The sequence below is a fragment of the Micromonospora citrea genome, assembly GCF_900090315.1.
GTDB classification, from domain to species: Bacteria; Actinomycetota; Actinomycetes; order Mycobacteriales; family Micromonosporaceae; genus Micromonospora; species Micromonospora citrea.
Window position 1 is genome coordinate 398,666 of the sequence record NZ_FMHZ01000002.1, and the last position, 115,343, is coordinate 514,008.

The window sequence follows — 115,343 nt, forward strand, 5'->3', positions numbered from 1 at the left end:
TGGAAGGCGGCGGCGAGCGCCGCCTGTTGGTAGACGGGCACGAAGACCGCGCTCTCGGCGCTCTGCCAGAGCGCGGGCGTGTCCAGCACGAACTGCAGGCCGCTGGTCTCCTCCGGCGCGCAGACGTAGATGCGGTCGTAGCGGTCGCGGTCGAGCTGGTCGAGCTCGACGAGGCCGTCGAGGTCCAGGTTGTACGCGGTGAGCTGGCAGTCGGTGGTCAGGAACGGGTAGCGGGAGGCGGCGACGGCGAGTTCGGTGGCCGCGTCCGGGGCCGCCAGGTCCACCTGCAGGGGTGGCACGACCTGGCCGGGAGGGGGGTCGGCCCGGCGCGCCCGCCAGTGTCGTGCGGTCTCCACCAGCAGGGCTCGGCGGAAGGCGCCGCTGCCGGCGATGAGGACCTTGGTGGGTTGGCCGGCCTCGTGTGGCAGCGGGTGGTGCCGGTGCAGGGCGCGGGCGGCGACGTCGTCGACGTGGAAGTAGTCCAACCGCAGCCGGCTGGATCCGGCGGCGCCGAGTCTTCGGGCCTGCAACGACAGGCACATCTCGGAGTCGTGGACCAGGACGTAGACCCGTGGCGGTTGCCGACGGTCCTGGACGAGGCGGCTGGCGGTGTTGGCGATCGCGTGGTTGCGGTCGTCGTCCTCGCTGCAGGCGTAGATGGTGTGGGCCCGGGACAGGCCGGCGCCGCGCAGCACCTGCGGGTTGGCCGGGTCGCCGATGACGCCGAGGTACCGGCGCAGGCGGTATTCCAGCGGCCCGAACGGCTCGGAGCGGACCACGACCACGCGTTCGCCGTCGGCGAAGAGCCGGTCGGCGAGCATGTGGGCGAACGGGGAGTCGCCGCAGACCAGGACGTGGCCGCGGGCGTGACGGGCCCGCAGGCGGCGGCTCTCGGCGGCGAGCAGTAGGCGGCTGGCCTCGGCCACGGCGAGGAGGGTGAACAGTGGGGCGGCGAACCGGGCGACCTGCAACTGCCACGGGTAGGGCCCGGCGTTCTGGAAGGGCTCGGCGCCGAAGACGAACAACTGCAGGTCGTAGTAGAGCACGTCGTACCGGTCGTGTGCGGTGTCCGGCCGGGCCTTGAGCAGACGGTCGAAGCCGATGTAGCCGAGGATGAAGGCGGCCAGCCCGATGACTCCGAACACGGCTCGGAGCCACCATTCGACCAGGCGGCGCGGGGCGGCGACCGGGTCCGTCATGGGCCTCATGGTATTTGACGAGGTCGATCGAGCCGGTGCTCGGCGCGTCCCGGGGGCCGGTGCGGGCGGGTCGCGGGCGGCGGGCAGGCGGCGGGCGGAGCCACGGTCGGCGTACCGTCCGGGTCGGCCTGCTCAGCGGCGGCGGTGCCGTGCGGGTCGCCGGCCGTGGGGCGCGCGGCGGTGGCGCCCCGGTGGCGCGGTCACGGGAAGTCGTCGGGTGTGGTGTCGGGCAGTGCGGCCAGCAGCTGCCCGGCCAGCCGCCGCACGGTGCCGTCGTCCTCCTGGCGGACGAGCCGCCCGAGCACGAGCCGGGTCTGGCTGTCCCTGCTGTAGTGGCGGGTCAGCCCGAGCAGCGCGGTCCGGCGGATCTCCCAGTCGTTGTCGTCGGCGAGCCGCAGCAGCAGTTCCTGTACCCCTACCCGGCCGGCCAGCGTGGCCCCGAGCTGTTCCACGGCGCGGCGCCGGACCTCGAGGTCCGGGTCGTCGCGGACCAGCCCCACCAGCAGCACCCGGACCTCCGGGTCGGCGCCGAAGTGCGCGCCGAGCGCGGCGGCGATGCGGGCGCGGATCGCCGGGTCCTGGTCGGCCAGGCGGCGCAGGAGCCGCAGTGTCACCGTCATGGATGCCGAGCCGCGTTCGGTGAGGCAGCACACGGCCGCGTCGAAGACGGCGGGGTCGGTGTCGGAGTCGACGCATTCCAGCAGCACGTCGGTCACCACGTCGGGGTCACCGTGCGCGCAGAGAGTCTGCACGGCGGCCAGTCGGATGCCGACGTAGCTGTCCCGGCGAGCCCGCCGGCACAGGGTTTCGGTCAGGGCGTCGGAGTCGCCGTGGCGGGCGAGGGCCTGGGCCGCCGCGCGCAGCACGTTCGGGTCGGGGTCGCGGCTGACCTGCTCGGCCAGGCACTCCAGCACCTCGGGGTCGGGTGGGTCGGTGAGGCGGGTGAGGCGGAGGGTGACCCGTAGCCGGACGATCGCGTCGCGTTCCTGGGAGGCACGGCTGATGAGCAGGTCACGGGTGGCGTGGCCGAGCAGCGGACGGCCGGTGAGCAGGTCGACGGCGGCGAGCCGGACGCTGGCGGTGGGGTCGCGGTCGGCCTTCTCCAGCAGCAGTTCTCCGGTGCGCAGGTCCGGGTAGGCCTCGGCCAGCGCGCGCACCGCGGCGAGGCGCACCGTCGCGTCGTCGTCGGTGCGGGCCGCGTGCGCCACCACGGCCCACGCGGTGTCGTCGGCGCGGTCGCGGTCGATGAGGGCGGTGACGGCGGCGGCACGCACGGCGGCGTCCTCGTCCTGCTCGATCTGGTCGATCAGGCGGGCTCGGCAGCGCCCTTCGGGGTCGGGTACGAGTGCCAGCCGCTGCACGGCGACCGCGCGCAGCCGCGCGGAGGCGTCGGAGCAGGCCAGTTTCAGCAGCAGTTCGGTGTCCTCCGGGCCGGGCCGCCCGGGCAGCAGCTCGGTCACCACGCAGCGCCGTACCTCGTCGGGGGCGTCGCCGGTGATCCGCTGCAGCGCGCGGGTGCGGGCGGTCTCGGCGTGCTGGGGCATGGCGAGCAGGCATTGCAGCGCGCATTTCACCACGCCCGCGTCGGTGTCGGTGGCCAGCAGGCGCTGCAGGGTGTCGGGCGCGTCCGGCAGCTCGGCGCAGCGGGTGGTGAGCACCGCGGCGGCGGCCCGTCGTACGGCGGCGGCGGGGTCGTCGGCGGCGTCGGCCAGCACCTGGCGGGCGTCCTCGGACAGCTCGGTCCGGCCGGCGAGGGACTGCACCGCCAGCGCGCGCACCGCGAGGTCGGATGAGCGGGAGAGGTCGCGCAGCACGTCGACGTGGTCGGGGTCGGTGCCGAAGTGCGCGACCAGGGCCCGTACGGCGGCCTGCCGCACGGCGGTGGAGACCTCGGCCCGCGCCTGGGCGAGCAGGAGGTCCCTGCAGCGGCGGCGGCTGCGGCCGGTGGTGTCGACCCTGCCGGCGGTCTCGGCCAGCCCCGCCACCAGGGTAAGGTGGGCCTGCCGTTCGCGGCCCTGCCCGAGTTCGTGGACCAGCAGCTCCTCCAGTTGTTCCTCCGCGGTGGAGAGCACCGCGGCGATGCGGGTGGCGAAGGTGGAGCCGGAGCGCCAGCTTGTCCGCACGCCGCGGCGGCGGTACCAGTGCAGGAAGGTCTCGCGGCCGGGCCAGCTCGGGCCGAGCGCCCGGATCGATGGCAGCAGCTCCTGCTCGGTGAGTTCCACCAGGTTGGGGTCGTCGGCGGAGATGCCGTGTTCGACCAGCCGCACGACCTGGCGCAGCACCGCGTCGCCGGCGCCGGCGAGCTCGGCGGGTTGCGGCGCCTCGGCCACGCACTGCGCGGCCAGCACCAGGTTCCACGGCGGGCCGGTCAGGTTCAGCGGCGGCCAGGGTTGGTTGGCCTCGGCGGCGAGCAGGGTGACCAGGTCGTTGGCGGTCTGGGCGGGCAGGGCGCTGGCGACCAGGCGGAGCACCTCCCGCCAGGACGGGTCGGCCCAGTGCTCCCGGAACAGCGCGCGCAGTTTGTCGAGGCCCCAGGCGTCCGGATCGTGCTCGAACCTGTCCACGATCTCCTCTGCGCAGAAGAACTCCAGGAACGTGCGGTGCACGAACCCGAACAGTCGCAGTCCGTACCTTTCCAGGATGAAGCTTCGCTGTCGCAATTTTTCGATCATCGAGTAGGCCATGGCGAGCGCCCGCTCGTTCTCGAAACCGTAGAACGCGACGAGGTGGTCCCGGAAGACGCGCGCCAGTTCGTCGGACTCGATGTAGTTGCCGGCCGGGCCGGACTCCCGGAACTGCATCCAGTACGCGAGGTGGCGCACCAGCCGGCGCTTCGCCTGCAGGTCCAGCAGCGGCACGTCGCCGTGGCTCTCCCGCAGCTGTTTGGTCACGTCCCACTCGGAGATCAGGACGTCGGTGACGTGCGCGTAGAGCCGGTGCCGGTTGCGGGGCAGCGGATGGCCGCGGCCGACGATCGCCATGAGCATCAGCAGCAGGGGGTTGCCGGCGATCTCGTGCATCGCTCGGGACCTGCGCACCACGTCGAGGATCTGCCGCCGCTGCCGGTCGGCCTCGACCGCGGGTGTGGGCATCACGTAGCGGTACCAGTTGTCGAGGAACCGGGCGATGCGCTCGTCGTCGAGGTCCTCGAGGGTGAAGTGGTCGAAGCCGGCGTTGGCGAAGGTGTGCCGCAGGTATCCGGCGGCCCGGGAGGTGACCAGCGTCCGTACCCCCGGGTATTCGCTGGCGAACGTGGCGATCTGTGCGGCCACCTCCTCGCGTTGTGCGGGGTCGAACACCTCGTCCAGACCGTCGAACAGGAACAGCGCCTGGCCGCCCTGCCGTAGGTAGGCCTCCAGCAGACCCTGGTCGATTCCGGCCAGCCCCTGCTGGTGGCGGTGGCCCACGTAGTCGAGCAGGCCGTCGCATCGCCCGTCGCCGCAGTGCGCGGCGTAGGAACGCAGCTCGACCAGGACGGGCAGGTGTCGGTCCAGCGCGGCGAGCCGGGGCTCGACGCAGACCCCGGCCAGCGCCAGCGCGAGGTAACGGGCGGCCGCCGACTTGCCGGAGCCGGGGTCGCCGAGCAGCACGACGGCCCGCCTGGCGGGGTCGCACACCACGTCGAACAGGGCCAGCGCGTCCTTGGCCGCGTATTCCTCCCAGAGCCGCTCCACCTCCTCCGGGTCGACCACCCCGGGCAGCCCGCCGGCCTCGGCGTCGGTGGTGGAGCTGGCCCAGCGCCACCAGGCCAGTGGCATCTCGGGTCGGGTGTCCTCGTGCACGCGGGGCTCCACGAACATCTTCGGCAGCCCGACGGTGAGGTAGCCGATGGTGGGGCGCGGCGAGACCGCGTCCAGCGCGACGGCCTGGTATCTGAGCGCCAACTGTTTGTGGTATTGATTGCGTACGGCCTCCGGCAGGTGGGTGTCGGGGTCGGCGGGCTCGCGTGCCGGGGACCGGCCGCTGCGCACCTCGGCCAGCGCCATGGTCACCTTGGCGGAGAGGTCGTCCACGCCGGAGAAGAAGGCGCAGAGGTGGCGTTCCTTGAGTTCCCGGCGCAGCGCGAGGATCTGCTGCCAGTCGGCGTCCCGGTCGATCATGTCGACCGGCCAGGGGGTGTCCTCGGCGAGCAGGAAGATCAGGCACGGCTTTCCGGCCGCGAGTGCCTCGCGGTATTCCAGCTCGGTGATGGAGGATTCCTGGCCGGGCGGCCGGAACCCGTAGCGCCAGGCGAACAGCCCCACGTAGAGGTCACAGCGGCGCACGTCGGCAAGGCAGCGTTCCAGCGGGGGCCGGATGTCGGCCCCGTACGCCTCCATGGCGACGTCCTCGATTTCCAGACGACGTGCCACGACGTGCACGGCAGCACGATATTCCAGCAGGTCCTTTTGCGTGGCCGAAATGTAGACCTTCATGAACGGCAAACTCCAGGGGGTGACTGGCGACCGCACCAATGAAAATATCAGCCGCGGTCACATCTCCACTGGCCCGGGAACGCCCACGACCCCCGCCGTGCATGGGATTCCCGCGAACGGTGGGTTTATGATGTCCGCAGGACGGATAGGGATCCGGCCGGACCGAATCCTGTGCTCGCGAGGAGTGTGGATAATTCCGCACGGATCCGTGTCGGTGCGGGTCACGGCGGTGTACGTCAATCACCATGGGACCGCGTTCCGCGGGGCGACCGCGGACCGGTGCCGGCGATGCGGAGGAAGCCATGCTCACGGTGGGTGAGGTGCACACCAGCCTGCTGCAGCACAGCACGGCGCTGGCCCAGGAGCAGAGCGCCGAGGTGCTCAGCCTCGTGGAGGGCGAGGTCGTGCTGACCTCCCGGCGCCCTTCGCTCTACGCGGTGTCGCCCGACGTCCGCACCGGCGTGGACTGCTGGCTGCCCAGCGCCAGGAAGCGTCAGCTCCGTGGGGTGGGTGCGGTGGTCACCCGGGCCATCGTCACCGGTGGCCGGATCGTGCAGGCGTCCTCGGTCATCCAGGTCGTCGCCGGGGAGCGGCGCCGGCCCTGGTCGCACTACCTGGCCAACCCCGGCGTCCTCGAGACGGTCGGCAAGCTGGACGCCGCGGACCTCAGCGCGGGCTTCCTGCGCGGCAACAACGCGGACGTGCTGAACCTGGAGGCGATCACCGGCCGGGTGCTCGACGGCGTGCAGATGTCCGACCTGCTGGACCGGCACCCGCCACTGCGTGCGGCGCGCACCCGGCTGCGCTGGACGGCGCAGGTGGACCCCCAGCGGGACGTCTCGGCGGTGGTCACGGTGGACTCCCCCACGCTGCGCACGGTCGAACTCGTGGTCGGCCCGCAGGACGTGCCGGCCGCCGTGGCCGGCCTCTGCGAGGACCTCGCGCTGCACGACTGGCTGCTGACCATGCTGTCGTCCCTGGTGGAGGCCGCGGTCACCCGGCCGGCCTCCGGGCAGGAGCACATCGAGCGGCTGCGCCCGGTGCTGGAACACCTGCTGCACCTCTGGCTGCCCGGCGCCCGGGTCCACCCGCGGCTGCGGCCGGTCTGGGACCGTCTGGAGCAGGTGCCCGGGTTCAGCCGGCAGTGGAAGTCGTCGGTGAACTGGATCCGCGATCAGATCAGCGTGAACAACATGGCTCTGCTGCGCGACCTGGCCGACCGGGTGGCGGTCCGGCAGCCGTGCGGGCGCTGAGGGCGCTCACTCGCCGATGAACACGTAGCTCAACCGGTCGACCAGTTCGCTGGGCAGTTGCAGCCCTTCGCCGCCGGCCCGCTTCGCGACCTGCTGTGCGACCGCCGGTGGGACCGCCACCTGGCCGAGGATGGTCCGTACGGCCAGCTCGACCGGCAGGTACTGCGTGTCCATCAGGGTCAGCGTGCGGTACGCGCAGAACGGGGCGGCGACCGGGTTCAGCTGGACGATCGCCGGCAGCTCGTCCCAGTCGGTGGGCAGCTCGCCGGCGAGCCGGCACGGCTGCCTGATCGTCTCGCCCCGGTGTCGTAGCACCCCGAGCCGGGTCAACTGCCACACCGACGCGAGCAGCGCGCAGGCCCACACCCGGGCCTTCGGCCCGTCGGACCACAGCTCGATATCGACGAAGATGGAGTGCTGTGGGTCGCCGGACTGCAGCGGCGGGGACCAGGGACGCGGCAGGGTCATCGCCGGCGCGTCGACGTGCCCGGGCGACCGTTGACCGTTGGACAGCCAACCCGACTCGCTCAGCGGCGGGCGGCTTCCGGTGGTGTGCCGGGGCGGCTCGACCACCAGTGTGTCGACCACCAGCTGGGCCAGTTCGACGCCGTCGTGCCGCGCGAAACTGGACTCCCGGGCCACGTAGTCCAGCGTCAGGCCGTGCTCCGCCGCAGCGCTCTGCACCTGGGGGATCACGTCACGGGGGGTGCCGAAGCGGTGGAAGTAGTCGTCCACCATGAAGCAGGTGCTGATCCGCGGTTGCCGGTGCGGGGGCAGGCCTCGTCGGGCCAGAGCCGGGATCGCGGCCGACCAGTCCGCGATCCGCTCGAACTTGCGCCGCAGCTCCCGACACCCGTCGCCGAAGTCCTCCGCGTAGAAGTGCCCCAACTCCACGGACAGATGCGAATACGCCACGCTCTCGGTACGTCGCACCGCAGCTGCCTCCTGGAACCTGACATCCACGCCGATCACACGGTCTCCCATGCCGTCTCGTCGAAGAGCTTCTCGGTCAGATCCACGAAGGCGTCCACGGTCTTGACGTTCGCGATCTTGCTTTGCACGTCGTGGTCCGAGATGAGCTGCTCCCGCCACTGCAACAGGGGATCCAACGGCACCGCGCCGAACAGCGTGGTGCGCCCGACGCCGCGCCGTCGGGCCAGTTCCGACAGCTCCGCGTCGCACTTGCGCAGGAAGGCCTGCTGCGCAAGGTCGAGGTGGCCGACCTCGGGGCCACGTGAATCGATCACCGCCGTGCGGACGAAGCGCAGGGACTCCCGCAGCTGCTCCGGCTCGTGGCCGTACTCCTTGCCCATGGCCACGATCCCGCCGGCCTCGAAGGCCAGATCCGCGGCAGCGGTGACGTGCTGGGGGGTCCACCGGTGGAAGACCAACCAGCGCGCCGTCACCTTGCGCAGGGTCGCGATGGCGGTGGCGGCCAGCGCGATCTGGCTGGCGTACGACCGGCCGGCGCTGAGGTCCACCAGGGTCAGGTCGAACTCCTCCTCCAGGCGGAGGAAGAGCTCGGCGCAGCGCTTGGCGATGTCGTTGGTGAAACCGAACTCGCTGCCGTTGCGCTGCCCGGGCAGGAGCACCAGCGGACCGGACCCGATGGGCCGCTGGCGCAGGCTGGCCCGCTCCGAGGTGCCCCACACGTCCAGTTGCTCGGGGGACGGGATCTCGCCGCGCAGGTATCGGTGCAGGCCGCCGCCGTTGGGCCCGGTGCCCTCCACGCCGTTGACGGCCTGCGGGATCTGGAACGTGATGCCCGCCGTCGGCGAACCGAAGTCGTAGTCGAGGTAGCAGGTGGGGCGGCCGGACAACGCGCTGCGGTAGGCGATGTTCGCCGCGGTCACCGAGCGCCCGGTGCCGCCCTTGTGGGACGTGACGAAGACCAGCATTCAGATCCCCTCGCTGGCCTTCTGCTGCCCGGTGGCGATGTCGTTGAGCAGCAGCAGGAGGTTGTTCGCCAGGGCGGCGGCGGTGCCGGGGCGTTCGTCGACGAGCAGCTGTGCCCGGCGCAGGCTGGCCCGGATGCTGCGCATGCTGCGCTGCATCGCGTCACCGGCGAAGGTGCCGCGCATCAACTCCCGGTCGAACAGGTATTCCGCCTCGTCGATGAGATCCTGCGCGTAGGAGGCGAGCCGACCGGCCCGCGGGAACGGCCGCTCCCAGAGCAGCTGACCGGCGGTGACCAGCGCCTCCACCACCCGCTGGGTGAGATACCAGGAGGGTGCGTCCGGCTTGGGCGCCAGCCCGGGGAAGGCGCCGCCGGCGTGATCCCACAGCCCTCGGTGCTGACCGTCGGGGATACGCCGCAGCAGCAGGTGGTCCCACACCTCGTCGGCCAGCTCCAGCAGTTCGCTGCGCTGCCGGGCGTTGCTGAGCAGACCGGCGACGGTGGCGGCCCGCTGGAGCAGCACGGTGGAGTACTCGTTGACGTTCCACGTCATGATCGGCTTCGACGTGTCGTCGTTCAGGGTCACCCGCTTGCCCGGTGCGTGCAGGAGCAGCGCCGGCTCGTCGAGCGAGGCACGCCGGGTGATCCGTGCCCGCTGCGCCAGCTCCACCAGCACCGCCGCGATCCTGCCGAACTCCTCGTCGGCGCCGCGTCCGCCGGCGACCAGGCCCTTCACGGCCAGGGACGTGGCCTGGAGGGTGTAGTAGTCGGTCCGGTCGCCGTCGGTCGTCCGCCAGGGAATGTCCTCGATGGGCCACCGCCGTCGGTTGTCGAACGTCGCCACCGTCGCCCAGTAGGTCCGGGTCAGTTCCCAGCGCAGCTGCAGTGCCCGGGACAGCCGCTGCTGCTCCTCGTTGAGCAACCCGAGCAGCCGGGTGCGTTCGGAGTTGAGGTCCTCGATGGCGTCCATCGCGATGACCGTGAAGTAGAGGTAGGGGGCGTTCTCCGCCGAGCCCTCACGTTGCAGGCCGGTCGGTTCGGTGGTCGGGACATCCTCGGCCCCGGAGATGATCCCCCACGACCAGCCGCACTCGAACAGCATCTCGCTGCTGTCCAGGTCCTCGGTCACCCGGCCAGACCCGATGACGACGCTGCGCAGGCTGGCCATGGTGTCCCGCAACTGTTCGCGCAGCGCGGCCACCACCTCGCGGCGCGGCAGCTCGTCCTGGTTGATCATGTCGCACAGCCGTTGGCCGTACTCGTCGGTGGAGGTGAAGACGAAGGTGCTGAAGCTGCGGAGCAGGCCGACCATGGCGGCGGTGAGCCGCACGCTGGCCATCGCGTCGAGGGCGTCCAGCTGCGCCAGCAGGTCGGGCCGCTTCGTGGTGCCGCGGTAGACCTTGACGAAACCGATCGTCGCCAGGGTGAGCGTGACGGACACCGCGAACGAGTCGACGATGTCCAGCGAGCGTTGCTCCTCGGTGAGCTCCGGGCCGTCGTCGAGCGGGGTCAGGTAGCTTCCGCCGCTGAAGATCGGGGTGCCGGTCTCGTCGGTGTACCGGGTGAAGTAGTCGCTGATCACACTGATCATCCGGCGGGGGATCTCGATGGCGCTGCCGAGCGGGCTGAGCGCCTCGATCACCTCGTCGTCGGCGCGATCGGGATCGTCGAGGGACAGCACGGGAACCCTGGCCGCGGGGAGCAGCAGGGTCAGCAGCTGCTCCGCGTCGCTGATCGAGTTGCTGCCACTTCGGCCTCCCCAGTGCCATTCACCGTTCTGCCAGCAACTACGCACCGTGGCACGCCAGATGTCGAGGATTTCCTGGCGTGGCTGTATCCGCACGATTCACCGCCGTCTGCTGTGGTCGTCGAGTCAAAACCGCTGGTGGTGCCATTAACACGATGATCTACGGTGCTCCACAATGACGTGCACCAACATGGTAGCGGGCCAGTCGAGTGCCTCTCGAACAGCTTCGATGGCGCGTGTCGGCGACGCGACCGTCAGCCGTGACGTGAATCCGCGTACCGACGTACCGAACGAATCTCACGGTAAACGCCCTCCCGCGATCGAGCATCGGCGCACGTCACGGCTCCGGCCTGTGCGTACTCGCCGAGACAGTGGTGGGCGCGGCCGAGGCTGTCCCACGCTCCCGCCTCGGCGTGCCCGTCGCCGATCTCCTGGTTGAACACGACGGCCTGCGCGCAGAACATGTGCGCTTCCCGGTGATCGCCGAGCACGGAGTGCAATCACCCGAGGTCGTTCAACGCCGTCGCCTGCCCGGGGCGGTGGTTGATCTCCTGGTAGAGCCGTAGTGCCTGCTGGTTGCGGGTCCAGGGCCTGCGCCCAGTCGCCCCGCTGGTGGCGGATCCAGCCCAGGCCGCAGGCGATGTCGAGGCGACGGCGCAGCTCGTCGAACTGGTGGAGTGCGTCGGCCCGGCGGCCGGAGTGACCCAGCGCGAGCATGAGCTGACCGACCAGACGCTCGTCGAACGGCTGCTGCTCGACGCAGGTCGTCAGGTGGGGCACGAGTTCCGCGTGCTGACCGTGGCGCAGCGCCGGATCGATGCGGTCCCGATCGGCCGCAATCCGGTCCCGCTGCGACGTCTCCCGCAGGCCGGCCGCCCACGGCGTGTCGATATGGGCCAGAGGGGTGCCGCGCCAGAGCCGCAGCGACTCCTCGAAGAGCCGCAGCGCCTGCTCGGAGTCGGATGTCCTGCGGGCCAGGGCTGTGAGTCGGGTGAACCGGTGCAGGTCCACGGGGTCGGGGGCGACGGCCAACAGACAGCCGCCGGCCTGGCGATTGATCAGCACCTCCGCGCTGGGCGCGAGGCAGCCCCGCAACCGCGACAGACAGCTGTAGAGCGTGGCGAGCGGCCGGGACGGACGGCGCTCGCCCCACGCCCGGTCCATCAGGTGCTCGACCGGGACGGTCCGGTTCGCGTCGACGGGCAGGGGGGCCAGGACGGACTGCTGCCGGATGTGCCCCACGTCGACCGGCTGGTCATCGATGTACGCCCGAAAGTCGCCGAGCAGGCCGAATTCCACCGCCACCCGTGCCGCTCCTGTTCCGGCCCTGCCTCGCAGAGCCCCGTCGACGAAGGCGTTCAAGCCTCGCCCACAAATTGTCCAAGATGGACGCGGTACGGCGCTGACCCCTGTCCACGGATCGGGAATCGGCCGGCCCAAGGTTTGCCCCACGTGTGCGCGAGCATGCCGCGGCACCTTGGTCGCAGGGCCCGACGGGCCCTCCCGTCCGGCCCGAGCCGATCGTTTCCGTGCAGGAGGTGAACCGAAGTGTCGAAGCCGCAGAGCACTCTCGCCACGCTCCGCACCCCGAAGTCGGGCCAGCCGATGGAGGCGGTGGGGTGTGGCATCTGCTGGGCCAGCGGTCGGGCGCCGTTCGTGGCAGGTCTGCGTGGGCCCGCCGCCGTACTCGCGGGCCCTCTGACCGGCAGACCGGGCCGATCGGCCGACGCAGTCCAGGCTGCCCGGTCGGTCGGCCCCGGGAACCCCCGCATCCGTCCGCCGCCCGTCGGCGACTGCCGGATACCGAGGTGAACCGATGACATCGGCCGTCGCGGCGGAGGCAGTGGCACGCCGGCCGTTCCCGAAGCACCCCAGCCCGACTGGGGAATCCGTCTGCAACCGGTCGGCGGCCTGCTCGTTGACCGCCGCAGCGGGGTGCGCCCACCGCGCGTCCTTCGGTGGGTCAGCCGTCGCTCCAGCGTCGCGCGCGGCCGCGCGTACGGCCGGTGGCCAGCAGCATGCCCACGTATCCGTCGCGCAGTGGCGGCGTCAGGCGCACCTCGTGGACGTTGAGCTCGTACGCGCCGGCCGTGATGCCGGCCACCACCTCGGCGCGTTGCAGGGCGACGGCGGGGAACGTGCGCGGGCCGACGCTGTAGCCGTGGGAGCCGAGCATGACCGCCACGGCGAAGGGTGAGTGGGGCCGCAGGGCGTCGAGGAACCGGCCGATCGCCTGCTCGGCCTCGATTCGGTCCGCCGATATGGAGCAGGCCACGAAGAACATGGTGCCCGCGTCCCAGGCGTGCCTCGGCACGTCGAAGACGCTGGCCCGCAGCACTCGGCCCACCCGCGCCAGGCGGCCGCGCGGGTCGGTCAGCGCCGCGTACGTCGGGTGTTCCGCGCACACCTGCCAGTACGGGTCCCACAGCTCGTCGTAGCCGGCGACCTGCGTGCGCAGCCAGTTCACGTTCGACGTCGACCAGTCGCACAGGTCGACCCTGCGAGCGAACGGCAGGAGCGACAGCGCCGGGTAGAGGTTGGCTCCCGACCCCACGTCGACACAGTCGGCGTCGGCGAGCTCCGCATCGGCGAAGAAGTCCCTGGTGCGACGGAGGATCTCCCGATCGTCGTCACGCAGGACGGCGTAGTTGTGTCGCACGTACGCCTGGGGGTCGAAGCGGTCCCACTCGACGTCGGCGTTCGACGGCAGCGAAGGTCGGATCGGCGGGGGTGGCGCCGGCGACTCGCATCCGCCGCCGGCCGGGGTCGACGCCATGGACGGACCTCCATCGATGTCGGCGGATCACATCGGTCGTCGTTGCTGCGCGCCTCGTCTCGCTGCCCATTGTGCATCGAAGGTGGTGTAAATCCGCAAGCAGCGGCACTTCCACCGACTCCGGCGAATGACGACCGGACGGTGTCCACTCTGACCTGCCCAGTTCACCCGGCTGGGGCGTGTGCCTGACCCGCTCTGACGGACATCCGATATCGCGCCGGCTTGCCGGGCGGGCCCGCCCGTCCTGTCCTCGGGCACGCTCGCGAACGCGACGGTCGGCGGCCGCCCCCTGTGGACCCTGCGCCTGCTACGGGCGGCTGCTGTCGGCGGTCAGCGAGTCGAGTACGCCGGTGACGTCGAGGACCCGGTGGACCTGAGGGCTGGGGTTGACCACGGCGAGGCGACGACCGGCTCTGGCCGCGGTGTTGCGCGCGACGACCAACGCGCTGATGACGCTCGAGTCGATGAACGACACCTCGGCGGTGTCGACCTGGACGACGTCGGCGGCGCGGACTGCCGCGTGGAGCAGGTTCTGCAACCGCGCGGCGCCCTGCATGTCGATCTCACCGGACAGCACGACCGTCTTCCGGTTGCCGTTGGCGTGGATCTGGTGCTGCCAGGTCGGCTCCGGGTTCATTCCTGACTCGCCTTCCTCGTGGACTCGTCGACCCTACCCGCAGCCCTTCGGCCACGGCGAGCCCTTACGGCGGGCCTGTCGGCCGGGAGGTCGGGCCCGCGCTCACGGTGGCGGTGATCCCGTCCGGTCCGCGGGTCAGAGTCAGCGCGCCGGTCAGCTGGCGGGCCAGCCAGAGGCCGCGCCCGCCCGGCACGTCCGGCGGTGGCAGCTCCACGGGAGGGTCCGCCCCGCTCGCGCCGTGGTCGCTGACGGCGCAGAAAAGCCTGTCGCCCGCCTGGCGGAGTTCCAGGTACCCCGACCCGCCGCCGTGGCGTATCGCATTGGTCGACAGTTCGTAGACCGCCAGCACGAAATCGTCGCCGTCGTCGCCGGACAGACCCGCTACGGCGACGCGCGCGGCCAGGAGGTGTCGCAGCGCGGTCACCGTAGCGGCCGTGAAGTGCTGCGACAGCAACACGACCGGCCGGACGAGATCGAGGCTCGCCTCGTCCCCGTCACCGAACTGTCCGCCGTCCATGGCCGGCACGCTACCCGTCCCCGGTGAGCACGCGACCGTTGCCCGATGACAAGTATCAGCAGGTCACGCCCCATGGAGCCGGCGTTGAGGTCCTTCTGCGGCGACGCTGACGCGCTCGCAGTGGCGCGTGGCAGCCGTCCGGAAGCACCGCCGTCGTCCCGGTAGCTAGATGACCGGCGAATCCGCACGTCGGGCAGTCGTAGACCGTGCCGCCTGTCGTCCGAAGCCGGTTTCCCAGGTGGGCGCCTCCGGCCGCCCGTCGCGAGCCGGATGGTCGACCCCTCACCGTCCGTCGCGCCGCGCGGAGCGACGATCGACGGGGATCTTCGCCTCACGGCGCTGGCCGAGCGGACGAACGAATGGTGCGCTGTCGGCGTGACCGGTCCGGAACGTGGCTGACTGGCCGGTGCTGGGCGTTGGCCCTGTTCAGCACACTTTCAGCCGTGACGTACGAGCCTCCCCAGGACCCGTGGCGCGGGCAGGGCAGGCCTCCGCCTCTTCCCCCCGCCTACGTGCCGCCGCCTGGCGGCGGCACGACCCCGCCGCCGTACCCGACCGCGCAGTTCCCGGCGGCACCGGGAGGTTGGGGCCCTCAGCCGCCACCGAGGCGGCGCAACACCGCGAAGGTCGTACTGATCAGCGCCGTCACGCTCGTGCTGCTGTGCTGCGGAGGGGCCGTCATCTCGGCGATAGTCGCTACCCCGCCGGAGCCGCAGGGCCGGAAGCAGCCCGGCGCCGAGGCCGTCCCGACCGTGGCGGCTTCCGAGGACGCCGCCCCGTCCGTCACCGAGCAGTCCCCCACCCAGCCGGCCGCCACCCCCACCGAGGCGGCGGGACCGACGGTGTCCGCCTCGCCGACGGTACGCACCAGCACGGTCACCGAGACGCAGCGGATCGCCTACCGGACCAGGACGGTCAGCGACTCCTCCCTGCCGAAGGGCACGAAAAAGGTGACCACCCGGGGCGTCGCCGGCGTCAAGACCCTCACCTACCAGGTCACCGTCACCGACGGCGTGCAGACGGCGAAGAAGCTGATCAGGTCGGAGGTGACCAGGGCACCGGTCACGCAGGTGGTCAGGGTGGGCACCGGGGAGACCCGGCGATGCGACCCGAACTACAGCGGGGCGTGCGTACCGGTCGCCAGTGACGTCGACTGCGCCGGCGGCAGCGGCAACGGACCCGCCTACGTCGAGGGACCGGTGCGGGTGGTGGGTCGCGACATCTACGACCTCGACCGGAACGGCGACGGGATCGGCTGCGACGAGTGAGGTCGGGTCCACAGTCACACGACGCCAACCCGGGGTAGCGGCGGGAATTCGGCCCCCGGCCCGGAATGCGGGTTGACGGCCTGTCCGGCCAGCCCGACCCCGAGCAGGTGTGCGAGGATCTTCGGCATGGCAGACACGGCGGCGGCGCTTGCTGAGCTCCGCACCGCGATCGACCAGTTGGACGATGAGATCGTTCGATTGCTTGCGCGGCGCGAGAGTCTGGTCCGCCGTGCCGCGCCCCTCAAGACCGACCTGGGGGCTGTCCGCGCGCCGGAACGGGTCGGCCAGGTGATCGCCCGGGTCCGCGCTTCGGCCGCCGAGGCGGGCGGGACCCCCGACGTCATGGAGCGGATCTACCGCGGCGTCATCCAGACGTTCATCGAGATGGAGACCGACGAGCACCGCCGAAGCGCGGGAGCCTGAGCTACACACCCGCGCCCACGTCACGACACGCCAGTAACCCAGCGGTAACGGTCCGCTGAATCCCGACGGGCCGGCCGGGTTCCGGTGCCGGCGCTCGCCGACGCGGTGCGCCGGCTCGCCGGGGCGGGCTCCCTGTCTGTGACGCGCAGGCCCCGCCGCTTCGGCTTGATGCGGCCGATCGTCCACCTGGCCAGGTGATCCACGACGCCGGCAACGCCTCGACCGCCAACAGCGCCACCGGAACCTTCGGGAGAGTTTCGGGCGACGGCGTCAACCGGATCCTGCTTCGGCGCCGATAAGAGGGTGTGCCGGAGAGAGGAGCCCACTTGTCGGCAGAAGAGGACGAGGAGTATGTCGAGTACGTCACGGTGGCGCTGAGCAGGCTGCGGCGTTCCGCGTACCTGCTCTGCGGCGACGCGCATCGCGCCGACGACATCGTGCAGTCCGCCCTGGTCACGGTCTACCTGCAGTGGTCGAAAATAAGGCGGGTCGAGAACCTCGACGGGTACGTGCACCGCATTCTGGTGCGTCGCTACCTCGACGAGGCCCGCCGGTCCTGGGCGAAGGTGCTGTTGTCGTGGCGGATGCCCGAGATGCCGTCCCGGACGGGACCGAGCGTGGAGGACGCCAGCGCTGTGCGCTCGGCTCTCGCGGTGTTGAGTCGAGGCCAGCGCAGTGTGCTGGTCCTGCGGTTCTTCTGCGACATGTCGGTGCAGGAGACCGCGACGGTGCTGGGCTGCTCCACCGGCAGCGTCAAGAGCCAGACATCACGTGCGCTGACCACAATGCGTCGCCTCCTGGGTGAGCAGTGGCCTGGCGTTGACCAGAGGCGTCTTGAGGAAGCGAGGAGGGTGTAATGCATGGACAGGAAGGTCGCGATGCCGAGGCCGTCCGTGTTCTTTTGTCCGAGATAGCGCCTCCGTCGAGCCGAGTTACGGTGGCCGGACTGCTTGCCGAGGGCCGGCGGGCACGTCGCCGGCGCCGGTCGGCGGCCGCGGTCACCGGGGTTCTCGTGCTCAGCTTCGCCGCTGTTGGCGGGGTGAGCGCGTTCGACCGCAGCTCGGACGACGGCGGCGGTCAGGTCCTGAGCTCCGGCGCAGCGGGCACCGCAGATCCTTCAACCCCCTGCACCGTGACGGAATTGGAGCTACCCGCGAAGGCGACGACCGGCGAGGTCAACGCCGGCTCACCCAGCGGTCGCTTCCTGGCCGGGTTCTCCTCGGTCGGGAACGCGCTGGCCACGCCGGTCCGCTGGGACGGCACGCGGGCCGAACCCATCAAGGTCAACGGGCCCGCCGAGGCCAAGGACGTCAACGACAGCGGAGTCACGGTGGGCAGCGGCCAGGGCGCGAACGGCCGGTCGGTCGCCTGGGCGTTCGTCGACGGTACGGTGATCACACTGCCGATCCCGAAGGGCTACACCGGCGCGGAAGCAAACGCTATCAATGCCCACGGAGACGTGGCCGGGGTGCTGTTCGCGGGTGACCGAATGGCAGCGGCCGTCTGGCGCGGCACCAGCGCGAACGCCCGAGTGGACATCCTGCCGGCAGCGAGCGGGGCGACGGCGTTCGGCATTTCGGACAGTGGGGTCGTGGTCGGTTCGCTCGACGACGGCAAGGACAGCTTCGCCCACCTGTGGAACGCGCAGGGACAGGGCAGCCGCCTGACCGCCCCGGCCGGCTTCGGAGGTTCGGGCCTGCTCGGCGTCCGGGGCGAGTGGGCGTACGGCGTGCTCAGCCGACCGGACGAGCGGTCCGGCTCGGTCCCATCGAGCACGACCCAGCGCGCCGGTGACGCGACCTCGCCGTCGCCGGAACTCCCGACCGCGGTCAACCCGAACGTCTCAGTGGTGTGGGACCTGCGGAACGGCCAGGCCAGCATCGTGTCGGACGGCGCGGTCAAGGCCGTCAACCCCGGCGGCGAGACGGTGGTCAACCACGAGGACCGGACCGCCTCGCTGCGCTCCCCCGACGGCGCGCTCCGCAAGCTGCCCAGTCTCCCCGATCAAGACAACGCCCATGCCACCGCGCTCAGTGACGCCGGCACCCAGGCCGCCGGTACGAGCGGACAGAAGCCGGTCCGGTGGCAATGCATGAAAGGTGGAAAATGATGCGGTCCCATTGGCAGTTCGCCGCACGGGTGGGCCTCGCCTTGGCCGTCCTGACTAGTGCCCAGGTCACGGTCGGTCAGGCCGCTGCGGGCACCACCGGTGCTGCCCCTTCTCGGGCCAAGCCCGCGCCGGTGCAGCCGGCTCGGACGGTCACCCTGCTCACCGGCGACCGGATCACCGTCCACGGTGCCGACGCCGCCCGCTATTCGATAACCCGAGGTAAGGGGCGGGAGCACGTCACATTCGCCGCCACCAGGGCCGCCGGGCACCTGCGGGTGGTGCCAAGCGACGCGGTCGGTGCGCTGCGTGACGGACTGCTGGACAGCAGGCTGTTCGATGTGACGACACTGCTCCACAGCGGCTACGACGACCGGGCCGCCGAGCTGCCACTGATCGTCACGTACGCCGACGACGCCGCCGGGCGAACCGCGCGGGCCGGCGCGGCCACAGCCGGGGCCCGAGTCATGCGTGCCTTGCCGGGCAAGGGCAACTTCGCGGTCCGCGCCGCACGGAGCGACGCCGGACAGTTCTGGCGGAGCCTGACCGGCGGGCCGCGGGCAGCCGCCCCGACCAGCGGCGTACGCAAGGTGTGGCTTGACGGCCTGCGCAAGCCGGCGCTGGCCACCAGCGTGCCGCAGATCGGTGCCCCGGCCGCCTGGCAGGCCGGCTACACCGGTAAGGGTGTGACGGTGGCGGTCCTGGACAGCGGCGTCGACAGCGACCATCCGGACCTGGCTGGTCGGATCGCGGCCTCGCAGAACTTCACCGAGGGCGTTGAGGACGACCGGGACCTGTCCGGACACGGCACGCACGTCGCGTCCACGGTGGCCGGCAGCGGGGCCGCTTCCGACGGCCGCAACCGGGGGGTGGCACCGGACGCCAATCTGGTCAGCGGCAAGGTCTGCGTCGTCCTTGGTTGCGCCGAGTCGTGGATCATGGCCGGGATGCAGTGGGCGGTCACCGAGCAGCACGCGAAGATCGTCAACCTGAGCATCGGCGGACCGGACGGCCCAGAAACGGATCCGTTGGAGCAGGCGGTGACCGACCTGAGCGCCCGGTACGGCGCCCTGTTCGTGGTGGCCGCCGGCAACGCGGGACCCGCGCAGTCGATCGGTTCACCGGCCAGCGCGCCCGCCGCGCTGGCCGTCGGCGCGGTGAGCCGTGACGACGTTCTCGCCGATTTCTCCAGCCGGGGACCGGCCACCGGCGACGCCGCGGCGAAGCCCGAGGTGACCGCGCCCGGGGTCGACATCACCGCGGCCCGCAGCTCGGACGGTAACGTCGGTACGCCCGGCGACGCGTACGTGACGCTCTCCGGCACGTCGATGGCGGCCCCACACGCGGCCGGGGCGGCGGCGCTGCTGGCCCAGCAGCATCCGGACTGGTCCGGCGAGCGGCTCAAGGCGACGCTGATGGCTGCGGCGAAACGGGTCCCCGACGCCGGGGTTTTCGGGCAGGGTGCCGGCCGGGTGGACGTCGGTCGGGCGACCACGCAGTCGATCACGGCAAGTCCACCGAGCGTGGCGTTCGGGTTGCACCAGTGGCCACACACGGACGACGAGCCGGTGACCAGGACCGTCACGTACCGCAACAGCGGCAACGAACCGATCGAGCTGACGCTGACCGCCCAGGCCACCGGTCCCACCAACCAGCCGGCCCCGGTCGGGATGTTCACCCTGGCCGCCAACCGGCTCACCGTGCCGGCCGGCGGCACCGCCCAGACCACGCTGACCGTCTCCACGCGGCTGGACGTGCCGGACGGCAACTACGGCGGCTACCTGGTCGCCACCGCCGGCGATCTGGTGGTGAACACGCCGCTGTCGGTCGGTAAGGAGATCGAGAGCTACGACATGACGCTGGTGCACACCAACCGGGACGGCAGCCCGGCCACCGACGTGATGCCGATGCTCTACCGCACCGACGGGACGACCGAAGAGATTCCGGTGCCGGCCAGTGGCAGGTTGCGGCTACCTCGGGGGACGTACATGGTCGGCACCTGGATCTACGGGCCCGACGGCGACTTCACCCACCTGGTGCAGCCCCGACTGGAGCTGACCCGGAACCAGACCGTCAGCCTCGACGCCCGGCTGGCTGAACCGCTCAAGGTGACCGTGCCGAACGCCACGGCCAGCTCACTTGTCGCGGAACTGATCGTGGGCGTTGCGACCGAGGATGGGGCCGGCATCGCCAGCCTCACCCACGGCCACTCGTTCGACCAGATCTACAGCGCGCAGCTCGGGCCGGCCGGCCCGCAGGACGGTGTGTGGGCGAAGGTCGGTAGCCAGTGGGCCCGGGGCGGCGACGCCGGCCCGACCGACAGCCCGTACGCCTATCGGCTCGCCTGGTATGTGCGGGGCAGCGTGCCCACGGGATTTGTCCGTAACGTACGTCCCGAGGAACTGGCCACGGTGTACGCCTCGTACGCCAGCTCCACCCCGGGGCTGCGCGGCCGCTTCCACGCGATCGCCGCGGCCGAGGGTCTGCCCAGCGGTGGCTTTCTTGCCGACGTCGATTTCGCGCTGCCCCTGACCCGAACCGAGTACTACAACGTCGACGCCGGGGTGACGTGGGAGAACGGCTTCCTCGAGCACAGCGCGGACAATCAGCACTTTGTGACCTCGCTGTGGGGCGTGGGCCGCTACCAGCCGGGCCGCGTCTACCGGGAGAGCTGGAACCGGGGCGTGTTCGGCCCGGCCTTCTTCGAGCTCGACATCCCGGACGGCGAGCCGAAGGGGGTCGCCCGGACGGACAACACGATTCACGCCTACCTCGCGCTGTACTCGGACGTGGTCGGCCGGTTCGCGGCTTCGCAGGACGCCGAATACACCTCCTCGCTCTACCGCAACGGGAGTCTGCTCGGCACTGCGGACGGGTGGGAGAGCACGTTCGAGGTGCCCGCCGACCCGGCCGGCTACCGGCTCCGGCTCGACGCCCGACGCGACGCGCCGGCCAGCCTGGCCACCCGGACCAGCATCGAGTGGACGTTCCGGTCCGCCGCCGGTCCCGCCAGCAGCGCTGCGCTGCCGGTCTCGGTGGTGCGGTTCGCTCCACAGCTGGACAGGACCAACGCGGCGCTGGCCGGAGCCACCGTCAAGATCCCCGTAACGGTGTATCGCCAGCCGGGTGCACCCACCGGAACAGTCCGTGACCTCACCGTCGACGCCTCCTATGACGACGGGCGGACGTGGCAGCGGGTGGAGCTGAATCGGTCTGGTGCCGGCGGGATACTCACGGTGCGTCATCCAGCAACCGCCGGCTACGTTTCCCTGCGAGCCAGGAGCACCGACAGCGCGGGTAACACGGTGGATCAGACCATCATCCGGGCTTACCGGCTGACCGAAGGGTAGGCACCTCGTGGTCCACCCGGTCGGGGTTCCGACCGGGTGGACCCTCGACGCACCAGGTTTCGTTCCACTCCGCTGGCGCTGGCGCGGAGTCTCAGGACGGCTTCGGCGCCGGCGCTCCGCCCGGCTGTCGACGCGTTCGCCCGGCAAATCTGCTACCCGGCGGCCGGTGCGCAGTGATACACACCCGAGGTGCAAAACGCTCTGGCCGATCGCATCCCGCTCGACGGCCTGGAGACCACCAGCGACACCGCGCCGATGGAGCAGCTCGCAGACTGGGACCCGAACGCGTAAGACGCGCACTCGTGGCGCGCCTGGCGGTGGTGCGGGCGCCGGGCTGAGCAGGCGGGGACGCCCCCGCCCACCGAGGGCCCAGGCAGGCCGGGCTGATCCAACTGCTGGCCCTCCTGCTCGGTCAGCCTCCTGATCTTGACCGGCTCCGCCACCGCGCCCCCGAACCGTCGGATGCGCGTCTCATCCAACCGGTTCCGGCCCCGCCGCCGCCAACCCGGTAGACGTTTCCGGTCGAAGCACCATCTGGCCGAGGTCCGATGGCACGTGGTCACAGGGCGGGTGACTCCGAGACGGGCAGGGTGCTCCGGGGTGATCGACTCGGAGGAAGAGCCGGGCATTGGTGCAGCGTCTCGCCCAGGCCGACGGCGGCCAGTGGCGTGAGCAGACGAGTAAGGCAGCTACGAGGCCGCCGAGCTGAGGCCGGCCAGCAGCCGGCGATGTCGGGTCTCAGGACCTGCGTGACAGATCAGTCTCGGGACGTGTGCGGCCCTTCCGGCGAGACCATCCACCTCCTGTCGTGGGCTCTTCCGGCACGCCGCTAAACCCGGGGACGAAGCAGGTAGAGCCAGAAGAAACCCGACACCGCGACCGAGGCCACGCCGAGGACGGCTGCGGCTGGGACGGCGTGGGTGCCGGCGTACCCCGCACCTGCCGCGACAACGCCGCCGACGCCCATCGCGATGGACACCTGGGGCCGTGTGAGCATCAGCGGTGCGTTACGGGCCGACCTCGCGACCAGGAGGCTGACGAAGCCGACGGCCGCGCAGACAAGACCAGGCCATATGATCCAGCCAGCGTCGCTCGACGCCTCGTCAACGGCGAACCAGCGCACCAGCAGCGCGACCGCGGCCGGGATGGCCGCAAGCCATACCGCGACGGCCATGCTGTTGCGGCGGATCCTTCGGTACTGCTCGGCGAGGTACCGCGCAGGGGCGCTGCTCGAATTCACGGCGAGCGCTCGCCGGACCAGGTCCTTGAACCGGGCCACGTCGCGATCGACGTGGAGGACGTTCACGGCGAGCAGGGCCAGAGCTTCATGATCATCGGGTGCGAGCTCCACCGCTCGCTTCGCGTCGGAGTACGACGCCCGATTCCTGCCGAGCAGGGACTGAGCCAGCGCCCGGTGGCGGTGCGCCGCCACATCCTCGGGGCTGACCTCGATTGCCCGGCCGGCCGCATCGACCGCAGCGGCATGGTCGCCGACCCCGATCAACGCCCCGGCGAGGCGGCGCCACGCGACGGGGTCCTCCGGATGCGTCGTCAGATACGCGTACAGCAGCGAAATGGCGGGCTCATACCGCTTGGCCCGAACCAGTTCACGCGCACGTGCGACGGCGTCGTCGACGTTTTCGGACTGCGACTCCATGCGACTGCTCCTCGTCCCCACATGATCAGCGGGCAACGAAGTATCACCCACGGCCGCGACCGCGATGAGGACGGGAGTGTCACGCAGGTCCTGATACCGATGGCTCACACCCGCGCCCGGTGCGCCGCGCATCAGGTCGCCCTGGCGTTCCTGCCGAAGTGGCGCACCGCCGCCGAACTCGGCCTCGATCAGGCCCCGCGTCTCGACGTCAGACGGCGACTGGCGGCGGATGGGGAAGCGGATGGGCGCCTTCCGGGCGTAGGCCGTCGAAGATGATGGCGAGGTATCGCCGCCAGAGGTCGGGCGGGGCGTCTGGCGCGTAGCTGGTGACGTAGTTGGGTGCGCACATCAGCAGGATGACGTCGGCGCCGGTGACGTCGGTTCGTAGGGCGCCGTGCTCACGAGCCCGATCGACAAGCTCGTGCACTGTCCGGTACATCCGCTCGCGGGCCCTGATCACGTCCGCGTTCAGCTCGCCGGCAGCGTGCAGGAACGACAGGTCGCGTTGCTGTCGCTGATGCGCGGCGACGGTGAGGAACTCCAGCAGCGCGGCACCGGGGTCCGCCGCGTCGAGCAGCTGTTCGCCCACCGCGTTGAGCTCGTCGATCCGGTCGAGGATGATCGCGGCGAGCAGGTCGTCCTTCGTGGCGAAGTGACGGAACAGGGTGCCCTTGCCGAGGCCGGCGCGGCGGGCGATGTCGGCGACCGAGGCGTCCAGGCCGCGCTCCGCGAATTCGTCGGCGGCGGCTGCCAGTAGCAGCCGCCGGTTGCGGGCGGCGTCGGCGCGCAACGGGCGGGTGGTGGTCACGTCGCCACCCTAACAAGTTGACCGCACGGTCCGCTTATTGCTAGCTTCGGGATCGGCAACATGACCGCTCGGTCCGTTTATGGAGGAAGCGCATGAAGGCAGTCGTCGTGACCGGCTACGGGCCGCCCGAGGAATACACCGTGGGGGATGTGCCGGTGCCCCGGCCCGGGCCGGGGCAGATCCAGGTCCGGATCGCCGCCGCATCGATCAACCCGGCGGACGTCCGGCTGCCCAGCGGTGATTTCCGTGATGTCGTGCCACTGGCCTTCCCGCACGTGCCGGGCAACGACTTCGCTGGCACGGTCAGCGAGGTCGGCGATGGCGTGACGGCCTATCAGGTCGGCGACGAGGTCTTCGGCCAGGCCGTGCCGCGGGCGCTGCGGGCGATGGCCGGCGCGACCCGGCCGTCGCTGAGCACCGGCTCGCTGGCCGAGTACGCGGTCTTCGAGGCCGACACCCCGTTCCTGGCGCACCGGCCGGCCGGCCTCGACATCGAGCAGGCCGCCGCGCTGCCCACCGTCGGCCTGACCGCACGGGCACTGATGGCCGTCGCCGGGGTGCAACCCGGCGAAACCGTCCTGGTCGTCGGCGCGACCGGCGGCGTCGGAACCGCGGTCATCCCGCTGCTCGCCGCCGCGAAGGCGCGGGTGATCGCCACCGCGACCGCCGCCGACGCTGCCGCCCTCCGCGCTCTCGGCGCCGACAAGACCATCGGGTACGCGGAATCGGAATACCCCTCCGACGTCGACGTCGCGCTCAACCTGACCCTGCCGAGTGACCACCTTGCCGGAGTCGCAGGCGCCATCCGCTCGGGCGGACGCCTCCTCACGATCACCTACCCGGTACCGCAGCAGGACTGGATCGGCCGCGACGACGTCGGCCTGCATTTCGTGCTGGACATGGACGGCGCCTTCGGCGGGATGCGCGAGGTCGGCGAGCTGGCGGTCAGTGGCGGACTACCGGCCACGGTCGGACGCCGCTACACCCTCGACCAGGGCGCTCAGGCATGCGTCGACTTCGTCCGCCGGCACACGACCGGGAAACTCGTCGTCACGATGTGAGACACACTGCTATCGAGGCCGCTTGACGGTCAGCCGCGCTTCATGATGCGGCCGACGGCGGCCATCATCTCGGTGGCCATCTCGTCGGCGCGGCCTTCCGCCGCACCTTCGTGCATGCAGTGCCGGGCGTGGCCGTCGAGCAGCCCGAGGGCGACCTTGTCCAGGGCGGCCTGGATGGCGGAGATCTGGGTGAGCACATCGATGCAGTAGCGGTCGTCGTCGACCATCTTCTCGATGCCGCGGACCTGTCCCTCGACGCGGCGCAGTCGCGCGAGCAGTTGGTCCTTGCTGGCGGTGTAGCCCCGGGTCGGGGTCGGCGCGGGTGGGGTCATCCGTCAACTATAGCCAACCCCCGGGGGGTATTGCAGCCAGTCTCACCGTCGGCGAGACGGCGGTCGTCGGGTCGGTATCCAGGTCGACGCCGCGCTGCCGACAGAGGGCGGGAGCGCGGCACCGACCCGGGCCGGGCCATGGTCAGGCCCGAGCCGCCTCATACCCGGCTTCTTCCAGTGTCTCGACCACCCTGGCCTCGTCGATGCCACGGCTCGCCCGCAGCGTCGCGCGGCCGGCGGCCAGGTCCACCTCGACGGCGTCGACGCCATCGAGCTCGCTGAGCAGGTTCTTGACCTTGTTGGCGCAGCCGTTGCAGGTCATGCCGGTGACCTTGTACGTGGCTGTATTCACGATCACGCTCCCATTCATACGGGGCAGGGGTATAAGCGTCCCCGACCGTACGTCAAGGGCGCAGCTCTTCGCAACCTAGCAAATGAAGGGTTTTCCCTCTCACCACCACCTGCTGCCTGACAGGTCGTCCCATACCCCCTCCCCCTACATGTATATGCTGCCCCCTACCCAGAGGGGGTATGACGCATGGAGGTGCGAGGTGGAGAAGATAGTCGTGGTCGGGGCGTCGCTGGCCGGGCTGCGTGCCGTTCAGGCACTACGCAGGGAGGGCTTCGCGGGTGAGGTGACGCTGATCGGTGCGGAGCCGCACGACCCGTACAACCGGCCGCCGCTGTCCAAGAGCTTTCTGCGAGGCGACGACGATGCCGTCCTGCCCGGAGCAGAGGAGCTCGACGGGCGTTGGCTACGCGGCAGGACGGCGGTGCGCCTGGACACCGTCGACAAGATGGTGGCCGTGGATGACGGCACGGTGATGCCCTATGACGGCCTCGTCATCGCGACCGGAGCCCGGCCGCGGCGGCTGGCCGAGCACCCGGCCGGCGTGCACACGCTGCGGACGCTCGAAGACGCTCTCGCTCTGCGCACCGCCCTGGCCGAACGCCAGCAGCGGGTTGTGGTGGTTGGCGGCGGCTTCATTGGCGGCGAGTTCGCCTCGACCGCGCGGTCTCTCGGTCATGCGGTCACGGTCGTCGACAGCGCGCCGCTCCCCATGCTCGCCGCCCTGGGCGCCGATACCGCCCGCTGGCTGGGCGCTCATCACCGTCGCAACGGCGTGGAGTTGGTCTCTGGCGTGCGCGTCACCGGCTTTCACGGCACGTCGCAGCTCGCCGGCGTACGGCTTGCGGACGGAAAGGTGATTCCGGCGGACCTCGTGGTCGCCGGAATGGGCGTGGTGCCCAATACCGAATGGCTGGACGGCAGCGGCCTCACCGTCGACAACGGGGTGGTGTGCGAGCCGACTCTGCACGCCCGGGGCACGCACGACATCGTGGCCGCCGGGGACGTGGCCCGCTGGCCACACCGGTTGTTCGGCAACACCCTGGTCCGGGTCGAGCACTGGGCCAACGCCAACGATCAGGGTGCCGCGGCCGCGCTGAACCTGCTGGCCGGGCCAGAGCACGCCACGCCGTTCGCAGACGTGCCCTCGTTCGCGACGAACGTACACGGCGCACGGATTCAGATCGCCGGGCTGCCGCAGCTGGCCGAGGAGGCAAAGCTGGTCACCGGAACCTTCGAGGACGACCAGTTCTCGGTGGGCTTCACCGCCGACGGCCTGCTCGTCGGCGCGGTGGCGGTGAACTCGCCAAGAGACTTCGTCCGCCTCAAGCGGGGTGTGGCGGCGGGCAACCCACTGGAGCTGTGAGCTACGTGCACGGGTCGGGCCCGGGCGTGGTCCCGATCACGGAAACCCCGACTTGATACCCCTAGGGGGTATGGGTAACCTGTCGACATCGAGCGGCCGGCGGCTCCGGCCGTCGGGGCGCAATCGTCATCGACACCAATGGAAGGACGGTCGTCATGGAGACCAAGACCTACACCGTTATCGGCATGACGTGCTCGCACTGCGTCAACTCCGTCGGGTCGGAGATCGGCAAGATCCCGGGCGTCACGGAAGTGCAGGTGGATCTGACCAACGGCACCGCGACCGTCATCAGTGATCGGCCGCTTGACGACGCGGCCGTCGCCGCGGCGGTCGACGAGGCCGGCTACGAACTGGGAAGGTAGTCATGCGAACCTCGATGAAGCTGGGCGCGTACGCCCTGGGTCTGGCGGCGGTGTTCACGGCCGCCATGGGGGCCGGAGCTGTGGCCGGGACGGCCCCGGCCACGCCGGCGTCACACGACGACGCTCACGCCGACGGCAACGCTCACGCCGGGAAGCACAACGCTGCCGGGGAGGACGGCAGGGGTGGGCAGCTGCCGGCCGGCCTGCAGGTGACCCAGGATGGTTACCGGCTCGCGCCGGTGTCCACGACCCTGGCCACGGGCGCGCCGGAGCAGTTCCGCTTCCGAGTGCTGGGCGCGGACGGCGCCCCGGTCACCCGATACGTGACCAGCCACGACAAGGATCTGCACCTGATTCTGGTGCGCCGGGACCTGTCCGGCTTCCAGCACCTGCATCCGACGCTGGCTGCCGACGGCACCTGGTCGGTGCCGGTCGCGGTCGCCGCGCCCGGGCAGTACCGGGTATTCGCCGACTTCCAGCCCGAGGGGCACGCCGACGGGCTGACCCTCGGCGTGGACGTGCCGGCGCCCGGCGACTACCGCCCGGCGTCGCTGCCGACCCCGGCCCGAACCGCGACCGTTGACGGATACACCGTCACCCTCGACGGCGACCTCACACCAGGCGGGTCCTCGACGCTGACCCTGTCGGTCATCAAGGACGGGCGGCCGGTGACCGACCTGGAGCCGTACCTCGGCGCCTACGGGCACCTGGTGGCGCTGCGCGACGGTGATCTGGCGTACCTGCACGTGCACCCCGACGGCACCCCCGGCGACGGGCGTACGGCAGCCGGGCCACAGGTCACCTTCCACACGGAGGTCCCGTCCGCCGGCACCTACCGGTTGTTCCTGGACTTCCAGCACGCAGGGAAGGTCCGCACCGTCGCGTTCACCGCGGTGGCCGGACAGGCCATCCCGGCCGGAACCGCGTCGGGTGCCGCCACGCCGGCGCCCACCACGTCCGCCGGGCACGGCGCACCGGGCCACACCCACGGGTAAGGAGAGAATCGACATGACATCCGTCGGTAACCGCTTGCAGGTGGCGCCGAATCAGATCGAACTGTCGATCGGAGGAATGACCTGCGCCTCCTGCGCCTCTCGCATCGAGAAGAAGCTCAACCGCATGGACGGGGTCACGGCGACGGTCAACTACGCCACCGAAAAGGCGAGCGTGACCTTCCCCGACGGCCTGACGCCGGCCGATCTGATCTCGACCGTGGAGAAGACCGGCTACACCGCCCAGTTGCCAACGCCGCCCCAGCCGCCCGGCGAGGGGCCCGCCGAGACGGCACCTGCGGTCGATGAGTTGAGCGGGCTGCGGACCCGGCTGTGGGTGTCGCTGGCGCTGTCCGTGCCGGTGGTCGCGATGGCGATGGTGCCAGCGCTGCAGTTCACCAACTGGCAGTGGTTGTCCCTGACCCTCGCCGCACCTGTCGTGGTGTGGGGCGCGCTGCCGTTCCACAAGGCCGCATGGACGAACCTGCGCCACGGCGCGGCCACCATGGACACCCTGATCTCGATGGGCACCCTGGCGGCGTTCGCCTGGTCACTGTGGGCGCTGTTCTTCGGTACCGCCGGCACGCCGGGCATGACGCACCCGTTCAGCCTCGACATCGGCCCCAGCGACGGGGCGGGCAACATCTACCTGGAGGCCGCCGCCGGCGTAACGACCTTCATCCTCGCCGGCCGGTACTTCGAGGCCCGGTCCAAGCGCCGCGCCGGCGCGGCGCTACGGGCCCTGCTCGAGCTCGGGGCCAAGGACGTCGCGGTGCTTCGTGACGGGGTGGAGACCCGTGTTCCGGTCGCCGAGCTGACGGTGGGAGACCGGTTCGTCGTACGTCCAGGAGAGAAGATCGCCACCGACGGCGTGATCGAGGAGGGCGCCTCCGCGGTCGACGCCAGCATGCTGACCGGCGAGTCCGTCCCCGTCGAGGTCGGCCCCGGGGACGCGGTGGTCGGGGCGACGGTCAACGCCGGCGGCCGCCTGGTGGTACGGGCAACCCGGGTCGGCGCCGACACGCAGCTGGCCCAGATGGCCAAGCTGGTCGAGCAGGCGCAGACCGGCAAGGCGGCCGTCCAGCGCCTGGCGGACCGCATCTCCGGCGTGTTCGTGCCGATCGTGATCGCCCTCGCGGCGGGCACCCTGGGCTGGTGGATCGGCGCCGACGCCGGGCTGACCGCCGCGTTCACCGCCGCGGTCGCGGTCCTGATCATTGCCTGCCCGTGCGCCCTCGGCCTGGCCACCCCGACCGCCCTGCTGGTCGGCACCGGCCGAGGCGCCCAGCTCGGCATCCTGATCAAGGGGCCTGAGGTGCTGGAGTCGACGCGCAGGATCGACACGGTGGTGCTCGACAAGACTGGCACCGTCACCACCGGCCAGATGACCCTCGTCGACGCCATCGCCGTGGACGGGCAGGACAGCGACGAACTGGTACGCCTTGCCGGAGCCGTCGAGGCAGCATCAGAGCATCCGATCGCGCGGGCGATCGCCCGCGCCGCCGCCGACCAGCACGGCACGCTGCCACAGGTGTCCGACTTCGGCAACCTCGAAGGCCTCGGCGTACGCGGCACCGTCGACGGTCACGACATGCTCGTCGGCCGGCCGCGGCTGCTGAGCGAACAGGGCTGGCAGGTGCCGGTCGACATCGAGCGGGCCACCGCCGCCGCGGAGGCCGCCGGACGGACCGCGATCGTGGTCGGCTGGGACGGCGCTGCTCGGGGAGTGCTGGCCGTTGCGGACGTGGTGAAACCCACCAGTGAGGAAGCGATCGCCAAGCTCCGTGCGCTCGGGCTGACCCCGGTGCTGCTCACCGGCGACAACACCACCGTCGCCCGAACGGTGGCCGCCGAGGTCGGTATCGACCAGGTCATCGCGGAGGTGCTGCCCGCCGACAAGGTCGACGTGGTCAAGCGGCTCCAAGCCGAAGGCAAGGTCGTGGCAATGGTTGGCGACGGAGTCAACGACGCCGCTGCCCTGGCCCAGGCCGACCTCGGTCTTGCCATGGGCACGGGGACCGACGTGGCGATCGAGGCGTCCGACCTGACCCTGGTGCGGGGCGACCTGATGGCCGCCGTGGACGCGATCCGGCTCTCCCGGCGCACCCTGCGCACCATCAAGAGCAACCTTTTCTGGGCCTTCGCCTACAACGTCGCCGCCCTGCCACTGGCGGCAGCCGGGCTGCTCAACCCGATGATCGCCGGCGCCGCGATGGCCTTCTCCTCGGTCTTCGTCGTCGCCAACAGCCTACGACTGCGCCGCTTCACCACCGTCCAGTAAGAAGCGAACCACCGCCCCGCGCCGCTGCCACCCGCCGAGGTGACAGCGGCGCGGGGCGTATTGCTGACGAAGCCCAGATCAGCACCTACACCCGCATGAGGCACACGCGAACCGGCCTGTCACGACCGACGTGGGACGGTCGGTGCGTAGCCCGCCTGAGCTACTGCGGGTCGATTCCGCCATCCGTCATCCGCAAGCGGGGACGTTGGTAATCCGCCGATGGTGGGCGAAGTGCCACGGCTTGGCCGTCGGCGCGCTACACGGCAGCGGCCGCGCCGTCGACGACGAAGCGCTCGGCGCGACTGGCCCACCCACCACGAGAACGTGCCCCTTCCACGGCGCCCACTCAGTCGACACCGACGGCAAGCTCGCCCAGCTCGATGCCAACGGGTACCGCCCGCTGCGCCTGGACACCGCCGCGGATACGCCCCGGAGGAGGTGGTTGGCCGGTCACGAGGGCGTGGCCGGAGTCAGGGCAGTTGCTGGCGGGCCGGGGTGACGACGTGGAGGTCGAGCATGCCGGGCGGGTCGGACAGGCCCGGCCGGCCAGCGGCCGAGGCCCATTGAGACCGACGATGACGGTGGAGCCTCATACCCGGTCACGCCGAGTGGCAGGGGTGGGTGGGCCGCACAGGCCCCCGGCGACCAGCACGGCGATGAAGGCGCCGGCGATGACCAGTTTGGCCACGACCAAGCGGCGGGCCCGGCGAGACAACGCGATGACCGCCGGCAGAGCGGTCAGGTCATCGCAGACCAGTACAGCGTCGGCCCTGTGCGCAGCCGGGTCGAGAGCTCGCCCGCCCCTCGCGACGCCCAGGTCGACGGCCGCCGGGGCAGGGGCGTCGTTGATACCGTCACCGACCAGCAGCACCGGCGGCCACCGGATTGCAGCGCGTGAACGTGGTCGACCTTGTCGGCTGTCGGCAAACCTCCGGGCTCCGACCACCTCTCGAGCGAGGTGGCGCTTGATGCAGCGGAGATGAGCTACGGCCAGTTCCTCTTCGCCTGGGGCGGACACGCCTTCGCGCGTCGTGGTGTGGTTCGCCCCTGTACCTACACGTGTTCGGCCGGCTGGCCTGAGAGTGGCCAGCCGACCGAACGTGCCGCGGGCGACGGATTGGTGCGCTGAGGTCAGCCGATCGGAGCTGGCTGGGCCTCGGCGGCGGTTTCCTGCCGGGTGGCGGCGCGCAGGGTGAGGGCGGCGAGCACCGCGCCCAGCGCGGCGATGGCGGCTGCGCCGAGGAAGGCCGCGGAGAACCCGTCGGTGAGGGCGGGCCGGTTCCCGAGCTGGTCGGCGCCGAACGACGCGGCCACCGCGGTCATCGCCGCCAGTCCGAGCGCGGACCCGACCTGGTAGCTGGTGTTGACGATCCCTGAGGCGAGGCCGCCCTCCTCGGGGCGGGCGCTGGAGATCGCCGTGCCCAGAGAGGGGATGAAGGCCAGGGACATGCCCAGCGCCGCGACGAGGGAGGCGGGCAGGACGTCGACCCAGAAGTTGCCATCGGGGCGGATCAGCGACAGCCAGCCCATCCCGACGGCGAGGACGGCGAGCCCGGTGACAGTCATGGCCTTCGGACCGAAGCGGGCGATCGCCCGTGGGGCGAGGACGATCATGCCGATCATGATCAGGATGGTCATCGGCAGCAGCGCGGCGCCGCTGGGGAAGGCACTGTAGCCGAGGACCTGCTGCAGGTACAGGTTGAGGAAGAACCACATGGGGATCCACGCCCCGCCCAGCAGGACCTGCGCCAGGTTCGCGGCACCGAGGTTCGGTGTACGGAAGATGGACAGCCGCATCAACGGTTCACGGCGGCCGGCCTGGATGGCCAGGAACACCGCGAGCAACGCCACCGCGCCGCCGAGCACCAGCCAGGTCTGGGCGCTGGCCCAGCCCACCTCCGGCGCCTGCACGATGGCGTAGACGGCGGCGGCCAGGCCGGCGGTGACGGTGAGCCCGCCGGCGATGTCGAGGGAACCGCGGCTGGCGCCGCCGGCGGGCATCAGCGCCGGGGTGGCGAGGACGGCGAGCAGGGCGATCGGGATGTTGATGTAGAACACCCAGGGCCAGCTGACGTACTCGGTGATCAGCCCGCCGAGAAAGACACCGGCGGTGCCGCCTGCCGGTGCCGCTGCCCCGTACAGGGCCAGGGCCTTGGTCAGCTCCTTCGGCGTGGCGCCGAAGAGCATCATCAGCAACGTCAGTGCCGAGGGCGCGATGAGCGCGGCGCCGACGCCTTGGATGGCCCGGGCGGCCAGTTCGACCGCCACGCTGCCGGCCAGACCGGCTACGACGGACCCGACGAGCAGGATCAACCAGCCCGTACTGAACATGCGCCGGGCACCGAACAGATCGGACAGACGGCCGCCGAGCAGCAGCAGGCCGCCGAATGCCACGACGTAGGCGTTGAACACCCAGGACAGGTTCTCCGGCGAGAAGCCCAGGTCGGCCTGCATCTGCGGCAGCGCGACGCCGATGATCGACGTGTCCATGATGACCATGAACTGGGCGAGCGCGATGAGCCCCAGGGCCCACCAGCGCTTGGATTCGCGCAACATCTCCATCACTCCTCTTGCCCCTAGGGGGTATGGGTAACGGCAGAATGTGTACCCCCTACGGGTATCAGGTGTCAAGTGCTCGCCCTGGATCTCCCTTGCGGAGCCCCGAGGAACCGGGGTCTTGCCTGCGGTACCCCCTCCCGGTATCTTCGGGCATCGGCAGGAAGGCGGGCAGGAATGAGCCACGGCTACATCAAGGACAAAGGCGATTACCTGCGGCGGCTCCGTCGCATCGAGGGACAGGTCCGCGGACTGCAGCGGATGGTCGACGAAGACGCCTACTGCCTCGAGATCCTCACTCAGGTCTCGGCGGCGACGAAGGCGTTGGAGAGCGTCGCGCTCAGGCTGCTCGACGAGCACCTGGCCCACTGCGTTGTCGCGGCCGTCAAGGCCGGCGGCCCGGATCCTCACGTCAAGCTGCGAGAGGCGTCCGATGCCATCGCTCGGCTCGTCCGCTCCTGATCCCGCACGATCGAACCCCAGCCCTTCAGCGGCCTGTCGCATCTCCTGAGGCGGCTGCAGGACATGGACCGCGTCGGGGGGACCACAGCTCGCAAATGGCCGCGCGGCGACGTTCCGGGTCGGGTTCCCCACACCGCCACGTAGCGGTCGATCAGGTCATTCGGGCCGGCGAGCCCGACCCGCTTTGACGGACATCTGAGATCAGGAGCCGGAGGGCTCCAGGAGGATGTCCAGCATCATGGAGAGCATGGGTAAGAAGCGCCCGCGGCCTCGCCGATCGTTCACGGCGCAGTCCGCCCGCCAAGCCATATTCGAGTACGTAGAGAGCTGGCACAACACCCGCCGCCGGCACTCCAGCCTCGGCTACCTCAGCCCCGCCGCCTACAAAGCCAGCGCCATCATCAACCCGCTGCCCAGCAAGGTAGCGTGAGATCGACATTCCGACCCTGTCCGTCGAAACGGGGCGAGCCCACCGGCGTCAGCCATGATGCTCCTTCGATCGTGGATGATCGTTTGACGACCACGACTTTCCTGCGCCGAGCCCTCCGCCACAATTCCCCGGAGGGAATCGCCGACCGGCACCGCAGCGGCTACACCGGAGGAGTGATCATCGAGTCAGCCAAGGGCGGACCCGCCGACGCGCTTCGGCAATGGCGCACCCGCCGGCGCGTCAGCCAACTCGAACCGGCGATGGCCGGCACCACGCAACGGCACGTCAGCTTCACCGAGAGCGGACGCTCGACCCCGGGCCGGTCGATGGTCATTCGGCTGGCCGAGTCGCTGGAGGTGCCGATCCCCGAACGCAACGAACTACTCCTCGCCGCCGGATTCGCGCCCGCGTACCCGCACACCGACCTGCACGACCCCGCCTGGCTCCGGTCCGGACCGCCCTTGATCGCATCCTGCACGGCCACCTGCCGCACCCGGCCGTGATCGTCGCCCGCTACGGGCACATCATCGACCACGTCCAAGCCGAGAGTCTGCGCAACCCGAACGACCGGCTCCGCCGCCTCGTCGCGGAACAACGTCGACATGGCGCCTCCGCGTCCACGGCAACTCCCGCCACCTCACCTCGGCTTCGCGGTACCGCTACAGCTCCGCACGAACGAGCCGGACAATCGGGGACTACGGCTCATCACCACACTCACCTACTTCGGCACCGCCACCGACGTCACCATCGCAGGACTGCGACTGGAAGCATTCCTACCGGCCGACGAAGCGGTCTTCGTGGCAGGGCCGCGCCGGTGCCCGAATGGCGTGTTCACCGGTCTGCCGGTTCGGTGCCGAAGAGGACGGCGGCCCGTGGCGTACGCAGATGCAGTGCCTCCCGGCCGCGTCGCGTTGTGGCGACCAGGCCCGCCCGGCGTAGCGCGCTGAGGTGTTGGGACACCGCGCCCGGGGTGATGCCGAGCCGTGCGGCGAGGCCGGGAGTGGTGGACGGCAGGGCGAGCAGGTCCAGCAGGGCTGCCCGGGTCGGGCCGAGGACGGCGGCCAGCCCGTCGGTGGACCCGGGCGGCTGCTCCCAGAGCAGCCCGATGCCGGTGGCCGGGTAGTGGATGGACGCGGCGGTCACCGGCGAATGGTCGACCCACACATCTGGCCAGCCGAACACCGACGGCAGCAGCACCAGCCCGTTGCCGGAGGCGTCGACACGCGCGTCGCCGGTGCAATCGGGGCGCACCAGCAGCTCGCCCTCGTACCAGGCGATGTCGTGATGCAGGTCGGCGAAGAGGCCCTCCACGCCACGATCGACCAGCGCCGTGGCCCGCCGGTCGAGGTCGGCGTCGAGCAGCGCCCCCATCCGGACCCAGTACGGTTCGATCAGCCGCTCGTGGCACCGCCGGACCGCCGCCAGGACCCGGCGCAGCAGGACGGGCACCGGCGGCAGCCCGGCGGCTGCCCGCTCCCCCAGCGCGTCGACGCAGTCGACCCGGATGAACTCCGGGTCGACTGCCGCGAGGCGGTCGAGCTCGGTGGCCAGGCTCGGCGCCCGCTGCTCCGGCACCGGGATCAGGAACGACGGCAGCAAATAGCTACCGAGCACCGTGCGCAGCAACGGCAACTCGGGCTCCCGGCGCAGCTCGGCATGGGCGCGGCGCAGCCACGGCTCGTGCAGGGGATGCCCGGCGGGCCGCACCGCGGCACGCAGCCCGAGGATCGTCTCGGACAGTGGTGACAGGGCGAACCGGACCCGGGCGACGTCGGCCGTGGTCAAGTTGATCCTCACCGGCACGACCGCCATCTCCTCTGACCATTTAGCACTGGCTAAACAATAGCCTCGGCTCAAGCCGCCCTGGCAGGCTCGGTCCGCAGTGGCCCGACACGCGTCAACCTCGCGTGAGTCCCATGCAAGCAAAGGGAGATCAGATGCTCATCGACTCGAACCGCTCGCGCGCCACGGCGATTCACCGGCGGCGCGCAACCATGGCCGCGACCGGGCGCCGGATCACGACCACCACGGCGGCACTCGTCGTCAGCGCCACCGCGCTGGTAGCCGTCCAATCCACCCCCGCGTACGCACACACCCGCAATGAGGCCGTCCTTTACGGCTGCGGCTCCGGCTACGGGATCGTGAGCGACGGTGTGCGAGCCGTCAAGACCAGCAACGGCACGACGTGGGGCGAGGTGATCCTCACCTACAACGCGAGCAACGGCTACAACTGCGTGGTGACCCGCAAGACGGCCTACCACGGAACGGCATCGCCGGTCACTGCGAACCTGAGGCTACAGTTCAGCGGAGAGTTCGAGAAGCGCGACGACTACGCCGAGCACTGGGAGTCGGTGAAAGCCCGCGGTGCGGGTATGTGTGCCCAGTACTGGGGCGCCATCGCAAACCCGTACGCGGGTGTGTCGGCGGCCGGGGGGCGCTACACCTGGGGCAACTGCGGCTGATCGAGCGACGCCGACGCGTCCGACACTGGTGCCTCATGGGCGCTGACCAGGCGCGAACAGGGGCGGGAAGTGCCATGCGAGTTGGCACGACGGGGCCGAATTCTGCCCGTCCGGTTCCCAGACGCGAAGCGAGTGACGATCAACCGCGATGCAACCGGGCACCCTGCCCCTTCGTCTTGATAATCGCCGCCGCGACACCGCGCGGCCGTTGACCGGACAGTCCCACAACCATGAGGACGTGATCATGACTACTGGCCGGCGAGTTCCGCGGCGTGCCGCCCTGGCTCTGTCGGGCGGTGCCGTGCTCGGCGCGGCGCTGGCGCCTGCTTTCGCCAGCGCTGACACCGGTGGCCAGCGGCGGCGCTCCATCGCCACCGCCGAGGCGCTGTATCGGGCCCTCACCGCCAAAGACCTCGACGCCTTCGCCGCCGTATGGGCACCCGACGCGATCTCGCGGATGCCCGTGACCCCGCCCGGCGAGATCCACGGTCGCGACGGCATCGTCGAAGGCATCGGATTCTTCTTCATGGTCGTCGGCGAGGTCAGGATGACCTGGCAGATCCGGCCGCTGCTGAATCCCCACGAGGTCGTGTCCACATGGACGATGGAAGCACCGTTGCTCGCCGGTGGCGTCTACCGCAACCGAGGGGCGCAGATCATGCGTATCCACGGCGACCAGATCGTCGACAACACCGAGTTCCTCGACACCGCAGCCTTCCTGAAGGCCTTCGGCCAGCAATAAACCACCCTGGATGACGGCCGCCACGCATAACGAACCCGATGGAAGGCCCTCAACCAGACGCAACCCGTAGATCAGATCAAAGATCGCCGAAACGCCCCTTGAGATGGCGCATAAGAGCCATCGCATTAAATATCAACTCATATCACATTAAGAGTACGATGGTAATGGGATTGGCCAAATCTGAGTGGAGGGTGCTCAGCTGCAGGCCTACCAACGGGGAAGGGACGCCATGCGACAATTTCAAGGCACCAAGAAGGCCGTTACCACACTCGGAATGTCGGCAGTGGCGGTGATCACGTCGCTGGCCGTTGCGGCCCCGGCGCACGCAAGCGCCGACATCAGTTGGACATACTCGCCCGATGGCGGCGCCAAGGGCTGGTTCGACGCGGACGTGGCCGGGTGGACCGGTGCGGAAGAGATCACGGCTTGCGACATCAAGTCGGATGGTTTTGCGGCGTTTGTGCTTCTGAGGGACGCGAACGGCAACAGGATCGCCAGCGTTAGAGACACCGGCAACGACGGCAGTTGCACGAGCACGTCGTCCAACATGATTACCGATGAGAGGAGCGTCCAGCTCACGGTCTGCACAGACACCGGCGGCAACGTCTTTTACGAGTGCAGCACGCGATTCGGCTGGTCCTGATGCTGGCATGATACGTGGATCCCTCCGCCACATGGTGGAGGGATCCACGTATCAACGACGAGGCCCAGCCAGGAGACCTGCCTGAGCTGGGAGCGCCGACACGCCCACGTCACCAACCACCGGTGGATTCAGGCTCAGGTCACCAGGCCCCGGCGGTACGCGTACACCACGGCCTGCACCCGGTCGCGCAGGTCGAGCTTGGTGAGGATGCGGGACACGTACGTCTTGACCGTCTCCTGGCTGATCACCAGGGCCGCGGCGACCTCGCTGTTGGACAGGCCCTCCGCGATGAGCCGGAGCACCTCCAGCTCGCGCGGGGTCAGCGCGCCGCCGTCCGGGTCGCGCTCGGCCGGGCGGATGCGGGCCGCGTATCTGCCCACCAGCTGCCGGGTCACCTCCGGGGCCAGCAGCGCGGCGCCCGTCGCCACCGTGCGGATGCCGTGGAGCAGTTGGGCCGGTGGGGCGTCCTTGAGCAGGAAGCCACTGGCGCCGGCACGCAGCGCCTCGTAGACGTACTCGTCTAGGTTGAACGTCGTCACCACGAGGACCTTCACCGGCTCGGGGACCCGGGCGCCGGCCAGCAGGCGGGTCGCCTCGATGCCGTCGAGCACCGGCATCCGGACGTCCATCACCACCACGTCCGGCCGGAGCCGAGCGGCCAGGTCGACCGCCGCGCGCCCGTCGCCGCACTCGCCGACGATCTCCATGTCGGGTTGGGCGTCGATGATCGTCGCGAATCCGGCGCGGATCAGCTCCTGGTCGTCGCAGACCAGCACCCGGACCGGCGCGGTCACGACGGGTTCCCAGCCGGGATCCGGGCCCGCACGAGGAAGCCGCCGCCGGCCTGCGCGCCCGCGCTGAAGTCGCCACCGAGGGCGGTGACCCGCTCGCGGAGCCCGGCGAGGCCGCGCCCGCTGCCGCCCAGGGACGCGCTACCGGATCCGGAGCCGTCGGTGCTGACCTCCACGGTCGTCTCCCCTTCCCCGTGGTGGACGCGAACCCTGGTCCGGCTGCCGTGCGCGTGCTTCAGCGCGTTCGTCAGCGCCTCCTGCACGACCCGGTACGCCGCCACCTCGGCGCTGCCGGTGGCCGCCCCCGACGTGCCCTCCCGCACGAACTCCACCTGCTGCCCGGCCTGCCGGGAATGGTCGACGAGGGCGTCCAGGTCTCCGACGGACGGCGTACGCGGATCGCGGGTGCGGTGATCCGGGTTGAGCAGGTCGAGCAGCTGCCGCAGGTCGCCGACGGCCCGGCGGCCGGTGCCGGTGATCGCCGTCAGGGTCTGGTCCAGCTTGTCCGGGGCGCCCGTCAGGTAGCGCGCCGCCTCGGCCTGCACGACCATCGCCGTCACGTGGTGGGTGACGACGTCGTGCAGCTCCCGGGCGATGCGCGTGCGCTCCGCCGTACGCGTGGCCTGCTCGACATGGCGGCGGCGTTCCGCCTCGGCGGCCCGGTTCTGGCGCAGCCACGCCCCGATGCCCCACGCGAGCGCCAGCAACAGATAGAAAGTGGTGAACCCGGCGACGCCCTCACCCGAGCCGAGCCGGTCGAGGGAGATCGCCAGGGGCACGTACGCCGCCGAGGCGAGACCCGCGACGACCCAGCGGCGCCGTTCCAGGTGCGCGCCGGCGCTGATGAGCGCGATGGCCAGTCCCGTACCCGCGACGGTGTGGTAGCCGCGGAGCTGGTCGATCGCGAAGCCGAGCGACACCAGCGCGAGGCAGGCGGCCGGCCACCGACGGCGTACGGCCAACGGCAGGCACTCCAGGGCGACGACACCGACGGTCAGCGCGTCGTACGGGCGGTCCGGGAGGTCACCGAGCTGCGTACCCTGCCGCTCCAGAGCCGGCACCACCGCCGCGAGGGCCAGGGCCAGCGCGATCGGGAGATCCCGGACCGTGATCGGCCACTGCCGCCACAGATCCGGGAGCCTCCGGAGCTTGATCACTGGGTGACTGTAGCGGTTGCCGTGGCCTGCGCCGTGGGGCGCGGGACGATGTGCCCGCGGCGCTTGGCCAGCCACAGGAACACCACGGTCAGCACCACGCCGGCCAGCACCGCGTACAGGCTGCCCTCCGGCCCGAAAGCGCCGCCGCTGAGCGCGACCGGCCCCGACGTCGAGGCCTCGAGCAGCCCTTTCGACTCGCCGTTGCCCGACACCACGACGCTGAAGATGCCGCCGGCGGCGAAGTTCCAGCCGAAGTGAAGGCCGATCGGCACCCACAGGTTCCGGGTGGCGGCGTAACAGGCGGCCAGCATGAACCCGGCCTCGATAGCGATGGCCGTCGCCCCCCACAGGGTGGCGTCCGGGTTCGCCAGGTGGATCGCGCCGAACACGACGCCGGTCAGGGCGAGAGCGATCCAGGTGCCCGTACGCTCCTCGATGATGCGGAACAGCACCCCCCGGAACAGCAACTCCTCGGTGACCGCGGCAGCCGCCATGAGCCCGAGCAGACCCAGCGCTCCCGTCGGCGAGCCCCAGCCCTCGACGTGGTAGCCGCCCAGGAACGCGATGTTGGCGACGACGGCCGCGAACATGGCGAAGCCGATGAGCGTCCCTCGGCCCAGCTTCCCGTCCCAGCCGTCCTGGCCGAGCTCGGTCGGCGCACGGCGCTCGGTGCGCCGCACGACCCACCGGTAGACGACCACACCCAGCACCGCCGTCACAGCGCCGATCATCAAGGTGAGGAAGAAATTGCCCTCGACGGCGGCGACGCCCTGCCCGCCGACGAGGGCGACGGCGGCGACGGCGAGAAGCTGTTTGACGAGGCGCATGATGACTCCTTCGCAGACCGCGACCGGAGCGCCGCGGACACAACGAAACCTATGGAGTTCCGCCGCCACAATCGTCACCGTGAGGTGGACACCTGCGGGTAGCTCGCACGGGGGACAAGACCCTCCGGAGTCCGGCCACCCGGTCGAGGGCTAGCTCGATGGCGCCCTCCTCACCAGGCGCAACGCCCGATGGATCAGCGGAAACACCGTAGGATCCAAGTTCCCGCCGAGCGGTCGGCCCGAGGATCCGGACCGGGTCCTGGCCGACGAGGCGTACACGTCGAGAGCGAACCGGCAGTATCTGCGCCGGCGCGGCGTCGGGTTCAGTTCCTGTTCAAGATGGACCACCTGCCAACCATCGCCTGCCGCGACGATCCCGAGCAAGGCCGACCAAGGCGCCCACCGGCTGGCCAAGGGCTCCAAGGGCGACCGGCCACCAGACTTCGACACGGACCCTGACGGCACCTCCCTACGGCAAGAATCGCAGTACAGAGGTGCCGTCAGCGGAACACCGCATCCCTGGCCGGCTTACTCCCACAGGAGTCGATCCAGACAGGTGGCTATGCCCAGGGGCGGGCTGTGAAGAGGGGCGAGCAGACGAATTCCGTCCAATGCCACCGACATCACAGATAGTTCCGAGCGTCCGTCAGGCCGCCGCAGGTGCCAACGTCTGTTCGATGACCTCCATGCCGTGGATCATGGCTGCTCCGATGGGCGTGGCGAGATCGTCGGGCAGGACGTCGTGTGTCCAGACCAGCCGGCAGCTGTGCTCGCCATCGGCGATGACCTGCATGGAGGCGTTGTCGTGGGCCGGACTCAGGGTGCCTCCGACAACTGCGTAGACGATCCGCCGAGCGTCGGGGTCCACGGAGACGAGCCGTTCGCGAGCCACGACCCCATCGGCGAACGTGACGATGCGGTGATCTCCGTCGAGGTGCGTGTCGACGACGTAGCCGGGTGCCATGCGGACGGGGCCCCCTTCGAAGTCGCCGATCACCTTCCAGACTTCGTCAGCGTTAGCTCCGATCACGATTTCCTTGCTGATTGACGCCATTTCTCCTACTCCTACGGACGCGGTATGGCAGCCGACCGGGACTCAGTCGCCGGCAGCCAGGCAGAACAGGTGCCCCTCGGGATCGGCGAGCACAACCCATTCGTCGCCACCGGGCTGGAACTCGGGCTTGGTCGCGCCGACGGCGAGCAGTTCCTTGACGGCGTGTTCGACGTCGGCAACCTTGAAGTCGAGGTGGGCGTGCTTCGCCGGGTCGGGCCAACTCGGCGGCTGATAGCCCTCGACGCGCTGGAATCCGAGCTGAATGGGGCCGCCGAGGTAGACGGTGTGCGCATCGCTGTATGTGGTCTCCCAGCCAGTTACCGTCCGGTAGAACTCGGCGAGCGATCCGGGTGCACGGCAGTCGATGACGACCGTCGTGAGCTGTGCAAGTGCGGGCATGTCGATAACTCCTTCGAGCCGCAGGTTCACGCACAGCTTCGTCCGGTCGACGCCCAGGGTCTTGAAGATCCTTGCAGGCGACGATGTCGGACCCTGGGTTTAGGTTCGATCGGTGCTCTCGTTCGTTGATCTTGCTGCTCGACCCGAGTTCACCGTGACCGCAGTGACGTGCCGAGACGACCACAGAAACTGGTCCACGGCGGAGTCGCACGACAGCTTCCGGGTCGTCATCGTGCGCCGGGGCAGTTTCAGCAGAAGAGCCGGCGGTGTCTGCACTGACCTCGACCCCACCGTCGCCTATCTCGCCGTACCCGGTGAGGAGGAGCGCTTCGCGCATCCTGCCGGCGGCGACGTCTGCACCTCGGTCACCCTCGCCCCGGCGCTGTGGCGATCCCTGGCAGGCGATGCGGAACGAGCGAAAACGTCGACTGTCTACATTGACGCCCAACTCGACCTGGCCCACCGGCGGATTCTCGGCGCCGCTCGCGTGGGCGACGTCGACTACGCGCTCACCGAAGAACTCCTGCGTCTGATCAATGCCGCGGTAACCCAAGCCGTTGCCGGCCCTGGCGGAGGCGGCGAGGCCGCTCATGGTGTGGACACCGCACTCGTCGCGGCAGCCCGTGACGCGATTCGTAATGACCATCCCGCCGCCCGTGGCCTACTGCCGCTGGCGGCGTTGCTCAACGCCTCGCCGTATCGGTTGAGCCGGGCCTTCACTCGACAACTCGGGGTGTCGCTAACCCGTTATCGCAACCGGGTGCGCGTCGCCCGGGCCCTCGATCGTCTGGAGGCAGGTGAGGCTCAGCTTGGCGTACTCGCCGCGGACCTCGGCTTCGCCGATCAGGCGCACCTGTGCCGCACCGTGCGTACCCACGTCGGCCACACGCCGACCGCGCTGCGCCGCCTGCTGACGCAAGCGCACCGGCCCTGATACCGCGAGGGCAGTAGGGGAAGCGGTTTCGGCTCGCGTTCGTTGGTCTTCCTGTGACGGATGTCGGTGTTGGCCTCCGGCACGCGGAGTTGGACCGGCTGCACGCATGGATCCGGCCTCGGTTTCGCCGGTCGGAGCCGCGGCGGCGGGTGCGTGACCGGGTGGGTCTGCTGGCCGTCGACGACACCGGGTCCCTGCCGCACGGGTGCGGCCTCCGGCGGAGCTCGAGTTACGACCCGACTGATGGGCTCGACCGACCCGATCACCATAGTCATCGATGCCAGCGGCATGGGGGCCGGCGCTGCTCTTCGCACTGAACGACCGGGAGTTCACGTCATCGTCGGCATGTGCCGTCGATGTCGTGTCCGGCGTCGGGCGCGGCGAACGCAAGCAGCCGGGCACCCTCGGTTTCGACCTCGTTGCACTCGGCCGCGCTCAGCGGACGGAACGGGTCGATGTCGAGCGTCACCCGCCGCTTGGCCCGACGAAGTTTCCACGCTCCGGCCACCTGCCCGTCCACCAGGAACGTGGCGCGCATCCCGTTGCGGGTCGTGATTCGTCTGCGGGCTTCCTCGGAGATCACGCGGGTGCGGTCGGCGTGGGAGGCCAGCAGGTTGTCGTACTCGGGCAGGAGGCGAACCGGCGCCCGAACGTCGGCGTGGGGACGTGGCCCGTCCGGAACGTCGAACAGTTCCGTCCCGTACTCGTTGCGGAAGACCGCGAGTCGGGGCCGCAGCTTCTCGAGGATGGGACGCAGTCGGGTGCGGCCGGCCCAGGTCTGCACGTCGTTGACCGAGGCGAGGTAGCGCAGCACGATGTGTTCCGGGTCGGCGGCGGGGGCGGGCTCGACGCCGGTCCAGGTGGCCGCGGTCGCGTACCGGGTGGCGCCGCCGATGCCCCAGACGGCGCGCGGCGGCACCTGAACCAGCGGCACCAGGTTGCGGACGACGGCGGCGAGCGCGCGGGGATCGCGGTCGGGCCACCGCCTCCGCAGCGATGCCCCGAGCTCGGCCGGGGTGAGGTGCCGTGCGCTGAGCAGGGCCTCGCCCGCCTCCGCCACGGCTTGCCGGTCCACCCCTGCCAACATCGTCTTGTGCGCGGTGTCGAGTTCCCGCTCGAGCGCCGGTTGTGCCCAGGGCCGCAGCGAGCGGTAGTCGGCGGTGGCGACCAGGTGGATGGTGCTGCGCATCAGCGCGACGCGGACCAGGCGGCGCTCAATCAACGCGTTCGCCAGACCGGTGGTGTCACTACTGCGCAGCCTGCTCCAGAGCCCGAAGTAGGGCGCGTACGGGGCCTGCGCCTGCAGCCCGACCAGGTGGGTGACGGCTTCCTCGATGGTCGTGTCGGCTCGTTCGAGCAGCATCTGGCGGGCCAGCAGGGACCGGCCCAGTTCTCGTTGTCGCAGTACCGGTGCCACTGCCCGGTCTTCCCTTCCATCCGTGTGGCAGGGGCGGTGTTCGCCGCCCCTGCCACGTCGATCAGTTGGCGAAGTCGGCCCGGTGCTCCGCGGTCCACTCGGCGTAGGTCCGCGCCGGGTGTCCGGTGATCTGCTCGACGGTGTCGTTGACTGGCGCGGGCTTGCCGACGGCTTCCGCCATCAGCCGGAAAAGCGCCGTCAGGAACTGGCGGTCCATGAACTGGCTCATCTGCTCCAGCACGGGCTGCGGGTCGAGGTCCTCGACGGTGAACGAACGTCCGAGCGTCTCGCCGAGGATCCGGACCTGCTGCGCCTGGGTCAGCGACTCTGGGCCGGTCAGGTCGTAGGCCCTGCCGTCGTGCCCGCCGCCGGTCAGGATCCGCGCGGCCACCTCGGCCACGTCGCGTTCGTGCACGGCGCTGAACGCCGCCTGCGTGTAGGGCGCACGGATCACGTCGCCGCCGTGAAGCTGCATCCCGAACGTCAGGGAGTTGATGGCGGGAAAGAGCAGTCGCAGGAACGTCCACTCCAGGCCGGAGGCCTCGATGGCCCGCTCGACGTCGCGGTGGTACTGCGCGATGACGTCGGGCTGCGGCTCGGCTTCGGGGACGACGGCCCCGGAGGAAAGGAACACCAGCCGACGCACGCCGGCCGCCTCCGCGGCGGCCAGCAGCGGGGCGACGTCCATGCCGTACTGCAACACCAGGATCGCGGCCTCGACGCCGGCCAGCGCAGCCGGCAGCGTCTCCGGCTTGGTCAGGTCGCCGTGGACGACCTCGGTGCCGTCCGGGAGCGCGGCCTGCTCGGGGGTGCGGGTCAGTGCCCGCACCGGCGCGGCGGCGGCGACCAGTTCCTCCACGGTCTGGCGTCCGAAGTGGGCGGTGGCGCCGATGACGAGATACATGGGGGATTTCCTTTCGTCGACACGTGTGGTGTCAAGGACGGGTGCGGGCTCAGCGGACCTTGCGGAAGAACTGCCGGATGTCGTCGACGAGCAGGTCAGGGGCGTCGTGCGCGGCGAAGTGGCTGCCGCGGTCGTAGACGTTCCAGGAGACGATGTTCTGGTGGTCGCGCTCGGCGAACGTCCGGATCGACTGGAAGTCCCAGGCGAAGTTGGCCAGGCCGAGAGGCACGGTCGTCGGCTCAGGCACGGTGGTCCCCCGGCCGTTCGACTTCTGCTGTACCGGCGCCGCCGCCGCGTCCTCGTAGTAGAAGCGGGCCGCTGAGGCCGCCGTGTCGGTCAGCCAGTAGAGCATCACGTTGGTCAGCACGAAGTCCGGATCCAGCTGTTCGCCGAGCAGCTGGGCGTGCCATCCCAACAGCCCGGCCGGTGAGTCGGCCAGAGCGTGGGCCAGGTTCTGCGGCTCGGTGGACTGGAGCTTGTCGTAGGCGCCCCGGTGCTGGGTGAACCACTCGGCGAACGCGAGCTTGCCGCGCTCCTCCTCGCCGAGGCCGGCCAGCTCGGCGGGGTCGCCGGACGGGAACGAGAAGACCTGCGTCACGTGCACGCCGCAGACGTGTTCCGGGTCGGCTCGACCCACCTCGGGCGAGATCAGCGAACCGCCGTCGTTGCCGGCGGCGCCGTAGCGGTCGTATCCGAGCCGGCGCATCAGCTCGGCCCAGGCCCGGGCCACCCGGTACCGGTCCCAGCCCCGCTCCCGGGTCGGCCCGGACAGGCCGAAGCCCGGCACCGACGGGACAACCAGGTGGAACGCGTCGGCCGGATCGCCGCCGTGGGCGCGCGGGTCGGTCAGCGGGCCGATCACCTCCAGCCACTCGACCACCGTGGTCGGCCAGCCGTGCGTCAGGATCAGCGGCGTCGCGTCCGGCTCCGGCGACCGGACGTGCAGGAAGTGGACGTTCTGGCCGTCGATCTCCGTGGTGAACTGCGGGTACGCGTTCAGCTTCGCTTCCCAGGCCCGCCAGTCGTATCCGGTGCGCCACCGCTCGACGAGCCGCTGGACGTAACCCACCGGGACGCCGTACTCCCAGCCCGGCGGCACCGGCCCCGCCGCCGGCGCCGCCGAACCGTCCGCGGGCAGTTCCTCCGCCCACCGGGTCCGGGCCAGCCGCTGCTGAAGGTCGTCGAGTTCGGCCTGCGGAATCTCGATCCGGAACGGGGCGATCGTGCTGTCGTTCGTCATGGCGTCACCGTAGAAGCCCATTAGGCAAGGTCTGTTCCTATTCGGGTGGCAGACTCCGAGGAATGTTGGAAACCTCGGCGCGGCTGCTGCGCCTGCTCTCCCTCCTTCAGACACCCCGCGAGTGGACCGGCACCGAGCTGGCCGACCGGCTGTCCGTCAGCACCCGGACCGTCCGCAACGACGTCGACCGCCTCCGCAGCCTCGGCTACCCCGTGCACGGCACCCGCGGTGCGGTGGGCGGCTACCGGCTCGGCGCCGGGGCCGCGCTGCCGCCGCTGCTGCTCGACGACGAAGAGGCGGTCGCGGTGACGATCGGGCTGCGCACCGCCGCCGGCGGCACCATCACCGGCGTCGAGGAGACCGCGCTACGCGCGCTGGCCAAGCTGGAACAGGTACTGCCCACCCGGCTCCGGCGACGGGTCAACGCCCTGCAGCGGTACGCCGTCGCGGTCCCCCGAGACGACCTCGGCCCACGAGTGGACGCGGACACGCTCAGCGCCATCGCCGCCGCCTGCCGGGATCACGAACGCCTGCGCTTCGACTACCGAAGCCACGACGGCTCCCAGAGCCGACGCGAGGTCGAGCCATATCAACTGGTCAACTGGGGCCGACGGTGGTACCTGGTCGCATACGACATCGACCGGGCCGACTGGCGGACGTTCCGGGTGGACCGGCTCAGCCCACGCACCCCGACCGGCCCCCGCTTCACCCCCCGAGACCTCCCAGAGGAAGCCATCGACCAGGTCCGCCGCGGCGTGTCGTCGACCGCCTGGCGGCACCGGGCCCGGGTCGTCGTGCACGCACCGGCGGAACAACTCGCCGAGCGGATCAACGCCGCCATCGGCACGATCACCCCGGTCGACAACACCCAATGCCTGCTCGACACCGGGGCCGACAACATCGAGGCTCTCGCCGTCCATCTCGGCCTGCTCGGCATCGACTTCACCGTGACAGAGCCCGCGGAACTCGTCGAACTCGTGCGCGAACTCGCCGATCGCTACCACCGCGCCGCCGAGACGCGGCCGCCGGGGTAGATGTCACCGGGACGCCGTGGCGGTCCGGATCGGTATGCCATCGGTTGATCGGCGGCGCGACCACCGGCCGCCGCAGCCGACAACTGGCCTGCCCGGCTGCGGTGTCCGCGTTCCACCGCCGCTCCGCCAGGTCACAATGTGGCGCAGCACCTGGTAGACCCACCCCGTCGCCGGCGCACCTGACAACCGGCTGCTGGCGGTCACTCTGCGGCACCATGTACAGGAGTGGTGGTCCGCAGCCAGTACGAGCGGGCCGCGATGACCAGTGCGATCCCGTACGCGGCAAACGCGGCCAGACCGATCCAGCTGACCAGCAGTGCGTCGCCTGAGGAGTGGAAGTCTCCGCGCGGTATCGTCACCACGCCTGCGGCTGCCAGGGTCAGGTAGCCGACGCCGAGCACTCCGTACGGAGCGAGGGTGGCCGCACCTATCAGAGCCGGGGTCAGGGGTAGCCAGCGTGGAACGCGGCGACCGCGGAGGAAGAGTGTCCACCGTGGGAAGATCTGACCCCACGGGCGGACCAGGCCCCAGAGCAGGAAGACGCCGAGTGCGGCCAGCAGCGCGGTGGCGTCCAGACCCCAGGACTCCAGGGTGAGCCAGATCCCCGATGCGCCGTTACGTTCGGAGATCACGCGCATCTCCCTGCCGCTGACCCCGGCGAAGGTACCGCCGGACGCCCAGACGAGCTTCATCATCGCGTACGGAAGGAAGGCCACCGTCCCAACGCAGGCAGCGAGTTGGACCGACCGGGATGACGCGGAATGCGCCTGCCCGACGGCCACCTTGGACGGCCGGTGGTCCGACCGGGCGGTGGCCGCCAAGAGAAACATCCCCGCAGCCGCCAACGCATGATTCGCAGCGGACGCCCAACTGTCCACCGCCTGGCCGAACATCAGCGTGAGCATGTCCATCAACAGGCCGAACGCGGCCACACCTGCCAGCCCACACAACACCCACAGCAGCGCCCGCAGCATGGGCCGCAGCCCGCACCACGCCGCCACCCCACAGACCAGCGCCGCCAGTGCGCCCCCGGCCGCGACCGCCCAGCCCAGCGCGGAGGACGCCTGATGGCCGCCGAGCGAGAGCAGCGAGGTTCCGCTCAACGCGCACGCCAGACCGAAGCCGGCGTAAACCGCCGCCCAGAACATCGTTACCCAGGTCACCCAGCGCGGCCATAGCTGCCGCCACCTACGCCACGACGCCTTCGTCATCTTGGAACCACCAGTCATGCCCTGACCATCACATCGGCAAAGGCGCACCACCTCCCTCGCCAGAGTGATGCCTCTCCCCCTGCCGGCTCGGCACCCCGTACGCAACAGCCGCTGCGGCGACTACTGCGCAAACACGAGATCACCTTCCGGCGCACCAAGACGTGGAAAGAGTCCACCGATCCGAACCGCGAGGCGAAGCTGGCCCGGATCGAGCACGTGATCAAGCAGTTCCCGCACCGCACTCGCGTTCGACGAGTTCGGGCCGCTCACGGTCCGACCGCATGGCGGCGTCGGCTGGGCGCGGAAGGGCCGCCCGCGCAGGCTGCCGGCGAACCACCACAAGCTGCACGGCGTGCGGCAGTTCCATGGCTGCTACTCGATGGGCGACGACCAGTTGTGGGGCGTCATCCGCACCCGCAAGTCCGCGGCGACCACCCTGGCCGTATTGAAGTCGATCCGGTCAGCCCGCCCGGACAGCGCACCGATCTACGTCATCCTGGACAACCTGTCCGCCCATAAGGGGTTCAAGATCCGGCAGCGGGCGGTACGGAACAAGGTCGAGCTGTGCTTCACCCCGACCTACGCCTCCTGGGCCAACCCGATCGAGGCGCACTTCGGGCCGCTACGCACCTTCGTCATCGCAGGCTCTGATCGCCCCAACACACCGTCCTGGCCCGCAACCTGCACGCCTACCTGCGCTGGCGCAACGCCAACGCCCGTCACCCCGACGTCCTGACCGCCCAACGCCGCCACCGCGCCAAAATCCGCAGCGAACGACAACGCCGCTGAGGCCAACCCGCCACCCGAGCCGCATGACCAACCCGGCCGACGTTCGTGGTCAGAGCACCGGCGACACCGGCCACCACCTGACGAAACCCATAACGACGCCCCCGTTCCGAACGGATCCGAACAAGTTGGGACAGGCGAACCCCTTGCCGGCACCCCGCGACTCGATCATGGTGGACGCCAGCGCCGCGGTAATGATCAGGCTCTGAACCACCCACACGATCCCGGCTCACGCCACTCGAACGGAATCTATTTCCACCCGGACCGGAAATCGTTGCGGCGCTGATGGCAATGTCTCTCGGGGAGGAACGCTTGACAAATTCTCGAACCGCCCAAACTGTCGGCTATACCGTTGTTGCCGAACCCCACAATTCGACGGTGGTGGCCGTTGAAGCTGCGTGAGCGCGTCCCCAAGACTGGTCCCACCCGCGAGGTGACCACGCGTCAAACCCTTGAGCGCGTCACGCCCCTGCTGCGGACCGTGGGAGTGACCCGGGTCGCCGACATCACGTGGCTGGACCGCATCGGCATTCCCGTCTACAACGCCATCGTGCCAAGGTCCCACGACCTGCTCTCGGTCTACAACGGCAAGGGACGCACCCACGACGATGCGCGGGCGTCAGCGATCATGGAGGCGGTGGAACGTTTTGCCGCCTGGCAGCCCAGGACGCCGGACCTCGTCGCCACGTACACCGACCTGGAAGCCTCCGGGCAGGCGGTGTTGAACCCGGCGGACCACAACCTCGCGCCCGGCCATGCCTACCGCCCGGACGTGCCGATCTCGTGGACCCGAGGCTACGACCTGCTACGCGAAGAGCCGGTCCTCGTACCGCTGAGCCTGGCCGGCTACTACATCCGCTTCCACGAGATCCAATGCTTCGCCATCAACACCAGCAACGGCCTGGCATCGGGCAACTCGCTGGAGGAGGCGATCTGCCACGCATTGTGCGAGGTCATCGAACGCGACGCCCTGACAATGGCGGATCTGGTCAGCAACCGCATCACCCACATGATGCGCAACAAGCTCGGCGCGGCCGCACCCCCGGCCGCGGTGACCACGCTGGAGGACAGCGCCCCAAGCGTCGACCTCACCACTCTCCCCGATGCAGCGCGCTGGTTCGCCGAGCGGATCCAGGAGGCGGGACTGCCACTGGTCATCAGAGACATCACCTCCTCGCTCGGCATTCCGACCTTCGCCGCCATGGTCAGCGAGTCGTTGGCAGAGACGTTCTCGCCCAGCCACTCGGGATACGGCACACATCCGCACGCCGAGGTGGCGGTCATCCGAGCACTGACCGAACTGGCCCAGAGCCGGGCCGTGGACATCCAGGGAATGCGCGAAGACATCAGCCTGCCCAGCACAGAGATCGACAACTGGAACCACCACGTATCCCGCGGCGGCTCGGTGGACCGCTCGGTGTGGCCGTGGCGGGAGTCCGCATCACCGGTGCGCTTCGGCGACGTGCGCAGTTACCCGAACGACGACGTCATGGCCGACATCCGGTTCATGCTCGAGCGGCTGCGCGACGGCGGGCTGAAAAGGGCGATTGTGGTCGACCGCACGCCGCCGGGCTTTCCGGTGCACGTGGTCCGGGTGATCGTACCGGGGCTCGAATCCTGGGCGATCGACCAGAGCAAACTCGGGCCGCGGGCGAAGGCACACTGGAACGAGGCGCTGCGAGTGGTGGCCGCCCCTCGGGCACGGGTGGCCAACGCGGGAGTCGGACGATGACGCGCGCAGTGGTCTTCGCCGGTCCGAGCATCGACGCCGCCACGATCGCCGAACTCGCCTCGGTCGAGGTGCGGCCTCCGGTCAAGCGGGGGGACATCGACCTCCTGCTCGCCGAGCCGGAACCACCGACTCACATCGGCATCGTGGACGGTCAGTTCCTCCAAGGTCTGATGATCTCACCCAAGGAGGTGCTCCGGGCCATCGACCGGCATCCGAATCCGGTGCGCGTTTTCGGTTCCTCCAGCATGGGGGCCCTGCGCGCCGCCGAACTGGCCAGCGAGGGCATGGTGGGCGTCGGACAGGTCTTCGAGCTGTACCGTTCGGGCACGGTCGACGCCGACGACGAGGTGGCAATCGTCTTCGACCCGGATTCGCAGCGCGCCCTGTGCGAACCAATGGTCAACATTCGGGTGGCGATGGCTGCGGCGGTGGAGCGCGGCGTGATCTCGCCGGATAGCGCCGCGACCGTGCTGGCCGAGGCCAAGGCGCTCTACTTCCCCGACCGCACCTACACCCGGATCCTGCAACTGCCGGTGGTGCGGAAGCAGGTCAGCGACGTCGAGCTGACGGCGTTACGAGAGTTCCTCGGCACGGATGCTCCCGACGCCAAACGCGACGACGCGATGGCCCTGCTCCGCCGGATGGACCTCTAGCTGTCGAAAGATCCCCTCCGGTGGCCGCGGCGGCAGCTCGTCGCGGCCACCGGGCCACGTGTTCGGTCGGCATGTCACACAGGGAGAGCCTTGTCGATTTCACATGACCCGGGCCCGGACTGGCGCAACGTCGTCCAGGGCTGCTCGCAGCAGATGACAATCGAGATAGTGACCGAAACACCCCTACTTCGGCACGGTCTCGCCGAACTGCTGAGGAAGGTGCCGAACTTCTTCGTGGGCGACGGGCGGCCGGCCCCGACCGTGTCCCCGGTTTCCGGCACGCCGTCGCACACCACGATCCTGGTCATCGACGCCAGCGACGACTGCCCGGACACGCTGGTGGCGCCGATTCTTGACGAGCGGCCCGATTCGAAGATCATCGTGCTGACGGACTCCGACGATCATCTCTTTCTGTGGAAGGTGCTCACCTCGGGCGCGCACGCCTGCCTCGCGAAAGGGCTCCAACTGGACGAACTGGTCTGCGTCATCCACGCGGTGCACCGGAAGGAGGACCGCTTCGTCCTCTCCGCACCCGTCGAGGCGCTCCGCAAACTGCGGCCGTCCACGGCGGCCCCGGGCCCGCTGACCAACCGCGAAATCGAGATCATGCGGCTGGTGGCCGCGGGCATGAGCAACCGGCGGATCTGTGAGCGGCTGTTCATCACCGAAGCGACCGTCAAGCGGCACCTGACGAACGTCTACGCCAAGCTCGACGTCACCTCACGCGTCCAGGCCATCCAGAAGGCCTTTCGGGGCGACCTGATCGAGGAGCGGGTGGCAACTGACGCACCGGACCTCGACGGTGCACCACTCACGTCAACATCGTGACCGGTCCGGCGGGCAGCCCGCTCCCAAGCCGGGCCCCGCCACCACCGCGGGCGCGTATCGGGACGGGCACCCGCCCGTCCCGGGCACCAGGGCTCACGTGAAGGCCCGGCCGAGGGCTGTGAGGTTCTCGTAGGCGCTGTCCCCCTCCGCGACGGCCTCCACCTCGAAGACGCTCACCGAGGTCGGCGGGTACCCGATCAGCCTGACGGCCCGGCTCACCCGGGCCGGGCCGTCCATGTACTCGGCGCCGTCCCACAGGTAGACCGCACCCCACACCTGGCGCTCGGGATTGGCGAACCACATCTTCAGGCGCATCCCCGGTAGCCGGGAGTACGCCTCGACGGCGTAATCGCGCAGGTAGCCGCGCAGGTCTTCGACGGAGACGTCCGACTTGCTCAGGTCCCAGAGGACGAACTGCAGGTACATGTTCCGGCGACTCCTTGATCTCAGGGCGGGTCAGGGAAACGGGTGGGGGTGCGGGTTGACGTCCGAGCGCTCCAGCCGTCGGCTGCGATGTCCGAGCCGGTGGGGAATCTCGTGCAGCCGGGGCAGACCGTCCACGCGGCGCAAGTCGTGCCCGAAGGTCATCGGCAGGGTCCCGGGAATGATCACCTTGGCGCAGGCCAGCCCCTGTACGCGCTGTTCGGGCGTGGTCTGGTCGACGACGATCACGTCCATGCCCTCATCGAGATAGCGACGCACCAGTTCCCGGAGATCGTCGCTGAGGTCGGCGTTTCGGAACCCGTCCGGCTGCGCCATCTCCGCAAAGCTCACCGAACGCGACGAGCCGGTCAGGAAGTCGAAGCGGGCGAAGGCGGCAGGTGCGCCGTACAGCAGGGAGTGGTGCGCCATCTCCGTCACCAGCGAACCGTCCCGCACCATCCGCTCGGCCTGGTCCCGCTGCTCCGGGTATCGGTGCATGAGATCGACCAGGATCACCCCCAGTTCGCTCAACGCGTTCTCGGCCGCAGTCTCCGGATCGAGGTGGCTGCCGGCGGCGCAGACCGCCTTGGGCCGTTGGTCGTCGTCGGACGGGTTCACCGCCATCACCCACACACACGGAACGCCCTGCTCGACGGTGATGTCGAAGGCCTGGACCGCGTAGCCGGTCTCGGACTGGATGGCCTCGGCGATGAGCGGCACCGTCCGGCGACGCGCGGAGGACAGGTCGATCCGCGGCACCGGCATACGCGCGTACCACGTCATCAGGAACGCGTCGCGCTCGGCGACCTCGAGGATGCCGTGGAGTATCGCCTCCTCCAGGTTCCCGCCCAGGGCGCAGCCGTTGGAGATCTCGTACACGAAGGGCGTCGGCTCCTGATCGGAGCGGTGGATGCGGTAGTAGCCGTAGGCCTCGGGCACCAGGATCGGTTCCTTGCGCCGGAACGAGTGCCCCCACACCCAGCGGTAGGGCTGGTCGACGTCGAACGGACGGTAGCGGAATCCCTCGATGCGGTAACGATCCGGCGGATAGAGTCCGAGCTCCCGGGGGTCGAGCGCCCTCTCACGCAAGTCTGCGTAGCTGCCCCGGACCGCCGTCCGTCTGCCGCCGGGCTGCATCCCGCCATGCCGCTCCAACGCCTCCAGGATCGACACCAGCTCACTGGTCCGGTAGCTGCGGGTCCGCCCGTAGCCGCCCTCGGTCGCGCCGTCCGGCAGCCCCATCCAGGCCGCCGCGACCATCGCACCGGCGTTGTCGTCCCGGGCCAGGAGTCTGATCAGCCCGCATTCGGGGTCGACGTACGTGGTGATCAGCTCGTCCTGGTGCTCGGCCAGGTTCCGGGTCCGGTAGCGGTCGGGGGCGCTCTTGACCCGGGGCTGCAGCACGATGTCGGCCGCCGCCGCGCTGTCCTCGGGAAGGTCCGCACAGACCGGACAGGTGGGGTCGGGCAGGAACGTGTGCCGGGTCACCTCCAGGGTCTTGAGGTCGAGGCAGAGCAGGGCGCAACGGGTCCGTGCCGTGGACGGGTCCCCGTGCAGCCGGGTGATCTCGTCGTCGACCAACGCGGCGACGACATCAGCGGCCAGCCCGGTGAGCCACGCCGACGGCCGGGTGCGCAACGCCGCACTGTTGTCGGCGATCACGGCGTCATGGGCGCGGGAATGCAGCCGGTTACGCCGGCGCCGCCGTTCGAGACAGTCCACACAGCCGGGCTCACCTGCCCACTCCAGAGGCCCGATCAGCACCCGGCCCAGCTCCGCGCGGACCGGCAGCCAGGACAGCCGCCGGTCAGCGCGAGCACCCATCGCCGCCGCGTGTTCGTCGAGGTCCCAGGCGTCGGTCGCGGTCACGATGACGGTCTCGACGGCGGCGCCCGTGCCGATGGGTCCGGCTGTGGTGATCACGCCGACGGGCCGGTTGACGCCCTCCGCGATGGCGTCGGCGAGCAGGCCCGTACCGAGCAGTCTCACCTCAATCACGGGTCACCACCACGTGCACGGTGTGGGGCATCACGGCACTCACCTCCGGGTCGTGGTCGAGTGGTACGGCCACCGGCTGCCAGCCCTGCGCCGCCAGGGCGGCCACGATGGCATCGAGGTCCAACGGGTCCGCGCCGAGCCAGCGGCGCTCCGGCTCGGACGAGGACGAGGGCGCGGGGATCGGTGGCGGCGCGTACGCGGGCTGGCCGTGTAGCACCGACTGGTACGACACGACCGCCTCGGCCAGGGCGTCGCGCAGCGCCCCGGCTATCGACAGGCCGCTGGCACAGCCCTGCGCCGCACGACCGACCTGGCAGAGCACGGTCGGCACCGAGAGCGTTCCGGTGATGTCATGAGCAGTCACCCTCTCGCCCGTCGCCGCCAGGATCGTCCGGTAGCGCTCACCGACCGGATCAAGGGCGACAGCGTCCAGGTCAAGACGGGGTGACGGTCGGCCAGCCGTCACCATCTCGTCGAGAGTCAACCGCCTGACCTGCGCGAGGACGCCGGTCGTCACCGCCTCCTGCCAGCCGTACGCCGAGGCGGTCCCGGGCGAGACCGCCTCGGCCCGGTCAACGGCATGCAGTGCCGGGAAGGCCCGCGACACCGGCACGAGGCGGATCCGGCCGTCGGTCAGCGCGACGCCCGGCAGGTGGCCTGTCCGCACACGGACGTCGCGCAGCGCCAGATCGGGGTCCAGGTCCCCGGCGAAGATGGGCTTGTGATCGGTGCCGATCAGCCGACGCGGATCAAGCATGAGCGCCCCGTAGGCGGAGAACGCGTTGAGCCCGGCGGCGAGACGGGCGGAGGCGAAGTCCAGGCCGGTGCCGAAGACCCGGATCGGAGCGGCGCCCTCGCCGAGCAGCCCTACCGGATCCGACACCTCGATCTCGCACACCCGCAGCGGAAGCTGGCCGAGGCCTCCTTCCTCGGGCCGCCCGAAGATCCCCAAACGGTCGTCCATGCACGCGACGGCACGCCGGGAGAAGACCTCCGGATCGAGTGGCGCGGCGGCCCGGCGTTCCTCGATACATCCGCGTACCGTCTCAGCGGTCAACGCTTCCACCTGCGCCTCGAAGGGGTGCGGCACCACGGCGTGCACCCCGCTGCCCAGCGTGGCCGGGTCGAGGCGGGTCACTCCCGCCGGTTCCGGCCGCGCCGCGCCGGTGACGGTGCGGAACGCCCGGGACACCAGTTGGGCGGCGGCGACGGCGCGCGCCGTACCGTCCGCCCGCCCCGGGCGGGTGGCGCCGACGCCGCGATGGCCGGCGCCAAGCCGACGCGCGACCGACGACCACCGGACCCCCGCCCCCGCCCGAGGGCCGCAGGACAGGAACCACACACCATCCTCGCGCAGGAGCGCCTGGAAGAGATCGGTGTGGGAGGCCACGCAGACCCCTTCCAGCACCCGCACCTGCCTGACCGCCGGGCGGTCGCGGACGTGCAGGACGAGGCCTGCGCCGCGCAACGCCAACGCGACAGCGTCCGCGTCCGCGTCGGCGTCCAGTCGGACAGGGGTGACGAGCTGCCCTGGATCGCGGCGGCCGCGCTCCACCTCGGTCAGCAGAGCGTCCCAGCCGGCCCCGGGTTCCTCCGTCAGCAGGCGGACCTGCGCCGATCCCGAGCGCAGCGCGGCGGCGGCCACGGCGGGCACCAGTTCCACCGGGCCGACCACCGCGACCGTCTCGGCCCGGTACTGGCGAAACGTCTGGAGCGCGGAACCCGTCTGCCAGCTGAGGAAGGAAACCTCCCGGTGATAGCCGTCGGCCTGCCCGGGAGTAACCGACGGCGCCTGGCCGTACGTGGTGATCGCGCCCTTGGCGATGAGCACGGTGATGAGCTGCCGCACCATGTCCCGACGCTGGCCGGTCAGGTTCGCGGTCAGGTCGCTCAGGGAGCGACGACCGTCCAGGTAGGGCGCCAGTCGGACCAGCAGCGGATACGCCGAGCCTCCGCCGACGATGGCCGGGCCCTCGTACGTCAGCAGGTAGAGGCCGTCCTCGGAGCGGGTGTAGTAGGTGTCGGGACGCAGCAGTAGGCCCATGGTCTCCGGTTGTCCCTTCACTGTGGGGCGGGGCGGCTGCCGAGCAGGAACTCCCCCACCGCGCTCTCGTCGGTGTAGCCGACGCCGGTCACCTCATTGAGGGCCTCGCGGTCGCCACCACCGAGCCCGCAGGCGGCCAGACCCATGACCGTGGCCGCCAGGTACATCGTCTGGTAGAGCACGCCGACGTGCTTGAGCACGAGCGAGTACGGCATCTGCTCGTAGGTCCAGGCCAGCCGCCCGAAGCGGGCCGCCACCACGATCAACACCTGCGGAGCCAACCGTTCGAAGGTGCCCCTGCGAGCGGTGGCGACCAGCCGGGCCATGCCGGGCCCCGGTCCCTGGACGAGTCGCAACGCGTGGTCGTGACCGTCGTAGTGGTACACCCCGGCCGGCAGCCCCGAGGCCAGCCGGACCACCGGATACAGCTCCAGCTCGTACACCGATCCGCCGGACGGGTACGGCCGGCCGGCCCTCTCGGGGCCGGAGCCCGTCCGCATCCGCGCGCATCGGTAGAGGAACTCACCGAGCTGCTCCAGCGTGATGGGCGCGTCATCGTCGTGGACACGGATGGAACGGCGGTCCTCCATCACGGCGGCGAGCGGGGGATCGGTGCGCCGCAGCCGCTCCAGGTCGGGAGTGGGCAGTGCGATGGCCGCCCCCGGATAGGGATCGTGCCGGGCGGGCAGCGGCTCGAACAGGCCCTCGGCCCAGCGGGTGCGGCCGTATCCGCTGCCCAGCCGGTCGCGGTGCCCGATGCGGCTGCGCTGGTGGAACCACAGCTCGTGAGCGCTCCACTGGCGCAGGTGGAACGTGTCCTCCTCGGCGCCGCCCACGGGCACCGCGAGTCCGCACCGGTACAGGTCCCGCAGGAACCGGTCGGCGAGACACCGCGGCGCCCGCGCCGCCCCGACCGCTGCGGGCGCCCGCGCCGTCAGCAGGCCGAGCAACGCAGGATCGTGGAGCTGGACCCGGGCCCAGGCCAGGGGCGACTCGACGACCAGGTTGCGGCTGTCCCGTTCCCGGTGCACGATCGCGAACCGCGACAGGATCAGCTCGTCGGGGGTCGGTGACGACGCCGGTACCGGTCTTCGGGTCGGCTGCACGGTGTACAGCGGTCCCTGCGCCCGGCCGACCTCCGTCTCCAGCCATCCTCCCGCGCCCAGCGCCGTCAGGAACGCGGCGGCGTCATCCCGCGCCGTCAGGTCCCGGGCCGGGCACGGACCGGCGGCGAGCCTGCGGAGCAGGTCACGCTTCCACGTCTGTACGGCGCCGAACGTCTCGGCCCGGGATCCGGCCACCAGTCGCAGGCGGTCGTTCTGGTCAACCACGGTGTAGACGCCGGGCACCAGCGCGTGGTGTTCGGTGAGCGCCGCGGTGGCGACCAACTCGGTCATCGTGCTGCCTCCGCACCGATGGTCGGCGGGTCGGCGAGGGTCCTGATCAGATCGACCGCCGACATCCCGTGCGCCTGCTCCACCGCGCAGGCGGCCAGGTGGCACAGCAGGAACCGTTCGACCGGGTTGACGCCCAGCCGGGTCAGGTGCAGGTAGGTGTAGTTCAGCACCAGCTTGTAGCTGAGGAACCACTCGGTGGCCTCGGTCTGTTCCTGCCAGGCGCTGGTGGCGAACAGTTCCTGGTGGAACGGGCTGACCTGCGTCAGGTCGACGATGTCGACGTCGGCGCCGACCGGTGGTGCCTGTTCCGTCAGCAGCCCCGAGCTGATCAGCTGGCTGGCTCGGTCCCGGTACGGCCGCAGCACGTCGAGCCAGTCACGCACGTACGGCACCGCCGACGTCGTGCCGTCCAGGTCGGCGGCCACGGCCCGGACCCGCCCGACCAGCGTCGCCGCGCTGCGCCGGTAGTGCCGGTCCCATGCCTCGCGCAGGCCCTGGCCCTCCGGGAATCCGTGCAGGAACGCCTCGGCGTGCGAGCGGAACGACAGGCCGCCGCGGGCGAGCCCGACCCCTGACAGCGAGTGCGCCGTGGCGATCATGAGGTCGAACGCGATCGCGAGCCGCTGCCCGCCGGAGGCGATGTCCTCGGTCATCGTGAATGCCAGCTCGGTGCTGTCCGAGTAGAAGTCCGCCAGCAGCCGGGCGGACGTCGCCTCGGCGGGCGCCGGTTCCGCCTCGGTGGTGAGGTGCAGTGAGTTGTCCCGGTGCCACGGCAGCAGGTCGCCGCTGACCGACTCGAGTTCGGCCAGGCGCCGGTGCATCGGCAGGTGTTCCTGCGGGTCCAGGCGTGCGGTCGACGGCCGTTCGGCCAGGAAGCGAGCGGTCAGCTCCTCGACCGTCGGGCGGACGAGCGTCCCCAGGAGTGCGGGTGAGCAGCGTACGTAGAGCCGCACGTGCGGACCGCGAAGCCAGTGCCGCAGGTAGTAGAGGGAGTCGACCTGGCCGCCGAGCCGCCGGGCCATCGGCCGGATCGCCTCGAGGATGAGCCGGTCCTTGTCCTCGGCGTGGTAATAGATCTGAAAACAGTGCCAACGCATGTCAGTTCCCCTCGGCGAGCGCCGACACGGCCGCCCCGGCGAGCTGGCGCAGGGAGATCTCCGCCGGCAAGGTCACGGAGAGCCGGTTGCACACCAGGTGCGCGCAGATGTCGACGATGGTCAGGACCGAGGTGTCCGGTCCCGCGGTGACGATGCCGCCGGGGCCCTCCCAGCCCGAGGCCGGCGGCTCCAGCGTGCCCCGGCCCAGCTGCTCGTCGAGCGCGTCCCGCAGCGTCGCGACGGATCGGGCCCAACCGGCCAGTGTTCCCGCGTCCGTGTGCCGTTCGCGGGCCGCCACCAGCGCCCGCATCCGCTGCGCGACGGACACCGCCGTGCGGAGCCGCCGCGCCGACGGCTGTGGCAGCTCGAAGGGTGCCGCCCTGTCGTCGTACCCAGGTCCGGATTCGATGCGCTCACGCAGGCGCAGCGGGTCAGGTTCGCAGGTCAGCCAGGCGATGAGGATCATCGCGTACGCGGCGGTCGACCGCTCCTGCGGGGAGGCTCCCTGCCGCAGCAGCCGCATCGCCAGCGTGCTGGACTGCACGAAGTGCCGCTCCACCGCCTCGATCGCGGCGCCGTGGCCGTAGCGGTGGTGTTCCCGGCGGTACGGGACGTACGCGACCGAGTCGTTCGGCTGCAGCGACGTGAAGCCCGGCTCGACCTGCTCCCAGGCGGCCAGCATCGCCGCGCTCTGCGCGTACGCGTCCTCGGTCACCACCGGGGTGGAGGGATTGTCCCGGTAGTAGGCGCCCAACGATCTGTCGATCGCTGCCCTGATCTCGCCGGGGTCGGTGCCGGCGGCCGGGAGCACGCGCAACCGCACATGCGGCCCGCCGTCCCAGTAGCGCAGGTAGAACCAGCCGTCGGCGCGACCGGCGGAGATCAGTTCCGTCACCAGCGGATCGACCGCGTCGATGAGCAGGCGGTCCTGGTCGCCCTGGTGGAAGGCGTGCGCGCTGACCCAGTTGGTCTCTTCCATCTCACCCTCGGTCCGAGATCTCGACGAGGTACTCGGCGACGGCCGGCTCGTCGGTGAGCGCGGCGGTGTCGCCCGGCGCGGGCAGCGCCTCCTCGAACACCATGACTGGCCCCGGTGCCCGCAACATCCGTTCGAACACCGCGAGCAGGTGCCAGTTGGCGAAGTCGATGTAGACAGGCTTGCGTGACTTGTCCAGCACCCACCTGCCCCATTTGTCATCCGCCGGGTCGTTGCCCCACAGCCCGTCGGTCCACATCCGGACATAGCAACGGTCCGGAATCCCGTGGCTCTGCAGCCATCCGACCAGCCGCACCAGATAGTCGGCATCGGCCTCCGCTTTGCGCCGGGTGGGCACCTGCCCGGTCGGCACCCGCCACCGCGCCCGACGCAGGACAACCCGGCCGGTCTCCACCCGGGGTTGGGTGCCGAGTTGGTCGGGAGGCGCCAGGTCGGCACCGCCGGCCAACGGCGAGAAGCTGGGGTGCAGGTAGTAGGTCACGCCGAACGACCAGCTCAGGAACTGGGCGATGGGCGGCAGCAGGACGTCGGCCATCATGCCCAGGTGCAGCGGTACGACCCGCCGGCGCAGCCGGGTCGAGACGATGTTCACCAGGTCGGTACGCGGATCGTGGACCGCGACCAGGTCCCCGAGCGGCAACCGCTCGGCGGCGGGCCGACCGGTGACCGTGAACGGGTAGTCGATCTCGTAGTCGGTGCTGGCCGTACGGGCGTTCAACGCCGACGAGAACGTCCCGCTCAACTCCGCGAAGATCGTCCCCTCCGACGCCCCGGACCAGGCCCGGCCCGGCGGCACCGTTCCTCCGGCCAGGGCGGTCAACCGCGTCGTACGGCTCCGCCCACGCCCGAATCCCGAATGCGCCACGTTCAACGCCAGGGCAGGCTGCGCTCCCCGCTCGACCACCTGCACATAGCAGCCGAGCGAATCCGCTGGCGTGACCCACTCCGGCCAACCGGCCGCCATCGCCCGCAGCGTCTCGGCCGGAGTACGGATGACACCGTCCGCCTGCACCGGTCCGAGCACCCCGGCGCGGGCCTCCTCCTGCATCCGGCCGAGCTGCCGCAACCTGCCCAGCGCACTGGCGGCCAGGGCGGTACCGTTGGCCAGCGGCGACGCGCGCAGGAATCGCGCCACCTCCTGCCCGGCGGCGGTCGCGCCGGGTCCGTCCTCGCGGGCGATCTCCTCGTGCACCGCCCGGCACAGTTCCAGCACCGGGACCTGGGCGCCCGGGCCGAAGCGTTCCCGGAAATAGACACCCAGCGCCAGCCGCAGCGGCAGCGCCGGGTCGAAGACGCCGAGCCACCGCCGCACCGCGTCGAGATCCTCCAGCGCCGGACGCCACCGTCCGGACGCGCATTCCACAGGCGGGTCACGGAACACCGCGTTCTCGTGGTAGACGGCCTTGCTCATCTCGGCCACCGGCTGGAAGGGCAACCCGAGACGGTTGACGAGGTCGGCGACGGCGTCACGCAGCCGGTCCTGGCGGGCGCAGTGCCCGTCGACGTCCTCCACCGGCACCGGCAGACCGACCTCCGTACGCAGCCGGTCCAGCAGCACAGCGACATCAACCAGGTCCTCGCCGCCGTGCGCGGCTACCCAGGCGATCAGGTCCGACAACGGGTCGAGCGCCTGATCCGTGACCGGTGGCTCAAGAATCAGCAGCCCGGCCCGCACCAGCGCGTCCAGGAACGGCCGAACCTCACGGGGTGTCCGCGCGCCGGAGGCGAGCCGGCCGCACAGCCCAGGCAGCGTGTCCGGCGGGCCCTCCTCGACGATGCGCAGGCAGGCGCGGATCGCCGGCGTGTCCGGCATGGTCACGATCGGCTCGCGGGGCGGCAGCCCGGAGAAGGTGATCTTCCCTGCCATCCTGGTCACACTCGGGTTCACCCGTACCCGCATCGACGCCTTCAGCCCAGGACTCTCGCGCAGGACCCGGATCACGCTCTGGAGCAGGAACCCGTCCAACTCCAGGACTCCGCTGACCGGCGCCCTGGCGAGCATCTCCGGCGCTGAGCCGTCCACCCAGACACCCAGACCGCTGATGGTGAAGGTGCTGTACGGACTGGTCTTGGCCGCCGCCCGGGCCACGTACTTCGCCAGGCGGGCCAGGCTCTGCGCCCTCGGCCGGCGCGCCGGATCGGCCAACCACTTGCCGAGCTCCACGTGTAGCGCGGGGCTGGCCTGCGACAGGGCGCGCCGGAAGCCGGGATCCGCCGCCACCTCGCGTAGTACCCGTTCCCGGTCGGTGATCTCGGCGGCGAGGACCGCCGGCAGTTCGGCGACGATCCGGTCCAGGGCGTCCAGTTTCGATCGCCAGACCGCGATCCGCTCGACGAGGTCCGCAGGGAGCAGCTCCGCGACGGCCCCGTTCCACTCCTCCTCGCGGGGCCGCCTCGACTGGAAGACCGCCCTGCGCAGACCCACCAGCCTCGGCTTCAGGGCGGTCTGCCCCAGCGCCCCGATCTCGGCGAACAGGGCGTCCGACAGGGCGTGCCCCTCCAGCGTCAGCCACCGGCGCAGCCGCGCCTGTTCCTCGGCCCGTCGGAACGACTCCGACAGACGCAGCCGACCCAGGGCCGCCGCGGGCAACCCCGCACGGCGCAGAATCGGAGGCGATTCCACGCGTGCGCCACTCGACAGGAGCACACCTTCGTCTGCGATCGAGCCAACGCTTCCGCCCATGACCCCTCCTGGCCCCGGGGCTGTGCCGCCGGCCGGAGCCGGCGGCACAACCGTTCTGAAGGTCAGCTGCTGCTGCTCGGGCAGCAGCTGCACGTCGCGCTGCACGAGCAGAACGGCAGCGACGCGCCGTGCTCGGGCATGCCGTGACCCGCCGTCAGGGACTCGATCGTGAGCCCGCTCTCGGCGAGGTCGAAGACGTCCATCGGCAGGTCATCGAGTTCGAAGTCGAGCTCGTCCGAAGTTTTCACGCCTGCTCCTTTTCTTTGGAATGCGCCTGACTGGAAGACCTTCCGGTGAAGACGCTAAACCAGGTGAATCGCACCCGGGAAGGCGCAGAATTGTCGTAGGTGAAATTCGACGTAGGTGACAGTCGCTGCCCGATACGACCGCGTGCGCCCAAGGTCGTAGCCGGGACTACACCCGTCACCTCCCTTGTGCCGGCCGGCCGATCGGCACATGATGGCGCCGGGGCAACAATCGGAAGCAATTTTGCGGAGGCGGCATGAACAGCGCATTGGATCGCCTTACGGCCCGGCCAGACAAATTCGTCGAGAAATGGCCCCGGCAGCCCGAGGTCCACCATGGCGACCCGGCCGCTCTGGCCGCCCTGCTCAGCCTCGACGACATCGACCGGCTCATCAGCGACCAGGGTCTGCCCGCGTCGTCGGTGACGATGACCAGAAACAACGTGATGGCGCAACCGGGCAGCCTGGTCAGCCCCGACCTCGCGGCGTTTCCGGACGCCGCCGGAGCCGTCGACGCCCGCCGCGTCGGCGCGCACCTGCGCACCGGGCACACCCTCCTGCTCATGGGTCTGCACCGCAGTTGGCAGCCACTCAGCCGCTTCTGCCGCCTGCTGTCCGGGGAACTCGGTCACCCGCTTTACGCGCACGCCTTCCTCACTCCGCCGAAGAGCCAGGGCTTCGCGCACCACTGGGACACCGAGGCGGTCTTCATCGTGCAGACCGTGGGGCACAAGACCTGGGAGTTGCACGAGCCGTACCTGCCGGACCCGTTGCCCCGGCACCGCTGGGGGCGGGTCCCGGTCCCGGCCGCCGCCCGGGACCGGTTCGAGAAGGGCGAACCGTTCCTGCGAGTCCGCCTCGCGCCCGGAGACGTCCTCTGGGTGCCTCGGGGCTGGATCCACAATGGCTACGCCGAAGACGGCACCTCCCTGCACATCAGCGTCGGCGTGCTCCAGTTCACCCGGCACTGGCTGCTCGAACAGCTCCTCGACATCGCCGCCGGGGAGCCCGACTTCCGCACCGCGCTCCCGCCCGGGCTCGACGTCGACGGCATCAACACCGCGCTGGGCGACGTCACCGGGCGTCTCGCCCGCTGGCTGACCAGCCTCGACCTCGAACGGGCAGCGCAGTCGGTGCGCACCCGGGCGCTGCGCGCCCAGTCGGGGCCGCGCCGCCCCGCAGTCAGCGCCGCCGTGGGGGTACTCAGCCACGACGTCGACGCCGTGCGGTACGTACCGGGCGCGGTGCTGCTCAGCACCAAAGGCGCCGACGGCACGGTTCTGCACCTCGGCGACCACAACCTGCACCTGCCCGAGCCGGTCACCGAGACGATCATGCAGATGATCGACCACCCCGGCACCGTGGTAACCGTTGAGGAACTCCGCAACTTGATCGGTGCAGACCAAGCCCGCCGGCTCGTCCGCGAGTTGATCGAAGAAGGAGTCGTCGCCCCTGTCTGACGCGTACGCGAGCCGGGCGACGCGCCGGACGGCTGCGTTCAGGTCCTCGGCGGGCTCGGCGAGCAGGTCGATGGCTTCCCGGACGTACCGCCAGGCTGTCGTGACGCTGGCCGCGAAGCCGCAGGCCAGACGGGTGATGGTGTCCCCGTTACGCAGATGGGCCAGGGCGAGCAGCGCCTGCCGGCCGGCGTCGAGGCGCCACCGGCCTCGCATCGGGCGCGTTCGGCGCGGATGAGGTTGGCGAGGCCTCCCCGCACAAACACCCCGAGGTCCGAACGTGGTGCGCCGCCAAACCAGGTCGACCTGGTGTTCCTACCGACATACTCTTCATGGCTGAACTGGATCGAGGCCGAGTTCGCCGCTGTGCGTTACTTTGCGCTCAACGGCACCGGCCACCGCAACCACCCGGAGCAGGACAACGCGACGGCAACTACAACCGCTGGCGCAACCAGCGAGCCCGTCCGAAATCCGGATTCGCCACCGAATCCAAGATCCGCCACCCCGATTACCCGCCCATGGCTGCATGACGGGGCACTAGCCAAGATCACCGGAAACCTCGTCGACGAGGTGGTTCCCGTCGAGGTACCCCGCTGCCTGAGTGAGGAAGAGGTCAGCGTAGCGGCCCTGAGTACGCATGAGTTCGGCGTGTGTGCCTTGTTCGATGATGCGACCGGCGTCCAGGACATAGATGCGGTCGGCGCTGCGGACGCTGGAGAATCTGTGTGAGATGAGCAGGACCGTGCGCCCGGCGAAGAGTTGGCGGATGCGGGCGAAGAGGTCTGCTTCGGCCTGTGGGTCCAGGGCGGCGGTGGGTTCGTCGAGAATGATGAAGGGAGCGTTTCGGTAGAAAGCACGGGCGATGGCGAGTTTCTGCCACTGGCCACCCGAAAGGTCTGTGCCGTTAGTGAACTCGCGCCCGAGGACGGTGTCATAGCCGTCGGGAAGACCTTCCACCAGAGCGGCGACACCGGCGGATTCGGCGGCGCATCTGATCCGGCTGTCATGGATTTGGTCCTCGACGCGCCCGAACGCGATGTTGTCGTGCGCCGTGAGCTTGTAGCGGATGAAGTCCTGGAAGACTACGGCGCAGCCATGGCGCAGTTGGTGCATGTCGTTGGCTGGGCGGCCGTCGCGGTCCAGACGCCCGCCGGTGGGGGCGTACAGGCCGGCGAGGATCTTCGCGAGGGTGGTTTTTCCGGAGCCGTTGGTTCCCACGAGGGCGATGATTTCGTCCTGGTGCAGTGAGATGTCGATGCCGTGCAGGGTGGGTTGATCGACGCCGGGATAGGTGAACGTCAGATCGCGTGCACGCAGCGTCCGGAACGGCAGAGCGGGTTCAGCGGGCCGAGGCGGTGGCACGGTGGCCGCCGCCGCGAAGTCGTGCAGATCCTTGAGGAAGTACAGGGACTGGCCCATGTCGTTGAGCATGCGACTGGCCATCGTCATCCGAGTCGACAGCAGCCAGAGTCCGACCAGGCCGGTGGATGCGCCGGCCAGGGACACCCTGCCGGTATCCACCAGGGCCCAGACGGTGGCGATGCCGCCGACGATGAGGGCACTGGACACGAGCCTGGCGACGATTTCGCGTCCCGCATGGGTGCGGATGAGGCTGATCATGCTGGTCAGTTCTCGGGCGTATTCGCTGTCCCAGCGGGCATGGAGGGTGGCGCCGAGGTTCAGAGCCCGGATCTCCTTGGCCTCGTCCCGGCCAGTGAGCAACTGCTCGAAGTACTGGCGTCGGCGGTGGTTCTCAGCCAGGGAGTAGTGCATTGCGTACCTGGCATCGCGTTCGTCTTTCGCGGCCTTGAACAGCGGCAACGCCGTGAGAGTCGCCAGTGGGAGCAACCACCAGGCAATGGTGATGAAGACGCCCGCCACGGCCAGCACTGTCAGCGCCGCCTGCATCATCGTGACCAACATCATGATCACCATGGCCGGCTTGTGTCGAGCAGCGTGTACGGCACGCTGCAACCTGTCGTGGAAGTCGGGGTCTTCGAATTCCCCCAGTTCGGTATGAGCGGCGGTGCGTAACACCAGTGAGATGACGTGCCGGTCGACCCGGTCGGTGAGGATCTGCTGCCGCATCCCACTGAGCGTCAGTAAAATCCCGCCCGCCGTGCCGAGGACGATCAGCGCCACCAACCCGGAGACCAGCGTTGTGAGGTCGGCTCCGGCACCGCCCCTGCCGGCCAGCGGCATCACGTCATCGATCATGTCCCGCAGCAGCAGCAACGCACCGGCCAGACCGACCGCGGTGGTCAGTTGAAGCCCGGCCACAGTGAGGACACCCTGCGGGTCCGCCGCCCAGGACATGCGTACGGCCCGTATCGCCACGCGGCACAGGTCCCGGGAGGTGAGCTTGGACGTCACCGGGTCCACCGCATGATCCAGTTGCGGTGCTCGGTGCGTAAGAACGCGAGATGCTCGGCGTAATAGAACGCGTGACCCGCGCCGGGTAGGAGAAGCAGGCGGGCAGTGCCACCGTTGGCGACGATAGCCCGGTAGAGCTCGACGGATTGTTCGGGCGTGGTGGCGGGGTTGCTGTCCTTCGTGCCGTGAGCCAACAGCACAGGCCGATTCAACTGATGGGCGAATTCCAGGGCGCTGAACGCGCGGTAGATCTCCGGAGCCTGCCACAAGTGGCGCTTCTCGTGTTGCCAACCGGTCGGGGTGAGAGTGCGGTTGTAGCAGCCGCTGTGCGCGATCGCTCCCCGTAGCTCAGGGATGTGGGCGAGGGCGTAGAGGGCGAGGGTGGCGCTGAAGCTGTGTCCGCCCACCAACACCGGACCATCGATGGTGGCCAGCGCCGCGCGGACTGCTCCCACTATCTGCGGGTGCAGGGATTCCACCGTGGCGTCGGGTGGCCAGTGCAGCGGCAGGTCGAGGTTCGCGACCCCGTAACCAGTGTCCAGCAGCGGTGGCAGCGTCACCGTACCTGTGGGCCGGGTATCGCGTAGCCACAGAACCGCTACCGGCCCTTCCCCGTGCTGGGTGAGTCTCGCCTGGTGATGCCCGGTGTCGATGGTGATCGACATCGGTGAGGTGATCTCGGGGGCCGGTGCGGTCCGACCTGGCGGCGCGCCTCGGGGCAGGCGGTGGTGAGTCTTGGTAGCCCGTCGAGGCGGGCCGGAGCCGTCCATCGGTACGGTGAGGCCGGACCAGGACAGGCCGTCCTCGGAGGCGGGATCGTCCTCGGCGTACTCCACATGGAGCTCCCCGTCCAGGGCGGTCAGACGCCGCACCACCAGCGGGTCGGTCAGTCCGATCGCCTGGCCGGCAGGCGGGTCCAGTGCCGCGGGCCGGGCGGCGACGACAGCGGCGAGTTCGGACAGGGTGGGCTGGAACTTGACGTATCCCGGCCCCGTCGCCTCCAGCGCGACCGGGTTCCCGTGTGCGAGCGGGGTGCTCGTCGGGGGCGACGGGATGAGCACGACGAGGCGGTCACCCACCCAGACGAGGGGAGGCCGTGCGAGCGACGTCGCGGCCCGCACCCGGTCGAACACCGTGACAGTCCGGGCGGCATAGTCGGCCACCCACGGATGGGCATGTCGGTCCCGGACCACCAGCCCGGCGACGAGAGGCCGGTCGAGATGCCACGCGAGTGGTGCGGGCAGCACGTTGGTGACCGGTAACGTCCATCCGGGGGACGTGTCGTCCGGGTGGATCTCGATGCGGGTCAGCGGGGCCCGATCGGATGCGAGCCCGACCAGGTCCGGGTCCACCCACCGGTCGCGCCAGCACACGGTGGCAGGGTTCGCCTGCGATATCGAGGGCTCGATCGGGGCGGTCAGCCACGCCCACGGTCCGGTCGTTGAGCTTTCCCGCCAGCTGTCAAGCATGTGCGGTGACGACGATCGAGTTGATCAGACCCTTGACCGAGCCGATTCCGGAGACCGGTTCGCCGACGGGCTTTCCTGCGGCGTCGAGGCCCTGCGCGCAGGGCAAACCCATTTTCGCCATCGGCCCGGGTAGCGCGTCGTGGGGTCCGAGCACGGTTTCGGCGACCGCGTCGCGGCGAGCCGGTTCCATCCCTGCCACCAGCTTCTTCAGCGCCCGGCAGGATGGGCACGACTCCGAGGTGTAGAGCTGCACGCCGTACACCGCGTCGACGGATTCCACGATTCGTTCGTCCTTCGCTGCGTCGGTCGTACGGGCACGATGGTCCACTGCGAGGAGCACACCGGTGATCAGGGCGGTCGCCGCTGCCGCGAACACGGCGCGCGACGGTGTGTGGGAGCCGGGGCCCATCAGCAGGGCGACGGCTGCCAGCAGTACGCCGACGGCGTTCCCGAGGACGTGGGTGTGGCCTACCGAAGCTAGCCGCGCCAGTCCGAAGCAGGCGCACTTCCGGCCGCGGAGCGTGTGGGCCCCGACGGTCAGTGCCAGGTACGCCACCAGGCCGCCCAGCGCGGCAAGGCGCCCGGGCACCACAATGAGAAGCACCGCGCCGATCAACTCGGTGCCACCGATCAGCCGCGGACCGTGGGGCGCCGCCAGCAGTCCGCTGCGAATTGGCCAGGACAGTTTCTCGGCCGGTGCCGCGAGCTTCGCCACCCCGGAGGCCACGAGGGGACCGGCCAGGACCGCCACCAGCAGATCAGCCAGCATCGCTGCGCACCACCCATCCGGTCGCGATCAGGAACTGCGCCAACTGCCCTTCCGACGTACCGTTGGCCAGCAACTCGTTGATCGCCAGTCGCTGCGGCTCATCGCACTCGGCGATCGCCAGACTGACGCCGTTCACCAGAACCGCGCCGCCGTACGGCAGGGGAGTCAGGCACACCCGGGGGGCAAGTTTCACCGTGCTCATGATTGCCGTCGCATCCAGTGGTCGGTCCAGATCAGCCGCAGCAGGGGCAGGGCGTTCTCCATCATTCGCCGAGGGTCATGCAGTGCTGCGGCGACCTCTGTGGCGTCGATGACGCCGGCCTTCGCCAGGGGCGACTCGGCGAGACCCGCCGCCAGCTTGTCTCGCTGCGCATTCAGGTGTTCCGCTGCGGCCAGGCGCAGCCAGTAGCCGGGTGCCGCCCGTCGCACCCCGGTCACGCGGTGCTCGTCGATCGCTTGCCACAGGGGCCGGTTGTTCCGGAACATGCCCCGCTCGACTCGGCCGATGTCGCCGGCCGACAGCGCAACCACGGCGGCGAGGACCTGCGGAGCGAGAGCCGGCAGCAGCGCGCCGGCTTCCCCACGCTCGGCCAGAGCGGCGTCAGCCCTACCGAGCGCCGACGGCAGGGACATGGTGTGCTCCTGCCAAAGCGGGAGGCGCAGCTGTCGCGCGATGTCGTACTCCTCTTGGCCTGCCGCGGTCAGACCAGGCACGAAGTACTTCTCCGCCGGCCGATCTGGCTGGGAGTCGTGCTGCCGCCCGCCCGGTGGACCATCCCCCGCGACCATCCGCGCATGCACGGTCTGTTCCTCGAGGAGCCTGCGCGCCTCGGCCAGTGTCGGCAGGGCTCCGGCCACGTGGAACGGCTCGCATTCGAGCAACTTGTCATCGCTGATGTCGGCCTCGGGCAGGCGGATCGACACCAGGTCCTCCAGGAGCGTCCCGGCTGCCAGCGGCAGGTCCACCGCCCCGGACATCCTCGCGATGAGGCGACGACGCACCTCCACCTCCGGCGTCGGCGGTCGTGGTAGCTCGGTGGCAATCGGATGATGGTCGAGCAACTCCGAGACATCCATGGGTATCCGTCGCAGTTCTAGGCCGGGGATCCCGGGTAGCGGCAGGGGTGCGAAGGCCGCCCCCAGATCCGCGTGCACCAGCACCGGCCGCTTGCCCGCACGCTGTGCCGCCACCGCCAGAAAGGTCGAGGAAAGCCCACCGCTGTAGGCGATTCCGAACTCGCCATCGGGCAGCACCGCCCCGACCTCGTCGACCAGGCTTCCGGAATCGGGCAGCCGCGGCGCCTGTCGCCCTACCCGGACCCCGGCGGCGTCCACCCGCACCACCGATCCGACCGTCAGTCGTTGGACCCCGGGCACACCCAACGCGTCATCCGGAGCCGGCACGATTCCGTGCACCACCGCGAGTAGATCCCACGTCTCCGGAGCGGGAATGCCTGCGTCACCTGCGAAAGCCGCCAAGCTCTCGCCCCACTCTAGCCCCGACGGGTCCATCCGGTAATAGAGCGACCTCGTCGACGGCAGTTCGAGTGCCAGTTCGAACGAATTCTTCGATTGCACGGCTCGCAACCCGGGAAACGTCGACATCGGACCGGCTGTCCGGATCCCACTACTGCATATCTCTACTTTGTTCATGCTTGGTGTACCTCGAGATATGTCTCCTTGACGGGAAGGGAAGTGCTGACCACTTCGCCGTCACACTCCACCCATGCGTAGAAGCCTGCTGGGGGGGTCGCCGGCACGATCTCCCTGCCCAGGTGGAACGAGGCCGGGAAGCCCAGAACGCGCAGCCCCACCGTCACATACAGCGCGTCCTCCACCGGGTCCAGAAACCCGACACTCCTACGCTGCTCCACCCGCAACGAGGCCACGACGTCGTCGACTCGCTGCACGGAGCGAACGGGTACCGTCTGCGGCCACGATTCGATCTGGTAGGCCCCGGCATCACCCCGTACGGACTCCAGAAACCTACGCGCCTCCGTGGCCGCCGCGCGCACCATCGCGCCCCCTTCCTTTGCATTCATGTCAGGTTCGCGTCACAGTGCGGATGCCTGCATCGATCGTGCCGGGCGGGTCGCTCACCGAGTGGCCCGCCCGGCACGCCGTTGCGTGGTCGGCGCTGCAAGCCCAGCATCGGCACGCGTCGACGACCGAGATGGACGTGCCTCAGCCTGGACGGCAGTGACCGTCCGCCGACCAACCATCGGTGAGGCGGCAGTAGTAACCGTCACAACACGTATACGTGAAGAGGCACATACCGCCATTCGGTACACATTCCTGAACCACCGTGGACTGGGACTCGAACATGTGCTGCTGAAGGCTGTTGCTCGCCAGCCTTTCGGCAATGGAAGTCATGATCATACATATCACCTCCCTAAGATGAGTTTGTCGATCCGTCAGGGATCTAGAAGAAGTCCAGCACGACCACCTGGGTGGTGTCGAGCATCTCCTGCCACTCGATCCGATTGGAGTCGAATCGACGAGGTCAGATGGTCTGCGCATTTTCTCCTCCCGCAAGGGTGCCTGAAGGAGTGTCGTACTCTGTGTGGCCGCCGAGCCTCCCGGGCGCCAAACCGTCCATGCGGCGACAGCGCCGGCGCGATGATGTACGTGGCGCGAACCGAATGCTCCGGGCGGCAGTCATCCGTCGACTTTCCCGTGACGGACGACGCACTGGTGGTTCGAGCAGCGAAAGCAGCACCGGGTTGCGCAGCGGATGCTGGACCCGCTGCGCGAGAAACCGCACCTCGCGCAGCGGCGTGAGCCGCAGTCGTCGTCGGCGGGGGGCGGGGCTCCCGGCGGGTGAGCGGTGCGGGCACCGTCGGCGCGGGCAGTCGGGGTGTGACGGCCGGAGGTAGGTCGATGGCCGGAAGCGGTTCAGCGTCACCGACACCCCGGGGCCTGCTGGTAACCCATCTGAGGCGGCGCCAGGTCCCGGCAGGAACGTGATGAGGGGAAGCGCGTTCTGGTGACCGACACCGCACCCTCACCCAGCCCGACCGACCCCCCTCTCGAACACCGCCCGAAGTGGCGATCGGCGGGTGAGAGCGTTACCCAGAGGGCTGCGCCGATACAGCACGCGCTTGCCGTCACGTCGGCGATGAAGCAGGCCGGCCTTGTGCAGGATACCCAGATGATGAGAAACGGTTCCGGTGGATAGGTCATGGCTGCGGGCGAGATCGGCAGTGGTGTGCGCGATGTCCAGGGTGGCCAACAACGCGGCGCGGGTCGCGCCGAGAATCTCGGTGAGGTCTCGCGGCATGGGTCTGATCGGTCGCCTTCCCGACGCAGCGGCGGCTGCCCCGGCAGCGAAGTAGATGGCCACGGTGTCGTCGGGACGGTCGGCCAGGAGGATCCGGTCGCCCATGAACGCTGAACCGACACACCACAATCCCGCTCTGGCGGTTAGCCGGGTCCGTGGCGGCATGTCGACAAGAAGGGTGTCGCCGCTCCAGGTAAGGTGTCGGCTCATGTCGGCGATGACCGCCTGAACCCCGTCGGCGGCGAGGATTCGCGCCCGGTGGTCGAACTCCGACTCTAGGTCGGCCCGCAGCCCGTCCCAGTACGGGGCCAATGCCGTCGCCCAGTAGGTCCTCAGCTCATCGGCCAAGGCAGCCATATAGGCGCCCGCGCCTCGCGCCTCGAGCAGACGGGTGGCCAACGGCAGTGCCGGGCCGGCGCACCCCGCTTGCCTGGCCTCAGCGATGGCGCCGGTCAGCTTCTCTCGGATTGACTCCGTCGGTGTGGTCACCAGCGCGTGCAGTTCCTCGTCGAGGGAGGTCGAGCCGCCGGCCACCACCGGTAGAAGGAAGTCCGGCGGGCATCCGCCCACCCCGATGATCTCGCGCAACAGGCACGGTCTGCCCGGCGCCAGCCGTCCACGTACATCGCTCCACCACCGCCGAACCCAAGGTGTCTGGTCGCCGCCGGTGACCGCCCACAACGACAGGGTGGCTTCGGCCACCATCGACCAGCCGAAGCGGACATTCTTAAGCCCTTCGGCGGAAATCTCAAGTACGTGCAACACTCCCACCCTTCGCATCAAGCCGTCGGCTGGTGGAGCGCGTCGAACGTGCCGGGGTGGACGTCAAAATTGGGTCGAGCAATATCAGTCTCCTCTCGGAAAACGCATTTCGGCTAGATCTGCATTAGGCTGCCGCTCATCCGGCGAAGCATGATTCACTAGGGGGCGCGCGTCATTCCCACGCACGACGCTGCGCCCCCGAAGACCGCTAACCATGTTCCGACAGACAGGCCGACACATTTCACGGTTGACAGGTTGCGATACTTGTTTACTCGCCCGCAATCTTTCCGAACGACATCGAACGATCTCGAACAGCTGATGGTGAGTTACCCGGTCGCCGTGGACGCGGGGTGCACAGCCGGTGATGCCCCGACGGGTGCCCCCTACCGGCGCTGCTCCAGGACGCCACCACTACCTGCGTGGGTCGTTCGCTCGTCGATACGACCGGACGCCCTCGCACCTGTCGTGGCCGACCCTCACCGCACCCGGCGGGACATCGAGTGTCGAACGCTAGTGCTCTGACCACGAACGTGACGGTGTTGGTCAGGCTGCGGGGGTGGCGGGTTGGCCCCGGCGTCGTTGGCGTTCGCTGCGGATGCGGGCGCGTTCTCGGCGTTGGGCGGCCAGGATGTCGGGGCGGCGGGCGTTGGCGTTGCGCCAGCGCAGGTAGGCCTGCAGTTTCCGGGGCAGGGCGAGGTGGTTGAGGTGGTTGGAGCCGGATGACGAAGGTGCGTAGTGGCCCGAACTGGGCGGGCGCCGGCGCGTCGCCGCGGCCGCGCCGCGGCGCCTCGCGTTGCGTTCAGGAGGCACAGGTCGGGGTGAAGCAGAGTTGCTGCCGGCGACGCGGCCATCCGAGGCCCACCCGGTAAACCAGGACGTGCGTGCCTCCGGCAATTTCCGGGTCTACGCCGCCGGGCACGTTCTGCTGCACGAGTCGGGCGTGGCCACGGCGTTCCTGACCGCCTCGCCCCTGCTCCGATGGCCCGGCACTGGGCGCACGTGCCCTACTGCACGACGCTCCTCACGCAACGGCCGCCTCGTCCTGTCAACGCACGCGGGCAGCGTTCGCCGACTCAGCGCGCCGGGCGACCGGCCTCTGCCTGCGTGAGGGCTTCCTCGACCGTGGCCGCCGTCCAGGTCTTGTCGGCGGGACGCAACGGGGTGCCACGGGCGAACACGGCGATCCCGGTCAACAGCCCCGTCCGCAGCTCCGCCCGCCACGCCGGTCCCGACCGGGTCACCAACAGCAGTCGCCGGCGATTCCACCAACCGTGGGTTTCCGGCCCGCCTTCGGCCACGACGTGGACGTCCGGGAAGTCACGCAGGGCATCCAACGCCGCGATGACGGAGTGGCGCGCACTCCGACCCGCCTCCACGCGCACGACGCCGCGCCCGTCGACGTGAGCACCGGCGAGTCGGTCGACCGCGTCGTGCAGTGCGGTGCGGCCGAGGATCCACCGAAGTTCGGCCGTGACGTCGGTCTGCTCGAACAACAGACCGAGGGTGTGCCCGCCGAGCCCGTCGCGATACCGCTGGACGGTCTCCGGCGGCGCGGATGCGAGCCAGTCCGCCCATTCCCGGTAGGCGACGCGCAGTTCGTCGAACTGTCCGGCCTGCTGGCTGTCGGGCTCGTCCTGCAGGTCGACGCCTCGGCGTAGCGCCACGAGACCGATGGTGGCCAGGGCCGCGTGCTCGCCGTCGAGGCTCTCCTCCTGCTCGGCCTCCCACAGCTGCACCAGGACCCAGTAGAGGAGGTCGGCCCACTCCGGCGCGTCCGGCCACAGCCCACCGGCGACGAGCAGGAGCACCAGCCGCGTGACCGCGAGCTTCGCCGGCAGCGGCCAGTCCTGGGACGTGTCGACCAGCGCGGAGACGTCGCGTCGGAGCCGGGCGCGTTGTTGTGGGGTGAGGGCATCCAGCACGCTGGCGAGGGTTTCCGGCGGGCCTGGGTGCGGTGCCTGTCGGGTACGCCGGGCGGACGACCGCGGGGCCTCCGGGTCCGTACCCTCGAAGATGTCCTCGTCGTCGGCCGACGTCGGCGTGCGGGCGTCGGTCAGGCCGAGGGCGAAGCGGAGCAGCGCCGGGCCCACGGCGGACGCGACGCGATTCTCCACCTGGCGCCGCCGGCCTCCGGTCGGCGCCTGCGGGATCCGGTCCGGCCGCACCGAGGCCAGGTGACGCAGCGCATCGAAGAGCGCCGCGGTGTGCGCCGAGTCCGCCACGACCTGCGGCAGGGATGTGTGTTCCAGCGGAGACGGCCGGTCGATGCGCGACAGCGCGGCCGACACGTCGGTGACGAGCACGCCGCGACACTCCGTGCCGTCGTCCGTGGTGACGTGGCTGACCGCCTCCCCGTCGCTGGCCGCCGTCCAGCCGTCCGGCGCCACGGCCGCGTACACGTGGAGCCTGCCCGTCTCCCGATCGTGGTCGAGTCGAAGGCCGTTGACGGCGAGCCAGCGCGGCGGCGTGCCGGCCGGGCCGACGAGCACGGTCGCCTCCACCCGGTCGCCGAAGATACGGACGCCGAGCACCCGCAGGCTCTCCGCGTCGGTGCTGGCCGGTGCCGACGGCTGTCGAACCTGCAGCCGCGCCAGGTCCGAGACGGCCACCGTCTCGGCGGCTTCCACGGTCACCACGGGAGCGGTGAGCGGCGTGACGACGCCCAGCTCACAGTTGCCGCCCGCCGGCATGGTCCTGGTCAGGGCGGCGTGGCTGCAGTTGGCGCTGCCGGTCAGGGCCCAACCCTGGCCGGACGACCACCACTCGACGACCTTGCCGTGGTGGTAGCGAGAGCTTGCCGGCGTGCTCACGACGGCGTCGGGCACCCGTTTGACCACCCGGGCGAGACTGTCCGGGTCGCACTGCACGTCCCGGGTGAGCAGCAGCCGCACCTGCTGGGGCCGAAAGCGGTCGACGAGACGTCGCAGCGCGCCGGCATCGGGATCGAAGAAGGGCGCGGCCACCGCGAGCTGCGCCGCCGGCCCGACCGGACGGGGAAGCTGCTCGATGATCGGGCGGAGCGCCGTGGTCACCAGGACCGGCTGGTCCACGCCGGGATCGGGTGGACGTGTGGTGAGCAACTCGGCGACCCGATCGAGGCGATCGCGGCCGAGATCCTCCATCCACACGTCTTCGGGCAGCCGCCGCAGCCAGTCCGCGAGCTGGTGGAAGAGCGCGGGCACGGTGGGCCCGACACCACGCATCAGCGTCCAGACCTCGGCGTTGTGGTGCCATCCCGAGGCGGTCGCGTTGCCGGATCCGATGGCCACGACGGTGTCCGTCTCCGACGCGATCACCACCAGCTTCGGGTGGAACGCGCCTGCGCCCTTGCAGACCACCGGCAGAGCCAGGTAGTCGGCGGGCCCGGGGCGACGGGGGCCTTCGGTGAGATGGTGGGCGTCGAACAGAACGGTGGTGCGGGCTCGCACGGCGTGGGCGTCACGGAGGCAGACGTCCTCGAAGAAGGACAGGTCGCAGGTGTACGTCAACACCAGGACCTCCTCCGCGTCGGGGATCAGCCGGGCGTGGAGCACCGCCGGCGGGGCGGCGCCGAGCAGGTCTTCCCAGTCGGTCACCGGACCACCTCCACGTGGCGACCGGCCGTCCAGGTGTCCGCGGAGACGGCGAGGACGCCCAGTTGTCGCAGAAAGCTGGTGAAGGTGGGCAGCCGTAGCGACACCGCGCCGCTGCCCTCCTCCCCCTCCAGCCGCCATCGGTCCCCGACCCGACGCAGCCGGGTGGGCAGGCGCAGCCCGGCCCGCGTCCACTGCATCTTCTGGCGGCTCACCGCTTCGGCCCGCTGGAACAGGTGACCGGCAAGGTCGACGGCCGCGCCGGCAAGTGGACGATCGGCGTTCTGGTGCAGCCACCTCGCCACGTACTCGGGGCCCAGGTCGTCCGGCAGGGTGCCGACGAACGCGGCCCGGCTGACCGGATCGAGGTGCCCGAGCCGCTCGGCGCCGACGGCGAGCATTCGCAGCAGGTCGAGCATCGTCCAGCGGTCGGCGTTGCGCGGATGGTGGTTGAGGTCGTGCTCAGCCGGCAGCAGGGTGCCGGTGCCGGCATCGACCATCGCGGGAAGACCATCGACGAGTGCCTGCTGGACGGTGCCGTCGGGTAGCTGGCCGGCGAACCGCTCGATGGCCTGCGCGCGCGTACCGGGCCGCTCGGCGAGGGGTGAGACGAGTTCGGCCCAGATCAGCCGCCACGCCCACACCGACCAGTTCCGCAGCAGAGCGCCTCGCCAGGTGCGAGCGTGCTCGTACAGCTCGTCGGAGCCGAGCAGGTCGCGCAGACCGGCGGTGAAGCAGCACCGGTCGTCCATCGCCATGTCGAGGGACTGACCGACCGCGCGGCCTTCGAGCGCGCCGACGAGCAGCGCGGCGCTGTGGCGATGGGTCCTCCCGGCTGCCCGGTCGCCGTCGCGATCGGCGAAGTACGCCCGCCGCACGCACTCCCCGTCCGGCGCGTCGCCGATGCCGCACAGGCACAGATGGCGCAGCCCTCGCAGTTGCCGCCGGGAGAGCGGCTGTTCTCGACCCGCGACGGTCACCACCTCGTCCAGGGCCGAGAGCAGCCCTTCGTCGGCTGCCGGGCCCGGTGCGGGCACCCGGCCGCCGTCGGTGAGCCCGACCAGCAGCTCGATCCCCGCGTACGTCTGCAGGTAGCCGCCCGGCACCTGGCTGTAGGTGGCGGCCAGGCGGCCGACGTCGGCGGCGTCCGTCTCGCGTAGCTCCTTGCCGATCGTGTTGACGCCGTGGGCCCCGAAGTCACCGGCCCTGGCCCGGTGTTCGTCGGGCTCGTCGAGGCCGTGGGCGACCGAGACGGCACCCAGGACGACCTCGGCGCGGCGGACGAGGTCACGGAAGCGGTCCTGGTCGTGCTTCGCGGTCCAGCCTCGCCTACGCGCCTCGATCGCGAGGCGGGCGTGCAGCGCGACGTACCGCGCGTGCGGCGTGGTGGTGATGACGCCGGGGACCAGCGCGGCGGCGTGGGAGCCGATGACCGTCTCCACGGCGAGGGGCTGACGGCCGGTGTCCTCCGGGGTGTCCGGCTTGGCCGTCCATGCCGGGCCGAGAACCGGTGTCACCGAATCGTCCCCACGTCCAGCGATGCTCCGAGAAGATCCACCGCGCCACACAAGCATTCGGCGTCGGTCGCGGCCTCCGAATGACGGAAAGCCGACACTCCGACGCTGCAACAGCTTGATGACTCGGCGGCACACCACGCAGCGCCCGCCACCAACACCCACATGCGCACCAGCCTGGTCATCGACGCCTTGGACGCCGCAGTCGCCGCCCGCGGCGGCCGGGTCGAAGACGTGATCTTCCACTCGGACAGGGGCGCCCAATACGGCAGCGGCGCCTCCGCCGACGCCTGTCGTCGCCACGGTGTCCCGGCTCGTCGTACGACAACGCCTTGGCCGAGGCGTTCTTCGCCACCCTCAAGCGTGAACTCGACGTCGGCCGCCGACGGTGGGCAACCGAGGCCGACTCCCGCCGCGACGTGTGGGAGCCAGACTTACGCCCAGCGCGCTTGCCGTACCAGTCTCACCAGACTGAACCTGCCCGGCTGGACCGTCAGCACCCGCGACGGTCAGGCCCTCTACCCCACCGCGACTACACCGTCCAGGGTCAACTCCTGCTGCCGGACGGTCCGCCACTGATCACCATGCGACTCTACCTATCCCACGCCGAGGAAGCCTTCAAGGAAACAGTCACGGTGCCAGCGGCGACAGGTGAAACTGAGGAACCAGACCAAGCGCCAACCCGGAGACGTCATGACTGAGCGTTCACCTCAACCAGCTAGTGAATCGGGAGCCAAGGGGTCAATGTCACCTCCCGAGAAACCCAGGAACGCCCCTGCCGTCACACAGGACGACACTCCAGACCCCACTCAGAAAACACGGGCGATCACAGGGATGCTAGTGGTGGTACTGGGCGACCTGGCCATTGTCGCAGTAGCGATCGCCGGCCTCTTCTTATTAAAAGAGGAGACCGGGGATGCCCAGTACGCCGCCGTCCTGACCAGCGCCTTTGCCACGATCAGCACCATGACGACCGCGTACTTCGGGATTCGCGCAGCAACAAATACCGCCCAGACGTCAATTACTGGGAACAAGAGCGAGCTCTAACCAAACGGGCCGGGCATGAACCGGTCGAGGGAACGCGACGTCCTCGGCCTGGGGGTCGGCGACGGCGGTAAGACGGCCGAAGTTCTCGATGCAGATCCTCACCGAGCACAAGAACCCGGCACCGCCGACGTCCGCATGGCGCTCTGCGACGGGCTCGAAGGCTTACCGGATGCAATCGCCGAGGTGCGGCCTGGCCTTCGAAAGACGCCTGTCATCAGGCCTTGAGTCGTGGCGCCACGACACCCGGTGGCCCAGGTGGATCCACCAGCTGCTCGGCTCCTGACGGCGGGTCAGGAACGGAGGCGGGCCACCAGGTAGTCGAGGAGCACCCCGGCACCCAGCAGCACGACCACGCCCGGGGTCCCGGGCGGTACCGGTCGCGGCTGCGGTTCAACTCACTGCCGCCAGGAAGGGCGGGGTGCCGTGAGCCGATGCGTCTCCGACGGCGACGCGATGGCCGACTGCACCGTCGCGTGGTGCGCTGCGGAGGGACCGTCGCCCGAGGGTACGGACGGCAGGAGAAGGGCTCTGAACTGCGGTTTCAGCCCATCGTAGCCACCCGACGGCATAGCATCGGGGCAGCCGACCACGGATCTCACACGGCTGGGCTTCCCTCGTCGAGCAGCAGGCCGAGACGCGACCGCCTCGGTGCCGGACCGAGGGGACAGCTCAGTGCGACCGACCGAAGATCCGCGGTTTCTCGCGGCCACATCGACGATCCTGGCCCAAACCAGCGCGGCCGAGGGAACATCCGTCCCGCACGACCCGACGGATCCGGACCATGTGGTGTACCTGACCGGCCTGATCGAATCCACCGGCCGGACGTCGGAACGCTACCCAGGGCTGTTCGCCAGCATCGAGTCCCGCCATACGGCGATGACGGTGCGCGGGGCGGCCGACCAGCCCGGTGACTTCACGGACGGAGAGATCGTCGACTACGTGGCGCCGTTGACGGGAAGCCTGAAGACCAGCGCGCACGCGCTGCTGACCCGCACCGCACCTGTCGCCCGGATCTGGTGCCACCTGAACGTCGTCAACGCCTCGGACACGACGATCCTCGCCCGTGGCGACAACGAGGTGTTCGGGCGGCAGACCATCGAGGTGCAGACCGACGACGACGAGGCGGTGTCGTGGCCGGCGGGCGGCGACATCCGTGCGGTGCTGACCTGGTGCGTGGACTACCAGGACGGTTCGACGGTGACTGGCTACACAGGAGACAGGTGGGCTTTCCAGACGTCCGGGGATCCGACCGTCAGCGCCCCTGCCATCCGCGGCGGCCGGCACACGGGCGACCTGACAAACATCGTGATCGGGCTGTCCCGAGGGCAGGGTGGCGCGGATGTGGACTACTGGTTCTGGCAGAACGATCCGGGCAACAACACGCTGGTCGTTCCCTTCGCCGGTTCGATGTACTTCACCAAGAAGATCGCCAACCTGGGGAGGGGGAACCCACGCCTCTCCTTCTATCTGGCGCGCGCCGAAGGCGGCATGAACGAGCTGAGCGCTGCGAAGACGGCGAGGTACCTGGCCGGATTCAGCATCAACCCCAACGATCCGAAGCGGCTGGACTTCTCCCTCTTGCCCACGGAGAAGGACTCGGGACTGGCAATCCTCTTCGGCACGAGCCCGTGGGTGTCGGACACTCGCACCTTCTTCACCGCGAAGGTGACGGTCGACCTGTTCGACGGTACCGTGGCGTGGTCGTCGGTGTTGAGCTCCACCAATCCGGACAAGAACCCGACCGACGGCGTCACCTACATCAAGCCCATCAAGTACGTCTGGCACTGCCTGGCCGCCGGCACCCAGGTCACCCTCGCCGACGGCCGCACCCTGGCCATCGAGGATTTCGACACTGATCGGGTGGTGCGCTGCGGTGACGGCAGCGAGCAGCCGGTGCAAGCAACCCTGGCCCAGCCGCACTGGGGCCCGGTCACCGTCGTCACCACCACCGGTGGTCGTAGCCTCACCTGCTCCCTGACCCACCCGGTGGCGACTCCGACTGGTCTGGTCCAGGCATCGGAACTCACGTCCGGTTCAGTAGTCCGCACCGTTGACGGGCAGGACACCGTCGCACAGGTGGGCAGCGCCGAGCACAGCGGCGAGCTGCTGTTCAACCTGTGGCTCGGCTGTCCGGCCGAGCGGTCCACCTTCTTCGCCAACGGGTTCCTCGTCGGCGACTACCAGACACAGGCTCGGATGGTCCAGGAGCCCGACCCGGCCGCGCTCCGGGGCCGGCTACCCGAGCGGCTGCGGGTCGACTACGACAGCCACCTGGCCGACCGGGAGACCGCGGTGGCGCGGCGACAGGGATAGCGACGTGCCCGATCCGTTGATCCCTGGCCTACCGCTGGTGCAGTCGCTCCGGCGGACCCGTGGAACCCTCACCGTCCTCCTGGAGTTTCCCCCTGGGAACGAGGTGACCGCCGGGCTGTTCAAGGGAGTGGGCGAAACGCCGCTGGTCACCGCGACGAACACCGACCTCGGCATCGACCTCACCTACGACGGGTATGAACCGCACGTCGAGTACTACGTGGCGCTCTCCTTCGGCGGCGATCGGTGGGGGCTGCCCGTCACGGTCCTCTGGCAGCAGCCGGCCCTCGGCGCGATCTCGATCGACGACCGGTACGTCGACGTCGCATGGACGCTCCCCGAGGGACCGGTGATCGACGACGTGACGGTGGCCCTACGCCAGGACGACGGCCCCCTGGTCACCAGTGTCACCTGTTCCGGCGGCACGGCTCGACTCCCGCTGGCCGCCGCGCTGGCGACCGGCGGCGTGTACCGGATTCACCTCACCGCCCGGCGGGGCGTCGCCACCAGCGAACCGGTCAGCTCCGAGCCCTTGATCCTGCAAGCGCTGGGGATCAGCGAGGTGCGCTACGAGCCAGGTCCGCACGGACCGTACCGGATCGATGTCACCGCAACCTGTGCGCCGAGCGGTCGGCTCGTCGCTGAACTGCTGGCCGGCACGACGGTGGCAGCGGCCGAGGGTCAGGACGCGACCGCGACAGTGTCCCTGACCCCGCCGGTGCCGCTGGATCCGGCCACTCGCTGGCAGCTCGCCCTGCGCCACCGCAAGGGCAGCATCACCGGACCGCCGTCGGTGCCGGTGGAGATTCCGCTGCGGGCCCCGGAACTGACCGGTGCCAGCTACGACGGCACCCACTTCTTCGCGTCCTGGCAGGGTACGCCCGGCGCGAGGGTGGTCGTCACCCGGCGGGACACCGGCGACATCGTCGCAGAAACATCATTCCGGGTCGCGTCCTGCGGCCAACTGGCGCCCAAGCCGGCGATCCAGGTGGACAAGACGTACGACCTCACTCTCGCCCCGATCGTCGGTCAGGCGTACGGGCCCCCCGGTCCGCCGACGCCCCTGATCGTCGCCGCACCGGCGCTGAAGGCGGTGGTTGCCGGTCAGGGGCAGGTCGTTGTCAGGCTGACCGCCGATCCAGCCGCTACCGGCACCGAACTCTCGATCACCACCGCGGACGGTCCGACGCACACCGCTACCGCCGGGGTGACCGGCGGCTACCTCGCGCTGCCAACCGGGCTGTCGACGGAACTGTCGGTGGCCGCACGGGCGGTCGCCGGTGACGTCGTCGGTCCCCTGTCGAAAGCCGTACCCGTGCTGTCCGTACCTCCGTCGATCACGGAGGTGACCACCGGCGACACAGCGGTCACCGGGAAGGTCGCTTCCGCACCGGACAGCCGGCTCCCGACGCCACAGAGGGCTGTCACCCTCCGGGTCGCCGGGGTCCCGACGGGCGTACCGGTCAACGCCCAGGCCGACGGCAGCTTCTCGGTGACGCTGCCGGACACCGGGACCGCAGCCTTGACCCTGACCGCCGTGGTCAGCGGCACCAGCAGCTCAGGGGCGACGGTGACCGGGCCGTCGTCGCCGCCGGCGCCGGTGACCCGCGTGACCCCCGCCCGGGTCGACGTTCAGTACGACGGCCGGTCGGCCTGGGTGCAGTGGCCGCCGGTCGACACGCCCGGGCTGACCGGCTACCAGGTCACACTCCTGAACGGTACGACCCCGGCGGGCAACCCGGTCACGGTCACCACCACCGGCGTACGGCTGACCGCCGCACACGATCCGACCCGCAACTATCAGGTCACCGTCCGGGCGGTCACCGACAGCGGGCTCGGGCCGGCGACCGCCGCCGTGCCACTGTTCCAGGCCGGCTGGTACCCGTCGGACGACCGGACGAAGGCCCCGCACCTGCGCCCGTTCACCGTAGCGGCGATGACGCCGAGCAAGATCAAGGTGTTCCTGCCGAACCTCTTCGCCGGCAGCCCGAGCGGCGGCCTGCCGGACGTGTCGCCGTTCGTCCTGCAGGCCGAGGCGGCTCCGTTCGGTTACACGCTCACCATGCCGGCGGAATCGATCGTGTGGCAGTTCGACGGGCAGCAGATCCGGTCCGGTGTGCGCGACGCGTGGAACACGTTCCAGAGCGCGTTGAGCACCGCCCGGCTGACGCCGCTGGGCTGGCACATCCTGCGGGACGCGGTGTCCCGGTCCATGCCGCAGACCTTCGATGAGACCCTCAGCTACGCCTACGGCTTCGAGCCGGGCACCGGTGTCATAGACCTGGTACCCGGGATGATCCTGCGCGCCGACTTCGGCCAGTACCAGTGGATCGGTGCGGACGCCATCGCCTCGAAGTACCTGGACGGTTATGTCGGGTCGCAGCGGGTCGAGTACGAGATCGGGTCGTACGTCAGCGGGGGTGAGTGGCTACCCGGGTTCGACGCGTTCCTCTCCGCGATCGTCGGCGCGAACGGCACCGAGGTGCCCTCGCCGAACAACGACGGAACCCGCTACAGCGGCGGTGAGGGTCTACCCGACCTCTACTATCCGCAGTTCCGCCAACCGTACCTGAGGCTGGTCTATCCACCGAAGATGCTGGCCAGCGGCAGCTACGACGCCCGGCCGGCCTGCAACATCGCGCTGCTGGCCGCCGGTGACCGGGTCAGCCTGAGTGCCGCGACCACCAATCTGCGCCAAGGGCAGCCCACGGGCGCCGGCGTCGCCGTGGCCTACCTGCGCGGCCGGGTGACCCTGACCGCCTGCGTCCGGGTCTGGCTGGACGGGACGCCGACGGTGGTCCCGGTCGGCACCAGGGTCGGCAATCTGCTGGAGACGGCGGCGACCCGCCCACCGGTACTGCCCACGCAAACGGTCACCCCCGGGGTGCCGATCAGCGGCCTGACCCTGACCCGGGCCACCGGCTACGCCATCACCGATCCGTCGACCGGATCCGACGGCTACGCCGTCGGCGCGGGCATGCCTGTCCGGCTCGACTGGGGACGGGGAATGGCGTACGACGAGTACCGCGACTGGCTGTCCCTGCCGCTGCTGGCCGGCGACCGGATCAGCACCGGCGGCCGGGGCGCTGCGGGCCGGTCGCAATGACGGCCGCCGGACCATCTCCGCCGCCCGAGCCGCGCTTCACCCGGGTCGGCGCCACCCCGTTCTACTGGCTGGACGGAGCGGCACGGCAGATCGGCTTCCTGGCCTCCTCCGGGTCGCTGGCACAGACCTGTCCGCTCAGCACGACCTGGCAGGACCCGGACGGCGTCTACCTCTTCACCGGCGTCGCACCGCGCGACGACAGCAGACTCATCGCCGCGCTCCCCGGCTACCTCAAGCGGATCGGCTGGCCGGCCGGCCCGAAGTTCCTCTGGCTGGATGATCCCGACCTCCCCGTCTGGGTCGGTCAGAGCCTCGACCTCCAACGGACCGCCGCCGGCTGGACCGTTCGCCGCCGCGCGGACGTGCGCCTGGCCACCTACCTGCTCCGCGTGCCGAGCGGATCGTCGGTCTCGCTCGGCACCGCCGAACAAGGCTGGGGTTTCGTGTTCAGCGGCGCCACGGGACCGCCGGGGCATTTCCTTCCGCCGGGCGGCACCTACGACATCGACGGGGACCTGCTCCTGCCGTTGGCCGGCGAGCAGGCCGGCTGCTGGCGTTTCACCATCACATTGGCCAGCCGCGGCTCACCTGACGACTTCGCCCAACTCGGCGTGGGCCTGCGATTCTTCCACCCGGCCCCGCGACTGCCGGGGGACGCCGGGGTGGGCTGCCTGCACCTGCCGGTGCTGACCCAGCCCGCCGGCTCCGCGCTGCGCCTCGATGTCGCACTCGATGCGCTGCGACCGACCGATCCGGACCGCAGCCACCTGTCGTTCTTCCCGCCGGCACAACCCGGCCGGCAGGTGGCCGGTCCGGACGGAACCCGGCCGGGGCCGCCCGGCGGCGACGGCGGCACCCCGGCACCTGGCCCGCCTACGATGGCCTCCGGACTCACCACCGTGCTGGGATATCCGGCCAGGCTGACCCCGCTGCCCGCCCAGGGCAGCACCCCCGACGCCCGCCTGGTCTTCGCCGTCCAACCCGCGCAGGTCGGCCCGCCGCCGGTGCCGGTCGACTACTACCTCGCACCGCAGGGGGCATTCCGCCTCACCATCGACGCCCCGGCGCAGCCCGCCGCCGGCGGCGACGCCGCCGCGGCACAACATCGACTGCTGGTCGGCTCCTCCGGACTCGAGTACCTCGGCGTCCCCGCCGACCACGCCGCTGTGCTGCACTTCCTGCCCGGCAGACCAGCGTTCGCCCCGCTGAGTGACGCGGCGGACCAGCCAGCACTCACCACGCTCGGCACCACATCCTGGGTCTGGCTCAGCGCCGACGCCGACGTGGGCTACTACGCCCAGCCGGAGGACGCCCCGCTGTACCGGGCCGCGGCCGGCACGGGCGACGCGGACGTACCGAATTTCCTGGACTACCTCGAGCTTCCGGCGCTGTTCCTGGCCCCGCAGGACGGGCGGCGCTGCTTTCCGCTGGCCCCCTATCGGACGCTGCCCGCCGACGAGGTTCCGGCGGCGCTCGCCGTCGAGCCGGCGATCGCGGCGGCCCGCCGCCAGGCACTACTCGCCGCCGATGCCACGGCCTGGGCAACGCCGGCCGGCGCCCTCCAGACCGCCACCGGTCCGTCCGGCGACGCCGGGGGGACCAGCGGGTCCCCGCTCGTCGGAGTGACCCCACAGGGCCTGGCGGTCGGGGTCGCGGCCGACGGCACCGGCTGGGACTGGGTCGGCATCGCCAACGACGACCCCGGCAGCCCGGCCGTACCAAGCCTGGTCCTCACCCAGGTCAGTGGCGCGCTCCGGCAGGCGCTGGCGACGAACCGGCTCTTCCTGGTCGCGGCGAACCCGCAGACCTTCCTCAGCTGCACGTCCGTGCCGTACCGTCTGACCTCGGAAGGGATCGCCTCCCTGCGAGCCGCCGGCAAGGTACCCGGCGAGGTGCTCGACGCGGTCGCGCCCTGCGTGGGACACCGGTACGACACCGAGGCAGCATTCGACGCGGCACTGATCGCGGCGAGCCCACACGCTGCGTCGTACCTGGACGACTTCCACCGGCAGTCGGGGCTCCTGCGCCCCCGCATCGGCGACTGGAGCTTCCAGCTCTCCCCCCGCAACTGGGCGGAGCCCGACCGGGGCGACCATGCGGCACCCAGACCCGACACCATGCTGATCTTCAAGTTCGACGTGACCCGCTCCCTGACCGACCTGGTCGCCGACCCGAGCAGTTGGACCTGGCCGGAAGCTGCCACACCGACGGGCGGCAAGCTGGGCGACACCCGCAGCCGGCTGCAGGCCATCCTCCAGGCGGCCGAGGCGGCCGTCACCACCGTCGCCGGGACCGGCCAGACATCGCCGTACGCGAACTTCGTCGACCTGTGGCACGACCCGGGCTGGACCGGGATCCTCGCGCTGAACTGCGCCACCTCCCTGACCGACCTGCCCGGGCCGCTCCAGGCGCTCGCCGGCGGGATCGACAAAGGACGCTGCTACGCACACCACGTCGGGTTCGGCCTCACCCCATTCGACGCCCCCGGCGGCGTCCTTCGTTTCGGACTCACCTCGACCTTCGGGCTCATCGACTACGCCGACCCGACCGACCAGTACTTCGAGGACAACCGCCCCTACATGTTCAAGGTCCTGCGACTGTCGGCCGGGTTCCGCAACTCGACGGTGACCAGCTTCTCCAGCCAGGTGGAGCTACTGGTCAACCGCCTCTTCGGGGCACCGACCACGCGGTATCCGACCACCCGCGGCAACAACCTGGTCCTCTCCGGCGTCCACCAGCGCCGTCAGGACGCCAGCGGCGTCGAGCACGACGCCTACCTGTTCACCGCCGACCAGGAGAGCACCTTCGCCGTCCAGGACTCCGCGCTGCGCTGGGTAAGGGTCGACACCGTCGACCTGGTCACCACCAGACCGTACGACCCGCAGCGCCCGCTGCAGAAAATCGTGACGAGATTCCAACTCGGCGGACACCTCCACTTCTACGAACCGGACGGATTCGACCCGTTCTCCTACGGCCAGACGCGGCAGCAGGAGGAGGCCGGCGCAGCCGTGACGGCGCAGACCAGCGGGCTCTGCTTCCGTAATCTGGTGGTCCAGATGCAGTTCGCGATGGGAGACCCGCAACCCGAGTTCGCCTTCGTCACCGAGACCCTGGCCTTCGACCCGGCCGGCACGGCGGCCCGCCCGACGGCACTGCAGGCCCGTTTCCCGCTCGCCCTCAGCGGCTTCCTCAGCACCCCGGACCCGGAACTGGCCGAACCCGTCGTTACCCTGCGCGCCTCGCCGGTCCGGACCACGCCGACCGGTCCGGCCGGGCCGCTGCTCACCCTGGGCACCGAGCCGGTCGACGACGAGGAGAGCACCACGCCGCCGGAAACCCTCGGCTACGTCCCGCTGCACGCGCCGGTCGACCCGGCGCAACTACGGGACCCCTGGTACGGGCTCGTCTACGACCTCGATCTCGGTAGCCTCGGCGCACTGGCCGACAGCGTGCCTTTGACCGTGAAGCTGCTGGTCGCCTGGGGCTCCGGGGGCACCCGGGACGCCCCGGCCGTCTACCTGGGACTGCGCCTGCCGGGAGTGGCGGACGCCCTGGGGGTCACACTCCCCCTGCAAGGCGTCCTCACCTGCGGGTTCAAGTCCACCGAACTGCTGGTCAGCGGAGAGGGTGACCACCGACAGTATCTGCTGCGGCTGCGCAACTTCGCGCTCCGGCTGCTCGGTCTCACCTTTCCGCCCGGACACAACGACATCCTGCTGGCACCGGACCCGACCGACCCGACGTCCCGCCGACTCGGCTGGTACGCCGCGTACGCCCGGGACGACGACCCGAAACAGGCGAAGCTGCCGTCGCGTACCGCCCGGCTGGTGGCCGCCCGCCGGCTGCCGGCCACCGCCCTGGGCGAGGCGCGGAGGGACGACTGATGCCGGCGGACCACGTCGATGTCATCGCGCTGCACTGCGACCAGGGCATGGCGACCATGGTCAAGATATGTGACGCCGCCGATCGGGTTCTCCACCTCATCCTGATCGACTTCGGTTCCACCTGTACCAGCAGATGCGCCCCGGAGGACGTCGTGCTCGGCGTGCTGAAGACCATGGCGCACCCGAAGATCGATGTCCTCATCGTCTCGCATCAGGACAAGGACCACTGGAGCAAGCTCCCAGCGCTGTACCAGAAGGTGCATGACGCCGGACTGACCTGGCAGATCGACTACACGTACTACGGCGGCAAGGACTGGGGGACTTCGGCGACCAAGGCGCAGTTGACCTGGCCGAACGCGATCCCACTCCAGGACGATTACAGCTCCTATTCGACAGTGGGCGTCAAGCAACCACTCTTCTCGCTCGCCGGTGTCACGTTCTACGTACTTTCCGCCAACATCTCGGACGCCGGAACGAACGTGAAGAACGGCACCTCGGCGGTCATTGTCATCGAGTACGGCAATCCCCTCCGCACCGCCATCCTGACCGGCGACGCCACCATAGATACCTTGGTCTGGATAAACAACAAGCTCGAGCCGTGGCAGAAGAGTCCGTACGGGAGCCCGATCACCAACTGCTGGATGCTCGAGGTGCCACACCACGGGGCGCTGGCAACGCTGACGACCAACGCGGACTGGTCAGCGAAGACCACCACCTTCGTCAACTACGTGACCCCGTTGAACATCGTGGCGAGCGCCGGCGCCCACTCCCAGTACAGCCACCCGCACAAGATAGTGCTCGACCATTTTTCGACACATGTGCGTGGCAACGCCCCCCTCCATTACCACGTCTACTTCGACGACGCCAGCACGCGGTGGGTCGAGGAGCAGTGCCAGAAGGGAGTCTTCACCACGGTCCTCCGGCTCGACGGAACGTTCCTCGACCAGCGGTTCACCATTTACCACGACGGGAGGGTCACCTTCCACATTGGGACGGCCCCGGGCGCTGTCCCCGGCACCGGCCGGGAAAGTTTCGGTGCGCTGCCATTGTGTAGCCGTGGCCGGGTCGAGAACGGCTGAGTCAGGATGACGCCGAGGGACATTTACGACGCGCTGGACCGTGCGCTGCACGACCGCCGCATCACGCTGACCTCCGGCACGGTCGCGGGGCTCGGGCCCGCGCTCGTGGCGATCGGTGTCACCGGATCACTGGAGATCCGCGAGGCCACGCTGAACCTGAACGCCAACGATGTCCTACTCACCGGCATCGCAGCGCACCTGCACCACGACTGGGCCGTCACCGTGCGCGGAGCCCCACCGCCCAACGGCGACAGCGACAACTCCTTCACCCTGACCCTGAGAGAGGCCGACACCGGACAGGCGCCCTGGACGATCGGCACGTCCTTTCGGGGGCTGCCCCGGTCGCGGATCGCCGCGCCGAACGGCACGCTGCCGCTCGGGGACTCCGTACTGGTGGATCTCACGATCGAGGGCCCGGAACTCACGACGACACCAGCCGGCCGGTGCACGCTGCGCGGCTGGCTGCTCCTCACCGTCGGACCACTCGCGCCGTACCGTGACCTCTTCGGCGCGACGACCCTCCCGCTCGAGGGAACGGTCGACATGACGTCGACTCCCCCGAAAATCAGCGCGTACTCGACCCTGACCAGCCTGTCCCTGCCGCTGGCGCCGCAAGCGCGGGCCTTGGAGGTCGGCATCTCGCTGGACAGCCAAACAACGGACGCCTACCCCCCGGGCGACCCGGTTTCCGTGATCTCGCTCAGCGCCCGGGTGCACCTGCCGCAACTCGACCAGGAGATGACGTTCACCGCCCCTCTGCTCCAAGGCGACGAGATCTGGGCGCTGTCGATGCGCAGCACGAAACCCCTGACCGTCCGGGCCGGACTCGACCTCGTACTGGCGTTCTTCGACCTGCCGGCGACGGACCTCGACCTGGTCTCCTTGCCGCTGGCCCGCGAACTGCTGGCGGGGATCGGCGTGGCCAGGGCGGAACTCGGTCTCCAGCGGGACGGTCGGTCGCTTCGACTCCGACACGTCGGCATGGCCCTGGAATCCCTCGACGACAAGCACGTGTGGCACCCGTCGGTCGCCTTCATCACCCTGAGCAAGCTCGGGGTGAGCTGGATGTACCACCGGTACGACGACGACTCGCTCCTCACCGGCAACGTCTGGGGACGGTTCACCTTCTTCGAGGACTCGTCGCACCGCGTCGACATGCAGGTGACGGTCGCACTGCCCAGCCTCTTCCTCACCGCCGAGACCCTGGACGAGATCGAGGTCCCGCTGGACTCGGTGTTGCGGCACTACCTGGATCCCGTCAGTTCCCCGAACAGCGACGCCGTTCCGGCCAGCCTGACGATCTCCGACGTCTCCGTCGAGGCCGCCCCGCGCAGCGGCTGGTTCCGCGCGAGGATCACCGTCCGCAGCTCCTGGACAGTAACGCTCGACGGCCCCCGGCTGACCGCCGGGCAGGCGCGGAACCACGATCCGACGCCGCTGGTCGACCTGCAGGCCCACGCCGTGACCTTCTCGATCGACCGGATCAGCGCCGAGCTGGGTGCGGCGCAGAATGGCATCTTCGGCAGCATCTCCGGCTTGGCCTCCATCATCACCAGGACCGGGGCCGCCGCCGAGGAGACGAAGGCGGTCTTTGTAGTGACCGCCGACTACCAGCCCGACGCCGGCTGGCACTTCTGCGGCGGACTCGCCGAAGGCACCCTGAACGTCGGGGAACTCGCCGCCGCGCTGCTCGGCGTCGACCTACCACGCGAGCTGAGCGAGATCAGTCTCACCGCGCTCTGGTTGGAGTACACCGCCAGCGGCGAGGAACACCCGTACTCGGCGCGCGGCGCGCTGACCGTGCGGTGGTGCCCCACCGTGCTGGACGGGATCACACTGTCGATCGAGGCGGCCGCGTCGATCCGGCGGAAGCGGCAGACCACCACCACGGACGAGGTACGGGCCCTGGCCGCCCCGGGCACCACCGACAGCGGCATGATCTACGAAGGGTCGGCCGTCGGCACGGTACGGATCAACTCGTTCCGGGTGACCGTCGGGCTCTCCTTCGTCGCCGCCGAGACCGTCTACCTCTTCGAGGTGGCCTACGGGTCGATCGTCCTGCGGGCCGCGACCGACTGGGCCGGCAGCGGCACGGCGCGGCACCAGGTCCTCACCGTCACCCTGTCCGGTCTCACCCTCGGCGACGTCGTCACGTACCTGGTCCGGCTGGCCAGCCCCGGCAGCAACTACACGCTCGACGCGCCGTGGAGCTTGCTCAACGAGGTCGACCTGTCCCGGTTCACCCTGTCCATCGACCCGACCGACCAGGTGGTCAGCCTGACCTACCGGGTCGACCTCGACCTCGGCTTCGGCAAGCTGACCCGCGTCGGCGTCCGGTACGAACGCAGCACCGGCGAGGACCGGGTGAACCTCGTGGTGGAGGGGGACCTGCTCGGACGGTCCTACACCGGAGACAACGCGCTCACCTGGGACGCGGTCAACGATCCGCCCCCGGAGATCCCCGGCAAGGGGCCGGCCCTGCTCCGGCTGGACTACCTGGGCCTCGGCCAGCACGTACGGCTGCGCCGGCCGCCGGCCCGAACGGATTCGATCAGCGACGTGCTGGCCGAGCTGCGCGCCGAACTGGTCCCGCCGAAGTCGGCGACGCAGAACCCGTTCGACGGCAGCGCGATCGTGTACGACCTGACCAGCCAGTGGATGTTCGGGCTGGACTGCACGGTGCTGGGCATGGCCCGGATCGGGATCGTGCTGCACGACCCCGATCTGTACGGGCTGGTCGTCTCACTGGCCGGCGCGGACGCTGGCGTGCTCGCCGGTCTCAGCTTCGAGCTGCGCTACCAGAAGGTGACCGCCGACGTCGGGGTGTTCCGGGTCCGGCTCCAGGTGCCCGACGCCTTCCGGCACCTCAACCTCGGCCCCGTGGCGCTGTCCATCGGCCGGATCACCGTGGAGGTCTTCACCAACGGCAACTTCACCGTCGACCTCGGCTTCCCCCACGACCGGGACTTCTCCTACTCCTTCGGACTGGCGGCCGGGCCGTTCAGCGGTGCCGGCGGGCTCTACTTCGGGCTGCTCGACGGGGCCACCTCCAGCCGGGTGCCAGCCATCACGAACGGCACGTTCAGCCCCGTACTGGAGCTGGGTGTGGGGCTGTCCGTAGGGGTGGGGCGGGAAATCAGCTACGGTCCGCTGCGAGCCGGGTTCCAGCTGCAGCTCGTCGCGATCGTGGAAGGGGTGTTGGCCTGGTTCCGTCCCACCGACGCGTCCGCCCCGAAAGAGCTCTACCACTGGGTGCAGGGTTCGGCGGGACTGGTCGGCAAGCTCTACGGCTCCATCGACCTCACGCTGATCAAGGTGGCGGTCAACGTCGAGGCGCACGCCGTGGTCGGCTTCACCCTGGCCGCCTACCGGGCCACGCTGGTCGAGCTGGACGTCGGCGTGAGCGTCGAGGCCGAGCTGACGATCCTGTTCGTCCGCGTCTCGTTCACCTTCCAGCTACGGCTCACCGCCTCGTTCGTCATCGGCGAGGACCGCCCGATGCCCTGGTCGTTGGCACCCGGCCAGACCGACCGTTCGCCGTCGCCGCTGCGCGGCAGCGTGGCGGTACCCCGCCGGCGGCGACCGGCACAGGTGACGGAGCTGACCCGGCTGATCAGCCGGCGGGCCCGCACAGGCTTGGCCGGGGTCGAGCGGGCCGACACCGACTTCACCTGGCCGACCGGGCCGGTGTTCCCGGACGGAAAGCCGCACCCGGTGGTGGCGCGGATGCTGCCGGTCTACACGGTGGACGGCATCGCCGTACGCTGGCCCGGGTTCGACCCGCCCCCGCCCGCGACCTCCGCCGTCAGGGTGGTCCTCCTGCTGATGGTGGAGAACGGGGTGCCGCCGGCCCGGGCCAGGGGGCGACGGCCCGCGTTGACCGTCGAAGGCAGCGCCGCCGCGGTGGATCCGGCCGCCCTGTCGTTTCCCACCCTCGTCGAGGCGATGCTGCGCTGGGTCCTGGCCGCCGCCGGTATCGACCCGACCGGTGGCACTGTCTCTCCCGGAGAACTCGCCGAGCTTGCCGAGTGGCTCGACCGGCCGGCGGCCGCCACCGCTCTCACCGAGAGAGTGCTCGACGCCTTCCTGCGGGACAACATCGAACTGCGTGTCAGCGGTGTCCCGTCCGGTGCCACGACCCCCGGGCTCGTCGGCGGCACCGTCCTTCCGATCCCGCCGCCCCTGGGCTGGGACTGTCCCGCCGGCGCCCAGGACCGCCGCTTCACCGCCTACCGGATGATCACACCGGAGTACGCGGCCCACATCGCCGACCACTTCTCCCCGATGGACCCGAGATCCTCAGCCGACCGGCACACGGACCGGGAGAGGGCCAGGGTCGACGACCAGCGGGAGTCGATGGCCAGCGTCCTGTTCCGGGACTACTTCCTGCTGATCGCCAAAGCCGCGGTGCGGGCTGCGGGTGACCTGGTGGCCGCCTACCCGTACCAGGTCACCGGCAGGGAGAGCCTGGCCGAAATCGCCGGCGCGTTTCCCCGTCTCGCCGACCGTCACCACCGGCACGCATGGGACACGGTGGAGCGGGTGGCCGACCGGTACGGCATGTCCGCCTCGGAGTTGCGCACCCTGGACCGGGAGTTCGAACGGCGGCTATGCGACGCCGACCCGGGCGAGCCGGTCGAGGTGCCGATCGGGGTGACACCGCAGAGCCTCGCCGCCGCCAACCCGGACTGGCCGCTGAACCCGGAGTCGGCGCCCGGCCAGGCCCGGTCGCTGTCCCTGGGCCGCCTCGAACACCAGATCGGGGTAGGTGAGAGCTTCGCGTCGATCGCCGGACGGTACGGCGCGAACGTCGGTACCTGGCTCACCAACGACGACGTACGGCGACAGCTCAACCTGCTGCGGGCCGGGGCCCGGCTGGCCATCCCGGCCGCCTCGGTCGGCAACCCGGAGGCGTCGGACACCGATCTGATGGCCGCCTACCTCTACGTCCGGCTGCACGACCCGCAGGCGTTCACCGCGTCGACCGCCGGCGGGATCCCGCTGGTCGACTGGTACGTGCAGGCCATATCCACGTTGAACAGCGGCGCCGGGCCGGCCAGCAGCGGCGTCGTGCCCGGCGTGGTACTGCGGGTGCCGCGCGGGTACGACGATCTGGCCAACCCGCTGACCTGGACGGTGCGGCGCGGCGACGACCTGTGGACCGTGGCCGCGACCTTCACCCTGCGGCAGAATCCGTACATCGACACCGGGTACGGCACGTGGCGGCAGGCGGTGGCGACACTCAACCCGGGCACCGGCCCCCTGGCCCGCATCCAGGTGCCGACGACCGCGACGACCGTGCACCCGGGTGAAACCCTCGACGCGTTGGTCGACCGGCTCCCGTTCGAGCTGCCCGGCGGCGCCGGCTGGCTCGATCGGGAGACCTCGGTGCGCCAGGTCGTGGCCGGTCAACCGGTGCTCACCCCGCTGGCGGTGGTGACCGTACCCGGCTGTGTCGTACCGGTCGGGTCCGGGGACACCCTCGGCGGCATCGCCGCCCGCTACGGCCTGCCCACCGAGGAACTGGGGCGCCGGATCGCCGACGTGCCCGGCGTACTCGCCCCACGGTCGGGGGTGCCGTTCACGGTGCCCCACCCACCGGCGGTCCCCGTCGGCGCGTCGCCCGCCCTCGCCGGTCTGATCCGCACCGTCGTCGCCGAACACGCCGTCGAGATCGCCGGTCAGGTGTCCCGCTACCTGGTCAGCGGTCTGCGACTGCCCACCCCGGACGCCGACGGCGGGTACGACCCGCACGCTCCCCTGGCCGGCCTCTACGAGCTCATCGGACAGCAGCTGGTCGGCCCGACGCCGCCGAGCGCGTGCCCACCGACCGACGTACGAGCACCGATGGTGGTCACCGTCGCCAACTACGAGCCGACCGCCACCTGGCTGAAACTCTACGACTCGACGACGCTGACCGGGCAGACGAGTCCGACCGGGGAGACGCACCGGCTCAACCCCGGGCTGGCCGGGCGTGAGCAGCTCGACGGCCTGGTCGCGCTGACCGGCGAGGTCGACCGGATCGAGTTCCGGATCACCGACGAGGATCTGTGCGCGCGGCTGCCCGAACCGGTGCTGCGGCAGACGTTCCGCACCCCACCGGCCGCCCGGACCAACTACCTCGACGCGCCCGTCCGGCACCCGCTGGCGCAGCGGACCTTGTGGCAGACCACCGACCCGGTCACCTACCCGGCCATCGGGGACGGGCCGGCACCGGCGGACGGGGTACCCACTCTGTGGCGGTTCTCCGCCGACCTGCGGGCCGCCGTCCGGGCCCGCACCGACCAGCCGTTCACCCTGTACGCCGCCGACGCGCGTCCCGACCGGGCGGCCGTCGAGCTGACCCACTACACCTGGGCCACTCTGGTGGACGTCCGGATCCGGACCGTCCCCGGGATGCCGTACCTCGTCGAGCTGCTCGGGGCCGGGCCAGCCGACCGGCAGGCGTTGCTCGACCTGTGGCGGCACTTGGCCGACCCGGCAACCACCAAAGCTGCCACGGTCCGCCTGCTCTACCGGTCGACGGCCTCCGGCGGCGCGCCGACCGGGCTGATCTCCACGATGCTCGACGACGAGCAGACGTACCTGGTGCGCACGAACCTGAGCACCGAGACCCGCAGCCCCACCGAGGTGCGCGTAAGCGGAGGCCAGGAGCCGCCGACGCACGGCGACCACTACGCCCGCCGGACCGACCCGGCCGACTTCCTCCGGCTCGTCTGGGAGTGCAGCGTGGTCGGTGGCGGCGGCTACTGGCTGCGGTACGCGGCGGCGGACGGCACGCCGTTGCCCGGTGCGATCTTCGGCGCGGACGGTATCGCCTCGCTCAGCCTGCTCGTCGACCTGGCCGGTCAGCCGGGCCCGGACCGGCGGCTCCGGTCCTTCAGCAACGTCGCCGTGGTCGCTGACCCGGTGGACGCCACCACGGTCGACCTCTTCGCGCAGGTCACCGATGGCAGCGAGGTACGCCGGTCAGCGACCGTCGAACCGGGCCGGGTGGCAGTGGCGGTCAGCCTGGACCAGGCCCCGGCCGTCACCGCACCGACGGTGGACCGGCAGGTCACGGCCCGCCAGCTCTACAGCCTGATCGGCTACGACCTGGCGGCGTCGGCAGCCTTCCAGGCCGGCGGTCCAGCGCTACCGGTCGGCCCGCAAACCCTTGGTGTCCCCGACGGGTCCGACGACCCGCCGGGCTGGGACCTGTTCGCGGTGCTGCCGGTCGCCCGGTATGCCCGTGCGCACCCGCTGCCGGCCGGGTGCGGCCTGCCCGACCCGCTGGCTGATCCGTACGCCGGAATCAGCCTGGCCGGCGAAGACGGACCACCGGTTCGCGCCACCGCCGAGGTCCGCCTCTGGTTCCAGGACGTCCTGGGTAACGCGTCGACGGCGGGTGAACCACCAGCGGGCGGGGGTCCGCTGCCGGTGTCCGTCCCGGTCGGGTACACCGATGCGGTCATCGGCGTCGGCGCCTGGCCGGCGACCACCAGTTCGTTCCAGGTGACCCGGCCAGCAAGCGGGGCTGCGCCCGACGGGTCGGCGGCGAGCGCCGACCGGACCGGCGGCCCGCCGGCCGACGGTCCGAGGGCCGGCGGCCCCGGAGCCGCGCGGTTGGTGGTGACGGTGGCGGTCCAGACCTCGACGCACCTGCCAGACGGACAGCAGCGGGCCGACCGGGCCGCGCAGATCGCCGCCGACCACCGCGGCCGTTACCAGCAGGTCTGGTACCAGCTGATGCAGCCGCACGTGACGACGACCCTCGCCACCACCCTGCACACCCGCGACGGGCAGCCGATCCCGCTGCCAGCCGGCGGCCGCCTCGCCACCTTCGTCGCCGGTACGCACGCCTGGCTCGGCACCACCGCCCAGCTCGGCACGGTTGGTGTGGACGCCGCCGTCGCCACCGATCTCGCCGGAGTCTGCTCGGCCTACGGTGTCAGCTACGCCGGTCTCGCCGCGGCCAACGAGCGAATCCCGATCGCCGACATCTTTCCGCCGCCACCGCCGTCCCCCGTGGAGGGTGTCGACTTCACCGTCGAAGTCTCCGCCGTGTTCCGCGACGGCGACACCGTGACCGGTCTCTGCAGACCGGGCTGGTCCCCAGAGCAGGTGCTGACCGACGAACACAACATCGGCCTGCCCCTGCGCACCGGCGTGGAGCTCGGCCTGCCCGAACGGACCTGGCCCATCCCGCCCGACCCGACAGAGGGCCCGCCGACCCTGACCGAACTGGCGGCGCAGCAGCGGGTCAGCGTGCCCAGCCTGGTGCGCCGCAACGCCGAAGAAACCGGCCTGCTCAGGGTCGGATTCACCTTCACCTGCGACGACATCGACATCGTGGTCACCCCCGAACACCCGGACGTGTCCATCCGCGACGTCGCCGATACGTTCCGTCAACACGGCGTGCAGTACGACCCCGTCATGGCGGCGGTCGCGAACGCCGACCGGCCCGGCATGTTCCGCCCGAACGCCCCCCTCGTGATCGACCGCTACCTCGTCGCCGCCGACGAAACCCTGGCCAGTAACCGCTCCGGCAGCGACCCGGCGCGCCTCGCGCCGCACAACACCAACACACCCGGCCTCTTCCCGACCGGGACGCCTCTGCGGCTCGGCTGCCGACCGGGTGCCGAGGCGTTCACCCACACCCTCGCCGACGCGGCAGCCCTGTACGGGACGACACCGGAACGCCTGCTCGTACAGAACCGGACGGTCCGGCTGGTCGAGCACCCGGCCGGGCACGGCGCGACGGCCGGCGTCGAACGGTTCGCCGTACCCGGGCGCGCCGCGCTACCCGGGTCGCTGGCGACGCGGATCCCGTACCGGATCGGTCCGGACGCCACCCTGACCGGCATCGCCGATCTGGTCGAGCACGCCGACCCGACACGACCCTCAGCGGCCGTCGCCCTCGCCGAATCCAACGCGACGCTCCCCGGGGTGCTCGCCGGCGGGAAGCTGGTCAGCGTCGCCGGTCAGCAGGCACATACCGTCGCCGGTGACTCCTTCACCACCCTGCTGGCCCGCTTCGACCCGCCGGTCACCCTCGCCGACCTGGTCCGGGAGATCGGGTCGAGCCCCGGATTCCTCGACCCGGAAGGGCTGCTGCTCACCCCACCGGCGGTGCTGCCGGCCGGCCGGTACACCCCCGCCTACGTGGCACGCCGCTACGGCATCGACGTCGCCGACCTGGCCCGCGCGAACCGCGCGCTGCCCGGGCTCGTGGTGCCCGGCGTGCCGCTGACAATCCCGTCGACCGACGGCCGCGCCGTCGCACAGGCGGACACCGGGCGCGGCGACACGAGCACGCGCACGGCCGTCACCGGTGCCGCGTACACCCTGAACAGCCTCGTCCACTGCTTCGCGGAGCTGGGAGTGGAGACGACGGTGGAGGACGCGGTCACGGCCAACCGTGACGTCGCGTTCCTCAGCGGCGGCGTGCCGATGCTCCTGCCGCCGCCACCGGCCGTGCTCACTGCCGACTTCGGCGGCCAGGGCATCTGGAGCTTCCCGGACACCATCTTCGGCGTCCGCACCTGGCTGGATGTGAACCGCCCGCCCGAACTGGTCGACGAGTCGTTCGGCGCTTCGGCCGACGGTGAGGTGGTCCGTGGACGAACCGAGATTCCACCACTGCGGGTGGCGTACGGCACCGGCCCCGCCGACCGGTACCTGGCCCTGCAGGAGTTCACCGCCGGGCTGGAAGCGGCCGTGCCGGTGCTGCGGCTGGCGACGGCCGCAGCCGCCCCGGATCGCGGCGACCAGGCGCACGGCGCGGACGGGGCGACCGCGGGCGACACCGAGAACGCCGAGGTCTGGGCGGTGGCCTTCGGCCCGGGTCACCTGGCGCGGGTCGAGGTGACGTCGCCGGCCCCCGACTGCTATGCGCTTCGGCCGCTGATGAACTCCCTGGTCAGCCGTACCAGGGTACCCATCCGGCCGCTCGGAGCAGACGGCAGCCTGGGAGCACCGGCATCGCGCGACTTCGTGGGCCGTGACCTTGAGGTGTGGGCCCGGCGGGTACTCGCCGACGTGGAGTTGTTCGCCTCGGCACCGTACGCCTCGGCCGCCTACCGCACGCCGGTCCGGCCAGCGCTCGAGACGCTGCTGGCGGCAAAGCGGAAGCTGGCCGACGGCATCTCCCAAGGGTTGGAACGCGTGGTCACGTCCCCACCGCCCAGCTCCGGCCGCGAGACCGATCCGGATCCACGTCGCGACGCTGCCCGAGAGGCTCTCCGGCAGCGCCTCCTGGCCAGTCTCAGCGCCGGATACGACACGGACGCAGTCGTGCAGTACGACACCGAGGTGGCCTCGCCGTGGTCCACCGGGGTCGCGCGACTCAACGGAGCGGGGGTCGTCCCGGCCGGAGGCGTCAACGCGGTGGCGTCCGGGAACGCCACGGCCGGCGGGCGCGCCCAGGACACCCGGCGGCCACCGGCGGGCCCGACGGTCGGAGTCCGAGTCAGCGCCGCCAAGGCATCCCTGGCCAGCACGTCAACGACCCAGCCGGGCGACCTCAACTTCCTGGTCGACGTGGCCCGGGAGGGCCTCACCCAGGTAGTCGACGTCGATCTGTCATTCGCGGTTACCGAGCTCGAATTCGACATCCGTCGGGTGATCGACGACTACGAGGCGTCCCGCTGGCTGACGTTCGTCCACCCGTTGACCGACAATCCCCCGCCAGGGGTCGCGCTCCATCTGGGTCGGGCCCGAATCCCGCTGCCGGTACGCGGTCACCCGGCTTCACCACTGCTGGGAACACAGGCCGCCACCCCGACGCAGGCCCAGCCGGCCGGCTACCGCGAGGCGATGCACTGGGACTACGCCTTCCGCTACCAGCACCAGGGCACCGCAGTGGACCAACTCCACCTGGCGATCGAGTTCAACCGGACACCACCCCAGGTGCCCCTGAGCGACCCGGCCGCCGACAAGGATCTCTTCACCACCCTCGCCCAGTACGACACCGTCGCACCGGCCCTGTGGGAGCTGCTCGGTCGACTCCCCGACTACCCGACGCCCACCGCCACCCCGCCCGGGCCATGGTCAGCCGTCGAGAACGCGGTGACGACGTTCGCGAATCTCGTCGCAGAGATCGCCGAAGCCTGGACGCGACACTGGGACCGGCAGCCCGCGCCCTCCCCGCCGGGCGAAACCCACGCCTTCACCCAGACCCTTGAGACCACGTACGACACGGCGACGAACACGACCCACTACCGCGCCCTGTGCCTGGAACGGACAGAATCGGCCGGGGACTGGCCGCTGGTCTCCCTGGTGCGCTCCGAGGGCCAGGTCACACCTCTGACCCAGCAGATCCGCACGCCTCAGCAGTGCCGGTACGAGATGCCACCCGACTCGCCGGTGCTCGGCCTGGACAGCTTCGAGATGCGGTTCACCGGGCTGCACATCGCCGCACGACAGAACGCGGCAGCGCGCGTCCAGGTCGTCCGTAACGCCGTCTTCCCCGGACTACCGCCGCCCCGGGAAGACTTCATCTACCGGACGCAATGGTCCACGTTCCCGACGTGCTGCACCCCGCTGCTGCACTGGCGCACGCCATGGCCCGTCGGCCAGTGGCACGAGCAGCCCACGGAGAACCCCCTGCGCGCCGTCTTCGCCGAACTGTTCGGCACAGAAGAAGCGGCGTCGTACCGACAATTGATCAGCTGCGGCGTGCGCTTCGGGTACCCCCTCGCCACGGGCAGCGATCCGACCGCGACGATCACCCCGTACCTGCCGGTGACCTTCAATCCGAAGGGCGAGTATCGGCCGGGTGACACGACGGAAGGCACTCTGGGGCGCCTCATCCAGCAGGTCGACAGCTGGTACGCCCGGACGGCGCCGGCCGCGACCGACGGCAGCTGGCTGATCACGATCAACCTGTTCTCCTCGGTGGCCGATCAACTCGACCGACCGCTGCTGGTGCTGCCGGTCGCCATGGGGTATGACACGACCGGACGCGGCCATCGGGCGGTTCGTGCCGGAACCGACACTCACCGACAGTGAAGCCGCGCTGCGCTCTCCCCTGCCGTCCTGCTCGGCTCTCGGCCCACGAGCTGAGGTGACACTCCATCTTCTTCTGGTCGCCCCGAGGCGGGTGGTGGTTGCGCAACACCCATCGGCACACCACGCAGCGCCACCGGTTGATAACGTGACGGCGCCGCCGACCGGTCGGCGTCGATGCCCTGGGGAGGGTCAGGCATGTGGGCGGACGAAGCCGCGCTGGACGAGGCAGCGCGCCGGCTCGACGGCTGGGAAGCGTCCATCGCGGACCGGGCGGTCCGGGCGAGGGAGCTGGCTTCCCAGGTGCAGGCGATGAGGGGCACGGCGGCCAGCCCCGATCGAACGATCCAGGTCACCGTCGACTCGTCGGGCCTGCTGGTCGACCTGCGGCTGGACGAACGCACCCGGCAGCACTCCGCGGCACACACCGCCCGGCAGATCCTGGAGACCACCCGGGCCGCGCACACCGATCTTCTGAGCAGGATCACCGAAGCGACCACAGACGTCCTCGGCGCCGAGGACCCGACAGCGGCGGCGCTTGTCGAGTCGTACCGCCGCCGGCTGGACCCCGACCGGGGCGCACCGGATGCCCGGCGATGACGGCATCCGGGTCGACACCGACGGCCTGACCCGCCACGCCGCACGCCTCGACCGCCGCGCCGACAGTCTCGACACCGCCCGCCAGGCCGGCCAGCACGTCCGGTTGGGCGCCGAGGCGTACGGGCAGCTCTGCGCGATCGTGCCGGTGCTGCTCGACGGCGTCGCGCAGACCCTGGTCCAGGGCATCGACACCGCAGCCGGCTCGGTGCGCGACACGGCCGACAGGCTGCGGACCGGCGCCGACCGCTACCGGGCCGCCGACACCCGGGCCGAGCAGTCGCTGCAGCGGATACGGCACAACCGGTGACCTCCAACCCGCTCGTCGCCACCGCCGCCGACACCCCGCCCAGCGCCTGGGCCGGCATCTGGATCTGCGAGGACATCGAACTCATCGCCCAGGGCGTCCGCAACGGCAGCTGGATCGACGGCACCCTCGGCGTGGTCAGCGCCGGCCTGGACGCCCTCGCCTTCGTCTCCGACCCGGTCGGCGCGCTGCTCCAATACGGCATCGCCTGGCTGATCGAGCACGTCAAGCCGCTCAGCGAGGCACTGGACTGGCTCGCCGGCGACCCGGCGCAGATCACCGCCCACGCCCAGACCTGGCGCAACGTCGCCGCGTCGCTGCGCAAGGAAGCCGCCGAACTGGCCGCCGCCGTCCGCACCGACGTCGCAAGCTGGGGCGGCGGTGCCGGCCCCGCCTACCGGGCCTGGGCCGCCGAGCAGCAGCAGGCCATCGGCGGGCTGGCCCAGGGCGCCGACACCCTCGCCGCCGTCACCGAGGGAGCCGCCGGCCTGGTCGCCGCCGTTCGGCTGCTGGTCCGCGACGCCATCGCCACCTGCGTCTCCCGCCTCATCGTGTACGCGGGCGAACTGGTCGTCACCGGCGGGTTCGCCGCGCCGCTGGTGGTGGAGCAGGCGACGACGCTGGTGGCGTCGTGGGCGGGGCGGATCGCGCGGCTGCTGCGAGGGCTGCTGGCGAGCCTGCGGCGGCTGATGCCGGAGATCCGGCGGCTCGGCGACCTGATCGAGAGGCTGAAGCAGGCGCTCAATCGGATCGCAGGAATCGGTCCCTCCGACCGTATGGGAAGACGCCGGGACTGGGCGAACCCGGAGGACCGACCGGTCGCACCGCAGCGACCACCAGACTCGCTCCTGCCCGCAGGCGATCCGGTGTACCACACGAACCATTCCACGGTGATCGGGTACGACGCGAGAACGATGCGCAACATGGAGAAGGTCCTCCCCCTTGAAGGCCACCATGATGTCGTCGTGCACGGCACCGACAAGGGGTTCTTCGTCCCCGGTAAGGTCTCCGCCGAGGGGGCCGACATGAACGGGGTCCCGACCAGTGCGGCACAGATCGTCGCAGCGCTCAAGGAGAACCCTGCCTACAGCGGAGGGCCAGTCAGGCTCGTTTCCTGCTACTCCGGGGTGATCGACCCGAAGGCGCTCGATTCAGTGCCGCTCGCCCAACAGGTCGCCGACGAACTCGGCGTCCGCGTCGTAGCCCCGACGGAAAGGGTGGGAACGAACCGGTGGGCTGCGGAGCCGGAGCGCCCCACCGTGGCCGACGGGGGCGCCTGGGTGACCTTCGAACCGAAGGAGTACTGATGAAGACTGTCGGCTTCTTCCGCGAACTCGGACCGAACCCGGTTGAGGTCTACGCGGTGAGCATTCGAGATCATCTGGGCCATGTTCCACTGCCGGACGCCGCTCTGGTGATTCAGTACCTACGCGACGGCCACGACCTGATCGACGTGATGGGGGCCGAGTCGGACGTTCTGGGCGGTGAGAAGCTCATCATCGGCGGGGCGTCGGTGATGACCGACGGGACCTGGCTCTGGCGCGAGGACCTGCGGTTCTACGTGGCCACTTACCATGTGGGGCTTCCCGAGGATTTCCTAGCCTCCGTGCGGGCCAACAACTATCGAGTCCCCACCCTTCAGATCGAGGAGCTGCGCGCCGCCAGCAAAGAGGCGATGCGCATCCTCGGATACCACTAGGCCCGTTCCTGCAAAGGTCACTTGGCGATAGTTGCGAGGCGCGGCGGCTCGCCGCCGGTTCTGAGATAGGTGACAGCGAGCTGTATGGCCGTTTCGGGCCGAAGTTGTACGTGCTCCGCCGGGTAGTCGGTAGGCACACCGCCGAAATCGAACCTGACTCCCTCGGTCGGCGTTTCCACTGTGGGATCGTTGAGGTAGCCACCGTCGTCGGCGATGTGCACCGCGAAGGCATGGGTGGGGTGACCGAGGCCGATCTGAATGCCGGGTGGCAGGTCGTCCGGGTCGCTGGTGTCGCTGAAGATGGTCAGCACGACGGGCTCGCCGGCCTGCTGGATTTCGCGAAGCAGTGCCTCCAGGGCGTCGGGGTCGGTCAGTTCGACCTCGTGGTTGTCGCGCTGGTCGCCTCGGTCGTAGGTCCAGGTCACCTTCATGCGATCGCCTTTCCGTTTCCGGTGTAGGTACGCCAGTGGCGTATCCGACCGTCATCGTCGCGTACGTAGACGGCCAGCTGCGCGCCGGCTGGCAGCAGCCGGGAGAGGATCTTCTCGCAGCCGTAGGGGGTGTAGTCGCAGGGGGGATTGTTCGTCACCACGGCCGCCTGGTTGATGTGGTCGCGGCGCATCCGGGCGGCAAGCTTGGCCTCCAGATGGTCGGTCGTGGTGGCGATGAGCTTGTAGGCCGGCTTGAGATCATCGGCGGCGGCCGGGTCGCGGCCAGACCTAATCGGTATCCGCTCGCCACCAATCAACGCCACACCGGAGGTGGGGTCTTTCGCTTCCCGTCGAGGCAGGTTCCGAGCCGCATCGGCCACCCAATCGGGCAGCGGCTCAGGTGGTGCAGTCGCTTCCGTCGCACTCGCAGAGGTGTCGTGCGTGACGGGCGGTCGGCTGGTGTCGCTGCCACCGCCCATGGTCAATTTCCCAGCTCACCGACCTGCCGAGCCTGGGCCAGCGCCGTGTCGATGTGCTGTCGGGCTTCGATCCCGCGGGTCCGGACGGTCGCCAGGACCTGCAGGACCTGATGCAACCGCGACAGCGTGGGACCAGGCTGTCCTCCCTGCAACGCCGCCGTGATCAGCCGTCGCGTGTCGTCGACCGCGGATCCGGCCGCAGCGACATGGCTCTCGACGGCGGTCAGCGCGGCCACGACCGGCGCGAGCGCGGCGATCGTGGCCTGCGGCGACGGCTGCTGCGGCACAGCGCTCAGCGACCGCGACGCCTCACCCAGGACCCCGCCGGCCTGAGCCAGCCGAGACCGAGCCTGCTGGAGCACTTGGCGGGCGGGAGCCAACCCCGCAGCGATGCCGGCAAAGCCGGAGGCCACCGCCCGAGCGATGATCTGCTCAACCGCATGGTCGACAGCGCCGGCCTCCTGCTGCGTCCGGTCCACGCCGGCCGTCATCGCCTGTATGTCAGCACCAATGCCGTCGGTCAGCGACATCGCGTCACCCTCCAGGCTTCGAGTCCACGCAGGGCTGGCAGCGTAGAGACGAGTGCCAGTGAAGCACAACGAATGCGCAAGACCGCGTCGCTGTTACGGCGGGCGTGCTCGTCCGCCGTCACCGGGGCAGGCGGCGGGAGCAGGGGCCGTCGTGGTCGGCGCGGAGCAGGCAGCGCCGACCACCGGGCATCCGCAGGTCGCAGAAGACCCGGTGACGTACGTGCTGGTTGTCCTCTTCCGACACGGTAATCTCCCCCGGGTCGGTCTGCGGCAGCACCAGCAGCCAACGGCTGATCACCCGGGCCAGTCGCTGCGCGGCGGGAAGGTCGGCGGCGGCGACGGGCAGGTGGACGACGTACCGCTGGGTCATGCCTGGTTTCCCCGGTCGGCGCGGGCGCGGGCCTGCTCGGACTGCCAGCGGCGCAGCGCGTCCTTGATGACGGCGGTCTCCCGGCGACTGGCGGCCAGGGCGGCGTAGACGGCGGCCATGTCGCCGGCGACGCGGTCGAGGAAGTCGTAGACGTCGGCCGGTTCCAAGCCGCGGCGTCCGAGCCCGACCGACCTGAAGCGGCGCTCGCGCACCTGCCACGGCAGCAGACTGGTGTACGCCGAGGAGCGGTAGGTCGCTCCCGGTCGCTGGTTGCGGACGCTCATCTGCCGCCTGCCTCTCCCTCGTGGACTGGAAGGGGCGGCCCGTCCGCCCTCCCCGCACGCACGGGCCACCCCGCCCTGCCGCCGCAACTTCGATCAGCGGTACGACGCCAGAGCCTGTGGTCATCCTGTGACGGCGCGCAGCGCCGAAGCAACGTTCCACACCAGAATTCTTCCCAGAGGTATTGACTTTCTTTGCTGCTACCGATAGCTGTTACATGACCAGGTGACGCAGTGTTGCGCGACGGAACCAGGGAGTGTCCGGGTGACCGAGGATGTCGGATCGACCGTGCCGCGCCGGCAACTCGGCCGGCTGCTACGCCAGTACCGCACCGAGGCGGGAGTGACCCTCGACGCCGCCGCCGAGGCCCTCGAATACAGCCGGCAGAAGATCTGGCGGATCGAATGTGGCATGGGCCCGGTCCGGGTCCTCGACGTCAAGGCGATGTGCGAGCTGTACGGGGTGTCCGCCGAGATGACCGAGGCGATGCGCGGGCTCGCCACGGAGACGAAGTCCAAGGGCTGGTGGCACGCGTACGGCGATGCGGTCCCGAGCTGGTTCGAGCTGTACGTCGGCCTGGAATCCGCCGCCGCCCACCTCCGCCGGTACGACGAGTCGCTGATCCCCGGAATCCTTCAGACCAAGGAGTACGCCCACGCCCTCTACCGTCTTGGCGGGCGGTTGAGCGACGAGGAGCGCGAACGGGCGGTGCAGGTTCGGCTTCAGCGACAGGCACTTCTCGTCCGACGGCTACCGGCGGCCCCCCGACTTGATGCCGTGCTGTCGGAGGCGGTGCTCCGACGGGTTCTCGGCGGTCCCGAGGTGATGAGCCTCCAACTCGACCAGCTCATCAAGCTCTCGGGCCTTCCAAACGTGTCAGTCAGGGTGCTGCCACTGGCGGCGGGTCCTCAGCCCGGCGCGGTAGCCGGGTCCTTCGTCATCCTCGACTTCCCACCGACCAAGGGTGGTCGCGCCGCCCCAGAACCATCAGTCGTCTATAGCGAGTCCCTGACAGGAGCGCTCTACCTCGACAAGCCCGACGAGATGGCCGCCTACGACCGCGTCTGGACGGGCCTGGATGCGCTCGCCCTCGGCGAGGCAGAATCGAGAGACATGATCAAGCGGCTCATCGGGGAGATGCGACATGACTGACCTGACCGGCGCCGTCTGGCGCAAGAGCACCCGCAGCGGCGACAACGGCGGCGACTGCGTCGAGGTCGCCACCAACGTCCCTGACATCGTCGCCGTCCGCGACTCGAAGGATCTGTCCGGGCCTGCCCTCACCTTCTCCCCTGCTGCCTGGGCAGTCTTCGTTGAGGAAACCAAGCGCTGAAAGCCCGACCCCTGCGCCCCTCGCGGGAGCGCGCTCTCGGTTGCCGAGGGCGCGCTCCCGCGACTCAGGGTGGACGCTCAACAGCGTCAGGTCGGCCCGACGCTTGCTGGGCAAGCGTCGCCCGCTGGCAAAGTCATAGGCCGGGACAGCGTCTCCGCAGGTGATTGCGTCTGTGCCGCATCCAGAAGACGATGTCGAAGATCCGGATGTCGGACACCTGGGCTGGGACATCGGCTTGATTTCGGAGGTTCCGCAGTCTGTGCGTCAAGCAAAGATCGTCGGCCCGCAGCAGCTCGTGCAACCAGAGCCAGAACCCGGGGCGGCCACGAAGCGCGCAAGCCACGACGTTGTCGTAGACCGGGATGAGCTTTGGGCGTTTGCGAGCCAGGAGCTTCCCGGCAACCGCCTTCTTCACCCCGCGTTGCTCTGTCAGCAAGTGCCACGCGCGATCTGCTGGCCCGTCGTCCTCGATGTAGAGCCTCGCCGTGTCGTCGCTTAGACTCACCGCTAGTGGGATCTTGCGAAGCTCGTCGCTTATCCGCTGGCCCAGGTCTCCTTGGATGAGGTCGAGGGCGACCGCAGTTGGTGCTCGCGCCTCCAACAACTGGATGGCAATCAGATCCTCCGCCGTCACAACGTCCCGATGCAGGGCATTGGAGGCAGCACCCAACGCCTCGAAGTGGCTGCCGGTGAACGCGCCAGGCACAAAATAGCGACGTAGATCGGAGACTGAACGCCGGTCGTCGAGCACAGCAATGATGTCGGGCAGCCCAAGCCAATCTGATGGCATTGCTACCTCCCCGAGGCGACGCGACGGCGGATCTCCTTGAGCTTCACCACGTCACCCACCAGCGCATCCTGCGCCTGCCAGAAGTCAAATCCGTCGGTGGCCTTGCGGGCATCGGTGATGTCCTGGCCATGAACTGCGATCTTCACCGCCTCGCCAGCCCGGGAGGGTGAGTTGCAGATCTCTCCCCGGTATCGGACCCGACCGTCCGCCAACAGCTCCGCCGTGTACTGCTCGCCGAGGTAGCGGCCGAAGAGCGTGGTTCCCGGCAGCAGCCTTCCGGCTGCGAGAAGGTCTACGAGCTTCAGCCTTCGTTCGTCCGGAGTCACGCGTGGTCCTCGCGTCGAGCTTCTGGTCGCGGGCAACTGATACACGGGCGTCGGCGGGACTGGTTCGGCTGGCGCCCGCTGAGTCGGAGGCTGGTACGCCTGCGCTGGTGGAGTCTGCCCCTGGGCCGGCGCGGAGACAGCCACTGACGTCGGAAAGTCGAAGGTGGCCCGCGCTCGCACGAGGCTTTGGCGGACCTCTTCGCGGCTCAGCTTCGGCATACGGCGGCCAAGCAGGTCCACCAGCTCGGGCGCGGGCTCCGAGCCGGCGAACAGGTCCGTCAGTTTGGCGTGGACCTGCCGGTCGACGAAGAAGCTCTTCCACAGCTCCTCGATCCGGTTGTCCCCCATGTTTTCCTTGCTGAGCAGGCGTAACAGCTCCACTGCCGAGGCAACGTCATCCTCCAACCGGACCGCACGGAAGAGCTTGTCCTCGATTGGCACCGGGGCATGGGCGTTGTAGACCCGCCACTCCGCGCCATTGGTGAGGGCGACCCACTCCACACCGGCCATCGTCGCGTAGCCGATCGTCTGGTTGGCCCAGCGCGGATCGTCGAGATTCTCCCCGAGCGCCTTCGCCTCGATGAACAGTCGTGGGGTGCGCAGCAGCAGCAAGGCATAGTCGACCGGATTGTCGTGCTTGCTCCGCTTGTACTCGTGGTGCACCTCGTCGGGGTCGTAGAGGTCCCAGCCGAGTGCTCCGATGACCGGGGCGATGAGTCCGGCCTTGGTGTTCTGCTCGTTGATCCGCTGGCCGCGCTGACTAAAACGCCGCTGCCGCTCCACGCACTGCTCGACGACGGCACGCAGATTACTCATCGGTGACCGTCCGAGGACCCCAGCACGCAGTACGGAACGGAGACATCGCCTTTCGTGGGTACGCATCGAATGCGCAATGGGGCATGAGGGGTGCCTCTCGAACGGTGGTGGAGAGTGGTCAGCCTAGCGCCTCGGGTGACCACTCCTCGGCGAAGGTTTCGGTCTGCTGCAGCACTCGTCGGATGGCCTCCTCGGCGGCGTCCGGCGGGTATCCGTGCACGGCGAGCAGGCGCTTGATGGTGGAGCGCAGCTTGGCGCGTACGTCTTCGCGGGAGGTCCAGTCGACGGTGATGGACCGGCGGACGGACGCCACCAGGTCGCGGGCGATGCCGGCGAGCTGCCCCTCCCCCATCTCGGCCACGGCCGACTCGTTGTCCGCGACCGCGTCGTAGAAGGCCAGTTCGTCGTCGGTGAGCGCGGGGCTGAACTGCTGCCCGCGGTTGGCTTCCGCGCTCACCTCCTTCGCCATGGCGACCAGCTCGGCGATGATCTCGGCGGACGTCAGGTTCTGGTTGGTGTAGCGGCGCATCAGCTCGACCAGGCGCGCGGAGAAGGCTTCCTGGCGCACGATGTTGTGCCGGGTGACCTTCCGCATGGTCTGCTCGATGGCCCGCCGCAGCGCCTCGATGGCCAGGTTCGGCGTCTTGGAGGCCCGCAACTTCTCCAGGTATGCCTCGTCCAGGTGGGACAGATCGGGCCGGTCGATGCCGGCGGCGGCGTAGATGTCGGTGACTCCACCGGCCTCAATGACACCGGCCGTGAGTTCCCGCAGGTAGAGCGCCACCTCGGCGGGAATGGGCATCCCCCGGGACCGGCGGTCCTCCACGTCGTACTTGGCCATCCAGACGCGTACGGCCTGGAAGAAGGCGATGTCGTCGCGGAGGTCATTGATGTCGCCGCTGCTGGCGCAGAGCGCGTAGAGCCGGTCGAGCTTGGCGGCGGCCTGCCGGAAGCGTTCGGCGAGGGTCGGCTCGCCCGGCTCGGGCTGATTCTCCGGCAGGCTCGGGTCGCGCAGGTGGTCGATGGTGCCGAGGACGGCGTTGGTGAAGGCGTTTTTGGCGCCGGAGTTCAGCACGCCGCGCCAGTCGTACCCGGCCAGGATCGTCCCGCAGAGGACGTCGTGCAGGTCCCGGACGCTGGCGACCGCCTCGCCGGTGTCCCGACCGACCGGCTTGGTGTCCTGGTCGCTCTTGGTGTATTCGGCGAGCGCCTCGTGCAGGCTCTGCGTGATCGGGGCATAGCCGACCAGCAGGCCGTCCTGCTTGCCGCGGAAGGTGCGGTTGACGCGGGCGAGCGCCTGCATCAGCGCCGCGCCGCGCATCGGCTTGTCGAGGTAGAGCGTGTGCAGCGGCGGGGAGTCGAACCCGGTGAGCAGCATGGACTGGACGATGATGAGTTCCAGCTCGTCATCGGGGTTCTTCGCCCGGTTGCGGATGACCTTGGTCTGGGAGGGCCGCCGCACGTGCTTGCGGATGTGCGGCTCGTCGCCTGGGCCGCCGGTGTAAACGACCTTGATCTTGCCGAGGTCGTCGGCGTCGGAGTGCCAGCCCTCGGGCAGCCGCGCGATCATCTCGTCGTAGAGCCTCGCGCAGATGTCCCGGGTCGCGCACACGATCATGGCCTTGCCCGGCCCGCCAATGTACTTGCGCATCTGCTCGGATCGCGCCTGCCAGTGCTCGACCAGGTCGGCGGCCAGGGCCTCCACCCGGTCGGGGGCGCCGTAGATCGCGTTCATCACCGCGACCGTGCGCTGGATGCGGGCCTTCTCGGCGTCGTCCAGCCCGGCGGTCAGCGTGTCGGCCCGCTCGTCGATCGTTTCCGGGTCGATGTCGGCCGGCAGGTCAACCGGGATGAGCCGGCTCTCGTGGTAGACGCGGACCGTCGCACCGTCATCGACGGCCCGGGTCAGGTCGTAGATGTCGATGTAGTCGCCGAACACGGCCCGGGTGTCACGATCCGCCTCGGAGATCGGCGTGCCGGTGAAGGCGATCAGCGTCGCGTGCGGCAGGGCGTCGCGCAGGTGCCGGGCGTAGCCGTCGAGGCTGTCGTAGTGACTGCGGTGCGCCTCGTCGACGATCACGATGATGTTGCGCCGGTCCGACAGCAGCGGATGCTTGCGGCCCGCGTCCCGCTCGTCCCGGGTACGCCCGAACTTCTGCAACGTCGTGAAGACGATGCCGCCGGTGCGCCGGTTGGTCAGCTCGTTGCGCAGGCTTTCCCGGGTGACCGCCTGCACCGGCCGCTCCGGCAGCAGCTCGCTCGCGGCGAACGCCTCCAGGAGCTGCTCGTCCAGATCGGTGCGGTCGGTGATGACCACGATCGTCGGATTACCCATACTGGGATGGGTGGCGATCTGGTGGGCGTAGAACTCCATCTCCATCGACTTGCCGGAACCCTGCGTGTGCCAGACGACTCCGGCCTTGCCGTCGCTGCGGGTCGCCTCGACGGTCTTGCGGACCGCCTTCTCCACCGCGAAATACTGGTGCGGCTTGGCGATGCGTTTGATCGCCCCGCCCCGCGCCTCGGCGAAGGCGACGTAGCCGTGCAGCAACTCCAGGAACCGGCGCGGGGTGAACAGCCCGAAGAGGGCCAGGTTCAGCGCCAGATCCTCGTCGCTCTTCGGCGGCTGCGGCACCGGCTCGCCACTGTCGTCGACATTCCACGGCGCGTAGTGCTCCAACGGCGTGAAGGCCGTGCCGTAGCGAGCGGTGATCCCGTCAGACACCACACAGACGACGTTGGCCCGAAACGCCAGCGGCAGTTCCTCGACGTAGGTGCCGACCTGCCGATGGGCACCCCGCAGATCGGCGTACGCGTCGCCGGCCTTCTTCAGCTCGATCAGCCCGACCGGCAGGCCGTTGAGGTAGCAGACGACGTCGAACCGACGCTTGTGGTCGCCCTCGGTGACGGTCACCTGGTTGGCAACCAGGTAGTCGTTGGCCGCCTCATCCCGGAAGTCGACCAGTCGGATGGTCGGGTTGTGCTCAGCCCCGTGCTGGTCGGTGTAGACGATTGACCGGATGCCCTTGACCATCAGCTCGTGCAGCCGCCGGTTCTCGGCGACGGCGTCCCGCGACCGGGCGCTGAGCACCTGGGCGACCGCCTCGTCGACCTGGGCGGGCGGAAGCTGCGGGTTGAGCCGGGCGACGGCGTCACGCAGCCGGCTGGGCAGGAGCAGTTCCGCCCACGACTCACGCTCCCCGGTCCCCGGCGCGATCGACGATCCGGATACGGGCTCCCAGCCCAACTCGGCCAAGGCATCGAGCGCAAGCGCCTCCCACTGCGCCTCGGTCATGTCGCGCCTAAAAGGTAGCCGGTTCGCGCTCATGTCGCGTCCTCCACCGCCTTCTCGGCGTCCCGCACTCGAATCGCACCTGACATTAGCCCCGGAAGCAGTGCATCACGCAGTTCTGCAAGCGTGTGACTTTCGGCGCTCCTCGATTCGGCCAAGGCAAAGAGTTCGCGAAGTTGCGACTCTAGCTGCGGCGCGAGGCTTTCACTTGGGAGCGCAAGGGGCAGTTTCTTTAGATTGCCCATACTCAGCTTTGGCTGCACTGCTCCCGTCACAAGGGGTCTAACGTCAGCAAGCCTAAGCGCCACAAGCAAGATCTCGTTCGAGATTGAATTGCCCGTCAACACGTGCGCATGGTTGTTAACCCAAAATGCTCCACGCACATCATGAACAACCGGAGTGCCGTCACCCGAAACGACACTTCCATCTTCACCAACGAGGACGTAGTGCCCATCAAAGATGAACTGTCCGACGTGATCCACGATGCCGTTCGCGCCGTAATAGGGATATCGACCGGGCATCTCAGAACGCTGTTTTGACGAGAGGGGGATACGGTGCCGATTGTGAAACTCCGCAACGTCTCCGACCAATACCAGGCGAGGCGCTGCTGCCGTCGTCAAAGCGAACTGCGCCTCCGCGAGCTCAGCGGCATTTCGAGCTATCCGCTCGTTAACCTCGATCTTTTCGTCGAGCGCTCCAAGCACCTCTACTACCGCCCGTTGATCAGAGAACGACGGGAGAGATATCCGAAGAGACCGAATGTCAGCAAGGTTAATGTAATCCGCCATGTCCGTCTGACTCTTCCGCGACCCGGCCTGGGACCAAAAGAAGTCGCTTCTGAACCAGTAGTACAGGTAGCGCGCATCCAAGGGCGAGTCGGGATCGACGCGGAAATAACAGAGTTGCGGACTGTAGACGAATTCCGATGAACTGTCGGGAATTATGGCAACCCGACCAACAGTCCCTTTCGTTGTAAGAACAACGTCACCCGGCCGAGAAATTTTGGCTCCCATCGCTCGCCGGTATGCATCGCTGACATAGTCCTCGAAGGCAGGCAAGATTTTTCCATCAAGAACCTCCGCAACACGGAGAATCGGCAAGCCGGGGCGCCCATGCTCGGAGCGCTTTGTGCGGTAGCCATCGCCTAATTCCAAGTAACCAGCAGCGACGAGAGCACCAAGTGTCGTGGACTCAGACATCGAGACGCTCCAACTGCGCACGGACAACGCGTTCCATACTCCCGGACTCATCGAAGTGGGCGAACAGTTCCTTTCTCAGCCGTTCGATCTTGTCGGCAATCGGCTCGTCGCCGGTGGTGTCGACCTCGGCGGCGCCTACGTATCGGCCCGGAGTGAGCACGTGGTCGTGCTTGCGGATCTCATCGAGGGTTGCGGAGTAACAGAAGCCAAGTTCGTCCTCGTATTTCCTGTCCTCGGCGCGGGCCGACGCGGTGCCGCGCCAGGCGTGATACGCCCCCGCGATCTTCGCTAGGTCCTCGTCCGTCAGGACGCGCTCGGCGCGGTCGACCATCGTGCCCA

87 protein-coding genes and 4 pseudogenes (2 of these 91 running past the window's edge) are annotated in these 115,343 nt (G+C 70.0%); 37 read left to right on the forward strand and 54 right to left on the reverse strand.

All coding sequences use genetic code 11. The features are described 5' to 3' along the window. Both GA0070606_RS02115 and GA0070606_RS02120 read right to left on the reverse strand, forming a co-directional pair. Positions 1 to 1,199, reverse strand: the 5' portion of a protein-coding gene (locus GA0070606_RS02115) for a RyR domain-containing protein (protein ID WP_176737198.1). It extends 610 nt beyond the left edge of the window; only the first 1,199 of its 1,809 coding nucleotides appear in the window; the start codon lies at positions 1,197 to 1,199; the stop codon falls past the left edge of the window. 200 nt (positions 1,200 to 1,399) lie between these two features. After that, positions 1,400 to 5,614: a HEAT repeat domain-containing protein gene (locus GA0070606_RS02120; RefSeq protein WP_091094804.1), complete on the reverse strand. Its 4,215-nt coding sequence runs from the start codon at positions 5,612 to 5,614 to the stop codon at positions 1,400 to 1,402. Positions 5,615 to 5,916: 302 nt separating this feature from the next. Between GA0070606_RS02120 and GA0070606_RS02125 the strand changes: the two genes are divergently transcribed. Beyond that, positions 5,917 to 6,867 carry an SCO2521 family protein gene (locus tag GA0070606_RS02125; protein WP_091094805.1) on the forward strand — a complete coding sequence of 317 codons (951 nt, stop codon included), beginning with the start codon at positions 5,917 to 5,919 and terminating at the stop codon, positions 6,865 to 6,867. Between the two features lie 6 nt (positions 6,868 to 6,873). On the opposite strand, the gene GA0070606_RS02130 is transcribed toward GA0070606_RS02125, so the two are convergent. The 7 genes from GA0070606_RS02130 to GA0070606_RS02160 all read right to left on the reverse strand — a co-directional run bounded on the left by GA0070606_RS02130 (position 6,874) and on the right by GA0070606_RS02160 (position 14,441). Continuing rightward, on the reverse strand, positions 6,874 to 7,851 hold the full coding sequence (locus GA0070606_RS02130; protein ID WP_281190556.1) for an SCO2522 family protein: 978 nt from the start codon (positions 7,849 to 7,851) through the stop codon (positions 6,874 to 6,876). Continuing rightward, the gene (locus tag GA0070606_RS02135; protein ID WP_091094807.1) at positions 7,836 to 8,765 is read right to left on the reverse strand and encodes an SCO2523 family variant P-loop protein; all 930 of its coding nucleotides are present in this window, start codon (positions 8,763 to 8,765) and stop codon (positions 7,836 to 7,838) included. The genes GA0070606_RS02130 and GA0070606_RS02135 overlap by 16 nt, the downstream gene beginning before the upstream one ends. Then, positions 8,766 to 10,607 carry an SCO2524 family protein gene (locus tag GA0070606_RS02140; RefSeq protein ID WP_141721525.1) on the reverse strand — a complete coding sequence of 614 codons (1,842 nt, stop codon included), beginning with the start codon at positions 10,605 to 10,607 and terminating at the stop codon, positions 8,766 to 8,768. 201 nt (positions 10,608 to 10,808) lie between these two features. Further along, positions 10,809 to 11,816 (reverse strand): AfsR/SARP family transcriptional regulator, encoded by a 1,008-nt coding sequence (locus GA0070606_RS02145; RefSeq protein WP_091094809.1) that lies wholly within the window; start codon positions 11,814 to 11,816, stop codon positions 10,809 to 10,811. 658 nt (positions 11,817 to 12,474) lie between these two features. Next, complete coding sequence (locus GA0070606_RS02150; RefSeq protein ID WP_091094810.1) at positions 12,475 to 13,287, reverse strand: SCO2525 family SAM-dependent methyltransferase; 813 nt, start codon at positions 13,285 to 13,287, stop codon at positions 12,475 to 12,477. Positions 13,288 to 13,594: 307 nt separating this feature from the next. Beyond that, a complete protein-coding gene (locus tag GA0070606_RS02155; RefSeq protein ID WP_091094811.1) occupies positions 13,595 to 13,924 on the reverse strand; it encodes an STAS domain-containing protein in 330 nt (109 codons plus the stop codon). A 64-nt stretch (positions 13,925 to 13,988) separates the two neighbouring features. Continuing rightward, positions 13,989 to 14,441 carry an ATP-binding protein gene (locus tag GA0070606_RS02160; RefSeq protein WP_091094812.1) on the reverse strand — a complete coding sequence of 151 codons (453 nt, stop codon included), beginning with the start codon at positions 14,439 to 14,441 and terminating at the stop codon, positions 13,989 to 13,991. 752 nt (positions 14,442 to 15,193) lie between these two features. Here GA0070606_RS02160 and GA0070606_RS33105 point away from each other — a divergent pair. The 5 genes from GA0070606_RS33105 (at position 15,194) to GA0070606_RS02185 (ending at position 21,589) form a co-directional block, all read left to right on the forward strand. After that, entirely contained in the window at positions 15,194 to 15,709 is a 516-nt protein-coding gene (locus tag GA0070606_RS33105) for a G5 domain-containing protein (RefSeq protein WP_245724539.1), read from the forward strand. Between the two features lie 126 nt (positions 15,710 to 15,835). Further along, positions 15,836 to 16,132: a chorismate mutase gene (locus tag GA0070606_RS02170; protein WP_091094814.1), complete on the forward strand. Its 297-nt coding sequence runs from the start codon at positions 15,836 to 15,838 to the stop codon at positions 16,130 to 16,132. 326 nt (positions 16,133 to 16,458) lie between these two features. Beyond that, complete coding sequence (locus tag GA0070606_RS02175; RefSeq protein ID WP_091107159.1) at positions 16,459 to 16,989, forward strand: SigE family RNA polymerase sigma factor; 531 nt, start codon at positions 16,459 to 16,461, stop codon at positions 16,987 to 16,989. After that, positions 16,989 to 18,242 carry a hypothetical protein gene (locus GA0070606_RS02180; RefSeq protein WP_141721528.1) on the forward strand — a complete coding sequence of 418 codons (1,254 nt, stop codon included), beginning with the start codon at positions 16,989 to 16,991 and terminating at the stop codon, positions 18,240 to 18,242. Before GA0070606_RS02175 ends, GA0070606_RS02180 begins: the two co-directional genes overlap by 1 nt. Further along, entirely contained in the window at positions 18,239 to 21,589 is a 3,351-nt protein-coding gene (locus tag GA0070606_RS02185; protein WP_091094816.1) for a S8 family serine peptidase, read from the forward strand. The genes GA0070606_RS02180 and GA0070606_RS02185 overlap by 4 nt, the downstream gene beginning before the upstream one ends. 829 nt (positions 21,590 to 22,418) lie before the next feature. Here GA0070606_RS02185 and GA0070606_RS02195 read toward each other — a convergent pair. Next, entirely contained in the window at positions 22,419 to 23,246 is an 828-nt protein-coding gene (locus GA0070606_RS02195; RefSeq protein ID WP_091094818.1) for a tetratricopeptide repeat protein, read from the reverse strand. A gap of 208 nt (positions 23,247 to 23,454) precedes the next feature. After that, positions 23,455 to 24,054 carry a TetR/AcrR family transcriptional regulator gene (locus GA0070606_RS02200; protein WP_091094819.1) on the reverse strand — a complete coding sequence of 200 codons (600 nt, stop codon included), beginning with the start codon at positions 24,052 to 24,054 and terminating at the stop codon, positions 23,455 to 23,457. 92 nt (positions 24,055 to 24,146) lie between these two features. Between GA0070606_RS02200 and GA0070606_RS02205 the strand changes: the two genes are divergently transcribed. Beyond that, the gene (locus tag GA0070606_RS02205; RefSeq protein ID WP_091094820.1) at positions 24,147 to 25,115 is read left to right on the forward strand and encodes an NADP-dependent oxidoreductase; all 969 of its coding nucleotides are present in this window, start codon (positions 24,147 to 24,149) and stop codon (positions 25,113 to 25,115) included. 29 nt (positions 25,116 to 25,144) lie between these two features. Here the strand turns inward: GA0070606_RS02205 and GA0070606_RS02210 are convergent, their stop codons facing one another. Both GA0070606_RS02210 and GA0070606_RS02215 read right to left on the reverse strand, forming a co-directional pair. After that, positions 25,145 to 25,447 (reverse strand): metal-sensitive transcriptional regulator, encoded by a 303-nt coding sequence (locus GA0070606_RS02210; RefSeq protein ID WP_091094821.1) that lies wholly within the window; start codon positions 25,445 to 25,447, stop codon positions 25,145 to 25,147. Between the two features lie 142 nt (positions 25,448 to 25,589). Next, entirely contained in the window at positions 25,590 to 25,799 is a 210-nt protein-coding gene (locus GA0070606_RS02215; protein WP_091107160.1) for a heavy-metal-associated domain-containing protein, read from the reverse strand. 199 nt (positions 25,800 to 25,998) lie between these two features. Here GA0070606_RS02215 and GA0070606_RS02220 point away from each other — a divergent pair, with 199 nt between their 5' ends. The 4 genes from GA0070606_RS02220 (at position 25,999) to GA0070606_RS02235 (ending at position 30,797) form a co-directional block, all read left to right on the forward strand. After that, positions 25,999 to 27,162, forward strand: a complete 1,164-nt coding sequence (locus tag GA0070606_RS02220; protein ID WP_218105942.1) for an NAD(P)/FAD-dependent oxidoreductase — start codon at positions 25,999 to 26,001, stop codon at positions 27,160 to 27,162. Between the two features lie 155 nt (positions 27,163 to 27,317). Then, on the forward strand, positions 27,318 to 27,524 hold the full coding sequence (locus GA0070606_RS02225; protein WP_091094822.1) for a heavy-metal-associated domain-containing protein: 207 nt from the start codon (positions 27,318 to 27,320) through the stop codon (positions 27,522 to 27,524). Positions 27,525 to 27,526: 2 nt separating this feature from the next. Next, a complete protein-coding gene (locus GA0070606_RS02230; RefSeq protein ID WP_091094823.1) occupies positions 27,527 to 28,519 on the forward strand; it encodes a hypothetical protein in 993 nt (330 codons plus the stop codon). 13 nt (positions 28,520 to 28,532) lie between these two features. After that, positions 28,533 to 30,797 carry a heavy metal translocating P-type ATPase gene (locus GA0070606_RS02235; RefSeq protein WP_091094824.1) on the forward strand — a complete coding sequence of 755 codons (2,265 nt, stop codon included), beginning with the start codon at positions 28,533 to 28,535 and terminating at the stop codon, positions 30,795 to 30,797. Between the two features lie 589 nt (positions 30,798 to 31,386). Here the strand turns inward: GA0070606_RS02235 and GA0070606_RS02240 are convergent. Both GA0070606_RS02240 and GA0070606_RS02245 read right to left on the reverse strand, forming a co-directional pair. Next, positions 31,387 to 31,668, reverse strand: a complete 282-nt coding sequence (locus GA0070606_RS02240; protein WP_176737199.1) for a hypothetical protein — start codon at positions 31,666 to 31,668, stop codon at positions 31,387 to 31,389. 260 nt (positions 31,669 to 31,928) lie between these two features. Further along, on the reverse strand, positions 31,929 to 33,353 hold the full coding sequence (locus tag GA0070606_RS02245; protein ID WP_091107164.1) for an MFS transporter: 1,425 nt from the start codon (positions 33,351 to 33,353) through the stop codon (positions 31,929 to 31,931). Between the two features lie 177 nt (positions 33,354 to 33,530). Between GA0070606_RS02245 and GA0070606_RS02250 the strand changes: the two genes are divergently transcribed. The 3 genes from GA0070606_RS02250 (at position 33,531) to GA0070606_RS32850 (ending at position 34,748) form a co-directional block, all read left to right on the forward strand. Then, positions 33,531 to 33,815, forward strand: coding sequence for a metal-sensitive transcriptional regulator (locus GA0070606_RS02250; protein WP_091094825.1), 285 nt, complete (start codon positions 33,531 to 33,533; stop codon positions 33,813 to 33,815). A 247-nt stretch (positions 33,816 to 34,062) separates the two neighbouring features. Beyond that, positions 34,063 to 34,245 carry an IS3 family transposase gene (locus GA0070606_RS02255; protein WP_091107166.1) on the forward strand — a complete coding sequence of 61 codons (183 nt, stop codon included), beginning with the start codon at positions 34,063 to 34,065 and terminating at the stop codon, positions 34,243 to 34,245. An 83-nt stretch (positions 34,246 to 34,328) separates the two neighbouring features. After that, positions 34,329 to 34,748: a helix-turn-helix domain-containing protein gene (locus GA0070606_RS32850; protein WP_218105944.1), complete on the forward strand. Its 420-nt coding sequence runs from the start codon at positions 34,329 to 34,331 to the stop codon at positions 34,746 to 34,748. A gap of 328 nt (positions 34,749 to 35,076) precedes the next feature. Here the strand turns inward: GA0070606_RS32850 and GA0070606_RS02265 are convergent, their stop codons facing one another. Continuing rightward, positions 35,077 to 36,030, reverse strand: coding sequence for an ArsR/SmtB family transcription factor (locus tag GA0070606_RS02265; protein ID WP_218105945.1), 954 nt, complete (start codon positions 36,028 to 36,030; stop codon positions 35,077 to 35,079). Positions 36,031 to 36,182: 152 nt separating this feature from the next. Between GA0070606_RS02265 and GA0070606_RS02270 the strand changes: the two genes are divergently transcribed. The 3 genes from GA0070606_RS02270 (at position 36,183) to GA0070606_RS02280 (ending at position 38,092) form a co-directional block, all read left to right on the forward strand. Beyond that, positions 36,183 to 36,707 carry a hypothetical protein gene (locus tag GA0070606_RS02270; protein WP_091094827.1) on the forward strand — a complete coding sequence of 175 codons (525 nt, stop codon included), beginning with the start codon at positions 36,183 to 36,185 and terminating at the stop codon, positions 36,705 to 36,707. A gap of 148 nt (positions 36,708 to 36,855) precedes the next feature. After that, positions 36,856 to 37,449, forward strand: a complete 594-nt coding sequence (locus GA0070606_RS02275) for a nuclear transport factor 2 family protein (protein WP_091094828.1) — start codon at positions 36,856 to 36,858, stop codon at positions 37,447 to 37,449. A gap of 283 nt (positions 37,450 to 37,732) precedes the next feature. Then, entirely contained in the window at positions 37,733 to 38,092 is a 360-nt protein-coding gene (locus GA0070606_RS02280; protein ID WP_091094829.1) for a hypothetical protein, read from the forward strand. Between the two features lie 134 nt (positions 38,093 to 38,226). Here the strand turns inward: GA0070606_RS02280 and GA0070606_RS02285 are convergent, their stop codons facing one another. The 5 genes from GA0070606_RS02285 to GA0070606_RS02310 all read right to left on the reverse strand — a co-directional run bounded on the left by GA0070606_RS02285 (position 38,227) and on the right by GA0070606_RS02310 (position 42,350). Then, the gene (locus tag GA0070606_RS02285; protein WP_091094830.1) at positions 38,227 to 38,886 is read right to left on the reverse strand and encodes a response regulator; all 660 of its coding nucleotides are present in this window, start codon (positions 38,884 to 38,886) and stop codon (positions 38,227 to 38,229) included. Further along, on the reverse strand, positions 38,883 to 40,040 hold the full coding sequence (locus GA0070606_RS02290) for a sensor histidine kinase (RefSeq protein ID WP_091094831.1): 1,158 nt from the start codon (positions 40,038 to 40,040) through the stop codon (positions 38,883 to 38,885). The genes GA0070606_RS02285 and GA0070606_RS02290 overlap by 4 nt, the downstream gene beginning before the upstream one ends. Beyond that, positions 40,037 to 40,867 carry a CPBP family intramembrane glutamic endopeptidase gene (locus GA0070606_RS02295; RefSeq protein WP_091094832.1) on the reverse strand — a complete coding sequence of 277 codons (831 nt, stop codon included), beginning with the start codon at positions 40,865 to 40,867 and terminating at the stop codon, positions 40,037 to 40,039. Before GA0070606_RS02295 ends, GA0070606_RS02290 begins: the two co-directional genes overlap by 4 nt. Before the next feature lie 646 nt (positions 40,868 to 41,513). After that, complete coding sequence (locus tag GA0070606_RS02305) at positions 41,514 to 41,921, reverse strand: SRPBCC family protein (protein WP_091094833.1); 408 nt, start codon at positions 41,919 to 41,921, stop codon at positions 41,514 to 41,516. Positions 41,922 to 41,963: 42 nt separating this feature from the next. Then, a complete protein-coding gene (locus tag GA0070606_RS02310) occupies positions 41,964 to 42,350 on the reverse strand; it encodes a VOC family protein (protein WP_245724540.1) in 387 nt (128 codons plus the stop codon). Positions 42,351 to 42,432: 82 nt separating this feature from the next. Here GA0070606_RS02310 and GA0070606_RS02315 point away from each other — a divergent pair, with 82 nt between their 5' ends. Continuing rightward, the gene (locus GA0070606_RS02315) at positions 42,433 to 43,254 is read left to right on the forward strand and encodes a helix-turn-helix domain-containing protein (protein WP_091094834.1); all 822 of its coding nucleotides are present in this window, start codon (positions 42,433 to 42,435) and stop codon (positions 43,252 to 43,254) included. A gap of 334 nt (positions 43,255 to 43,588) precedes the next feature. Here the strand turns inward: GA0070606_RS02315 and GA0070606_RS02325 are convergent, their stop codons facing one another. From GA0070606_RS02325 to GA0070606_RS02335, 3 genes are all read right to left on the reverse strand, one after another. After that, the gene (locus GA0070606_RS02325) at positions 43,589 to 44,671 is read right to left on the reverse strand and encodes a winged helix DNA-binding domain-containing protein (RefSeq protein ID WP_218105946.1); all 1,083 of its coding nucleotides are present in this window, start codon (positions 44,669 to 44,671) and stop codon (positions 43,589 to 43,591) included. Between the two features lie 61 nt (positions 44,672 to 44,732). Further along, on the reverse strand, positions 44,733 to 45,575 hold the full coding sequence (locus GA0070606_RS02330; protein ID WP_091094837.1) for an NAD(P)H-binding protein: 843 nt from the start codon (positions 45,573 to 45,575) through the stop codon (positions 44,733 to 44,735). A gap of 49 nt (positions 45,576 to 45,624) precedes the next feature. Then, positions 45,625 to 46,815 (reverse strand): epoxide hydrolase family protein, encoded by a 1,191-nt coding sequence (locus GA0070606_RS02335; protein ID WP_091107170.1) that lies wholly within the window; start codon positions 46,813 to 46,815, stop codon positions 45,625 to 45,627. Between the two features lie 62 nt (positions 46,816 to 46,877). Here GA0070606_RS02335 and GA0070606_RS02340 point away from each other — a divergent pair, with 62 nt between their 5' ends. Then, on the forward strand, positions 46,878 to 47,849 hold the full coding sequence (locus GA0070606_RS02340) for a helix-turn-helix transcriptional regulator (protein WP_091094838.1): 972 nt from the start codon (positions 46,878 to 46,880) through the stop codon (positions 47,847 to 47,849). A gap of 200 nt (positions 47,850 to 48,049) precedes the next feature. On the opposite strand, the gene GA0070606_RS32855 is transcribed toward GA0070606_RS02340, so the two are convergent. Further along, positions 48,050 to 49,078 (reverse strand): hypothetical protein, encoded by a 1,029-nt coding sequence (locus tag GA0070606_RS32855; protein ID WP_218105947.1) that lies wholly within the window; start codon positions 49,076 to 49,078, stop codon positions 48,050 to 48,052. An 84-nt stretch (positions 49,079 to 49,162) separates the two neighbouring features. Between GA0070606_RS32855 and GA0070606_RS02350 the strand changes: the two are divergent. The 4 genes and pseudogenes from GA0070606_RS02350 to GA0070606_RS02365 form a co-directional block, all read left to right on the forward strand. Beyond that, a pseudogene (locus GA0070606_RS02350) lies at positions 49,163 to 49,849 on the forward strand (IS630 family transposase); the annotation flags it as partial. Positions 49,850 to 50,234: 385 nt separating this feature from the next. Next, positions 50,235 to 51,578: a YcaO-like family protein gene (locus GA0070606_RS02355; RefSeq protein ID WP_091094839.1), complete on the forward strand. Its 1,344-nt coding sequence runs from the start codon at positions 50,235 to 50,237 to the stop codon at positions 51,576 to 51,578. An 8-nt stretch (positions 51,579 to 51,586) separates the two neighbouring features. Then, positions 51,587 to 52,231 carry a TfuA-like protein gene (locus GA0070606_RS02360; RefSeq protein ID WP_218105948.1) on the forward strand — a complete coding sequence of 215 codons (645 nt, stop codon included), beginning with the start codon at positions 51,587 to 51,589 and terminating at the stop codon, positions 52,229 to 52,231. 219 nt (positions 52,232 to 52,450) lie between these two features. Beyond that, positions 52,451 to 53,059 (forward strand): response regulator transcription factor, encoded by a 609-nt coding sequence (locus GA0070606_RS02365; protein WP_176737202.1) that lies wholly within the window; start codon positions 52,451 to 52,453, stop codon positions 53,057 to 53,059. 93 nt (positions 53,060 to 53,152) lie between these two features. Here GA0070606_RS02365 and GA0070606_RS02370 read toward each other — a convergent pair whose 3' ends face one another. From GA0070606_RS02370 to GA0070606_RS02405, 8 genes are all read right to left on the reverse strand, one after another. Beyond that, on the reverse strand, positions 53,153 to 53,485 hold the full coding sequence (locus GA0070606_RS02370; protein ID WP_091094842.1) for a hypothetical protein: 333 nt from the start codon (positions 53,483 to 53,485) through the stop codon (positions 53,153 to 53,155). Positions 53,486 to 53,515: 30 nt separating this feature from the next. After that, positions 53,516 to 55,480, reverse strand: coding sequence for a TOMM precursor leader peptide-binding protein (locus GA0070606_RS02375; RefSeq protein WP_141721534.1), 1,965 nt, complete (start codon positions 55,478 to 55,480; stop codon positions 53,516 to 53,518). Beyond that, on the reverse strand, positions 55,473 to 57,524 hold the full coding sequence (locus tag GA0070606_RS02380) for a YcaO-like family protein (RefSeq protein WP_091094844.1): 2,052 nt from the start codon (positions 57,522 to 57,524) through the stop codon (positions 55,473 to 55,475). Before GA0070606_RS02380 ends, GA0070606_RS02375 begins: the two co-directional genes overlap by 8 nt. A gap of 17 nt (positions 57,525 to 57,541) precedes the next feature. Beyond that, complete coding sequence (locus tag GA0070606_RS02385; protein ID WP_091094845.1) at positions 57,542 to 58,921, reverse strand: SagB family peptide dehydrogenase; 1,380 nt, start codon at positions 58,919 to 58,921, stop codon at positions 57,542 to 57,544. Further along, a complete protein-coding gene (locus GA0070606_RS02390) occupies positions 58,918 to 60,018 on the reverse strand; it encodes a thiopeptide maturation pyridine synthase (protein ID WP_091094846.1) in 1,101 nt (366 codons plus the stop codon). The genes GA0070606_RS02385 and GA0070606_RS02390 overlap by 4 nt, the downstream gene beginning before the upstream one ends. Before the next feature lies 1 nt (position 60,019). Then, positions 60,020 to 60,997 (reverse strand): lantibiotic dehydratase C-terminal domain-containing protein, encoded by a 978-nt coding sequence (locus tag GA0070606_RS02395; protein ID WP_176737203.1) that lies wholly within the window; start codon positions 60,995 to 60,997, stop codon positions 60,020 to 60,022. Position 60,998: 1 nt separating this feature from the next. After that, positions 60,999 to 63,605 (reverse strand): lantibiotic dehydratase, encoded by a 2,607-nt coding sequence (locus GA0070606_RS02400; RefSeq protein WP_176737204.1) that lies wholly within the window; start codon positions 63,603 to 63,605, stop codon positions 60,999 to 61,001. A 155-nt stretch (positions 63,606 to 63,760) separates the two neighbouring features. Continuing rightward, on the reverse strand, positions 63,761 to 63,946 hold the full coding sequence (locus GA0070606_RS02405; protein WP_091094849.1) for a thiomuracin/GE37468 family thiazolyl RiPP peptide: 186 nt from the start codon (positions 63,944 to 63,946) through the stop codon (positions 63,761 to 63,763). A 254-nt stretch (positions 63,947 to 64,200) separates the two neighbouring features. On the opposite strand from GA0070606_RS02405, the gene GA0070606_RS02410 reads away from it, so the two are divergent. Then, on the forward strand, positions 64,201 to 65,403 hold the full coding sequence (locus GA0070606_RS02410; RefSeq protein ID WP_091094850.1) for a JmjC domain-containing protein: 1,203 nt from the start codon (positions 64,201 to 64,203) through the stop codon (positions 65,401 to 65,403). A 3-nt stretch (positions 65,404 to 65,406) separates the two neighbouring features. On the opposite strand, the pseudogene GA0070606_RS02415 reads toward GA0070606_RS02410, so the two are convergent. From GA0070606_RS02415 to GA0070606_RS02470, 11 genes and pseudogenes are all read right to left on the reverse strand, one after another. Beyond that, a pseudogene (locus GA0070606_RS02415) lies at positions 65,407 to 65,666 on the reverse strand (helix-turn-helix domain-containing protein); the annotation flags it as partial. 271 nt (positions 65,667 to 65,937) lie between these two features. After that, positions 65,938 to 67,773 carry an ABC transporter ATP-binding protein gene (locus tag GA0070606_RS02425; RefSeq protein WP_141721535.1) on the reverse strand — a complete coding sequence of 612 codons (1,836 nt, stop codon included), beginning with the start codon at positions 67,771 to 67,773 and terminating at the stop codon, positions 65,938 to 65,940. After that, a complete protein-coding gene (locus GA0070606_RS02430) occupies positions 67,770 to 69,242 on the reverse strand; it encodes an alpha/beta hydrolase family protein (RefSeq protein ID WP_091094852.1) in 1,473 nt (490 codons plus the stop codon). The genes GA0070606_RS02425 and GA0070606_RS02430 overlap by 4 nt, the downstream gene beginning before the upstream one ends. Further along, the gene (locus tag GA0070606_RS02435) at positions 69,235 to 70,011 is read right to left on the reverse strand and encodes a hypothetical protein (protein WP_091094853.1); all 777 of its coding nucleotides are present in this window, start codon (positions 70,009 to 70,011) and stop codon (positions 69,235 to 69,237) included. Before GA0070606_RS02435 ends, GA0070606_RS02430 begins: the two co-directional genes overlap by 8 nt. Next, positions 70,001 to 70,204, reverse strand: coding sequence for an actinodefensin-associated protein B (adfB, locus tag GA0070606_RS02440; RefSeq protein ID WP_141721537.1), 204 nt, complete (start codon positions 70,202 to 70,204; stop codon positions 70,001 to 70,003). The genes GA0070606_RS02435 and adfB overlap by 11 nt, the downstream gene beginning before the upstream one ends. A 5-nt stretch (positions 70,205 to 70,209) precedes the next feature. Continuing rightward, positions 70,210 to 71,616 (reverse strand): asparagine synthetase B family protein, encoded by a 1,407-nt coding sequence (locus GA0070606_RS02445; protein ID WP_141721539.1) that lies wholly within the window; start codon positions 71,614 to 71,616, stop codon positions 70,210 to 70,212. Between the two features lie 44 nt (positions 71,617 to 71,660). Continuing rightward, entirely contained in the window at positions 71,661 to 72,029 is a 369-nt protein-coding gene (locus tag GA0070606_RS02450; RefSeq protein WP_218105949.1) for a lasso peptide biosynthesis protein, read from the reverse strand. 986 nt (positions 72,030 to 73,015) lie between these two features. Then, complete coding sequence (locus GA0070606_RS02455) at positions 73,016 to 74,056, reverse strand: ArsR/SmtB family transcription factor (protein WP_218105952.1); 1,041 nt, start codon at positions 74,054 to 74,056, stop codon at positions 73,016 to 73,018. Between the two features lie 540 nt (positions 74,057 to 74,596). Further along, positions 74,597 to 74,813, reverse strand: a pseudogene (locus GA0070606_RS33830) (IS630 family transposase); the annotation flags it as partial. Between the two features lie 313 nt (positions 74,814 to 75,126). Next, a complete protein-coding gene (locus GA0070606_RS02465; RefSeq protein ID WP_091094857.1) occupies positions 75,127 to 77,628 on the reverse strand; it encodes a phospholipase D-like domain-containing protein in 2,502 nt (833 codons plus the stop codon). Then, complete coding sequence (locus GA0070606_RS02470) at positions 77,625 to 79,142, reverse strand: hypothetical protein (RefSeq protein ID WP_091094858.1); 1,518 nt, start codon at positions 79,140 to 79,142, stop codon at positions 77,625 to 77,627. The genes GA0070606_RS02465 and GA0070606_RS02470 overlap by 4 nt, the downstream gene beginning before the upstream one ends. A gap of 840 nt (positions 79,143 to 79,982) precedes the next feature. Here GA0070606_RS02470 and GA0070606_RS02475 point away from each other — a divergent pair. From GA0070606_RS02475 to GA0070606_RS02520, 11 genes and pseudogenes are all read left to right on the forward strand, one after another. Continuing rightward, the gene (locus tag GA0070606_RS02475; protein ID WP_141721543.1) at positions 79,983 to 80,186 is read left to right on the forward strand and encodes a hypothetical protein; all 204 of its coding nucleotides are present in this window, start codon (positions 79,983 to 79,985) and stop codon (positions 80,184 to 80,186) included. Positions 80,187 to 80,219: 33 nt separating this feature from the next. Then, positions 80,220 to 80,378 (forward strand): annotated as a pseudogene (locus tag GA0070606_RS33950) (transposase); the annotation flags it as partial. Positions 80,379 to 80,858: 480 nt separating this feature from the next. Beyond that, complete coding sequence (locus GA0070606_RS02480; RefSeq protein ID WP_141721544.1) at positions 80,859 to 82,499, forward strand: Hint domain-containing protein; 1,641 nt, start codon at positions 80,859 to 80,861, stop codon at positions 82,497 to 82,499. Between the two features lie 4 nt (positions 82,500 to 82,503). After that, positions 82,504 to 85,602, forward strand: coding sequence for a fibronectin type III domain-containing protein (locus tag GA0070606_RS02485; RefSeq protein ID WP_141721546.1), 3,099 nt, complete (start codon positions 82,504 to 82,506; stop codon positions 85,600 to 85,602). Further along, positions 85,599 to 89,486, forward strand: a complete 3,888-nt coding sequence (locus tag GA0070606_RS02490) for a hypothetical protein (protein ID WP_091094862.1) — start codon at positions 85,599 to 85,601, stop codon at positions 89,484 to 89,486. Before GA0070606_RS02485 ends, GA0070606_RS02490 begins: the two co-directional genes overlap by 4 nt. Continuing rightward, complete coding sequence (locus GA0070606_RS02495) at positions 89,486 to 90,565, forward strand: ComEC/Rec2 family competence protein (RefSeq protein ID WP_091094863.1); 1,080 nt, start codon at positions 89,486 to 89,488, stop codon at positions 90,563 to 90,565. Before GA0070606_RS02490 ends, GA0070606_RS02495 begins: the two co-directional genes overlap by 1 nt. A gap of 6 nt (positions 90,566 to 90,571) precedes the next feature. Then, entirely contained in the window at positions 90,572 to 102,556 is an 11,985-nt protein-coding gene (locus GA0070606_RS02500; RefSeq protein WP_091094864.1) for a LysM peptidoglycan-binding domain-containing protein, read from the forward strand. Between the two features lie 195 nt (positions 102,557 to 102,751). Beyond that, positions 102,752 to 103,153 carry a hypothetical protein gene (locus GA0070606_RS02505; RefSeq protein ID WP_091094865.1) on the forward strand — a complete coding sequence of 134 codons (402 nt, stop codon included), beginning with the start codon at positions 102,752 to 102,754 and terminating at the stop codon, positions 103,151 to 103,153. Continuing rightward, complete coding sequence (locus GA0070606_RS02510) at positions 103,140 to 103,460, forward strand: type VII secretion target (protein WP_091094866.1); 321 nt, start codon at positions 103,140 to 103,142, stop codon at positions 103,458 to 103,460. Before GA0070606_RS02505 ends, GA0070606_RS02510 begins: the two co-directional genes overlap by 14 nt. Further along, positions 103,457 to 104,764, forward strand: a complete 1,308-nt coding sequence (locus GA0070606_RS33115) for a WXG100 family type VII secretion target (protein ID WP_245724541.1) — start codon at positions 103,457 to 103,459, stop codon at positions 104,762 to 104,764. The genes GA0070606_RS02510 and GA0070606_RS33115 overlap by 4 nt, the downstream gene beginning before the upstream one ends. Then, positions 104,764 to 105,156 (forward strand): hypothetical protein, encoded by a 393-nt coding sequence (locus GA0070606_RS02520; protein ID WP_091094867.1) that lies wholly within the window; start codon positions 104,764 to 104,766, stop codon positions 105,154 to 105,156. Before GA0070606_RS33115 ends, GA0070606_RS02520 begins: the two co-directional genes overlap by 1 nt. A gap of 17 nt (positions 105,157 to 105,173) precedes the next feature. Here the strand turns inward: GA0070606_RS02520 and GA0070606_RS02525 are convergent, their stop codons facing one another. From GA0070606_RS02525 to GA0070606_RS02545, 5 genes are all read right to left on the reverse strand, one after another. Then, positions 105,174 to 105,587: an Imm1 family immunity protein gene (locus tag GA0070606_RS02525; protein WP_091094868.1), complete on the reverse strand. Its 414-nt coding sequence runs from the start codon at positions 105,585 to 105,587 to the stop codon at positions 105,174 to 105,176. Further along, positions 105,584 to 106,066 (reverse strand): DddA-like double-stranded DNA deaminase toxin, encoded by a 483-nt coding sequence (locus tag GA0070606_RS02530; RefSeq protein ID WP_245724542.1) that lies wholly within the window; start codon positions 106,064 to 106,066, stop codon positions 105,584 to 105,586. The genes GA0070606_RS02525 and GA0070606_RS02530 overlap by 4 nt, the downstream gene beginning before the upstream one ends. A 2-nt stretch (positions 106,067 to 106,068) precedes the next feature. After that, positions 106,069 to 106,596, reverse strand: a complete 528-nt coding sequence (locus GA0070606_RS02535; RefSeq protein WP_091094870.1) for a DUF6244 family protein — start codon at positions 106,594 to 106,596, stop codon at positions 106,069 to 106,071. A 118-nt stretch (positions 106,597 to 106,714) separates the two neighbouring features. Continuing rightward, on the reverse strand, positions 106,715 to 106,966 hold the full coding sequence (locus GA0070606_RS02540; protein ID WP_091094871.1) for a hypothetical protein: 252 nt from the start codon (positions 106,964 to 106,966) through the stop codon (positions 106,715 to 106,717). Continuing rightward, entirely contained in the window at positions 106,963 to 107,250 is a 288-nt protein-coding gene (locus GA0070606_RS02545) for a DivIVA domain-containing protein (protein WP_091094872.1), read from the reverse strand. Before GA0070606_RS02545 ends, GA0070606_RS02540 begins: the two co-directional genes overlap by 4 nt. Before the next feature lie 262 nt (positions 107,251 to 107,512). Here GA0070606_RS02545 and GA0070606_RS02550 point away from each other — a divergent pair, with 262 nt between their 5' ends. Then, on the forward strand, positions 107,513 to 108,400 hold the full coding sequence (locus GA0070606_RS02550; protein ID WP_091094873.1) for a helix-turn-helix domain-containing protein: 888 nt from the start codon (positions 107,513 to 107,515) through the stop codon (positions 108,398 to 108,400). Next, positions 108,393 to 108,581, forward strand: coding sequence for a DUF397 domain-containing protein (locus tag GA0070606_RS02555; protein WP_091094874.1), 189 nt, complete (start codon positions 108,393 to 108,395; stop codon positions 108,579 to 108,581). The genes GA0070606_RS02550 and GA0070606_RS02555 overlap by 8 nt, the downstream gene beginning before the upstream one ends. Positions 108,582 to 108,714: 133 nt before the next feature. Here the strand turns inward: GA0070606_RS02555 and GA0070606_RS02560 are convergent, their stop codons facing one another. From GA0070606_RS02560 to GA0070606_RS02580, 5 genes are all read right to left on the reverse strand, one after another. Continuing rightward, entirely contained in the window at positions 108,715 to 109,371 is a 657-nt protein-coding gene (locus GA0070606_RS02560) for a DUF6308 family protein (protein ID WP_141721548.1), read from the reverse strand. A 2-nt stretch (positions 109,372 to 109,373) separates the two neighbouring features. Beyond that, the gene (locus tag GA0070606_RS02565) at positions 109,374 to 110,513 is read right to left on the reverse strand and encodes a restriction system modified-DNA reader domain-containing protein (RefSeq protein WP_176737206.1); all 1,140 of its coding nucleotides are present in this window, start codon (positions 110,511 to 110,513) and stop codon (positions 109,374 to 109,376) included. Between the two features lie 118 nt (positions 110,514 to 110,631). Next, complete coding sequence (locus GA0070606_RS02570) at positions 110,632 to 113,808, reverse strand: type I restriction endonuclease subunit R (protein ID WP_245724543.1); 3,177 nt, start codon at positions 113,806 to 113,808, stop codon at positions 110,632 to 110,634. Between the two features lie 29 nt (positions 113,809 to 113,837). Then, the gene (locus GA0070606_RS02575) at positions 113,838 to 115,004 is read right to left on the reverse strand and encodes a restriction endonuclease subunit S (protein WP_176737207.1); all 1,167 of its coding nucleotides are present in this window, start codon (positions 115,002 to 115,004) and stop codon (positions 113,838 to 113,840) included. Beyond that, on the reverse strand, positions 114,997 to 115,343 hold the final stretch of the coding sequence (locus GA0070606_RS02580) for a class I SAM-dependent DNA methyltransferase (protein ID WP_091094878.1). Its footprint extends 1,267 nt past the window's final position; the window shows 347 of its 1,614 coding nt (coding positions 1,268-1,614); its start codon lies beyond the right edge, outside the window; the stop codon is at positions 114,997 to 114,999. The genes GA0070606_RS02575 and GA0070606_RS02580 overlap by 8 nt, the downstream gene beginning before the upstream one ends.

Coding starts and splice junctions, on each gene's coding strand:
- GA0070606_RS02120 (WP_091094804.1), bottom strand. CDS start 5,614: ATGAAGGTCTACATTTCGGCCACGCAAAAGGACCTGCTGGAATATCGT.
- GA0070606_RS02125 (WP_091094805.1), top strand. CDS start 5,917: ATGCTCACGGTGGGTGAGGTGCACACCAGCCTGCTGCAGCACAGCACG.
- GA0070606_RS02130 (WP_281190556.1), bottom strand. CDS start 7,851: ATGGGAGACCGTGTGATCGGCGTGGATGTCAGGTTCCAGGAGGCAGCT.
- GA0070606_RS02135 (WP_091094807.1), bottom strand. CDS start 8,765: ATGCTGGTCTTCGTCACGTCCCACAAGGGCGGCACCGGGCGCTCGGTG.
- GA0070606_RS02150 (WP_091094810.1), bottom strand. CDS start 13,287: ATGGCGTCGACCCCGGCCGGCGGCGGATGCGAGTCGCCGGCGCCACCC.
- GA0070606_RS02155 (WP_091094811.1), bottom strand. CDS start 13,924: ATGAACCCGGAGCCGACCTGGCAGCACCAGATCCACGCCAACGGCAAC.
- GA0070606_RS02160 (WP_091094812.1), bottom strand. CDS start 14,441: ATGGACGGCGGACAGTTCGGTGACGGGGACGAGGCGAGCCTCGATCTC.
- GA0070606_RS02170 (WP_091094814.1), top strand. CDS start 15,836: ATGGCAGACACGGCGGCGGCGCTTGCTGAGCTCCGCACCGCGATCGAC.
- GA0070606_RS02180 (WP_141721528.1), top strand. CDS start 16,989: ATGCATGGACAGGAAGGTCGCGATGCCGAGGCCGTCCGTGTTCTTTTG.
- GA0070606_RS02185 (WP_091094816.1), top strand. CDS start 18,239: ATGATGCGGTCCCATTGGCAGTTCGCCGCACGGGTGGGCCTCGCCTTG.
- GA0070606_RS02195 (WP_091094818.1), bottom strand. CDS start 23,246: ATGGAGTCGCAGTCCGAAAACGTCGACGACGCCGTCGCACGTGCGCGT.
- GA0070606_RS02205 (WP_091094820.1), top strand. CDS start 24,147: ATGAAGGCAGTCGTCGTGACCGGCTACGGGCCGCCCGAGGAATACACC.
- GA0070606_RS02210 (WP_091094821.1), bottom strand. CDS start 25,447: ATGACCCCACCCGCGCCGACCCCGACCCGGGGCTACACCGCCAGCAAG.
- GA0070606_RS02225 (WP_091094822.1), top strand. CDS start 27,318: ATGGAGACCAAGACCTACACCGTTATCGGCATGACGTGCTCGCACTGC.
- GA0070606_RS02230 (WP_091094823.1), top strand. CDS start 27,527: ATGCGAACCTCGATGAAGCTGGGCGCGTACGCCCTGGGTCTGGCGGCG.
- GA0070606_RS02235 (WP_091094824.1), top strand. CDS start 28,533: ATGACATCCGTCGGTAACCGCTTGCAGGTGGCGCCGAATCAGATCGAA.
- GA0070606_RS02245 (WP_091107164.1), bottom strand. CDS start 33,353: ATGTTGCGCGAATCCAAGCGCTGGTGGGCCCTGGGGCTCATCGCGCTC.
- GA0070606_RS02250 (WP_091094825.1), top strand. CDS start 33,531: ATGAGCCACGGCTACATCAAGGACAAAGGCGATTACCTGCGGCGGCTC.
- GA0070606_RS02255 (WP_091107166.1), top strand. CDS start 34,063: ATGGGTAAGAAGCGCCCGCGGCCTCGCCGATCGTTCACGGCGCAGTCC.
- GA0070606_RS02270 (WP_091094827.1), top strand. CDS start 36,183: ATGCTCATCGACTCGAACCGCTCGCGCGCCACGGCGATTCACCGGCGG.
- GA0070606_RS02275 (WP_091094828.1), top strand. CDS start 36,856: ATGCAACCGGGCACCCTGCCCCTTCGTCTTGATAATCGCCGCCGCGAC.
- GA0070606_RS02295 (WP_091094832.1), bottom strand. CDS start 40,867: ATGCGCCTCGTCAAACAGCTTCTCGCCGTCGCCGCCGTCGCCCTCGTC.
- GA0070606_RS02305 (WP_091094833.1), bottom strand. CDS start 41,921: ATGGCGTCAATCAGCAAGGAAATCGTGATCGGAGCTAACGCTGACGAA.
- GA0070606_RS02330 (WP_091094837.1), bottom strand. CDS start 45,575: ATGTATCTCGTCATCGGCGCCACCGCCCACTTCGGACGCCAGACCGTG.
- GA0070606_RS02335 (WP_091107170.1), bottom strand. CDS start 46,815: ATGACGAACGACAGCACGATCGCCCCGTTCCGGATCGAGATTCCGCAG.
- GA0070606_RS02340 (WP_091094838.1), top strand. CDS start 46,878: ATGTTGGAAACCTCGGCGCGGCTGCTGCGCCTGCTCTCCCTCCTTCAG.
- GA0070606_RS32855 (WP_218105947.1), bottom strand. CDS start 49,078: ATGACTGGTGGTTCCAAGATGACGAAGGCGTCGTGGCGTAGGTGGCGG.
- GA0070606_RS02370 (WP_091094842.1), bottom strand. CDS start 53,485: ATGTACCTGCAGTTCGTCCTCTGGGACCTGAGCAAGTCGGACGTCTCC.
- GA0070606_RS02380 (WP_091094844.1), bottom strand. CDS start 57,524: ATGGGCCTACTGCTGCGTCCCGACACCTACTACACCCGCTCCGAGGAC.
- GA0070606_RS02385 (WP_091094845.1), bottom strand. CDS start 58,921: ATGACCGAGTTGGTCGCCACCGCGGCGCTCACCGAACACCACGCGCTG.
- GA0070606_RS02390 (WP_091094846.1), bottom strand. CDS start 60,018: ATGCGTTGGCACTGTTTTCAGATCTATTACCACGCCGAGGACAAGGAC.
- GA0070606_RS02395 (WP_176737203.1), bottom strand. CDS start 60,997: ATGGAAGAGACCAACTGGGTCAGCGCGCACGCCTTCCACCAGGGCGAC.
- GA0070606_RS02410 (WP_091094850.1), top strand. CDS start 64,201: ATGAACAGCGCATTGGATCGCCTTACGGCCCGGCCAGACAAATTCGTC.
- GA0070606_RS02430 (WP_091094852.1), bottom strand. CDS start 69,242: ATGCTTGACAGCTGGCGGGAAAGCTCAACGACCGGACCGTGGGCGTGG.
- GA0070606_RS02435 (WP_091094853.1), bottom strand. CDS start 70,011: ATGCTGGCTGATCTGCTGGTGGCGGTCCTGGCCGGTCCCCTCGTGGCC.
- GA0070606_RS02445 (WP_141721539.1), bottom strand. CDS start 71,616: ATGTCGACGTTTCCCGGGTTGCGAGCCGTGCAATCGAAGAATTCGTTC.
- GA0070606_RS02450 (WP_218105949.1), bottom strand. CDS start 72,029: ATGGTGCGCGCGGCGGCCACGGAGGCGCGTAGGTTTCTGGAGTCCGTA.
- GA0070606_RS02490 (WP_091094862.1), top strand. CDS start 85,599: ATGACGGCCGCCGGACCATCTCCGCCGCCCGAGCCGCGCTTCACCCGG.
- GA0070606_RS02495 (WP_091094863.1), top strand. CDS start 89,486: ATGCCGGCGGACCACGTCGATGTCATCGCGCTGCACTGCGACCAGGGC.
- GA0070606_RS02500 (WP_091094864.1), top strand. CDS start 90,572: ATGACGCCGAGGGACATTTACGACGCGCTGGACCGTGCGCTGCACGAC.
- GA0070606_RS02505 (WP_091094865.1), top strand. CDS start 102,752: ATGTGGGCGGACGAAGCCGCGCTGGACGAGGCAGCGCGCCGGCTCGAC.
- GA0070606_RS02510 (WP_091094866.1), top strand. CDS start 103,140: ATGCCCGGCGATGACGGCATCCGGGTCGACACCGACGGCCTGACCCGC.
- GA0070606_RS02520 (WP_091094867.1), top strand. CDS start 104,764: ATGAAGACTGTCGGCTTCTTCCGCGAACTCGGACCGAACCCGGTTGAG.
- GA0070606_RS02525 (WP_091094868.1), bottom strand. CDS start 105,587: ATGAAGGTGACCTGGACCTACGACCGAGGCGACCAGCGCGACAACCAC.
- GA0070606_RS02530 (WP_245724542.1), bottom strand. CDS start 106,066: ATGGGCGGTGGCAGCGACACCAGCCGACCGCCCGTCACGCACGACACC.
- GA0070606_RS02535 (WP_091094870.1), bottom strand. CDS start 106,596: ATGTCGCTGACCGACGGCATTGGTGCTGACATACAGGCGATGACGGCC.
- GA0070606_RS02540 (WP_091094871.1), bottom strand. CDS start 106,966: ATGACCCAGCGGTACGTCGTCCACCTGCCCGTCGCCGCCGCCGACCTT.
- GA0070606_RS02545 (WP_091094872.1), bottom strand. CDS start 107,250: ATGAGCGTCCGCAACCAGCGACCGGGAGCGACCTACCGCTCCTCGGCG.
- GA0070606_RS02555 (WP_091094874.1), top strand. CDS start 108,393: ATGACTGACCTGACCGGCGCCGTCTGGCGCAAGAGCACCCGCAGCGGC.
- GA0070606_RS02560 (WP_141721548.1), bottom strand. CDS start 109,371: ATGCCATCAGATTGGCTTGGGCTGCCCGACATCATTGCTGTGCTCGAC.
- GA0070606_RS02565 (WP_176737206.1), bottom strand. CDS start 110,513: ATGAGTAATCTGCGTGCCGTCGTCGAGCAGTGCGTGGAGCGGCAGCGG.
- GA0070606_RS02570 (WP_245724543.1), bottom strand. CDS start 113,808: ATGACCGAGGCGCAGTGGGAGGCGCTTGCGCTCGATGCCTTGGCCGAG.
- GA0070606_RS02575 (WP_176737207.1), bottom strand. CDS start 115,004: ATGTCTGAGTCCACGACACTTGGTGCTCTCGTCGCTGCTGGTTACTTG.